At 64.7% G+C, this 115,343-nt stretch carries 100 protein-coding genes, 1 tRNA gene and 1 pseudogene (1 of these 102 running past the window's edge); 59 read left to right on the top strand and 43 right to left on the bottom strand.

Features of this window, described 5'->3' with window-relative positions; all coding sequences use genetic code 11:
• Positions 1-67: 67 nt before the first annotated feature.
• From VG543_RS11795 to VG543_RS11835, 9 genes are all read right to left on the bottom strand, one after another.
• Positions 68-814, bottom strand: a complete 747-nt coding sequence (locus tag VG543_RS11795; RefSeq protein WP_058978746.1) for a hypothetical protein — start codon at positions 812-814, stop codon at positions 68-70.
• Positions 815-849: 35 nt separating this feature from the next.
• Complete coding sequence (locus VG543_RS11800) at positions 850-1,527, bottom strand: DUF4124 domain-containing protein (protein WP_423178639.1); 678 nt, start codon at positions 1,525-1,527, stop codon at positions 850-852.
• A gap of 43 nt (positions 1,528-1,570) precedes the next feature.
• Positions 1,571-2,161, bottom strand: a complete 591-nt coding sequence (locus tag VG543_RS11805; RefSeq protein WP_019660786.1) for a Sua5/YciO/YrdC/YwlC family protein — start codon at positions 2,159-2,161, stop codon at positions 1,571-1,573.
• 97 nt (positions 2,162-2,258) lie between these two features.
• Positions 2,259-4,742, bottom strand: a complete 2,484-nt coding sequence (locus VG543_RS11810; protein WP_021203233.1) for a DNA topoisomerase I — start codon at positions 4,740-4,742, stop codon at positions 2,259-2,261.
• Between the two features lie 192 nt (positions 4,743-4,934).
• A complete protein-coding gene (locus VG543_RS11815) occupies positions 4,935-5,867 on the bottom strand; it encodes an RDD family protein (RefSeq protein WP_021203234.1) in 933 nt (310 codons plus the stop codon).
• 49 nt (positions 5,868-5,916) lie between these two features.
• Complete coding sequence (locus tag VG543_RS11820; RefSeq protein WP_021203235.1) at positions 5,917-6,669, bottom strand: pilin; 753 nt, start codon at positions 6,667-6,669, stop codon at positions 5,917-5,919.
• A gap of 39 nt (positions 6,670-6,708) precedes the next feature.
• On the bottom strand, positions 6,709-7,182 hold the full coding sequence (locus VG543_RS11825) for a DUF494 family protein (RefSeq protein WP_005411195.1): 474 nt from the start codon (positions 7,180-7,182) through the stop codon (positions 6,709-6,711).
• A gap of 43 nt (positions 7,183-7,225) precedes the next feature.
• Positions 7,226-8,353 (bottom strand): DNA-processing protein DprA, encoded by a 1,128-nt coding sequence (dprA, locus tag VG543_RS11830; RefSeq protein WP_260808428.1) that lies wholly within the window; start codon positions 8,351-8,353, stop codon positions 7,226-7,228.
• Positions 8,354-8,519: 166 nt separating this feature from the next.
• Positions 8,520-9,653 carry a LysM peptidoglycan-binding domain-containing protein gene (locus VG543_RS11835; protein WP_019660781.1) on the bottom strand — a complete coding sequence of 378 codons (1,134 nt, stop codon included), beginning with the start codon at positions 9,651-9,653 and terminating at the stop codon, positions 8,520-8,522.
• Positions 9,654-9,779: 126 nt separating this feature from the next.
• Here VG543_RS11835 and def point away from each other — a divergent pair, with 126 nt between their 5' ends.
• The 5 genes from def to VG543_RS11860 all read left to right on the top strand — a co-directional run bounded on the left by def (position 9,780) and on the right by VG543_RS11860 (position 15,813).
• Positions 9,780-10,292 (top strand): peptide deformylase, encoded by a 513-nt coding sequence (def, locus tag VG543_RS11840; protein WP_423178638.1) that lies wholly within the window; start codon positions 9,780-9,782, stop codon positions 10,290-10,292.
• A gap of 120 nt (positions 10,293-10,412) precedes the next feature.
• Complete coding sequence (gene fmt, locus VG543_RS11845) at positions 10,413-11,336, top strand: methionyl-tRNA formyltransferase (RefSeq protein WP_021203238.1); 924 nt, start codon at positions 10,413-10,415, stop codon at positions 11,334-11,336.
• A gap of 3 nt (positions 11,337-11,339) precedes the next feature.
• A complete protein-coding gene (gene rsmB / locus VG543_RS11850; RefSeq protein WP_021203239.1) occupies positions 11,340-12,671 on the top strand; it encodes a 16S rRNA (cytosine(967)-C(5))-methyltransferase RsmB in 1,332 nt (443 codons plus the stop codon).
• Positions 12,672-12,694: 23 nt separating this feature from the next.
• Entirely contained in the window at positions 12,695-14,404 is a 1,710-nt protein-coding gene (locus VG543_RS11855) for a glycosyltransferase family 39 protein (protein WP_197575092.1), read from the top strand.
• 152 nt (positions 14,405-14,556) lie between these two features.
• Positions 14,557-15,813 carry an O-antigen ligase family protein gene (locus tag VG543_RS11860; RefSeq protein WP_058978737.1) on the top strand — a complete coding sequence of 419 codons (1,257 nt, stop codon included), beginning with the start codon at positions 14,557-14,559 and terminating at the stop codon, positions 15,811-15,813.
• Between the two features lie 30 nt (positions 15,814-15,843).
• Here the strand turns inward: VG543_RS11860 and VG543_RS11865 are convergent, their stop codons facing one another.
• A complete protein-coding gene (locus tag VG543_RS11865) occupies positions 15,844-16,650 on the bottom strand; it encodes a glycosyltransferase family 2 protein (RefSeq protein ID WP_021203241.1) in 807 nt (268 codons plus the stop codon).
• On the opposite strand from VG543_RS11865, the gene VG543_RS11870 reads away from it, so the two are divergent.
• Positions 16,649-17,707, top strand: a complete 1,059-nt coding sequence (locus tag VG543_RS11870) for a CDP-glycerol glycerophosphotransferase family protein (protein WP_164143980.1) — start codon at positions 16,649-16,651, stop codon at positions 17,705-17,707. The two genes, VG543_RS11865 and VG543_RS11870, sit on opposite strands and share 2 nt — an antisense overlap.
• 130 nt (positions 17,708-17,837) lie before the next feature.
• Here the strand turns inward: VG543_RS11870 and VG543_RS11875 are convergent, their stop codons facing one another.
• The 4 genes from VG543_RS11875 to VG543_RS11890 form a co-directional block, all read right to left on the bottom strand.
• A complete protein-coding gene (locus VG543_RS11875) occupies positions 17,838-19,376 on the bottom strand; it encodes a PH domain-containing protein (protein ID WP_346474526.1) in 1,539 nt (512 codons plus the stop codon).
• Positions 19,373-19,873 carry a PH domain-containing protein gene (locus VG543_RS11880; RefSeq protein ID WP_021203244.1) on the bottom strand — a complete coding sequence of 167 codons (501 nt, stop codon included), beginning with the start codon at positions 19,871-19,873 and terminating at the stop codon, positions 19,373-19,375. The genes VG543_RS11875 and VG543_RS11880 overlap by 4 nt, the downstream gene beginning before the upstream one ends.
• Before the next feature lie 75 nt (positions 19,874-19,948).
• Positions 19,949-21,085, bottom strand: coding sequence for a GTP cyclohydrolase II RibA (gene ribA, locus VG543_RS11885; protein ID WP_019660771.1), 1,137 nt, complete (start codon positions 21,083-21,085; stop codon positions 19,949-19,951).
• A gap of 65 nt (positions 21,086-21,150) precedes the next feature.
• On the bottom strand, positions 21,151-22,071 hold the full coding sequence (locus tag VG543_RS11890) for a lauroyl acyltransferase (protein ID WP_423178637.1): 921 nt from the start codon (positions 22,069-22,071) through the stop codon (positions 21,151-21,153).
• A 60-nt stretch (positions 22,072-22,131) separates the two neighbouring features.
• On the opposite strand from VG543_RS11890, the gene dtd reads away from it, so the two are divergent.
• The 18 genes and pseudogenes from dtd to VG543_RS11980 all read left to right on the top strand — a co-directional run bounded on the left by dtd (position 22,132) and on the right by VG543_RS11980 (position 46,817).
• Entirely contained in the window at positions 22,132-22,572 is a 441-nt protein-coding gene (gene dtd, locus VG543_RS11895; RefSeq protein WP_019660769.1) for a D-aminoacyl-tRNA deacylase, read from the top strand.
• Between the two features lie 91 nt (positions 22,573-22,663).
• Positions 22,664-24,517 carry an RNA polymerase sigma factor RpoD gene (rpoD, locus tag VG543_RS11900; protein WP_019660768.1) on the top strand — a complete coding sequence of 618 codons (1,854 nt, stop codon included), beginning with the start codon at positions 22,664-22,666 and terminating at the stop codon, positions 24,515-24,517.
• Positions 24,518-24,800: 283 nt separating this feature from the next.
• Positions 24,801-26,174: a type II toxin-antitoxin system HipA family toxin YjjJ gene (gene yjjJ / locus VG543_RS11905; protein WP_423178636.1), complete on the top strand. Its 1,374-nt coding sequence runs from the start codon at positions 24,801-24,803 to the stop codon at positions 26,172-26,174.
• A gap of 124 nt (positions 26,175-26,298) precedes the next feature.
• A tRNA-Ile gene (locus tag VG543_RS11910) sits at positions 26,299-26,374 on the top strand.
• Positions 26,375-26,550: 176 nt separating this feature from the next.
• On the top strand, positions 26,551-27,765 hold the full coding sequence (locus VG543_RS11915) for a tyrosine-type recombinase/integrase (RefSeq protein WP_423178635.1): 1,215 nt from the start codon (positions 26,551-26,553) through the stop codon (positions 27,763-27,765).
• Positions 27,766-28,305: 540 nt separating this feature from the next.
• Positions 28,306-29,217: a helix-turn-helix transcriptional regulator gene (locus VG543_RS11920; protein ID WP_189720092.1), complete on the top strand. Its 912-nt coding sequence runs from the start codon at positions 28,306-28,308 to the stop codon at positions 29,215-29,217.
• Positions 29,205-32,153: an SNF2-related protein gene (locus VG543_RS11925; protein WP_423178634.1), complete on the top strand. Its 2,949-nt coding sequence runs from the start codon at positions 29,205-29,207 to the stop codon at positions 32,151-32,153. Before VG543_RS11920 ends, VG543_RS11925 begins: the two co-directional genes overlap by 13 nt.
• A 35-nt stretch (positions 32,154-32,188) precedes the next feature.
• Entirely contained in the window at positions 32,189-35,275 is a 3,087-nt protein-coding gene (locus VG543_RS11930) for a DNA methyltransferase (protein ID WP_423178633.1), read from the top strand.
• Positions 35,275-38,673: a DEAD/DEAH box helicase family protein gene (locus VG543_RS11935; RefSeq protein ID WP_423178632.1), complete on the top strand. Its 3,399-nt coding sequence runs from the start codon at positions 35,275-35,277 to the stop codon at positions 38,671-38,673. Before VG543_RS11930 ends, VG543_RS11935 begins: the two co-directional genes overlap by 1 nt.
• 53 nt (positions 38,674-38,726) lie before the next feature.
• Positions 38,727-40,562, top strand: a complete 1,836-nt coding sequence (locus VG543_RS11940; protein WP_189720088.1) for a DUF262 domain-containing protein — start codon at positions 38,727-38,729, stop codon at positions 40,560-40,562.
• Positions 40,562-40,744, top strand: coding sequence for a hypothetical protein (locus VG543_RS11945; RefSeq protein WP_423178631.1), 183 nt, complete (start codon positions 40,562-40,564; stop codon positions 40,742-40,744). Before VG543_RS11940 ends, VG543_RS11945 begins: the two co-directional genes overlap by 1 nt.
• Before the next feature lie 191 nt (positions 40,745-40,935).
• Positions 40,936-41,891: pseudogene (locus VG543_RS11950) on the top strand (DUF932 domain-containing protein).
• On the top strand, positions 41,891-42,400 hold the full coding sequence (locus VG543_RS11955) for a JAB domain-containing protein (protein ID WP_423178630.1): 510 nt from the start codon (positions 41,891-41,893) through the stop codon (positions 42,398-42,400). The pseudogene VG543_RS11950 and the gene VG543_RS11955 overlap by 1 nt, the downstream one beginning before the upstream one ends.
• Positions 42,401-42,522: 122 nt before the next feature.
• On the top strand, positions 42,523-43,512 hold the full coding sequence (locus VG543_RS11960; protein WP_197592218.1) for a YqaJ viral recombinase family protein: 990 nt from the start codon (positions 42,523-42,525) through the stop codon (positions 43,510-43,512).
• Positions 43,506-44,393, top strand: coding sequence for a hydrolase or metal-binding protein (locus VG543_RS11965; RefSeq protein WP_423178629.1), 888 nt, complete (start codon positions 43,506-43,508; stop codon positions 44,391-44,393). Before VG543_RS11960 ends, VG543_RS11965 begins: the two co-directional genes overlap by 7 nt.
• A 320-nt stretch (positions 44,394-44,713) precedes the next feature.
• The gene (locus VG543_RS11970) at positions 44,714-45,019 is read left to right on the top strand and encodes a helix-turn-helix transcriptional regulator (RefSeq protein ID WP_171968777.1); all 306 of its coding nucleotides are present in this window, start codon (positions 44,714-44,716) and stop codon (positions 45,017-45,019) included.
• Positions 45,019-45,363, top strand: a complete 345-nt coding sequence (locus VG543_RS11975) for a hypothetical protein (protein ID WP_171968776.1) — start codon at positions 45,019-45,021, stop codon at positions 45,361-45,363. The genes VG543_RS11970 and VG543_RS11975 overlap by 1 nt, the downstream gene beginning before the upstream one ends.
• Positions 45,360-46,817, top strand: a complete 1,458-nt coding sequence (locus VG543_RS11980; RefSeq protein ID WP_423178628.1) for a YfjI family protein — start codon at positions 45,360-45,362, stop codon at positions 46,815-46,817. The genes VG543_RS11975 and VG543_RS11980 overlap by 4 nt, the downstream gene beginning before the upstream one ends.
• Positions 46,818-46,871: 54 nt before the next feature.
• On the opposite strand, the gene VG543_RS11985 is transcribed toward VG543_RS11980, so the two are convergent.
• The 6 genes from VG543_RS11985 to VG543_RS12010 form a co-directional block, all read right to left on the bottom strand.
• Entirely contained in the window at positions 46,872-47,669 is a 798-nt protein-coding gene (locus VG543_RS11985; RefSeq protein ID WP_223276855.1) for a MobA/MobL family protein, read from the bottom strand.
• 255 nt (positions 47,670-47,924) lie between these two features.
• On the bottom strand, positions 47,925-49,373 hold the full coding sequence (locus VG543_RS11990; RefSeq protein WP_423178627.1) for a hypothetical protein: 1,449 nt from the start codon (positions 49,371-49,373) through the stop codon (positions 47,925-47,927).
• Positions 49,374-49,435: 62 nt separating this feature from the next.
• The gene (locus VG543_RS11995) at positions 49,436-50,737 is read right to left on the bottom strand and encodes a Y-family DNA polymerase (RefSeq protein ID WP_423178626.1); all 1,302 of its coding nucleotides are present in this window, start codon (positions 50,735-50,737) and stop codon (positions 49,436-49,438) included.
• 38 nt (positions 50,738-50,775) lie between these two features.
• The gene (locus VG543_RS12000; RefSeq protein ID WP_099490594.1) at positions 50,776-51,222 is read right to left on the bottom strand and encodes a LexA family protein; all 447 of its coding nucleotides are present in this window, start codon (positions 51,220-51,222) and stop codon (positions 50,776-50,778) included.
• Between the two features lie 571 nt (positions 51,223-51,793).
• The gene (locus VG543_RS12005) at positions 51,794-52,066 is read right to left on the bottom strand and encodes a hypothetical protein (protein ID WP_423178625.1); all 273 of its coding nucleotides are present in this window, start codon (positions 52,064-52,066) and stop codon (positions 51,794-51,796) included.
• A complete protein-coding gene (locus VG543_RS12010; RefSeq protein ID WP_019660765.1) occupies positions 52,063-52,590 on the bottom strand; it encodes a hypothetical protein in 528 nt (175 codons plus the stop codon). The genes VG543_RS12005 and VG543_RS12010 overlap by 4 nt, the downstream gene beginning before the upstream one ends.
• A gap of 827 nt (positions 52,591-53,417) precedes the next feature.
• Between VG543_RS12010 and VG543_RS12015 the strand changes: the two genes are divergently transcribed.
• Entirely contained in the window at positions 53,418-55,049 is a 1,632-nt protein-coding gene (locus tag VG543_RS12015) for a serine hydrolase domain-containing protein (RefSeq protein WP_423181118.1), read from the top strand.
• 18 nt (positions 55,050-55,067) lie between these two features.
• Here the strand turns inward: VG543_RS12015 and VG543_RS12020 are convergent, their stop codons facing one another.
• A complete protein-coding gene (locus VG543_RS12020; protein WP_019660763.1) occupies positions 55,068-55,460 on the bottom strand; it encodes a DoxX family protein in 393 nt (130 codons plus the stop codon).
• A 118-nt stretch (positions 55,461-55,578) separates the two neighbouring features.
• Here VG543_RS12020 and VG543_RS12025 point away from each other — a divergent pair, with 118 nt between their 5' ends.
• On the top strand, positions 55,579-55,998 hold the full coding sequence (locus VG543_RS12025) for an H-NS family nucleoid-associated regulatory protein (RefSeq protein WP_021204106.1): 420 nt from the start codon (positions 55,579-55,581) through the stop codon (positions 55,996-55,998).
• A 49-nt stretch (positions 55,999-56,047) separates the two neighbouring features.
• Entirely contained in the window at positions 56,048-56,455 is a 408-nt protein-coding gene (locus tag VG543_RS12030) for a hypothetical protein (RefSeq protein ID WP_019660761.1), read from the top strand.
• 23 nt (positions 56,456-56,478) lie between these two features.
• On the opposite strand, the gene VG543_RS12035 is transcribed toward VG543_RS12030, so the two are convergent.
• Complete coding sequence (locus VG543_RS12035; protein ID WP_423178623.1) at positions 56,479-57,120, bottom strand: glutathione S-transferase family protein; 642 nt, start codon at positions 57,118-57,120, stop codon at positions 56,479-56,481.
• A gap of 472 nt (positions 57,121-57,592) precedes the next feature.
• On the opposite strand from VG543_RS12035, the gene VG543_RS12040 reads away from it, so the two are divergent.
• Both VG543_RS12040 and cml read left to right on the top strand, forming a co-directional pair.
• Positions 57,593-58,045 carry a PA2169 family four-helix-bundle protein gene (locus VG543_RS12040; RefSeq protein ID WP_005419568.1) on the top strand — a complete coding sequence of 151 codons (453 nt, stop codon included), beginning with the start codon at positions 57,593-57,595 and terminating at the stop codon, positions 58,043-58,045.
• Between the two features lie 252 nt (positions 58,046-58,297).
• A complete protein-coding gene (gene cml / locus VG543_RS12045) occupies positions 58,298-59,485 on the top strand; it encodes a CmlA/FloR family chloramphenicol efflux MFS transporter (RefSeq protein ID WP_134735044.1) in 1,188 nt (395 codons plus the stop codon).
• 64 nt (positions 59,486-59,549) lie between these two features.
• On the opposite strand, the gene VG543_RS12050 is transcribed toward cml, so the two are convergent.
• Complete coding sequence (locus VG543_RS12050) at positions 59,550-62,942, bottom strand: autotransporter domain-containing protein (RefSeq protein ID WP_423178622.1); 3,393 nt, start codon at positions 62,940-62,942, stop codon at positions 59,550-59,552.
• Between the two features lie 189 nt (positions 62,943-63,131).
• On the opposite strand from VG543_RS12050, the gene VG543_RS12055 reads away from it, so the two are divergent.
• Positions 63,132-63,332 carry a hypothetical protein gene (locus VG543_RS12055; RefSeq protein WP_031270690.1) on the top strand — a complete coding sequence of 67 codons (201 nt, stop codon included), beginning with the start codon at positions 63,132-63,134 and terminating at the stop codon, positions 63,330-63,332.
• 104 nt (positions 63,333-63,436) lie between these two features.
• Positions 63,437-63,787 (top strand): VOC family protein, encoded by a 351-nt coding sequence (locus VG543_RS12060; protein ID WP_019660756.1) that lies wholly within the window; start codon positions 63,437-63,439, stop codon positions 63,785-63,787.
• Between the two features lie 256 nt (positions 63,788-64,043).
• Here VG543_RS12060 and VG543_RS12065 read toward each other — a convergent pair whose 3' ends face one another.
• Positions 64,044-64,361, bottom strand: a complete 318-nt coding sequence (locus VG543_RS12065; RefSeq protein WP_423178621.1) for a KGG domain-containing protein — start codon at positions 64,359-64,361, stop codon at positions 64,044-64,046.
• Positions 64,362-64,557: 196 nt separating this feature from the next.
• Positions 64,558-65,031, bottom strand: coding sequence for a MarR family transcriptional regulator (locus VG543_RS12070; protein WP_423178620.1), 474 nt, complete (start codon positions 65,029-65,031; stop codon positions 64,558-64,560).
• Positions 65,032-65,083: 52 nt separating this feature from the next.
• Here VG543_RS12070 and VG543_RS12075 point away from each other — a divergent pair, with 52 nt between their 5' ends.
• The 3 genes from VG543_RS12075 (at position 65,084) to VG543_RS12085 (ending at position 69,732) form a co-directional block, all read left to right on the top strand.
• Positions 65,084-65,995: a S41 family peptidase gene (locus VG543_RS12075; RefSeq protein ID WP_423178619.1), complete on the top strand. Its 912-nt coding sequence runs from the start codon at positions 65,084-65,086 to the stop codon at positions 65,993-65,995.
• 98 nt (positions 65,996-66,093) lie between these two features.
• Positions 66,094-66,987, top strand: coding sequence for an NAD-dependent epimerase/dehydratase family protein (locus VG543_RS12080; RefSeq protein WP_019660752.1), 894 nt, complete (start codon positions 66,094-66,096; stop codon positions 66,985-66,987).
• Positions 66,988-67,200: 213 nt separating this feature from the next.
• Positions 67,201-69,732 (top strand): methyl-accepting chemotaxis protein, encoded by a 2,532-nt coding sequence (locus VG543_RS12085; protein ID WP_423178618.1) that lies wholly within the window; start codon positions 67,201-67,203, stop codon positions 69,730-69,732.
• A 78-nt stretch (positions 69,733-69,810) separates the two neighbouring features.
• Here VG543_RS12085 and VG543_RS12090 read toward each other — a convergent pair whose 3' ends face one another.
• Complete coding sequence (locus tag VG543_RS12090; protein ID WP_019660750.1) at positions 69,811-70,197, bottom strand: DUF2628 domain-containing protein; 387 nt, start codon at positions 70,195-70,197, stop codon at positions 69,811-69,813.
• Positions 70,198-70,411: 214 nt separating this feature from the next.
• Here VG543_RS12090 and VG543_RS12095 point away from each other — a divergent pair, with 214 nt between their 5' ends.
• Positions 70,412-70,582 carry a hypothetical protein gene (locus VG543_RS12095; protein WP_021204097.1) on the top strand — a complete coding sequence of 57 codons (171 nt, stop codon included), beginning with the start codon at positions 70,412-70,414 and terminating at the stop codon, positions 70,580-70,582.
• Positions 70,583-70,639: 57 nt separating this feature from the next.
• On the opposite strand, the gene VG543_RS12100 is transcribed toward VG543_RS12095, so the two are convergent.
• On the bottom strand, positions 70,640-72,682 hold the full coding sequence (locus VG543_RS12100) for a TonB-dependent receptor domain-containing protein (protein ID WP_423178617.1): 2,043 nt from the start codon (positions 72,680-72,682) through the stop codon (positions 70,640-70,642).
• Between the two features lie 494 nt (positions 72,683-73,176).
• Between VG543_RS12100 and mdoH the strand changes: the two genes are divergently transcribed.
• The 5 genes from mdoH to hemC all read left to right on the top strand — a co-directional run bounded on the left by mdoH (position 73,177) and on the right by hemC (position 79,059).
• Positions 73,177-75,102: a glucans biosynthesis glucosyltransferase MdoH gene (gene mdoH / locus VG543_RS12105; RefSeq protein ID WP_019660748.1), complete on the top strand. Its 1,926-nt coding sequence runs from the start codon at positions 73,177-73,179 to the stop codon at positions 75,100-75,102.
• 50 nt (positions 75,103-75,152) lie between these two features.
• Positions 75,153-75,812, top strand: a complete 660-nt coding sequence (locus VG543_RS12110; RefSeq protein ID WP_019660747.1) for an alpha/beta hydrolase — start codon at positions 75,153-75,155, stop codon at positions 75,810-75,812.
• Positions 75,813-75,815: 3 nt separating this feature from the next.
• Entirely contained in the window at positions 75,816-76,859 is a 1,044-nt protein-coding gene (locus VG543_RS12115; RefSeq protein ID WP_423178616.1) for a sensor histidine kinase, read from the top strand.
• 10 nt (positions 76,860-76,869) lie between these two features.
• A complete protein-coding gene (locus tag VG543_RS12120) occupies positions 76,870-77,601 on the top strand; it encodes a LytR/AlgR family response regulator transcription factor (protein ID WP_019660745.1) in 732 nt (243 codons plus the stop codon).
• A 546-nt stretch (positions 77,602-78,147) separates the two neighbouring features.
• Entirely contained in the window at positions 78,148-79,059 is a 912-nt protein-coding gene (hemC, locus tag VG543_RS12125) for a hydroxymethylbilane synthase (RefSeq protein ID WP_111099183.1), read from the top strand.
• A gap of 128 nt (positions 79,060-79,187) precedes the next feature.
• On the opposite strand, the gene VG543_RS12130 is transcribed toward hemC, so the two are convergent.
• Positions 79,188-79,964, bottom strand: a complete 777-nt coding sequence (locus tag VG543_RS12130; protein ID WP_019660743.1) for a DUF481 domain-containing protein — start codon at positions 79,962-79,964, stop codon at positions 79,188-79,190.
• A gap of 107 nt (positions 79,965-80,071) precedes the next feature.
• Entirely contained in the window at positions 80,072-80,674 is a 603-nt protein-coding gene (locus VG543_RS12135) for a hypothetical protein (RefSeq protein ID WP_069139700.1), read from the bottom strand.
• Positions 80,675-80,754: 80 nt separating this feature from the next.
• Between VG543_RS12135 and VG543_RS12140 the strand changes: the two genes are divergently transcribed.
• The gene (locus tag VG543_RS12140; RefSeq protein WP_019660741.1) at positions 80,755-81,726 is read left to right on the top strand and encodes a helix-turn-helix transcriptional regulator; all 972 of its coding nucleotides are present in this window, start codon (positions 80,755-80,757) and stop codon (positions 81,724-81,726) included.
• Between the two features lie 26 nt (positions 81,727-81,752).
• Complete coding sequence (locus VG543_RS12145; protein ID WP_134730010.1) at positions 81,753-82,547, top strand: MetQ/NlpA family ABC transporter substrate-binding protein; 795 nt, start codon at positions 81,753-81,755, stop codon at positions 82,545-82,547.
• A 179-nt stretch (positions 82,548-82,726) separates the two neighbouring features.
• Here VG543_RS12145 and glpK read toward each other — a convergent pair whose 3' ends face one another.
• From glpK to VG543_RS12160, 3 genes are all read right to left on the bottom strand, one after another.
• Positions 82,727-84,226: a glycerol kinase GlpK gene (gene glpK / locus VG543_RS12150; RefSeq protein ID WP_423178615.1), complete on the bottom strand. Its 1,500-nt coding sequence runs from the start codon at positions 84,224-84,226 to the stop codon at positions 82,727-82,729.
• A 36-nt stretch (positions 84,227-84,262) separates the two neighbouring features.
• Positions 84,263-85,759 carry a glycerol-3-phosphate dehydrogenase gene (gene glpD, locus VG543_RS12155; protein WP_423178614.1) on the bottom strand — a complete coding sequence of 499 codons (1,497 nt, stop codon included), beginning with the start codon at positions 85,757-85,759 and terminating at the stop codon, positions 84,263-84,265.
• A 194-nt stretch (positions 85,760-85,953) separates the two neighbouring features.
• Entirely contained in the window at positions 85,954-86,589 is a 636-nt protein-coding gene (locus VG543_RS12160; protein ID WP_019660737.1) for an OmpW/AlkL family protein, read from the bottom strand.
• Between the two features lie 186 nt (positions 86,590-86,775).
• Between VG543_RS12160 and VG543_RS12165 the strand changes: the two genes are divergently transcribed.
• From VG543_RS12165 to lpdA, 3 genes are all read left to right on the top strand, one after another.
• Positions 86,776-87,291 carry a DNA-deoxyinosine glycosylase gene (locus tag VG543_RS12165; protein ID WP_423178613.1) on the top strand — a complete coding sequence of 172 codons (516 nt, stop codon included), beginning with the start codon at positions 86,776-86,778 and terminating at the stop codon, positions 87,289-87,291.
• A 167-nt stretch (positions 87,292-87,458) separates the two neighbouring features.
• A complete protein-coding gene (gene aceF / locus VG543_RS12170) occupies positions 87,459-89,168 on the top strand; it encodes a dihydrolipoyllysine-residue acetyltransferase (protein ID WP_111102934.1) in 1,710 nt (569 codons plus the stop codon).
• Positions 89,169-89,274: 106 nt separating this feature from the next.
• Positions 89,275-91,083, top strand: a complete 1,809-nt coding sequence (lpdA, locus tag VG543_RS12175; protein WP_423178612.1) for a dihydrolipoyl dehydrogenase — start codon at positions 89,275-89,277, stop codon at positions 91,081-91,083.
• 455 nt (positions 91,084-91,538) lie between these two features.
• Here lpdA and VG543_RS12180 read toward each other — a convergent pair whose 3' ends face one another.
• Positions 91,539-92,357, bottom strand: a complete 819-nt coding sequence (locus tag VG543_RS12180; RefSeq protein ID WP_019660733.1) for a hypothetical protein — start codon at positions 92,355-92,357, stop codon at positions 91,539-91,541.
• A 459-nt stretch (positions 92,358-92,816) separates the two neighbouring features.
• Here VG543_RS12180 and VG543_RS12185 point away from each other — a divergent pair, with 459 nt between their 5' ends.
• The 9 genes from VG543_RS12185 to VG543_RS12225 all read left to right on the top strand — a co-directional run bounded on the left by VG543_RS12185 (position 92,817) and on the right by VG543_RS12225 (position 100,033).
• Positions 92,817-93,182, top strand: a complete 366-nt coding sequence (locus tag VG543_RS12185; RefSeq protein WP_014648497.1) for a hypothetical protein — start codon at positions 92,817-92,819, stop codon at positions 93,180-93,182.
• A 31-nt stretch (positions 93,183-93,213) separates the two neighbouring features.
• A complete protein-coding gene (gene atpB / locus VG543_RS12190) occupies positions 93,214-94,014 on the top strand; it encodes a F0F1 ATP synthase subunit A (protein WP_005411134.1) in 801 nt (266 codons plus the stop codon).
• Positions 94,015-94,087: 73 nt separating this feature from the next.
• Complete coding sequence (atpE, locus tag VG543_RS12195) at positions 94,088-94,393, top strand: F0F1 ATP synthase subunit C (protein WP_005411133.1); 306 nt, start codon at positions 94,088-94,090, stop codon at positions 94,391-94,393.
• Positions 94,394-94,499: 106 nt separating this feature from the next.
• Entirely contained in the window at positions 94,500-94,970 is a 471-nt protein-coding gene (locus tag VG543_RS12200; RefSeq protein WP_005419512.1) for a F0F1 ATP synthase subunit B, read from the top strand.
• Positions 94,971-94,972: 2 nt separating this feature from the next.
• On the top strand, positions 94,973-95,500 hold the full coding sequence (locus VG543_RS12205; RefSeq protein WP_019660730.1) for a F0F1 ATP synthase subunit delta: 528 nt from the start codon (positions 94,973-94,975) through the stop codon (positions 95,498-95,500).
• A 44-nt stretch (positions 95,501-95,544) separates the two neighbouring features.
• Complete coding sequence (atpA, locus tag VG543_RS12210; RefSeq protein ID WP_005419511.1) at positions 95,545-97,092, top strand: F0F1 ATP synthase subunit alpha; 1,548 nt, start codon at positions 95,545-95,547, stop codon at positions 97,090-97,092.
• Between the two features lie 97 nt (positions 97,093-97,189).
• A complete protein-coding gene (gene atpG, locus VG543_RS12215; RefSeq protein WP_005411129.1) occupies positions 97,190-98,053 on the top strand; it encodes a F0F1 ATP synthase subunit gamma in 864 nt (287 codons plus the stop codon).
• 37 nt (positions 98,054-98,090) lie between these two features.
• Complete coding sequence (gene atpD, locus VG543_RS12220) at positions 98,091-99,497, top strand: F0F1 ATP synthase subunit beta (RefSeq protein ID WP_005419510.1); 1,407 nt, start codon at positions 98,091-98,093, stop codon at positions 99,495-99,497.
• A gap of 113 nt (positions 99,498-99,610) precedes the next feature.
• Positions 99,611-100,033 (top strand): F0F1 ATP synthase subunit epsilon, encoded by a 423-nt coding sequence (locus VG543_RS12225; protein WP_005419509.1) that lies wholly within the window; start codon positions 99,611-99,613, stop codon positions 100,031-100,033.
• Between the two features lie 209 nt (positions 100,034-100,242).
• Here the strand turns inward: VG543_RS12225 and VG543_RS12230 are convergent, their stop codons facing one another.
• Complete coding sequence (locus VG543_RS12230) at positions 100,243-100,626, bottom strand: GtrA family protein (protein WP_423178611.1); 384 nt, start codon at positions 100,624-100,626, stop codon at positions 100,243-100,245.
• 83 nt (positions 100,627-100,709) lie between these two features.
• Between VG543_RS12230 and glmU the strand changes: the two genes are divergently transcribed.
• Both glmU and VG543_RS12240 read left to right on the top strand, forming a co-directional pair.
• Positions 100,710-102,077 (top strand): bifunctional UDP-N-acetylglucosamine diphosphorylase/glucosamine-1-phosphate N-acetyltransferase GlmU, encoded by a 1,368-nt coding sequence (glmU, locus tag VG543_RS12235; protein WP_021203878.1) that lies wholly within the window; start codon positions 100,710-100,712, stop codon positions 102,075-102,077.
• Complete coding sequence (locus tag VG543_RS12240; protein ID WP_423178610.1) at positions 102,046-102,579, top strand: GNAT family N-acetyltransferase; 534 nt, start codon at positions 102,046-102,048, stop codon at positions 102,577-102,579. The genes glmU and VG543_RS12240 overlap by 32 nt, the downstream gene beginning before the upstream one ends.
• A 68-nt stretch (positions 102,580-102,647) precedes the next feature.
• Here the strand turns inward: VG543_RS12240 and VG543_RS12245 are convergent, their stop codons facing one another.
• The 7 genes from VG543_RS12245 to VG543_RS12275 form a co-directional block, all read right to left on the bottom strand.
• Entirely contained in the window at positions 102,648-104,000 is a 1,353-nt protein-coding gene (locus tag VG543_RS12245) for a sensor histidine kinase (protein WP_019660726.1), read from the bottom strand.
• Positions 103,997-105,343 (bottom strand): sigma-54-dependent transcriptional regulator, encoded by a 1,347-nt coding sequence (locus tag VG543_RS12250; protein ID WP_111098356.1) that lies wholly within the window; start codon positions 105,341-105,343, stop codon positions 103,997-103,999. Before VG543_RS12250 ends, VG543_RS12245 begins: the two co-directional genes overlap by 4 nt.
• 123 nt (positions 105,344-105,466) lie before the next feature.
• Positions 105,467-105,835, bottom strand: a complete 369-nt coding sequence (locus tag VG543_RS12255; protein WP_031270494.1) for a PDZ domain-containing protein — start codon at positions 105,833-105,835, stop codon at positions 105,467-105,469.
• 16 nt (positions 105,836-105,851) lie between these two features.
• Complete coding sequence (locus VG543_RS12260) at positions 105,852-107,069, bottom strand: ABC transporter permease (protein ID WP_019660723.1); 1,218 nt, start codon at positions 107,067-107,069, stop codon at positions 105,852-105,854.
• A 20-nt stretch (positions 107,070-107,089) separates the two neighbouring features.
• Entirely contained in the window at positions 107,090-108,388 is a 1,299-nt protein-coding gene (locus VG543_RS12265; RefSeq protein ID WP_005419489.1) for an ABC transporter permease, read from the bottom strand.
• A gap of 10 nt (positions 108,389-108,398) precedes the next feature.
• Positions 108,399-109,124 carry an ABC transporter ATP-binding protein gene (locus VG543_RS12270; RefSeq protein WP_014648484.1) on the bottom strand — a complete coding sequence of 242 codons (726 nt, stop codon included), beginning with the start codon at positions 109,122-109,124 and terminating at the stop codon, positions 108,399-108,401.
• A gap of 35 nt (positions 109,125-109,159) precedes the next feature.
• Complete coding sequence (locus VG543_RS12275; RefSeq protein WP_111102117.1) at positions 109,160-110,437, bottom strand: efflux RND transporter periplasmic adaptor subunit; 1,278 nt, start codon at positions 110,435-110,437, stop codon at positions 109,160-109,162.
• Between the two features lie 203 nt (positions 110,438-110,640).
• Here VG543_RS12275 and glmS point away from each other — a divergent pair, with 203 nt between their 5' ends.
• Together glmS and VG543_RS12285 are read left to right on the top strand one after the other, a co-directional pair.
• Positions 110,641-112,479: a glutamine--fructose-6-phosphate transaminase (isomerizing) gene (gene glmS, locus VG543_RS12280; RefSeq protein WP_312542176.1), complete on the top strand. Its 1,839-nt coding sequence runs from the start codon at positions 110,641-110,643 to the stop codon at positions 112,477-112,479.
• Between the two features lie 445 nt (positions 112,480-112,924).
• On the top strand, positions 112,925-113,356 hold the full coding sequence (locus VG543_RS12285; RefSeq protein WP_014648481.1) for a CBS domain-containing protein: 432 nt from the start codon (positions 112,925-112,927) through the stop codon (positions 113,354-113,356).
• A 67-nt stretch (positions 113,357-113,423) separates the two neighbouring features.
• On the opposite strand, the gene VG543_RS12290 is transcribed toward VG543_RS12285, so the two are convergent.
• Together VG543_RS12290 and gloA are read right to left on the bottom strand one after the other, a co-directional pair.
• The gene (locus VG543_RS12290) at positions 113,424-113,852 is read right to left on the bottom strand and encodes a VOC family protein (RefSeq protein WP_019660719.1); all 429 of its coding nucleotides are present in this window, start codon (positions 113,850-113,852) and stop codon (positions 113,424-113,426) included.
• A 124-nt stretch (positions 113,853-113,976) separates the two neighbouring features.
• Complete coding sequence (gene gloA, locus VG543_RS12295) at positions 113,977-114,495, bottom strand: lactoylglutathione lyase (protein WP_423178609.1); 519 nt, start codon at positions 114,493-114,495, stop codon at positions 113,977-113,979.
• Positions 114,496-114,621: 126 nt separating this feature from the next.
• On the opposite strand from gloA, the gene VG543_RS12300 reads away from it, so the two are divergent.
• Positions 114,622-115,343, top strand: the 5' portion of a protein-coding gene (locus VG543_RS12300; RefSeq protein ID WP_019660717.1) for a PLP-dependent cysteine synthase family protein. It continues 391 nt past the right edge of the window; only the first 722 of its 1,113 coding nucleotides appear in the window; it begins with the start codon at positions 114,622-114,624; the stop codon falls past the right edge of the window.

Raw genomic sequence — 115,343 nt, forward strand, 5'->3', positions numbered from 1 at the left:
GCCGGCAACCACAGGATATTCAGTTGATTGCAGTTGCCGGCCAGCGGCCGGCACTACCGGATGGCGGTCACCCCGGCACCGGGCAGTTGCTGGCCTCCAGCACACCCTGCAACCGCTCGCGGTCCTTGCGCGCGCTGTCGCGGTTCTCGGGCGCGGCGAAGCGCTCCCGGCCGCGGGCATCGCGGAAGCGCTGCTGCCAGGCACCGCAGCGCTGCGCTTCGGGAAGCGCTTCGCACTGATCGCGCACCACTTCACAGCTGGCGGCATTCACCGGCGTCACTCCGCCAAGGCCCTGTACTGTCATCAGCTCGCAGCGACCTGGCGCAGCCTCGTACTCGTACAGGTAGCCGCCGCCCTGGCTGTCGGTGCACTGGAAGATAGGAGGAAGCGGCGGCTTCGGTGAACCGTCACTTCCAGCAGCACGGGCCTCGGCATCGCGACGCAGCGTCGCGCTGTCAAGGATCTGGTCGTCTCCTTCGTGTTCGACCATGCCTGCTTCCATGATCGTGCGTCCTTCGTCCGCGCGTCGTGCCTTCGCTGGGGCCGCAGGCGCAACACCCGGGTTGGCCGGCAGCGGCGCGGGTGTTTCCACCGGGGTGGGGGCAGGTTCAGCGACCACAGGGGCAGCGGCGGCCGGCTGCGCGTTGCCCTTGCCGGGTATGCGCAGCACCTGCTGCTTGCTGCCAGTGGGACACGGCGTGCGCTGCAGGGTAGGGATGTCACTGCTGCTGGAGGTACAGCGGTAGATCACGCCCTCTTCGGCCAATGCGCTTCCAGGCAGCAGCACCAGGAGCAGCCAGATCACTCGGTTCATGCGTACAGCGTACAGGCTGCGGCGGCTTGCTGCGGTCAGCGTTCGCAATCGCGCGACAGGCGCGCATCGATGCCGCGCTGTTCGTTGCTGATGGCGGTGCGTTCACTCTGCAGCGCACTGTTGTACCGGCGATCCAGTTCCCAGCGGCGATCACGCAGTCGCGCACAGACTTCCTGCGGCGGCAACGCATGGCAGCTGTCGCGGACCAGCACGCTGCCGGCCGGAACCTGCACGCCCATGCCGATCGAGGGGGGACGATAACCCGCGCCTTCGCCGATCGGCGTGCCGGTGGCCGGGCGCGGTCCGGGGTAGGCCGGGCCGTGATGGGCGTGTGGCAGCCAGACACTGGTCCACAACGGCACCCAGCGCGAATTGCCTTCGTTGTTGTCGCTGGTATAGCGTCGGCCATCATCGCTCACGCATTCGTACATCGGCTGCGGCGGCTGGATGTAGACGTGGCGGACTTCGCGCTCGCGGATGACCGGGGTTTCGCCGGGCGGCGCAGGCGGGGCATCACTGCGCACCACCCGTGGAGCGGGATCGCGCGGGCGCTGCAGGTCGCGAACCTGCTGGCGGCCGCTGTTGCAGGGCGTGTCCTGCAGGGCCACGGCCCCGTTGCTGGAAACGCAGCGGTACACCCGCACGTCTTCGGCTGCGGACGCCGTCCACGGCAGCAGCAGGCACAGGCTGAAGGTGGCGCGCAGCAGGCTCATGGCGGCAGCGTGCGTGATTGTCCGCGGCAGTGCAATCGGTGGCTCAGGAGCGCAGCACGTTGCCGCTGAGCGCGTCGCGTATGGGGGTGGGTTGGGCCAGGCCACCGGTCTGTCCGTCAAGGATGCCGTCGAGCAGGCGCAGCAGGCGCGGATCCAGCTCTTCGCGGCTGCGCGCCGGTGGTTCGCCGGCCAGATTGGCGCTGGTGGAGACCAGCGGGCCGCCCCAGGCGCGGCAGAGTTCGGCCACCAGCGGGTGCGCGCTGATGCGCACCGCAATGCCGCTGTGTTCGCCGGTGACCCAGGGCTGCGCGCGCGGGCCAGCGGGCAGGATCCAGGTGTTGGCGCCGGGCCAGCTGGCCAGTACCGCGCGCTGGCGGGCGTCGGGCAGCGCCTGCAGGCGCACCCAGCCTTCCAGCTGCGCCAGCTCGGCCGCGACCAGGATCATGCCTTTCTCGATCGGTCGCTGCTTCAGCCGCAGCACCATGTGCACTGCCGCTTCCTGCGAGGGATCACAGCCCAGGCCCCAGACCGCTTCGGTCGGGTAGGCGATCACGCCGCCGGCGCGGAGCGTGGCGACAGCAGAGTCCAGGGTGAGTTCTTTCATGGCGGCGACCGGCCCGGCGTGGGCCTCCATTATCCCCCTGCTGCGTGCAGAAGGGGTGGTCGGCGCGGACGGTAGGTGCGGACCGTTGGTCCGCACACCTTGCCCCTCATCCACGCATGGCGTGGATCTACTTCTTCGCAGCGGCCTTCTTGACGGCTTTCTTCGCCGGGGCCTTCTTTGCGGCGGCCTTCTTCACCGCCTTCTTTGCCGGCGCCTTCTTGGCAGCAGCCTTCTTCGGCGCCGCTTCCTTCTTCACTGCCGCCTTCTTGGCCGGTGCCTTTTTCGCTGCCGCCTTCTTGGCGCCGAAGCCCTTGCGCACCGGCTTGCCGGTTTCTTCCATCAGCTGCTGCACTTCGGCCAGGGTCAGCGATGCCGGCTCGCGGTCCTTGGGGATCTTGCCGTTCATCTTGCCGTCGCTGATATACGGGCCGAAGCGGCCGTTCAGCACCTGGATGTCGCTGCCCTCGAATTCCTTGATGATCCGGTTGCGCGCGATCTCTTCCTTCTCTTCGATCAGGAACACGGCACGGGCCAGGTCGATGGTGTACGGGTCGTCTTCCTTCTTCAGCGAGGCGTAGGTGCTGCCACGCTTGGCGAACGGCCCGAAGCGGCCAATCCCGACGCTGACCGGCTCGCCCTTGTCCTCACCCAGCGCGCGCGGCATCAGGAACAGCTCCAGCGCGTCTTCCAGGGAGATGGTGTGCATCGACTGGCCAGGGCGCAGCGAGGCGAACTTCGGCTTCTCCTCGGCGTCCTCGGCGGTGCTGCCGATGGCGGCATACGGCCCGAAGCGGCCCAGACGCACGCTGACAGGCTTGCCTGTCTTCGGATCGGTGCCAAGCTCGCGCGCGCCACTGGCCTCGGCGCGGTCGACCGATTCCTTCTTGTCTTCCACCAGTTCCTTGAACGGCTCCCAGAAGCGAGCCATCAGCGGAATCCACTCTTCTTCGCCACGCGAAACGGCATCAAGCTCGTCTTCGAGCTTGGCCGTGAAGTCGTAGTCCACGTACTGGGTGAAGTGGCTGGACAGGAACTTGGACACCGCGCGGCCGACGTCGGACGGGCGGAAGCTGCGGCCTTCCATTTCCACGTACTTGCGGAACAGCAGGGTCTGGATGATCGAGGCGTAGGTCGAGGGACGACCGATGCCGTACTCTTCCAGCGCCTTCACCAGCGCCGCTTCGGTGTAGCGCGGCGGCGGCTGGGTGAAATGCTGTTCGGCCTGGATGCGTTCCAGCGGCACGCGGTCGCCCGGCTTCATCGCCGGCAGCTTGCGGCCTTCGTCCTCGTCCTCGGCGCTCTTGCTGTCCTTGCCTTCCTCGTACACGGCCAGGAAGCCGGGCACCACCACCGTGGTGCCGCTGGCACGGAACACGTGCTCGCTGCCGGCCGACAGGTCGACGCTGACGGTATTGAGCGTGGCCGGGATCATCTGGCAGGCGACGGCGCGCTTCCAGATCAGTTCGTACAGGCGGCGCTCGTCGTCGGTGAGGAAGCGTGCGACCTGGGCCGGGGTGCGCAGGGCCGAGGTCGGGCGCACCGCTTCGTGCGCTTCCTGGGCGTTCTTCGACTTGGTCTGGTAGGTGTTGGGCTGGTCCGGCAGCGAGGCGATGCCGTAGTCGCGGGCGATCACGTCGCGGATTTCCGCCAGCGCGTCCTGCGACAGGTTCACCGAGTCGGTACGCATGTACGAAATCAGGCCGACGGTGCCTTCGTCGCCGATGGCCACGCCCTCATACAGCTTCTGCGCAACCTGCATGGTCTTGCGGGTGGTGAAGCCGAGCTTGCGCGAGGCTTCCTGCTGCAGGGTCGAGGTGGTGAACGGTGGCGCGGGACGGCGCTTGCGCTCCTTGCTGGCCACGTCGGTGACATGCAACGAGCCCTGCGCGGCCTGCTGGATACGCAGGCGGGCGGCTTCGGCGGTGTCACCGTCGGTGATGGTGAACTGCTCGAACTTCTGCCCGTCCAGCTTGACCAGCTTGGCGTTGAAGTGCTGCGACGGGTGCGCGCATTCGGCCGCGATCGACCAGTATTCGCGGGCGACGAAGGCTTCGATCTCTTCCTCGCGCTCGACGATCATGCGCAGCGCCGGGCTCTGCACGCGGCCTGCGGACAGGCCGCGCTGGACCTTGCGCCACAGCACCGGCGACAGGTTGAAGCCGACCAGGTAGTCCAGCGCGCGGCGCGCCTGCTGGGCATCGACCAGGTCGCTGGCGATCGCGCGCGGCTGGCTGATCGCTTCCTTGATGGCGCGCGGGGTGATCTCGGTGAACACCACGCGCTGCATCGGCTTGTCCTTGACCAGCCCGCGTTCCTTCAGGATCTCGGCGATGTGCCAGCTGATCGCTTCACCTTCGCGATCCGGGTCGGTTGCCAGCAGGATGTCGTCGGCACCCTTGGCGGCCTTGGCGATCGCATCGACATGCTTTTCGTTCTTGTCGATCACGTCGTAGTGCATGGCGAACCCGTTGTCCGGGTCGACCGCGCCTTCCTTCGGGATCAGGTCACGCACATGCCCATACGAGGCCAGGACGGTGTAGTCCTTGCCGAGGTATTTGTTGATCGTCTTGGCCTTGGCTGGCGATTCGACGATGAGCAGGTGCTTGGGCATGTCGGGAGAGGTCTGTGGGCGGACCGGGAGAAGGGGCCGCTAGGGTGGAGCAAACGGCCGCATTAGTGAAGCGGCCACGGGCAAATCCATAAACTGAACGCCCGGTAATGTGCCGGGCGTTCAGGTTTCACCTTATTAGAGGAATCACGCCCGGCCGGCCCGTGTCAAGCAGCCAGGCGTGAGGATGGCCGTTCACGAGGCCATCTTGGCGATGAAGCCTACCGCGAACACCAGCAGGGCCAGGCCGACCAGAGACAGCAGGCCGGTCAGCACGAGCACCAGTACGGTTACCGTGCCCAGCTCCCGGCGCTGCAGCTGCGGCTGGTCGGTGTAGGCCCAGCGGTCGACCACGAGGGTGTCGCAGACCATGTCGTGCAGGCCCTGCTTGCGTTCGGTGAAGGCGGCCATCAGGAAACCGATGCCGAGCGTGAAGCTGCTCAGCAGCATGGCCCAGTAGCGACCAAATGCGCGGGCCTTGGTCAGGCGTTCGCCGTTGCCGCGCACCACCTTGATACCGACTGCCATCTTGCCCAGCGTGGCGCCGCCCTGCGAGGCATGGAACCAGGTGTAGTAGGCCATGCCGATGCCGAGGTTGATCAGGGCACTGGCCAGCTGGGCAACGATCTCGATGGCCGATTCGCCGCTGCCCACCGCGCCCATGCTGGCGCCGAGTATCGCACCAAGAATGGCACCGATGATGCTGCCGGGGACGACCAGCACGAAGTAATCGATCATGTAGGCCGCCACACGCTTCCAGAAGCCTGCGTAGACCACTTCACCGCCAACCACCGGCTGCGCGTGGCCACCGCTGCTGGTGGCCGCTGGAGCGCTGTAAGGCGAGCTGCTGAGCGCGCCGGTGCCGGGCAGCGGTGCGGTGCCGCTGTCGATGGCGGCGTAGTCGCTGCGCAGGTCGAACCCGCCGCTGCTGCTGGCAGCGCTGGCATCGGCCAGCGTCTGCAGGCCGAGCTCGTCGACCATCTGCCGCAGCGCAGCCCACTGGGCCATGCCCTCCCGCCAGACCAGGGTGTCCAGGTTGAGCTGGCCGCGCTGGAAGCGCTGGCGGATCTCCTGGACCGGCAGCGGGCCCTGGCGTTGCTGTCCTTCGGCGTAGTACCACTCAGTCATTGCATGTTCCCTGTTGAATCATCCTTGGAGGTGCTGGCGTGCGCGCGGTTCAGCCGCGGCACGACGGCGGCAGGTACTTGTCGTTGCTCTCGCCGCTGCATTCCCAGCGGCCGCTGTCGCGATCGTATTCCAGCCACAGCAGATCGCCATCGAGGCTCTTGCCGGGCAGCGCCAGGGTGGCTTCGATGCCGCAGTGGCCGTTGTTGAAGCGACCGATGTTCACCGCTGACAGCCCTGCATGGGCGAAATCACCCGGGGCCGGGAAGCCGGCGTCGTTGCCACCCGGGCAGCGGCCTTCGTCATCGGCGAAATGCTGCACCTGGTCCTTCAGCGGCTGCAGTGCGGTCACTGCGCCGGCGACCTTGGCGCGAAGGGTGTAGTCGTTGTAGGCGGGCAGCGCGATGGCGGCCAGGATGGCCACGATCGGTACCAGCACCAGCAGCAGGCCGCCGCCGATGATGGCGGTCAGGGCGCAGCCGGACAGCTTCTTCTTCGGCGTCGGCAGGGCGCTGGCCGCTGCGCTGGTGGCGTAGGGCGTGGACGGTGGCAGCACCGGTGGCTGCGGCGGAGGCGGTGCTGCCGGCTCCGGTTCGGGTTCCACGGGCGGTGCAGCGGCGTCCAGCGCCGGCACGATCAGGCCGAGCTCGTCGACCACGGTGCGCAACGGCTGCCATTGCGGCAGGCCGTCGCGCCAGACCAGGGTGTCCAGGGAGATCTGGTTGTTGCGGAACAACTCGACCAACTGTTCCGCCGGCAGCGGGCCTTGCTGCCGGTTGCCTTCTGCATGGAACCACTCGCTCACGGGGACGCTCCTGAATGCGCTATGCCCCCAAGTGTACGGTCAGTGCAGGGGTTCTGGCTCGTCCATGAACATCTGCGTCTCCATCCAGGCATACGCCGCCTCGGAGCCGGGCTGGTTGAACAGCACCATCAGCACGACCCACTTCAGGTCGTCCAGGTCCAGTTCGTCCTGGTCCAGGGCCATTGCCCGGTCCAGCACCAGCTCGCGCTGGTCGGCATCGAGGATGCCGTGCTGTTCCAGGTACAGCAGGAACCCGCGGCATTCCACGTCCAGCTTGTCCAGCTCGGGGCCGTGGTACACGCGCACGGGGCCATCGACCCGAGCCTGGGCCACGCTCGGCCGCTGCGCGGCCAGGGCATCGAGCCAGTCGAACGCCTTGTTGATCTCGGTTGGGCTGAAACCGGCCTGGATCAGGCCGTTCTGGAGCGAATCGCGGTCACGGATCAGGTCCGCATCTTCGCTGAAATAGTGTTCAAACAGGTACAGCAGTACATCCAGGATGCTCTCTTTCATTGCCCCTCGGCCTGCGTCGCGCGACGCTGTGGAGGTGAAGAAACTAGGGAGTTCGACAGTAGCGGCCGTGTACGCACACCACGATTCCCGCCAGTTCCATGGCCAGCAGCATGGAGGACACCTGGGGCGCCGTCAATCCACAGCGTGTGATCAGTGAATCCATACTGCTTGGGTTGTGCTCCAGCGCCCGCCACAAGCACTGGTAGTCAGGGTCGTCGGCCCAGTGCGCCGGCAGGCGTGCGGGCGGTGCCTGTTCAGTGGGGGTGGCCAGCCGTGATTGCAAGCCCGGCAGCTGCTGGCGGAGGGCGGGGGCCAGCAGTTCGAGGACCTCCTCCGGGCGCTCGACCAGTGCGGCACCCTCGCGGATCAGCCTGTGGCAGCCCGCAGCGCGCGGATTGAGCACCGAGCCGGGCAGGGCGCAGACCTCGCGGCCGGCCTCGGCGGCCAGGCGTGCGGTGATCAGGGCACCCGAGCGTTGGGCGGCCTCGACCACCACCGTGGCCAGGGCCAGCCCGGCTACCAGCCGGTTGCGGGCAGGAAAGTGGCCGGGGCGTGCGGGCGTGCCGGGCAGGTACTCGCTGAGCACCACGCCTTCGGCGGCGATGCGCGCCTGCAGCCGGGCGTGGCTGTCCGGATAGGCGCGGTCCGGTCCGGTGCCGATCACCGCCACGGTGCAGCCCCCCGCGTCCAGCGTGGCCTGGTGGGCGGCGGCATCGATGCCCGCCGCCAGGCCGCTGGTCACCGCCAGCCCGGCGTCGACGAAGCAGCCGGCAAACCGGGCTGCCAGCGCGCGTCCGCCCGGCGTTGGCGAGCGGCTGCCGACCAGCGCAACCGATGGGCGCCAGGCCCGGCTGGGGTCGCCGGCGATGAACAGCGCAAGGGGGGGATTGGGGACATCCAGCAGGGGCGGGGGGAAGGTCGGATCGGTGAAGGCCAGCAGGTGCTGGTTGTCGTCTTCCAGCCAGCGCCGTGCCACGGCCAAGGCCCGGGCGTCGGGGCGGTCCAGTGCGGCGCACTGCTCTGGCGTGCAACCGTGCGCGCGCCAGTTCGCGGCACCCTGCGCGATCGCGGTTTCCGCCCTGCCTGCGGCCTGCAGCAGGGCCCGCCGTGGTGCCAGCGCGCCGCCTGCCATCAACAGGCGCAGCAGCGCCTCGTCAGCTTGGTTGGTCATCCCCCCACTATCGAGCGCATGCAACAAAGGCGCCCTAGGGCGCCTTCGCATGTGGCTGTCAGACTTTGCCGGAGACCGCCCCTGTAGAGTCGACTGTCAGTCGACTACCGCGCGCAGCGCGGGCGCTTTCGGGGGGCGGTGAAGAGCAGTCGACTAACAGTCGACTCTACCGCGCATCCGGGTGCAGTGCGTTGTATCCCACGCGCACCGGCTTCACGCCCTGCATCACCAGTGCGTAGCTGACGTTGTCGAAGGTACGGAACACCATGGCGTGTGCGGCGTATTCGTCCGGCAGCGAGACGCGGCCGGCGCCGGTGCTGAGCGAATCATCCATGCGCGAGGAGTTCGGGTACTTCATGCGGTGCGCCACGTGGCGGCCCGGGCGCCACAGCGAGAACACGGTGCCGTTGTCCACGCCCTGCGCGCGGCCTGCGGAGATCGCGATCACGTCGCGCGGCCCACCAGCGGTGAACATGTCGGCAACGGCCAGCACGCGCACGTCGACGCCCTCGACACCGGCGGCCGGGACATGGGGGATGAACTGCAGGTCGTAGGGCCTGGCCTCGACGGGGACCAGGCGGTCGCCCGCACGTACCTCGCGGCCGCCCTCGTTCTTGTCCAGCACCAGGGTGGACGCCTCGACCTTGCCGCCGGCGACATGGGTGATGGTGCCGGTGGCGACCTGGGCCAGCTCATAGCCAAGCACGCCGCGGCGGTGGTTGGGGGCGTTGTAGGCCCGCCACAGGTTGCCGCTGCCCGGGGTGACGTCGCCGTTGGCGGTCAGGTCCTCGGTCGGCTTGGGCTGGGCATAGCGCACGGTCGGGCGGACCACGGCCCAGCGCTGGCCCAGCTGGGCGTCGGCCAGGCGCACGTACACCGCGCTGCCGCTGGTGACGCGCAGGCGCTCTTCTTCCAGGCCGGCCACGTAGGGCAGCTGGTCGATGCTGTCGACCACGCTCAGCTGCTTCAGGAACGGCTCGACCTGGGCCAGCGGAATGGCATCGATCGGGGCTTCCTGGCGCGGGCCGGGCTTGGCAGCGACGGTCACCCGGTCCAGGTAGGCCAGGCTTAGCACGTCACCGGGATAGATCAGGTGCGGATTGGCGATCTGCGGATTGGCCTGCCAGATCTCCGGCCACAGCCACGGCTTCTGCAGGAAACGTGCGGCGATATCCCACAACGTATCCCCTTTTCGGACCACATAGGTGTCCGGGTGCCCGCCATTCACTTCCACGGCGGTAGCATAGGCAGCCACGGTCAGCATCGCCGCGGCGACGACCGTACGAAAACGAAGCAACATAGGTGTGAAGCCCTGATTCCCCAACAGGTTCGCGCACTATAGTCCAGAAACCGGGGCGCAAGGCAAGCGTTGGAGCTAGAATCTGCGACGTATGCCGGCGTGCCGGCCCCCTATCCGGAAACAGCCATGGCCCTTCTCCCCATTCTCGAGTTCCCCGATCCGCGCCTGCGTACCAAGGCTGCGTTGATCGAAGCCGCCGAAGTCACCACGCCGGCCTTCCAGGAACTGATCGACAACATGTTCCAGACCATGTACGACGCCCCGGGCATCGGCCTGGCCGCCACCCAGGTGGACGTGCACAAGCGCTTCATGGTCATCGACGTCAGCGAAGAAAAGAATGAACCGCATGTGTTCATCAACCCGGAGATCGTCGCCAAGGACGGGGGCCGGGTGTACCAGGAAGGCTGCCTGTCGGTTCCGGGCATCTTCGCTGACGTCACCCGTGCCGATACGATCACCGTGAAATACCTGGACCGCAACGGCAAGGAACAGCAGCTGGAGGCTGGCGAAGTGCTGGCCACCTGCATCCAGCACGAGATGGACCACCTGGACGGCAAGCTGTTCATCGATTATCTGTCGCCGCTCAAGCGCGAGATGGTGCGCAAGAAGCTGGCCAAGCAGCGCAAGCACGTGGCGTGATCGCCAATCCGGGCCACCCTTCGGGTGGCCCGTGCCTGCGCGACGCGCGCGGGCTGTACGGCGCCGGCCGACGGCGCCGTTTTCTTTCCTGCACGAATCCATCCTGCAAGTGGGGTAGCCATGAGGATTGTCTTTGCCGGTACGCCGGAATTCGCGGTGTCGTCGCTGCGCGCTGCGGCGCGCCACCACGAGGTCGTGGCCGTCTATACCCAGCCTGACCGCCCGGCCGGCCGTGGCCGTGGCCTGGCGCCGTCGCCGGTCAAGCTCGAAGCCGTGGCCCGTGGCATTCCGGTCTACCAGCCCGAATCTCTGAAGGATGAAGCTGCCCAGCGGCAGCTGCGCGACCTGCAGCCGGACCTGATGGTGGTAGTGGCCTATGGCCTGATCCTGCCCAAGGCGGTGCTGGCCATTCCGACCCATGGCTGCTGGAACGTGCATGCCTCGCTGCTGCCGCGCTGGCGCGGTGCCGCGCCGATCCAGCGTGCGATCCAGGCCGGCGATGCGAAGACCGGCGTCTGCCTCATGCAGATGGAGGCCGGCCTGGACACCGGCCCGGTGCTGCTGCACCAGGAGCTGCCGATCGCGGCCACCGATACCGGCGGCCAGCTGCATGACAAGCTGGCCGAGCTTGGTGCCCAGGTGTTGTCCGATGGCCTGGGCCTGCTGCGCGCGGGCATCAAGCCGATCGCGCGGCCGCAGCCGGAACAGGGCGTGACGTATGCGCACAAGCTGGACAAGGCCGAAGCCAGGCTGGACTGGGCGCAGGACGCCGGCGCGCTGGCGCGTACCGTGCGCGCGTTCAATCCGTGGCCGATCGCCGAGGCAACGCTGGCCGGCGAACGCGTGCGCATCCATGGCGCGGTGGCACTGGAGGCAGACCACGGCCAGGCGCCGGGCACGGTGCTGGCCGCCGGCCGTGATGGCATCGACATCGCCTGTGGCCAGGGCGCACTGCGCCTGCGTGTACTGCAGCGGGAAGGTGGCAAGGCGATTACTGCGGCCGACTACCTCAACGCCCGCCGCGATCTGCGCGTGGGAGCATAAGCGGTGTCGAAGCAGAACGATTTCTCCGTCGCCAAGGCGGCGCCGGGAGCGGCCACGCGCATGCTGGCCGCACGCGTGCTGGCACAGGTGTTCACCCGTGGCCGGTCGCTGAAGGCCGAACTGGCCTGGGCGCTGCCGAAGCTGGCCGACAGCCGCGACCGCGCGCTGCTGGAAGCGCTGTGCTTCGCCGTCCTGCGCCGCCGCAGTACCTATGACGCGGCGCTGCAGTCGTGGATGCAGAAGCCGCTGTCGGCGCGTGATGCCGACCTGCGCACGCTGCTGATGGTCGGGTTCGCCCAACTGGACGTGCTGGCGTTGCCGGCGCACGCGGCGTTGTCGGCCACGGTCGATGCCGCGCGTGCCCTGGGTCGTGAGCGCCAGGCGGGCCTGGTCAATGCGATCCTGCGCCGCGCGCAGCGCGAAGGTTTCCCGGAACAGCCTGCGCGCGATGCCTTCCCGGCGTGGCTGGCCGATGCCGTCGAGCGCGACTGGCCGGCCCAGGCCGAGGCGATCTTTGCCGCCAGCCTGCAGCCGGCGCCGTTGTGGTTGCGCGCCAACCGCCAGCAGGGCGGCCGCGACAAGGCACTGGCGACGCTGGCCGAAGCTGGCATTACCGCGCAAGCCAGTCCGCTCAGCGCCGACGCGTTGCGCCTGGCCTCGCCGGTTGCCGTGAATCAGCTGCCCGGCTTCGCCGAAGGCGCCATCTCGGTGCAGGACCTGTCGGCGCAGTGTGCGGCCGACGCGCTGGCCCCGGCGGCCGGTGCCCGCGTGCTGGACGCCTGTGCGGCCCCCGGTGGCAAGTCGGCGCACCTGCTGGAGCGCGACCCCGGCCTGCGCCTGCTGGCGCTGGATATCGACGCGCGCCGCCTGGCCCGTGCACGTGACACCTACGTTCGCACTGGCGTGGGCGAGCATGCGCAGACCCTGGCTGCCGATGCCAGTGATCCGGGTGCCTGGTGGGATGGCGTGCCGTTCGACGCGATCCTGCTCGATGCCCCGTGCTCGGCCACCGGCGTGATCCGGCGGCAGCCGGATGTGATGTTCCACCGACGTGCCGAGGATATCGATGCGCTGGTCGGTGTGCAGGCCCGCCTGCTGGAGGCCTGCTGGTCGATGCTGCGTCCGGGCGGCGTGCTGCTGTATGCCACCTGCTCGATCCTGCGTGCGGAGAACATCGACCAGGTGCGGGCGTTCCTGAAATGGCACCCGGACGCGGTGGCAGAGCCGCTGGATGACCGATTCGGCCTGGACTGCGAGGGAATCGCGCGCCAGCGACTGCCGGGTGACAGCGATGCTGACGGATTCTTTTACGCGCGTCTGCTAAAAACAGCCTGACCCCCGCTGACGTTCCGAGTCCCATGCTGAATTCCCGCGCGTCGCGCGAGACGTGGTTGTTCGTGGCGATGGCCCTGCTGCTGCTGGGGGCCGGGCTGGGCCTTCGTGATCCGTGGCCATCGGACGAGCCGCGCTTTGCGCTGGTGGCCAAGCAGATGGTCGACAGCGGCCACTGGCTGTTCCCGCACCGCGGTACCGAGTTGTATTCGGACAAGCCGCCGATGCTGATGTGGTGGCAGGCTACGCTGTACGGCCTGGTCGGGCAGTGGCGCGTGGCCTTCCTGCTGCCGTCGCTGCTGGCGGCACTGGGTACGCTGTGGTGCGTGGTCGACCTCGGGCGGCGGCTGTGGACACGGCGGGTGGGGCTTTACGCCGGCTGGGCGCTGCTGTTCGCGCTGCAGTTCACCTTCCAGGCGAAGAAGGCGCAGATCGATCCACTGCTGCTGCTGTTCATCACCCTGGCCAACTACGGCCTGCTGCGCCACCTGTTGCTGGGACCAGGCTGGCGCTGGTGGTGGCTGGGCTGGTTCTTCGCTGGCATCGGCGTGATCACCAAGGGCGTGGGCATGCTGGCGCTGCTGATGATCGTGCCGGCGGTGACCGCTGCGGTACTGCAATGGCCACGGGTGGCACTGCACGCGCGCGATGCCCGCTTCTGGCTGGCGCCGCTGGCCTTCCTGCTGGCGGTGTCGTTGTGGCTGGCGCCGATGCTGCTGGCCGGTTTTGCCACCGGTTCGGACGAATACCGCGCGTACATGGACGACATCCTGTTCCAGCAGACGGCGCGTCGCTATACGCACTCGTGGGACCACCACCAGCCCTGGTGGTACTTCCTGGCGATCATGCCGTCGATGTGGATTCCCGCGTTCCTGCTGCTGCCGTGGGCGCTTCCGGCTTGGTTGCGGCGGCTGCGCCGGCGCGATCCGCGCTATCTGCTGCCGCTGTCCTGGTGGTTGATGGTGGTGCTGTTCTTCTCGATCCCCGACGGCAAGCGCGATGTCTACATCCTGCCGGCGCTGCCGATGTTCTGCCTGGCGCTGGCGCCGTTGCTGCCGGGGCTGCTGAAGCGGCGCGATGTGCAGGCCGTGGTGGGAGTGTTCACCGGCCTGCTGTCACTGGGCCTGGTCCTGGCTGGCGCGATGGCGGTGCTGGGCGACCCGGCCTTCGAGCTGCGCCTGACCCACAGCCGCGGACTGGCGCCCGGCGCCGTCGACGCGCTGGCCTGGACGATCCTGGCGATGGGCGTGTGGGGCGCATTGAGCCTGCTGGCCTGCGGTCGTCGCCGGCATCTGGCGCTGGTGTCGACCCTGGCGATGGTCTGGGTGCTGTACAGCCTGGTCGGCTACCCGCTGCTGAACGATTCCAGTTCCGCCCGCGGCCTGATGCGCACGGTTGGTACACGGCTGGGCCCGGATGCCGAGCTTGGGCTGGTGGCCTGGAAGGAGCAGCATCTGCTGCTGGCCGACCGCCCCGCAGCGACCTTCGGTTTCGAGTCGGACTGGGACGAGCAGCTGATTGCGGCCACGCGCTGGCAGCGGCTTGCGCCCGAACGCCGTTGGTTGCTGGTCCACGAGTACGCAATGCTGTCGTGCGTCGACCGCAGCCGCTCTGAACTGGCCGGCGTAGCCAACCGGCGGCGCTGGTGGCTGGTGCCGGCGGCGGCGGTGAAGGTGCCCTGCGTGGTCACCGCAGCGGAGCGGGAACGTGAACGGCGTCTGCAGGAACATGACTAGTCTCCCCCTTCCTGCTTGTCCAGTCTGTCCAAGCGGGGCCAAAGGCAGTAAAACAGCAGGCCGGGATGGCCTGCACCGCCCCTTCCCGTTCTTTCCAGCCGATTGCAGCGATACTTCCCGACGTGCCAGCTTCACCGGACAACCTGAACCTCATGGCCGGCGATCCGCTGGGCGTTCCCGCCGGCGGACGTCAGCGGGTGGCGCATGGGCTGGCCCAACTGGGCCTGTTCTGCCTGCCGGCACTGGTGCTGACCTTGCCCATCAACCTGTTGCCGTATGGCCTGCTGCTACTGCTGAGCACGCTGCTGGCGCCGGAGCTGCTGTGGCGCGCGCGCGGGATGGCCGGCCAGCCGGTGAAATTGCTGGCCTGGCTGATGCTGGCGGTGCTGGCGCTCGGCCTAATGTCGGTAGTGTTGTTCGAGCAGGGCCTGCGTGACGTCGACAACCGGTCGCGGTTCGTGGTGATCCCGTGGATCGCGCTGTGGGTCTGCGCGCTGCGTCCCGACGTGCGGTGGCTCTGGTACGGATCATTGACCGGCCTGCTCGCCGCCTTCGCGATGTCACTGTGGCAGGTGCTGGGTGGCGCCCCGCGCGCACAGTTGTTCACCAACGCCATCGTGCTGGCCGACATCGTGATGGTTTTGATGGTGCTGCTGGTGTTCTGTCGCCCGTCGCGGCGCTGGTCGCTGGTGATCCTCGGCATGGCGGCCGGCTGCGGCACCATCGTGCTGACCGGCAGCCGCGGTGTGTTCGCCGCCTTGCTGGCGCTGCTGGTGGTGCTGACGTTGAGCCTGCGCTGGCGCACCGGCGCGGCGCGCCTGTCGGTGCTGGCAGGCATGCTGGCGATCGGTGCGACCCTGCTGCTGTCGGTACCGGAACTGCGCCACCAGGTCCGCCTGAGCGAGCTGCACAGTGACGTGCAGCGGATGGAGTTGGGCGACAGTGATTCTTCCGCCGGTGCCCGCGTGGAACGCCTGCAGGTGGCCTGGGAGACCTTCCTCGACCACCCGCTGGTGGGTGTTGGCATCGGTCATTTCGACAGCGCGATGCTGCGCGTGCCGGTCTGCCGTGAGAACCCGGAAGAGTTGCGTTGCCACCTGGGGCATGCGCACAACGATGTTGCCGAATGGGCAGCGACCCAGGGCGTACCGGGCCTGCTGCTGTTGCTGGCGGTGTATGGCATCCCGCTCTGGTTGTTCGTGCGCCTGCATCGCCGCAGCGGACGGTCGACCTTCCGGGGGCCGGCCGCAGCCGGCATCATGCTGGTGATCACCTACGCACTGTGCGGCTTGACCCAGTCGATGTTCGCGCACCAGATGACAGCCAGTTTCTACGTGACCCTGGTCGGCCTGCTGACCGGCCTGTCGATCGTCGAGGGCGCGCGCCACCGGGCAATCACCGGGGCGTGATTCAGCGGCGCCCCGGACAGGGCCGGGCGATCAGGGGTTCGGCGGGTCAGCCACGGCCTGGCCGTTGCCCAGCATCCACAGCATGATGGTTTTCTGCCGCACGTAGTTGGCGCGTACGTAGGCATAGACCAGTCCATGCCAGCCGTCGCGGAAGCCGCCACGGAACAGGAAGCCGCGCCAGAACCGCCAGGCCGGCGCCAGCACCAGCTTGCCCAGCGTGGCCCGCTTGCCGCGTGCGAACTCGTGCTCGGCCATCATCCGCGCGTATTTCTCGGTCTTGGCCAGCTGTTGCTGCAAGGAGCGGTAGGGATAGTGGACCAGGTCGCCGCGCAGGGTACCGACGCTGCCGTCGACGCTGGCAGCCTCGTGGATCTCGCGCTTGCCGCGCCAGCCGCCCTGGCGGCGGTCGAACAGGCGCAACACTCGGTCCGGGTAGGCGTTGCCATGGCGCAGGAACCTGCCGAAATACTCCGACAGGCGGGCGAAACGGTAGCCGGCATGGCCGCTGAAGCCACTGTCGCGGGCCTGTTCGATGGCCGCGCGCAGTTCCGGACTGATCCGTTCGTCGGCATCCAGGCACAGTACCCAGTCGTGGCGGGCCTGCTCGACGCAGAATGCCTTCTGGCTGCGGAAACCGTCGAACCGGCGCTGCAGAACACGGGCGCCGGCAGCTTCGGCGATGGCGACGGTGGCATCGGTGGAGTACGAGTCCACCACCACGATCTCATCGCAGAACGCCAGCGAGGCCAGGCAGTCGCCGATGCGCCCGGCCTCGTTGAACGCGATAATGCACGCCGAAATGCGAGGCCGTTCGATGGGAGCGGTCGTGGAGGACATGATGGCCGGGTACCTGTTGTTTGCGACGGAGCGCTATGCGCTGCCTATTCTCGCCCCGTTGGCGCAGGCCTTGCACGCATCCGGGCAGGAGGTAGCGGCCTGGTTCGAGGACGGCGCGGCCGGCAGCAGCCTGCCGGGGGTGCCCAACGTGGGCCTGAAGCAGGCCCTGGCCCTGCGTCCGCGGGCGGTGTTCAGCGCGGCCAACTGGGTGCCGACGTTCCTTTCGGGCGCCAAGGTGCAGCTGTTCCATGGCTTCAACGTGGAGAAGCGGGACAGCGCGCGCGGCCACTTCCGGGTGCGCGGCATGTTCGACCTGTACTGCACGCAGGGGCCGGCCACCACCGCGCCGTTTCGTGAGATCGCGGCCCTGCAGGGCCACTTCGCGGTGGCCGAGACGGGTTGGCCGAAGCTGGATCCGCTGTTCCGCGACGATGGTGGCGAGAGCGCCGCGCTGCGCGCCGCCGCTGGAGGACGCCCGGTGATCCTGTTCGGTTCGACCTTCACCGAGCGCCTGAGCGCAGCGCCGCACCTGCACCCGCAGATCGCCGCCGATATCGCCGCCGGTGACCATTACTGGCTTCTCACCCTGCACCCGAAGTGCCCGCAGGACCTGTTCGAACGCTACCGCGCGCTGGCCGGCGCCAATGCCCGCTTCATCGAGCCGGAGCAGGTGATGGCCGCGCAGCGCGCCGCCGATGTGCTGGTGTCGGATACCTCGTCGATCGTTTCGGAGTTCATCGTGCAGCACAAGCCGGTGGTGACCTTCCGCAACCGCGTGCCCAAGCCACACATGATCGACTTCAATGATCCTGCGCAGCTGCAGGCGATGCTGACGCGTGCGCTGCACCCGGACGCGGCGCTGCAGGCGGAGATCGTGCGCTATGCCGATGCCATCCATCCGTACCGCGACGGCCTGTCCAGCGAGCGGGTAATCGCGGCCACCGAGGATTTCCTGTCCGGTGAAATGGGTGCGCTGCGGCGCAAGCCGTTCGGCAGCTGGATGCGTGATCTGCAGATCCGCAGGGACCTGGGCTACTGGGGCCCGTCGCAGCGGTAAGCCGAGCATTGGCTCGGCTCTAGAGTAGATCCATGCCGTGCGTGGATGCGCGCCCCCGCTCGCGGTAGTGCCGGCCGCTGGCCGGCAAGCTCGGGGATGTCTGCGGTTGCCGGCCAGCGGCCGGCACTACCTACCAGCGCAGCTTGCGCCGCGCCAGCGCCGCAGCCAGCTGATCCATCACCTGCTGCGCCTGTGCCTGCGGCAGATGGTGCAGGGTCAATGCCACATCGCCATGCGCGCCGGCAGTATCCAGCTGCAGGCTGCTGGTGCCCAACAGCTTGTCCAGCGGCGAGCGCAGCAGGCGCAGGCCCTGCACCTTGTCCAGTTCGGCCCAGCGCCACCAGCGCTTCCACCAACCGCCACGCACTGCCACGTAGTGCTCGTCCAGGTGCCAGGCCATGCGTGCCATCTGCCGATGAGCGACCAGCAGCGCCACCGGCAGCCACGCCAGCACCAGCAGGCCCCATGGCCCCCAGCGCCAGTACGCGGCTGCGGCCAGCAGGGGTACCAGCAGCAGCGTTCCCAGGCACAGCCGCCACCAGCCACGCTGCGGCATGGAGTGCCATTGCGTCGGCGGCCACTGCAGCTGAGGCAACAGGTGCTGCACCAGCTGCTCGCAGCGCGTCGCCTGGGCCAGTGGTGCCAGCTCGCGCAGGGCGCGGTCCTCATCGCGCGCAGGGCCACCGGCAGCGCTGTCGATGCGCAGCTGGCGCAGGCCGAACCAGCGATGCAGGGTGGTTTCGCGCAGCGTCCAGGCCTGGATGCGGCGACGCGCGACACTGCTGCGGGTGCGGCTGAGCAGACCGGCCGAGACGGTCAGGCGGCGATCCTGCTCGCTGAGGGTAAAGCCGTGATAGCGCAGCAGGGTCAGTACCACCGACAGCACGCGCAGCGCCAGCCAGCCCAGCAGCAGTGCGGCGGCCAGCAGCAGGAAAGCGCCTGCCACGCCGGGGTGCAGGTGGCTGGCGTAACCGAAAGCCTCGCGGCCACCACGTTGGATGGCTTCGTCCATCACCGGCCGCGGCACGGTCTGGAACAGCACGCCGAAGGCGGCAACCGCCAGTGCCCAGCCCCGATTGGAGAGCAGGCCCATGCGCATCACGTCCCAGCTGGACAGGCGCAGCAGGACGTGTTCGGAGTCGGCCACGGTGACCGCAGGCGCGGGGACAGCGTCGGTGGCCTGTGGTGCCTGCCCGCGCTGGCGCACGAGACGTTCCAGCGCCAGCGCCTGGTCCAGCTTCAGCACTCGCATTTCCGCTTCGGGGCGCACGCCGCCGGCCGACTCCAGGCGCAGCTCGGCCACGCCGAACAGCCGGTGCAGCGGATTCTGCCGCACTTCCACGTTGTGGATGCGGGCGAACGGAATCTCGCGCCGGTTGCGCGCAAGCAGACCGCTGCGCACGGTGATCGCATCGCTGCCGATGCGGTAACGGTAGCTGAGGTACTGCAGCACCGAGACCAGGACCAGCGCGGCGATCGCCGACAGTGGGATCAACTGCGCCCACATCGGATCGTGGTCGCCGCGCTGACCGAATACCAGCAGTGCGACCAGCGGCAGGAAGTAGTGGCGCAGCTGCATCAGCAGCACGAACAGCCATGACCACGGGTGCAGGCGGTGGTCCTCGCCACCGGCGCGCAGTGCTGCAGGCAGAGGCGGTGGCAGGCTCACAGGGCGTCAGCGTCCTGGTCGAGCTGGTGCGAAAGGGTGTCGCGCAGACGCTCGGCGTCGGTTTCATCCAGGCCGCTCACGGTCACCGCGCTCATGCGGGTGCCGGCGGTATGCACGATCAGCGTGGCAAGTCCTGCACGGCGTTCCAGCGGGCCCCTGCGCAGGTCCAGGTGTTGTACGCGCGAAATGGGAATACGGGTTTCCAGCTGCCACATCAGGTCTCGCCGCAGGCCCAGGCCCTGTGCGTCCAGCCGCCAACGGGTGCGGACCAGGCGGCGGTGGCTGAGCCATGCGCCACATGCAGCCCCTGCCAGCAGCCCGAGGGCGGCGACCCACGCGCCGCCGGGTAGATCGAAGAACCACCATGCAGCCGCCAGCGGCAGGCCTGGCACAAACAGGCCGCCGAAAGCGCCTTCCAATGCCGCCAGCCGCGCGGCGCGGCGCGGGAGCGACTGCCACGCGTCGGCGGGCGGAGCGGTCAGGGAGATGTCGGTCACGCGGGCTCCGTCAGGTGGCAGGGCGAGCGGTGGCGGCGGTAGCCGCACCGCGCAGACGGTAGCAGGTCGGCTGCGTTACTGGGCAGCCTGGATCAGCGCATCCACGTCCAGCAGATGTCCTGCGCGATCGGCCTTGGTGCGCAGGTAGTGCTCGTTCTCGGCGGTGATCTCGCCGGTGACAGGAATGCAGTCCAGTACCTCGATGCCGGCATTGCGCAGGCGCTGTGCCTTGGTCGGGTTGTTGCTGAGCAGCGCCACGCGCGAAATGCCAAGGCCGTGCAGCATGGCCACCGCACTGCCGTAGCGGCGCTCGTCGGCGCCGAAGCCGAGCTGCGCATCGGCGTCGATGGTGTCCAGGCCGTCGTGCTGGTAGCCGTAGGCACGCATCTTGGCTGCGATGCCGGTGCCACGGCCTTCCTGGTCCAGGTACAGCAACACGCCGCCGCCCAGCTCCTTCAGTTTGCGCAGGCCGCGCCGCAGCTGGTCACCACAGTCGCACTTGAGCGAACCGAACAGGTCGCCGGTCAGGCATGAGGAGTGCACGCGCACCGGCACCACCGCCGACAGGTCCGGTTCGCCGACGATGATCGCGACCTGGTCGCGCTGGGCCACGCCGCCGCGGAACACCGCGAAGGTGGTCATGCCGACGTCGCGCAGCGGCACCGGCGAACGCGCCACCAGTTCGTAGTCGTGGGCCGCATGTGCTGCGCCTTCGGCCAGGTCGCACAGGGCCACCTCGGCGGCACCCTCGAAGGTGCGGTCATCAACGTCCAGGCGTACCGCCACCATCGCCGGCAGCAACAGGCCCAGGCGGGCCAGCTCCACCGCGCCGGCATCGAAGGCATCGCCCGCCGTCCAGCCGTCGGGCATCGGGCCCGGCTCGCGCAGGTAGCCCAGCGAGGGGAGGGCATCGAAGGCAACGCCGGCCAGCGGCAGGCGTGCGCCTTGCGGGGCCTCCACGCCGAGCACGCGGGCGCGGGTGGCGGTCAGGAACAGGTAATGCCGCTCGCGGGCGGCATTGGCGAAGGCAGCGAAGCTGCTGGCCGTGGCGCTGTCCAGCGCGATCACCGCCAGGCGCTGGCCGTGGCCATCGTGGAGCAGCACCGGGCGACCGGCGCGCAGTTCGGCCACCGCGCGCTCACAGCGGATCGCGGCCGGATCGCCGAACAGGGAAGAAGCAGCAGGCATGGCAGGACCGGGGGAGGCGGACATCGCAGTCTCTATGGGGGCGACGGCGTCGTATTCAACGTGGTGCGGCCAGTGGTCGCAGGCGGCCGTCAGTGGGGGTGTTCCTCAGTTGCGTACGGGTCTTCCTCGCCGCTGCCCGGCGGCCGCAACGTATAGCGCTTGTAGGTCCACTGGTACTGCGCCGGGTCGCGGCGGGCGATGCGCTCGATGCCGGCGTTGAGCGCGGTGGCGGCCACCTGCGGGTCCGGGTCGGCCACGGCCGGGTCGGTCGGTTCGATGTGCAGGGCGAATTGCATGCCCGGCCCGATGCGCTCGCACCAGCCGTACAGCACGGTGGCGCCGGTGCGCTCGGCCAGCCGGTTGACCAGGGTCATGGTCAGCGCCTGCACGCCGAAGAACGGCACGAACACGCCGTCGCCGGCCTTGGGCTGCTGGTCGGGCAGGATGCCGGTGGCACCGCCGTCCTTGAGCACCTTGAACAGCTGGCGCACGGCCGGACCCTCGGCGCGCACCTGCTGCACGTTCTGGCCGCCGCGCACCAGCTGCAGGAAGGCATCGCTGGCCTCGTCCTCCGGCGGCTTGTAGACGATGGCGATCTGCCCGCGCGAGGCCAGCCACTGGTTCAGCAGCTCCCAGTTGCCGAAGTGCGGGGCGGCCACGATCACGCCCTTGCCGCTGGCCAGGGCTGCGTCATACAGGGCCTCGCCGTGGCGCTGCTTCAGATGCAGGCGCAGGTTGTCGGCCGGCGCCTGGCTCCACAGCCGCAGGGTCTCGATGGCCTGCAGGGCGGTTGAGCGCAGCAGTTCGCGGTGCAGGCGGTCCCGCGCGGCACTGTCCAGGTCGGGGTAGGCCAGTTCGAGGTTGCGCCGGGTGACACGGCTCTCACGGGCATTGAGACGGATCCAGGCCCACGCCAGGGTGCGCGCGAACGCCCGCAGCAGCGGCCAGGGCAGGCGGGCGAACAGGGTGGTGGCGCGGTGGACCAGCCGGGCTTTGCGTTGCGGATTCATCGGCGCCAGTTTAGCCAAGGGCGCTGCTATCGTGGCCGGCCCTGTTCATTGGAAGCCCAGATGCTCGTCCTGATCCAGCGTGTCAGCCAGGCTGCTGTCCATGTAGATGATGAAACCGTGGGCCAGATCGGACCAGGCCTGCTGGCGCTGGTGGGCATGGAGCCGGGCGATACCGAGGCCCAGCTGCGACGGATGGCCGAGCGCCTGCTGGGCTACCGGGTGTTCGCCGACGAGGCCGGGAAAATGAACCGGTCGCTGCGTGACACCGGCGGCGGCCTGTTGCTGGTCAGCCAGTTCACCCTGGCCGCTGACACCCGTTCGGGCATGCGGCCGAGCTTCACCAGCGCCGCAGCGCCGGAGGAGGCTGAACGCGGGTTCAATCAATTTGTCGAGATCTGCCGTGAAAATCACGCGCCAGGGGTGGAAACAGGCCGGTTTGGTGCCCATATGGTCGTCAGCCTGGTCAATGACGGTCCTGTGACCTTCCTTCTCCGGCCCTGAGCCTGCGGGACCACCGCCCGGCAGGCGGGGCCCCGGGCTGGTATAATGCTACGTTCCCTATTTCCTACCCAGCCGGTGGCGCGAGCACTACATGGCCAACGAACGTCCTGCCCAATCCGAAATCAAGCAACTGATCAGCAAGGGCCTGGAACAGGGCTACCTGACCTACGCCGAAGTCAATGACCATCTGCCGGACGACATGGTCGACCCGGAACAGATCGAAGACATCATCGGCATGATCAACGGCATGGGCATCGATGTCCATGAAGTTGCGCCGGATGTGGAAACCCTGCTTCTCAACGACGGCAACACCGGCAACCGCGAAGTCGATGACACCGCGGCCGAAGAAGCTGCCGCCGCGCTGAGCGCGCTCGACACCGAAGGTGGCCGTACCACCGACCCGGTGCGCATGTACATGCGCGAAATGGGCACCGTCGAGCTGCTGACCCGCGAAGGCGAAATCGCCATTGCCAAGCGCATCGAGGAAGGCCTCTCCCAGGTCCAGGCCGCGCTCGGCCAGTTCCCGGTGTCGGTCGAGTCGCTGCTGAACGACTACGAAGCCCACAAGGAAGGCAAGAAGCGCCTGGCCGAAGTGATCGTCGGGTTCAATGATCTGGTCGACGAAGAGCCGGCGCCGCCGGCGGTCGCTGCCGATGACAGCAGCGATGCCGACGCCGAAGGCGACGAGGACGAGGACGATGATGTCGAGGGTGGCGAGGAAGAAGCCGCACCGACCGGTCCGGACCCGGAGGAAGTCGCCGCGCGCATGCAGGCGCTGAGCGATGCCTTCAATGCGTTCAAGAAGGCCGCGACCAAGGGCGACAAGAAGAACCTGCCGCGCCTGCGCGAAGAGATGTCGGCGGTGTTCGTCACCCTGAAGCTGCCGCTGCCGCTGACCGACGTGCTGACCAAGCAGCTGCGCGACACCATGGCCGACATCAAGTCGCATGAGCGCCGTGTGCTGAACCTGGCCACCGTCACCGCGCGCATGCCGCGCAAGGACTTCATCCGTTCCTGGGAAGGCAACCAGACCAACCTGGAATGGGTGGAAGACGCACTGAAGCGCAAGCAGAAGTGGTCGTCGGCCCTGCGCGAAGTGAAGGACCAGATCATTGCCGAACAGCAGGCGACGATCGACATCGAGAAGCTGACCCAGCTGGACCTGGAAGAGCTGAAGGAAATCAGCCGTGCCATGGCCTACGGTGAAGCCAAGGCGCGCAAGGCCAAGAAGGAAATGGTCGAGGCCAACCTGCGCCTGGTGATCTCGATTGCCAAGAAGTACACCAACCGCGGCCTGCAGTTCCTGGACCTGATCCAGGAAGGCAACATCGGCCTGATGAAGGCGGTGGACAAGTTCGAATACCGCCGCGGCTACAAGTTCTCGACCTACGCCACCTGGTGGATCCGCCAGGCGATCACCCGCTCGATCGCCGACCAGGCGCGCACCATCCGTATCCCGGTGCACATGATCGAGACGATCAACAAGTTGAACCGCATTTCCCGCCAGATGCTCCAGCAGTACGGCCGCGAGGCCACGCCGGAGGAGCTGGCCAAGGAAATGGACATGCCGGAAGACAAGATCCGCAAGGTGATGAAGATCGCCAAGGAGCCGATCTCGATGGAAACCCCGATCGGTGACGACGAGGATTCCCATCTGGGCGACTTCATCGAGGACACCAACGTGGAGTCCCCTATCGAGAACACCACCAACATCAACTTGTCTGAAACCGTGCGCGACGTGCTGGCCGGCCTCACCCCGAGGGAAGCCAAGGTGCTGCGCATGCGCTTCGGCATCGACATGAACACCGACCACACGCTGGAAGAGGTCGGCAAGCAGTTCGACGTGACCCGCGAGCGCATCCGCCAGATCGAAGCGAAGGCCCTGCGCAAGCTGCGTCACCCGAGCCGCTCGGAGCAGCTGCGCAGCTTCCTGGATATCGATTGATATCCGGTGATGGCTGATGTGTTGAGAGAAACCCCGCTTCGGCGGGGTTTTTCTTTGCCACCACATCCCTGTAACGCCCCGCCAGTGCTCGGCAGGGCCATATGATTACGTAACAAATAATGTAACAAAGATCCGCGTCGAAGCTGGCGCTTCGTGAATATGTCCATTATTTTCAGGCTCATAGATGCAAGATCGTGCTTGCAGTCCCGTTTTTTTGATGCTAATTACGTAACAAGCTTCGTATTACGTCATGCACATGCCACGCGCTCAACGCCCACAGGTATTGGATCTGATCGCTCAGCTGGCCCCCGGCCAGCCGCTACCAGCCGCGGCGCTGGCCGAGCGTCTGGGGGTGGACCGGATGGCGCTCAGCCGGCTGGTGGCCGCCAGTGGCCCGCAGGTGGTGCGCATGGGCAGAACGCGGGCAACCGCCTATGCGCTGCGGCGGCCCACCCGGGCAGGCAGCGAATGGCCGCTGTACCGGCTGCGCGAAGATGCGACGCTGGAGGAGCTGGGGCGGGTAATTGCGCTGGTAGGAGGCGGCTTCCATGTCGACGCCGGGCCTGACTGCCCGAACCTGCGACGCCCGCCCGAAGGTGACGTTGCTGCCTTCTTTCCTGACTTACCGTGGTACCTGGATGACCTGCGACCGCAGGGATTTCTTGGTCGCAGCTTCGCCCATGGCCGTGGGCAGGCGCTCGGCCTGCCGAAGGACCTCAAGGGCTGGCAACCGGACGATGTGTTGATGTCCCTGGTAACCGCTGGCGGGACTGAAGCGGGCGATCTGCTGCTCGGTATCGCTGCTGTGGAGGCGGCGATGGAGACGTTGCAGGCGCCGATCGATCGGGTTGCGGCCGACGATCGTCTTGCACAGTATCGCGAGCGTGCGCGTGCTGCGCTGGACGGAGAGGACGTGGGCTCCTCGCCGGGTGGCGAGCAACCCAAGTTCACCGCCACCGTGGAGGTCCACGGCAGGCGCCGCTCGGTGCTGGTCAAGTTCGCGCAGCCCGATGAAGGCGCCGCCGCCCAGCGCTGGAGCGATCTGCTGGTCTGCGAACATCTGGCGCTTGAGGCCCTGCGCCAGTCCGGACAAGCCGCGGCGTCCAGTGAACTGCTGCAGTCGCCCACGCACACCTTCCTGGAAATCGAGCGCTTCGACCGCACGCCCGATCTGCTGGGGCGGCGAGGCCTGGTCTCGCTGCTGTCGCTATCGTCCGCGTTCACCGGCGAGGTCACCCCAGCGTGGCCGGTTGCAGGCGCCGAACTGCGTGATCAAGGCTGGCTGACGGCCGACACCGTGCAGGCGATGGGCCGACGCCACGCGTTCGGGCGGCTGATCGGTAACAGCGACATGCACCACGGCAACATCGCCTTCCACTTCGTTGATCGCGGCCCGCTGCCGTTGGCGCCGGTCTACGACATGCTGCCGATGTCGCTGGCGCCGTCAAAGCTGGGCGTGTTGCGCGCGGACGAGCCGCTGTCGCCGGTCGCACCGCTGGGCAGTGGTGATCTGCAGCATCTGCGCTGGGCGGCACCGGTGGCTGAAGCATTCTGGCAGTGCGTGGCTGTTGATGGGCGGATCCAGTCGCCAGCAATGCGGTCATTGGCGGGGGCGAACGCCGAGCGGGTGCGGGAGATGGGCGCGCGGTTTGGGTGAGCCAGCTGTTGCGCAAGCCTGGGCGCGCGGCGTTGCGCAGCGATGGCTGAGGGTTTTTCAGTGTGTCTTGGCGCCGGCGGGTAGCCGGTTGAGCGCAGGCTCCACTACACTGTGGCGCTGCGCCGGGCCTATAGCTCAACGGTTAGAGCAGGGGACTCATAATCCCTTGGTTCCAGGTTCGAATCCTGGTGGGCCCACCACATAGACATCCGCGACTGTCCGAAAGAGTCTATTTATCCAGGTAAGTATTGGTTTTTTCGGCGGCATGCTGTCCGGCTGTGTCCGTCGTCATTCGGTTGCATCCACTAAAAAAGTGAGTCAGTGTGTGTGTCATCGGGCTGTGTGGCCCTGGGTGACTCACAGGATCTTGACTCACATGCTGACTGACACCAAGTTGCGCGCACTGAAGCCCAGGGAAAGTCCCTTCAGGGTTGCCGACGCCAATGGCTTGTGCATCGAAGTTCGTCCATCAGGCGCCAAGGTCTGGCGTTACCGCTACCGCCACCTGGGCAAGGCAAGCATCGTCACTCTGGGTGAGTACCCTTCGATGCCCTTGCAGGCTGCCCGAGCCGAGCGGGATCGCCTGCGTACTCAATTGCGCAGCGGTGCAAACCCCGCACAGATGGCCAGGATCGAGAGGGCAGTGCAGGGGGAGCGGTCTGCCAACACTTTCAGTGCCATTGGCCTTGAGCTATTGGCAAAGCGGACGAAAGAAGGGCTGTCTCCTGGATCTGTCTTGCGGGAACGAAGGTTGATCGAGAAGGACCTTGCCGGTCTGGCCGACCTGCCTATCGGTGACGTTAGTGGGCCCATCCTTTTGGCGGCGCTTCGGAAGCTTGAGCAACGAGGGGTCGTTGAGACAGCACACAGGGCAAGGGCGCATGCCGGCAGGATCTTCCGCTATGCCATTGCCACGGGGCGAGCTGATCGAAATCCCGCACAGGACCTCACAGGTGCGTTGGAGCAACCAAAGACCAAGCACTTCGCCAGTGTGACCGAGCCTGCTGCAATCGGTGAGCTCTTGCGCGCTCTCTGGGGCTACCAAGGGGCCTTTGTGACGCAGGCTGCCCTTAAGCTGGCTCCAATGCTGTTCGTGCGCCCAGGAGAGCTGCGGCAGGCTAAATGGGCTGACATCGATCTTGCGGCTGCCGAGTGGCGGTATGTGACCAGTAAGACAAAGACTTCGCACATCGTCCCGCTTTCCAGGCAGGCGGTGGATGTCTTGCAGGGCCTCTACCCCTACACCAAGCGCAGTGAGTTCGTCCTCCCTAGTGTCCGTACTGTCCATAAGCCAATGAGTGAGAACACGCTCAATGCGGCCTTGCGCAACCTTGGCTTTGATTCGGACACCATGGTTGGGCATGGATTTCGTGCGATGGCACGAACCGTACTGGATGAGGTGCTTGGCTATCGTCCTGATTACATCGAGCATCAGCTGGCGCATGCCGTAAAAGATCCACTCGGTCGGGCCTATAACCGTGCCACCCATCTGACCGAGCGTCGGAAGATGATGCAGGCTTGGTCTGACTATCTGGATCGCCTGCGCGAAGAACAGCCCAAGGTTTCCCCGTTTCTCGCTAAGCGCGCATAACCGCTAGTTCGCCAGGTGATTGAAAAATTCCATTGATATCAATGGAATTTTTCATATCTGGGCTGACTGGGATGCCGCAGGCAGCTGGCTGCGGCTGGACCATTTTGGGCATCGGGGCGCCTGCAAGTGGCGCGCATCGGCCTTTCTGGTTAGAGCAGTGCATGCCTTGGGAGTAGACGGGCAGGGCATGGCCCTCTCGGCACATATGTCGACGGCATACGAGTGCGCTGGGTCGGTGCCGCAAAGCGTCTTGAATCAGCGCATTGGTTATCAGACAGGCTTCCGAATCCCAGTTGCGATGAGGGTCATCAGCAGCAGCTGACTATGGTAGTGATCCTTGTGCCGTAGCGTCCTGATGGCCGTTCCGCATTGATCTGCAGGTGGATGGGCTGCCTCGAACGGAGATGGTTATCAAAATGCAGTCCGTGTGTGATCATGATGGGAGTGTTTGGGTGGTTGCCGGTAGACCGCAGGCTTTCCCTAGAGCTCTTACAAGGAATTACTGACCCGGATGAGTGATCTTTCCCCGGTATCGCACGGATGTCGAACGAACAGCTTGCAGATCTAACCCAGCCACAACGCGACCGGCTCGCGTTCGTGGAGTTGCGCGTGCGCTTCATCGGGGAGATACGCCGTCAGGACTTGGTCACGCGGTTTGGCACCCAGTCCGCCGCCGCATCCAGGGATCTGGCGCTGTACAAGGAGTTGGCCCCGGGCAACATCGACTACGACCCCAGGGGCAAGTCCTACGTCCTGGGGCCGGACTTCCGGCCGGTCTTCGACTTTCCACCGGAGCGGGTGCTGTCGTGGCTGACCCAGGGCTTTGGCGACGGTGAGCCGATGCGGCTAAAGGCGTGGGTGGCTAGCGAGAGCCCGTCACGGCTCACGCATCCGGATCTGGATGTGCTGGCGAACGTGACCCGGGCGATACATCAGGAGTGCCCGCTCGGCATCGAGTACCACTCGATCTCCAGTGGCCGTACCGAGCGGGAGATCGTCCCGTTCGCGCTGATCGACAACGGCCTCCGTTGGCACGTCCGCGCCTTCGACCGGAAGTCCCAGGAGTTCCGGGATTTCGTCATCACCCGGATCAAGTGCCCGGTGGTGCTCAAGGGGCAGCCAGTGGCGCCCCACGAGATGAGCGATCAGGACATTCAGTGGACCCGAATCGTCGAACTGGAGCTGGTGCCACACCCAAGCCAGCCCCGGCCGGAGATCACCGAGATGGACTACAGCATGCAGGGTGGCGTGCTGCGGATGAAGCTGCGGGCAGCCACCGCCGGTTACATCCTTCGCCAATGGAGTGTGGACTGCACGCCCGACCACAGCTTGCGCGGGCATGAGTATCGCTTATGGCTGAAGGATTGCATGGTGCTTTACGGCGTCAAGAACGCTGTTTTGGCGCCAGGTTACGTAGTGCTTGGTCAGGAGTTGGATCGATGTCAGGATTGATTTCCTCATATCACGCGAAGTACTACGCCCATGAAATTACCCGCCGGCATGGCGCTGATGGCGTAGATCGTTTGTCGCGATCGTTGTTCGACGCCAGTGTTGATCTGAACCCACATCAGATCGAGGCGGCGCTGTTCGCACTTCGGAACCCGCTGCAGGAAGGCGTGCTGCTGGCTGACGAGGTGGGCTTGGGTAAAACCATCGAAGCCGCGCTGGTGGTTTGCCAATACTGGGCTGAGCGCCGCCGTCGGCTCTTGGTCATCTGCCCGGCGAGCCTGCGCAAGCAATGGGCGCAGGAGCTGCACTACAAGTTCGCCGTGCCCACCACCGTGGTCGATGCCGTTTATCTGCGTAAGCAGTCCGCTGGCGACATGCTTGCCAACCTGCAACGGCAGGTTGGCAAGGCGGTCGTTATCATGTCCTACCAGTTTGCCGCCAAGCTGGAGGCAGAGCTGCGTGCTGTGCCTTGGGATGTGGTGGTCATCGACGAAGCGCACAAGCTGCGCAATGCGCACCGTGCCAGCAACGGCACAGGACAGGCGCTCAAGCGTGCGCTGCAAGGCCGCAAGAAGCTGCTGCTCACCGCCACGCCGTTGCAGAACTCGCTGATGGAGTTGTACGGCCTGTCGACGCTTATCGACGAGCACATGTTTGGCGACGAAACTGCCTTCCGCAAGCAGTTCATGAACAACGAAACAGGCTTGGAGGAACTGCGTGAGCGTCTTGCCAGCTTTGCCAAACGCACGCTTCGTCGCGATGTGCTGGAGTACATCAAGTACACCGAGCGCAAGGCCCTCACCCAGCCGTTCAACCCCACTGACGACGAGCAGGCGCTGTACGAGCGCATCTCGGCCTTTCTGCAAAAGGAAGACTCCTACGCCCTGCCCAAGCAGCAGCGCCACCTCACGGCACTGATCCTGCGCAAGCTGCTGGCCTCCAGTTCGCACGCCGTTGCCGCCACCTTGGTCACCATCCGCGAGCGCCTGCAAGGCCTGCTCGCAGCGGGCAAAACGGAAGACGACGGCAGCCAACTGGTCGAACAGCTCATTGCCGAGGACGACCTGGAGCAGGACTACCTGGAAGAGGAAGCCAGCGAGGCAGAAGAAAACGTCGAAGCCCCGACGCCTGCGCCAGTCGAAGAAGGTAAGCCGGGCGCAGCAAAAGATGCCCATGCCGTCCGCACCGCCATCACCACCGAGATCGCGGAGCTGACTGCATTCGTCGATGCCGCCCAAGCCCTGAAAACCGACACCAAGGCACAGGCGCTACTGAAGGCGCTCGGCTTGGGCTTCAGCAAGATGGCCGAGCTGCGCGCGCCACGCAAGGCCATCATCTTCACGGAATCCAAGCGCACTCAGGAGTACCTGCACCGCTTCCTCTCAGCCAACGGGCACGCGGGCAAGTTGGTGCTGTTTAGTGGCACCAACACCCACGAGGAATCCACCGCCATCTACCAGCGCTGGCTGGAAGAATATAGAGGCACAGATCGCGTCACCGGCTCGCCGCAGGTAGATCGCCGCACCGCGCTGATCGACCACTTCCGCAAGGACGACGGCACCGGCGCGGAAATCATGATCGCCACTGAAGCGGCTGCCGAAGGCGTCAACCTGCAGTTCTGCGCGCTCATCATCAACTACGACCTGCCGTGGAACCCGCAGCGCGTCGAGCAACGGATTGGCCGCTGCCACCGCTACGGTCAGCGTTTCGATGTGGTGGTCATCAACTTCCTCAACACCCGCAACCAGGCCGACCAGCGCGTGCTGGAACTGCTCACCGAGAAGTTCAACCTGTTCTCTGGCGTGTTTGGCGCCAGCGACGAAGTGCTGGGCCGCATCGAAGGTGGCCTCAATTTTGAAAAACGCATCCTCCAGATCTACGACACCTGTCGTCAACCCGAGCAAATCGAAGCCGCCTTCAATGCCCTGCAAACGGAGCTGGAAGAGGCAATAGCCGACCGGATCAAAGACACCCAGTCCCAGCTGCTGGAAAATTTTGACGAGGATGTCCACGACCGGCTCAAGCTGCGTCTTCAGGACGCCGAGGCACGTCTCGACAAGCTGGGGCGCTGGTTCTGGGGTGTCACTCGGTATGCGCTCAATGACCGCGCACGCTTCGACGAGCAGTCCTACGCGTTCTCATTGAGCACACCGCCAACCGGTATAGCCACAGGCCGCTACCAGCTCATTCGTGCCCATACACAAAACCAAGCGCAGCCGGACATGCTGGCGCACGCTTATCGCCTCAGCCACCCGCTGGGGGAGTGGAGCATTGAAGCCAGCCTGAATGCGGCCACGCCTGTCGCCACATTGAAGCTCGACTACGACAAACACGGCGCGCGCGTCTCCGTGATCGAGAGACTGCGAGGTATGTCCGGCTGGCTGACGCTGGCCCGGCTGGAAGTCACCGCCTTCGAGACCACCGAGGCGCTGCTGTTCTCCGGCCTCACCGACGATGGTCAGGTGCTGGATCAGGAAACCTGCGAAAGGCTGATGGCCATTCCAGCAGCAGGCAAACCCACTCCCTTGAGCACCACCGTGCCCGAGGCTCTTCTGGCAAACAGCCAGCGCGCGGTCGCCGCCACCATTGCCCAGGTACTGGAAGCCAACCAGCGCCTCTTCAATGAAGAACGGGACAAACTGGAACGTTGGGCAGACGACAAGCTGCTGGCCGCAGAGGAAGCCTTGAAGAACACCAAGGCGCGCATCGCACAGTTGAAGCGTGACGCCCGCAAGGCTGTCACCTTGCAGGAGCAGGACGGCGTCCAGCGCGAGCTATCTGAGCTGGAGCGCAAGCAACGCCGCCTGCGGCAAGAAATCTTCGCTGTCGAGGACGAGATCATCGCCAAGCGCGATGAGCTAATTGCCTCGCTCCAGCAGCGCCTGCAAGAAAAAACAAGCAACGAGACCCTGTTCAGCATCCGCTGGCAGGTCACGTAACCGAAGAATCAGATATCCCGAGATCAGGGCAACCTATGACCACCAAACAGAATCCCAAATTCCAGGAGCTCGTCGCCAAGCTGCGCGAGATCTTCCAGATCGACCGCCCGGAACTGGACTTCGGTATCTACCGCATCCTCAACGCCCGCGCGGGCGAGATCAACGACTATCTGGAGAACCGATTGGCCGAAAAGGTGCAGGCCGCACTCTCGGCAGGGAGCGCCGCCAGCGCGCAGCAACTGCAGGCCGAATTGCAGGAGGCCGAGAAGAACGCCCAAGCCTTGGGTGTCAGCCCCGATGCCGTGCCCGAGGTGCAGGAACTACGCGCCAGGCTGAAAGAGACAGCAGCGGGCAGCAGCGAACACGAAAACGCCGTCTTCTCACACCTGCTCACCTTCTTCTCCCGCTACTACGAGCAAGGCGACTTCATCAGCCAGCGCCGTTACAAGGGCGACACCTACGCCATCCCCTACGCGGGCGAAGAGGTGATGCTGCACTGGGCCAACAAAGATCAGTACTACACCAAGAGCGGCGAGAACTTCAGCAACTACAGCTTCAAGCTGGACGACGGCCGCACGGTGCATTTCCGCCTTGCCGCCGCCGACACCGCCAAAGACAACCGCAAGGACAACGCCAAGGAACGTCGCTTTGCCCTGGTTGTGGCCAAGACCGTGACCCGTGTGGATGACAACGGCGACGAGGTCGAAGAAGAGCTGCTACCCGTTGAGGAAGTACAAACCGCCGATGGCAGCAAGGAGCTGGTCATCCGCTTCGAGTACGCCGCCCAGCCCAAAGGCACCAAGCAGGAGGCGCTGGTCACCAAGGCTGTCGAGGCCGTGCTGGCGGATGCCGCCGTCAAGGCCCGCTGGCTGGCTCTGGGCAGCCGCGCGCCCACCGAGAAAAACCCGCAGCGCACCCTGCTGGATAAGCACCTGAGCGACTACACCACCAAGAACACGGCGGACTACTTCATCCACAAGGATCTGGGTGGTTTTCTATGCCGTGAGCTGGACTTCTACATCAAGAACGAAGTCATGCACCTGGATGATGTGCAGAACGCGGGCGCATTTGCCGACATCGAAAAGAACCTGCGCATGATCCAGTGCCTGCGCAGCATCGCGTTGGAGCTGATCACTTTCTTGGCCCAGTTGGAAGACTTCCAGAAGAAGCTGTGGCTGAAAAAAAAGTTTGTTGTCTCCAGCCATTACTGCATCACGCTGGACCGGGTACCGGAAGCGCTGTGGCCGGAAGTGGTAGCGAACGAGCGGCAGTGGGAACAGTGGAAACAGCTAGGCGTTTGGGGCGGCAACGCACCTGGGACTGTGGAGGACCTGAAGGGTGCACCGTATCGGATGCTGGATACAGCGCTGTTCGCTGATGATTTCAAGTGGCGGCTTCTGGCCAGAATCGATGATATCGACGATCGCCTTGGAGGCACCATTATCAATGCCGACAACTTCCAGGCGCTTGCTCTATTGAGCAGTCGGATGGCTGGCTCCATCGATTTTGTTTATATCGATCCCCCATATAACGCAACCACGAGTGAAATAGCCTACAAGAATGGCTTCAAGCATGGTTCTTGGATCACGCTCATGGAAAACCGACTGTCTCGGGCAATAGCGCTAATGCGACGCGACGCGCCAGTTTGTGTGGCAATCGATGAGAACGAGAGGGAGCATCTATCAATGCTGATGAAAGACCTGTTCTCAGAGGGCGATACAACTCAGATCAGCGTGATCCACAACCCGCGTGGTATTCAGGGTAGTGGGTTCTCTGTAACAAACGAATCGGCGATTTTCTTCAGGCCTGAAGGCAAGCTGCTGGGAAAACGCAGTCTTAATGATTCGAAGTCCAAGCCTCTCATGAAAACGGGCAGTGAATCAGAACGGCACACGGCAAAGAATTGTTTCTATCCAATTTTCGTTAGGAACGGAGAAGTTACCGGGTTCGGAGATGTTCCTGACGATGGTTTTCATCCAAGCAGTGCGTGTACTGAAAGCGAAAATGGGGTGCTGGCTGTATGGCCGATCTCATCGACAGATGGATTGGAGCGCAAGTGGCGCTACGCAAGACAATCGGTCGAAGCCATTATTGATAATCTTGAAGTTAAGACGGGAAGAAACGGGCTACCCTCCATAAATCTCGCCAAGGACAAGGAGTCTTACAGGACAGTCTGGAGCGACGCCGAGTTCAATGCGGCCGAGTATGGGAGCACCTTGCTGAAGAACATCGTTCCTGGCAATGGATTCTCGTTTCCTAAGTCGCTATATACGGTTCGACATGCGATAGCTGCCGCGAACTGCAGATCCAACGGGGTAATCCTGGACTTCTTTGCGGGGTCTGGAACTACTGCGCATGCTGTAATTTCCTTGAATCGAGATGAGGAGCTTAATTTTTCGTATGTAATGGTTGAGCAGGGCGATTACTTTGACACTGTCTTAAAGCCCAGAATTCAGAAAATCGTCTTTTCCGCTGATTGGTCAGAGGGGAAGGCGACTAGTCCAGAAACTGGCATCTCTCACTGCTTCAGGGTAATTAAGCTCGAAAGCTACGAAGACACCCTGAACAACCTGCAATTGCGCCGTACTGCCGCGCAGAGCGAAATGTTCGGCACCCTGCCGCAGCAGGCCAAGGACGACTACCTGCTCAACTACCTGCTGGACGTGGAGAGTCGGGGCTCGCTACTGTCGGTGGAGGACTTCAAGAAGCCCTTCGATTACACCCTCAACGTGGCCGTGGATTCGGCGGGCGCGTTCGAGCCGCGCAAGATCGATCTGGTCGAGACCTTCAACTATCTGATCGGCCTGCGCGTGAAGCACATCGACGCCCAGCCGCAGCGCGGCTTCGTCACCGTCACCGGCACCTTGCCCAGCGGCGAAAGCTGCCTGGTGCTGTGGCGCGATTGCGATGTGCTGGACTACGAAGGTATCGGCAAGCTGTGCGACAAGCTGGCCATCAACCCGGCGGACAACGAGTTTGACGTGGTCTACATCAACGGCGACCACAACATTCCCACCGTGCTGACGCAGACGGCCGAGGAAGGCGGTGCCACCCGCGTGCTCAAGCTGCGCCAGATCGAGCCGGAGTTTCTGGAGCGCATGTTCTCCGTGGAGGACATCTGATGGCACGACCACGCAAGACCCCTGCCGCCGGTTCGGTCGCAAGCGGCGCAGCCGGTTCCACTCGCGGCGGCAAGAAGCGCAGCTTCCATCAAGAATTGGTGCTCAACCGCTGGGTGCTGGGTTTCTTTCAGGGCGGCACGCTGGCGGCACTCAAGATGCGCTTGGGCGATGACCGCTTCGAGGGCATCGACGAGGACGGCCAGACCAAGTTCTTCCACGAACTGATCCGAGGCTTGTTCGATCCCAACAAGGTGCCCGAGGCCGACCTGCGGCGCTACGACTTGAACGTCGTCGCCCACTGGCAGGCCATCACCGCCCAGCGCAACAAGCTGGAAGGCCACGAACTGCAGATGAAGTACTTCCAGTACCTCTCGCTGTTGTTCACCGAGCTGTATCTGGATTGGTACTTCAACCATCGCCAGGAGTTGCTGGATGGCCTGAACGACGAAATGACGCGCTACCGCGCCGAAACGGGCGCGGAGCCGTTCCGCGATTTCGAGGCCGATGACCTGAACAAGATCGCCTTCTGGAACGCCACGGGCAGCGGCAAGACCCTGCTGTTGCACGTCAACGTGCGCCAATACCTGCACTACTTTCAGGCCGGTCGCGGTGACCACTTTCCCGACAAGATCATCCTGCTCACGCCCAACGAAGGCTTGAGCCGCCAGCACCTGGAAGAGCTGCACCTGTCGGGCTTCGGGTTCTCGCAGTTCTTCAACAAGGCCCAGACCCCGGCGCGCGGCACCATCGAGATCATCGACATCAACAAGCTGGGCGATGAGATGGGCGACAAGACCGTCGCCGTGGATGCCTTCGAGGGCAACAACCTGGTGCTGGTGGACGAAGGCCACCGTGGTACGGGCACGGCGGCGGGCGCGTGGATGGCGCGGCGTGACGCGCTGGTGCGAGGCGGTTTTGCCTTCGAGTACTCAGCCACCTTCGGGCAGGCAGTAGCCAAGGGCATGACCGTGGCGGCGGCGGAAGAAGACATCCAGAAGAAGCGCGCCAAGATGCTGTTCAACACCACCAGCCTGCGCAGCCTGGACGACGGGCAGAAGGCGCAGTTGGCACTGTCGGAAGAGGACAAGCGCCGCGCGCGCATCACCGCTACCCGCGAGATTTACGCCAAGTGCATCCTTTTCGACTACTCGTACAAGTTCTTCTATGAGGACGGCTACGGCAAGGAGTCGCTGATCCTCAACATGAATGGAGATGCCTACGAGCAGGCGGACAACGCTCGCAAGTATTTCACCGCCTGCCTGCTGGCCTACTACCAGCAGCTTTGGCTGTGGAGCACTCACCGCTCGGCGCTTGCCGACTTCAACATCGAAAAGCCGCTGTGGGTGTTCGTGGGCAACACCGTGTCAGGCGAGGAGTCGGACATCCTGGAAGTGGTGAACTTCCTCGCAGACTTCCTGAACAGCGAAGCGCAGATCAAGAGCTGGCTGACCGACCTGATTGCGGACAAGGCGCAGATTCTGGACGCCAAGGGCAACAACATCTTCAGCGGGCGTTTCACGCCCTTGATGGGTTTCGGCGGTCGCGTTGATGATCTGTACGCCGACATCCTGCTGCGAGTGTTCAATGCCTCGGCCCGTCAGCGATTGAAACTGGTCAATATCAAGAGCAGCAAAGGTGAGCTGGCGTTGCGCGTGGGCGATGCCGAGCCCTTCGGCCTGATTAATATTGGCGATGATGCAAAGTTCTTCGGTTTGGCGGAGAGCACCGATACCTTCGATAGTGAACGCGACGACTTCGGCGGCGCGCTGTTCGGCACGCTGAACAACAAGGACAGCCGCCTCAACGTGCTGATCGGCTCGCGCAAATTCACGGAAGGCTGGAGCAGTTGGCGCGTGTCCACGATGGGTCTGCTGAACATGGGCCAGGGTGAAGGCTCGCAGATCATCCAGTTGTTCGGACGCGGGGTGCGCCTCAAGGGCAAGGGCTTCTCGCTCAAACGCACCTTGCCGCAGGACAGGCCCAAAGGCGCGCACCTGGACAAGCTGGAGGCCTTGAACATCTTCGGCGTGCGCGCCAGCTACATGGCCGCGTTCAAAGACTACCTTCGCGAGGAAGGCATCACGCCCAGTGACGAAGTGCTGGAGCTGGACTTCCCAACACGGGCCAACCTACCCAAAGGCAAACTCAAGACCTTGGCGCTGAAGGATGGCTACAAGGACAACCAGAAACTCGGGTTCAAGCGCACGCACTTCCCGTGGCTGTACGAGATTCCCGCGCAGTTCCAGGGCAAGATCAAGCCGCCCCACGTGGTGCTTGACCTGTACCCGCGTGTCGAAGCGCTTTCCAGCAAGGACAAGGGCACAACAGCACCTACGGCGGAAGCCCGCAACAAGGGCAAGCTGAATCACACGCTATTCACGGCTTTCAATTGGGATCGCATCTATCTGGCGTTGCAGGATTACAAGTTGCAGCGCAGCTGGAGCAACCTTCGGTTGGAACGGCAGAAGCTGATCGACTTCTGCGCGGCCGCGCAGGATTGGTACACGCTGTTCATCCCGGCGGCGGAACTGAACGTGACGACCTTCGCCGACATCCGCAAGCAGGAAGAGATCCTGCTTCGACTGCTGACGGACTACACCGACCGCTTCTACAAGGCCCTGAAGACGGGCTACGAAGGTCAGTTCTACGACATCGTCCACATGGACGAAGAGCACGGATCGATGCTCAAGCTCTACCAGTTCGAGATCGAGAACACGGACGACGGCCTGGAATATCAGAAGAAGCTGGAAGTGCTGAAGAAGCTGGTGGCGGACGGCAAGATCGGCGAGGCCAGCCAGTGGAACGCCCCGCACATGGTGGCGATCAGCTTCGACCGGCACCTGTACTACCCGTTGCTGGCGTTGGAAGACAAAGACGCCGTACCGCTGAAACTGCGCCCGCTGGCTTTTGACGCGCCGAGCGAAGTCGAGTTCGTTCGCGATTTGGAGGCGTTCTACAACTCGCCCGACGGCAAGCAGGCCATCGGCCAGCGCAGTCTCTATCTGCTGCGCAATGCAGATCGGGAAGAGAAGGGTTTGGGCTTTGCGCTGGCGGGCAACTTCTACCCGGACTTCCTGCTGTGGTTGGTGGACGACGCCAGTGGCAAGCAGTGGCTGACCTTCGTCGATCCCAAGGGTCTGCGCAATCTCGATCTCTCGCACCCCAAGCTGGGCCTCTACAAAGAAGTGAAGACGCTGGAGGCGACCCTGGCAGGACAGGCGAAGGCGGGCGAACCCCCGCTTGTCTTGAATGCCTTCGTGCTGTCGCCAACCAAGTTCGCCGATCTGCTCAACGTGGGAGACCCGACGAAGAAGGCCGATCTGGAGGGCCGCCATGTGCTGTTCATGGAGGACGGCGGCAGTGCCTACCTGAAAAAGCTGTTTGCGGTGCTGGCGTGACCAGCCATCAATCCACCGTTTTGCCCAATTGAAATAGTCAGAGAAATCAACTCATGGCCCGCATAGAAAACCACAAGTACAGCATCGAGGAAGCCTTCAGGGAGTGCTTCTACATCGTCCCCGACTACCAGCGCGAGTACGTCTGGACGGACAAGGAGGTGCATCAGCTGCTGGAGGACATCGGCGAGCAGATCGATGTGGGCACGACGCGGGAATACTTCATCGGTACTGTGCTGGTGTCGCCGACCGATCAGAAGAACCATTACGAGGTGATCGACGGCCAGCAACGCCTGACCACCTTCTTCCTGCTGCTGTGCGCGCTGAAGCATCTGTTCCAGGGCGAGCCGCAGCGGCAGATGATCTCCGGGCTGATCTCGACCAGCTACGTGGACGGCGACGGTGAGGTGCGCACCCACCTGAAGCTGGAACCGCGTTACGAGAGCGCGGGCGAGGTGATGGCCAAGCTGGTGGAGTTGGACGCCGAACCAATGGCCGTGCGAGCAGGCATCCAGGCGGCAGGCATCACCAGCTTCGGCTCGTTGGAGAATCTGGTGAGCGCCTACAGCACGCTGTATCGCTGCCTGAAAGACAACTACGACGACACGGCCAAGCTGAAGAAGTATTGGGGCTATCTTGCCAACAACGTGGTGTTCATCCAGATCTCCACCGACGTGAGCAGCGCGCTGAAGATTTTCGAGACCATCAACGAGCGCGGCGTGGGCCTGAACCCGATGGACTTGCTCAAGAACCTGCTGTTCACGCAGGTCAAACATGCGCAGTTCACCCAGCTCAAGGACGAGTGGAAGAAGATCACCAAGCCGCTGGAGAAGCAAAAGGAAAAGCCACTGCGCTTTCTTCGCTACTTCCTGATGGCCAACTACGTCATCAAGAACGAGCGCGGCGACGCGGTGGTGCGCGAGGACGAAATCTATGACTGGTTCATCGCCAAGGACAACGCGGCGCTGTGCGATTACGCAGGCAAGCCCTTTGAGTTCGTGCGCAAAGTAATCCGTAACGTCGAGCACTACCTAGCCTTTGCCAACGGGCTTGGCAACGATGGCAAGCCGAGCCTGGCAATGGACAGCCTCAAGCGCCTGGCAGGCGGCGCGTTCAGTCTGCACTTCGTCCTGCTGCTGGCAGCGGCGAATTTCCCAAAGCCGCTCTTCGACCATTTCGTTGCGCAGCTGGAGAGCTTCCTTTTCTATTACATCTTCACCAAGACACCGACCAAGGATCTGGAACGCAGCTTCTCACAGTGGGCCGACGAGCTGCGCGTGATTGCCGAGACCAGCGATCCGGTGAAACAGAAGGTGCAGCTCAACGCTTTCATTGCCGAGCGTTTTGAGAAGAACATGGCGGGCAAATCGCAGGAGCTGACCGACGCCCTCAAGCGTTTCACGCTGCACTCCATGCAGCAGTACCGCACGCGCTACCTGCTGGCGCGACTGACGCAGCACGTCGACATGGCCTTCAGCGGGCTGAAGGTGCCGGGCAGCCTGGAGCCGTTCACCAATCTGGAAATCGAGCACATCCTGCCCAACAAGCCAGAGGACGATCTGCGCAGCAAGTGGGCAACGGAGAATCCGGGGATGGCCTACGACCACTTCAAGAACCGGCTGGGCAATCTGACCTTGCTTGAGAAACCCATCAACATCGTCGCAGGCAATGACTTCTACACGGCTAAGCAGGTCGAGTACAGCAAGAGCGGCAACTATCTGACTCGCAGCCTGGTGGCGCTGACGGACGTTGGGCAAAACACGTCCATCTCGCGGATCAACTCCAAGCTGGAAGCGTTTCCGGAGTGGGATGCAGCGTCCATCGAGAAGCGCCACGCGATGCTCATTGTCTTAGCGCAGGACGTTTGGAAGACGACGCCAATTGACGTTTGATGGAAGTTCGCGATCAAAGTTTGATAGAAATGCTGAATGATGATGGCTACTCGTTGCAGCGATTAGAGAAGCCTTTAGACAAAAAAAATTCAGACACATATTACCCAGTTGATGCCGGTGGTTGCTGGCTTCGCGTGTCGATGCTCCGCAATGAAGCATCTTCCTTGGGTATGGCTGTATGAAAGAAAGATCCGATTGTCTGTACTGTGTTTTGGTTGTCGCAGCCTCCATCATCGCTGCGGTTGCTCGGTGTGCTCTGTCTTCGGGCAGTGAAGACATCGAACCCTTTAATTGATACTGCATTGGCATACGCACAAGGCCCGGCATCGTCCGGGCCTTGTGCGTTTGTGCCGTAAGAAGCGAGGAAAATACGATGCATCTGGTTGAAACAATGGCCTATGCGGGCGCTAAGCCGTGGCATGGTCTGGGCATAAGCTTGAACAGCACCAGCCTATTGAGGTCTGGAAGCGTCAGGCAGGCATGGATTGGCAGATCGAGGACTCCGAGGTCCGTTTCATCACGGGTAGCAATGCCATCGGTGCCATCCACTCCTTCCCGGAGCAGAAGGTTCTTTATCGCTCCGATACCAAGGAGCCGCTGGCTGTCGTATCCAAGCGGTTCAAGGTTGTCCAGCCGGGAGAGATCCTGGAGTTCTACCGTGATCTGACGCAGCACAGTGGCTTTGAACTGGAGACGGCGGGGGTGCTCAAGGGTGGCAAGAAGTTCTGGGCCATGGGTCGGACGGGCCAGAGCACGTCGCTCAAGGGGCGTGACCGGGTGGATGGCTATCTTTTGCTTGCTACTGCCTGTGACGGCACGTTGGCCACCACGGCGCAGTTCACCTCGGTGCGCGTGGTATGCAACAACACCCTGCAGATCGCTCTGGGAGACAGCAGCGGAGCCATCAAGGTCCCGCATCGTAGTCAGTTCGACCCGGATGCTGTGAAGCGCCAGTTGGGGATCACCGTCTCGACCTGGGACAACTTCGTGTCTCGCATGAAAGCCCTCTGTGACCGTCCAGTTGACCCCGATACGGTCGATGGTCTGTTGCGACGGGTGCTTACCTACCAAGGCCAGGGCACCACCGCTGAGGTCGTCAACGAGCAGGCGCTGGCCAGTGTCCGTGCTCTGTATGAGGGCGGCGGTCGTGGCGCGTTGTTGCCTTCCAGCCGTGCAACGGCCTGGGGCGTACTCAACAGCGTCACGGAGTACGTTGACCACCACCGACGAGCCCGTAGCGATGATCACCGCCGTGATGCGGCATGGTTCGGTGCTGGAGCTCAGCTCAAGCAGCGCGCGTGGGATGAAGTGATGAAGTTGGTGGCCTGATGGAAGCACTTGCTTACAACATGTCGGCATTGGGGGGCGGATCCTGCGAGGAGGAAAACAGGATCCGAATACGAGAGGACAGGGCAATTGCCAGGGCGCTGAAGATCCTAGAAAGGCGGGCTGGCGGTCCCAAAGACGTACTGGGTGGGGTGACAGAGAGTGCGCTGTTCTTTCAGCTGCGTCTGGCTGGTGAGCAGCGCGAGCATTTCGAGGTTGCCTTTCTCAACACGCAGTTCCAGCTCATCGCAGTTGAGCGGCTTTTCTCAGGGACGATTGATGCAGCCGAGGTCCATCCTCGGATCGTGGTTCAGAGGGCACTTGCACACAATGCATCGGCGGTACTCATGGTTCACAACCATCCAAGCGGTAGCTTGCAGCCATCTGCGTCAGATCGGGCAGTCACGGCGCGGCTGAAGGCTGCCTTGGACACCGTGGACGTGAGGCTGTTGGACCATTTCGTTGTCACCAGCCATGAGGTGGTCTCGATGGCCTCTCAAGGCATGGTCTGACAGAGCTGCAGCGATCAGTGCTGTCGCTTCGCCCATTCATCTTGCCCACATCGATAGATTGAAATGAAAGACCTGACCAAGGCCGCCCATCAAGGCGGCCTTTTCTATTCCGGAGATTGCCAATGAGCAAGCACACCGCGTTGCGTTTGGTTGATACGCGTTCACTGGATCGCCAGCAGTGGCTGGAGGTTCGCAATGGCGGCATCGGTAGTTCGGATGCTGCCACCGCCGTCGGGTTGAACCCCTACAAGAGCCAGCTGGAGCTGTGGCAGGAGAAGACGGGCCGCAAGCCAATGGAAGAGATCCCCCCTGGACAAGAGGATCCCCGCTACTGGGGAACCCTGCTCGAACCCATGGTGGCCACGGCCTACCAGGAGCGCACGGGGAACCGGGTACGCCGGGTCAACGCCGTTCTGCAGCACCCGACCTTTCCGCACATGCTGGCCAACCTCGATCGAGAGGTAATTGGTTCCCCGGGGGTCCAAATCCTTGAGTGCAAGACAGCAGGGGAGTTCGGCTCTCGGCTGTGGAAAGACGGGGTTCCCGAGTACGTGCAGCTGCAGGTACAGCATCAGTTGGCAGTGACGGGGAAGCAGGCAGCAGATGTGGCAGTGCTGCTGTGTGGCCAGGCGCTGAGGATCCACCGTATTGAGCGAGACGAAGAGATCATCAGCCGCCTGGTGGTATTGGAGGCCCGGTTTTGGGAGCACGTCATCAATGACATTGAGCCACCAGCCGATGGCTCGGAGTCAGCGGCCAGGGCGTTGCGGAGCTTGTACCCAGGCAAGGACACCGTTGTCGATTTCAGTCAGGACCAGGAATTGGTCGAGACCTTCAGCAACCTGGTCACGATCACTGAGGCAGTTGCCGAGCAGGAGCAGCAGGCAGAACTGCTCAAGCAGACACTGCAGCAAGCCATGGGGGACGCTTCCATTGCCCGGTTCGGTTCACTGGGGGAGGTGATCTACCGCCGCAGCAAGGATGGCACGTCACTGGACACCAAGCGGCTCGCAGCAGAACACCCGGAGATTGCTGCGGCCTACACGGTCGTACGTCCGGGTTCGCGCCGCTTCCGGATCAACACCACGATCAAAGAGGTCACATCATGCTGAAGGGATTGGCTATCACGCCGCCCGTGATTGGGCGTATTTCCATCGGCCGGGTAGTGGAGCGCAATGGCAAGCGGCTACCTGAGAAGGACGATCAGTTCACCCTCACCAGCCAGGTCCAGAATCGCGAGGGCTGGGTGCTGCATCCACTGGATGAGGATCTGCGGAAGGCATCGGAGGGTAACAAGCTGCGATCCATCCCGGTACGGCTGCTCTTCGACGACCCGACACTGGACCTACGGGCGGACTACTCACTGTTCAACCGAGAGAACGGAAGGCCGCTGTGCGTAGGCAACGGAGAGACCTGTCGACGTGCTGGGCCTGAAGGCATGGAGACGTTGCCATGCCCGGGGCCGGATGCGTGCCAGTTTGCCAATGGGGGCTGCAAGGCATATGCACGTTTGAACGTGGTCATTGGGGACGGGGAGGGGGATGCGATGGGCAGCTTTGTCCTGCGTACCACTTCCTACAACACCATCCGCACACTGGCAGCACGGCTGCACTACCTCAGTGCAGTGTCGGGCGGAAGACTGTCTTGTCTGCCGCTCGAGCTGAAGCTGCGGGGCAAGTCCACGACGATGAGCTACCGATCAGCGATCTACTACGTCGATCTGGTGGTTCGGAGTGGGATGACACTCGAACAGGCTGTCGCAGAGGCGGTGGAGCGGCACGCAACAAGAGCTGCGGCAGGGATCGACCAAGCTGCACTGGATGAGGCAGCGAGACAGGGCTTCGCTAACGGGGCCTTCGAGGACCTGGACGAAGACGTGCCAGCTGTGGTCGAGGAGTTCTATCCGACAGGGCATGGCGAGGTTGCACAGGCTCCAGCGAACGGAAGTCTCAAGGACAGACTGGAAGCGCAAGCGTCACGGTTAGCGTCGTAGGTCAGCAGTACCTGTTCGGACTTGTATCAGGTACGGGCAAGAGGCAGTTCAGGTCCTGCGCGGACAGATGATGGAACGGACCAATTTGTGTGCGCAGATGACGAGATATGCCAGGGAGCGAAAGCTCCCTGGCATGTAAGCGATTGATTTTTATTCGACTTTTTCGGTTGTGAGCGTGCATGGGAAAAACCTGGATTTTTTTTTCCTGTACCCGCAACAGCAGCATATCGACACTGATCACGTCGGAGGCCAATCCCCCTTCGATAGGAAACCGGCCGGATTCCTTCCTGAAACGTCCAACACAACGAAGGAATCAACAAATGAAGCACATGACGTCCAGTCTGCGCCAGGGCGTAGACAAAAGCATGCCTTTGGCTGAGGAGAACAACACTGGCTGGAAAGCAGGGTGGCCGGATAGCCCGACGCTCCGCTTGAAGGAGCTGATCAAGCTGCTCCGTGTCAGCAGGAGCAAGGCGTACGAACTGATGAAGTCCGACCCGAACTTTCCGAAGGGCATTCCGCTCTATGACAGCGAACTGTCCCCGAAGTTCTACTGGACGCATGAGGCCATGGCATGGGCTGAAGGGCGTGCAGCCAAGTTCCGCCGTGCGATGGAGGTGAAGTGATGGCGATTAATTACGGAATTCACACCTCGCCGCTTGAGGCGCTCAAGCATGCTCTGGATGAGCAGCTGTCCAAGGGCAAGAGCAAGCTCGAGCAGGACTTCAGGCAGGCCTATCCGATCCTGGAACAGCACATCGCAAAGAAGATGCGCAAGAAGATCCTGGTAGATCAGTTCAATGCTGCGTACAAGCATGAGCTGAACCTGATTCAGTTCCGAAAGCTGCTCAATGAGGAGCGTGCTCGTCGCCATGCGGAGGGCGATGCTGCTCGGTGCCAGAGCTGTGGCCATCTGTTGGTCGAGGCTGAAGAGCAGACCGCGTTTGGCGCGGCAGAGGAGGATGCATGACGACTACCCATTGGCAGCGTTATGCCCCCAAATATCCCCTGGAAAGCTTCCATCACATTGCGCGTGAGGCTGGTCTTGAGCTCTTCCGCAACGTGCAGGTTCCTGATGCCATGGTTGGCATGGGTCTCATCAATGCCATCTCGATGGCTTGCCAGGGGCTGATTGATGTCAAGTTGCCAACCGGGCAGACCCGGCCTGTAACACAGAATTTGATGCTTGTTGCTGAGTCTGGTGAGCGCAAGTCGACGGTGTTCGAGCTGCTGCAGGCGCCTTTCCGCAATGCAGATACGAAGGCAATGACTGCGTTCAAGCAGCAGACTGAGGCTTATGAGATCGAGTACGGACTCTGGACGGCCAAGATGAAGGGGTTGAGGAGCGCGATCAGTAAAGCAGTTGCAGCAGGTAAGTCTGCGGAAGCACTCGAGTCACAGCTGAAGGAGCACGCAGAAAAGAAACCTCTGCAGCCTCGCTTGCGCTGCTTCCTGCGGCAGGACATCACGGCCAAGGCCATTATGGAGGCCGTTCAGGGTGATGGTGAGTCCATCGCCATCACGACTGATGAAGGTCACATGCTGTTCAAGAGCGAGGCAATGGCGAATGTGGGCTTGCTCAATCGTCTCTGGGATTCACCAGGAATGATGCCGTTGGATCGAGCGGAGAACGAGCATCTGATTGCGATGAATCCGCGCGTGTCTGTGAGCATCATGACCCAGTACGAACCGCTCAAGCAGTTCCTCAATAGGCGAGGCTCTGTCGCAAAGGGGAGTGGGCACTGGGCACGCTATTTGGTCGCGTGGCCTCGCTCCATGATGGGCTATCGGCGAATCGAGGACGTGGAACCGGTGTGGGAGCATTTGCCGGCATTCCATGAGCGGGTCGCGGAGCTGTTGTTGAAGTACAAGGAGCTTTCAGCCTCGGGCGCCGTTGTTCGTGAAGTGGTGTCCTTCTCCATCGATGCCAGGGCACGCTGGGTAGAGTTGGCATCAGAAACTGAGTCTTTGCTGCGCGACGGGGAGTACTTGAGCGATATCAATGACTTCGCGGCAAAGATCATGGAGATCGTGGCACGACTCGCTGCATCGATGCAGTACTTCAGTGGAGAGGGAGGTGACATCACCCTCGATACGATCAATCGTGCCTTCGAGATCGTTCGGTGGCATGTTGATGAGTACAAGCATCTGTTCTCACCTGCGTTCGTGGTATCGCAGGATCAGGCCGATGCTCAAGCTCTGGATCGGTATCTGCATGCAAAGTGGTGGAGAGGGATTTATTCGGATACGTGCGTTCCCAAGAACCAGGTTTTGCGCTGTGGACCTGTACGTAACCGAGCAAGGCTGAATGCAGCCATCTCGGTTCTTGAAGGCCAGGGAGCAATTCAGATCTGCAGTGGGTACCGGGACAAGAGGACGTATCTGCGCTTGATGAATCACTACTTTGACCGGAGGGCGCTGTAAGCGGTCTTTATACAAAGGGAGCCCCGGCGATAGGCCGGGGCTTTTCTAACGTGGTCAGCAGGTGTCATTGCGATTCTGCGACTTTGTCGCAGAATCGCTGGGTGAGGTACTGGCCTCTGTCCGATTTTGAGTGACTGAAGCTACCTGCGCTTCTTTACGGCATTGAGCATACTGTGACTTCTCTGCATCTGCCATCTCCTTGACGAAGCGTTGGCCGAGGTGGCGCTCCGGTGACCTGGCAATGCCCTGATCGCGCAAGCTGCGGTGGTCTACACGGGCGGAGTATCCGTTCTCAGCAAGGAACTGATTCTGGGTGTCCGCTACAAGCTTTCGCTGTGCCGTCACCTGCTGCTTCAACTCCATTGGGCTCTTTCCACCACTATCCTTGCGGCAACCGCCTGCGGAAGGGTTCTTGGCGTTGTAGCGGGCGAAGGTCTGTTCAGGTGTACGGGGGATGCCATCAGGCAGTCTATCCGAGCACATCAGATGGATGTGCGGGTTCGGATCGCCACCGAGTTTTCCTTCAGGTGCATGAAGCGCGTATTGGTAGGGTTTTTTCCCTGCGAGATTCTTTGCAAGCCGGTCGGCAAGTTCGACCTGCTGTTCATTACTGAGCTCACTCGGAAGAGTGATTTCATGTTCTCGGTACACTGCTCCGTTGGCACGCTCATGCTTGTCAGCAACGCTCCAGAACCGTTTCGGATCATCTCCTGCCCATTCGGGCATGTTCCCATGTCCTGTTTGGACAAGGTCCTCCTTGTCACTATGAGATCCTTTACGATCGATATAGTTGGCGTGCCTGCGTGCACTACCTTTCTTGCCGCTTTTGATGCTGTAATGGAAGCTTGCCATTGCTGTATCACCCTTTCTCTAAGGAGAATAAAAAAGCCGACAAGAGTGGTTCTTGTCGGCCACAGGTAGATACTCATGATCGAAGAGTGTTGTGATTAGATAGAAAGGGTAAGTGCGCGTACCACACTCTGCCTGTAATCCATCGTCAGTTCTATTTGATTTCTATTCCCTTCGATGCCTTTCGTTCTTCGTGTTGTTGCTTCGAAGGACGCAAGTGAGTTTCTACATATGTATAAGGGTGGTGCAAGTTAAAAATTACATCGCATGCGAAGTGGCTTGATCTTCGATATATTGAATAAGGTCTTCGCAAAACATGTTGATCTTTCTCTCGTATTCGTTTCCTGCTTCAAGATCGAAATGAGAGTGAGCTACGGTCATGTGCTTCAGATATGCGATCTGGAATCTCATGAACGCTTCCATTCGGTTGCTGCGGCCGAAAAGTAATGCGTAGGCGATGCAGTATCGATGATAGAGGGTGAGCATCGCGCCTTGCGGGATGTAGTCCTCTTCATATAGCTCTTCGATGTCTCTTGAGGTGTCCAGGTGGCTCAGTAGGCGAGATACCGTTTTCTCGCTTGAGCTCTGTCCTTTCCAGTTGGGCGTGTACTTCGTTTTGATCTTTTTTTGTATCGTAATGGCTAAAAGGGCTGCAACGCAGTCGGCCATTGAAATGTTGACGACGTCATGATCTGTTCTGTGCCATTCGTGGAAGACATAGGCATGCAGAACCTTCTGCGTTTCGTCGGCTATGTTTGTGATCTCGCTGGATCTCAAATCATAACCAGTGGCTTGGTGAACCAAGTGTGCCAGCTCATTTGCATGGGTTTGCAGGAAGGAGTGAATAGCTGCGAGTGATGTGACAGGTCGCAATAGGGCATCGCACTCCGTCGGTGAGGAGATGGCGTGAGCGAAGAGTGGCTCTATCTTGTATTTGCTCAACTCGTCGTTTTCTGATTCGACAACCTGCTGATACTCTCCAACGAAGTGCACGAATGGGAGAGTCAGCAAATAGATGTATAGCCTTTCGTGTACGGGGGCGCCTTCTTTGCCGAGTAAGGCATTTGAGGGTTGATAGCTTTCTATTTGATGTGCGCCAAACATAAAGGCGCTTGCAATGGCTTCATCATTGCCGGCGAAAGCCATGTAGATAGGTTCTATAAGCTCCTTTATGTGTCTTGCGTAGCATTCAAGTAGTTTCGATGGTGTGAGTCTGTTGATGTGGATGTGCTTAAGTCTCTCCTCGTCGATCTCAAGCTCAAGCGTGGACATGAGATAGGAGGCTGCTTTTATGGTCTTTTCATTTCTTGGGGTGTTGCGTTCTGTCCAGTGCTCGAAAGTGGCCTTGATGGTTCCTGGTTTCGAGATTCTTTGGAGTAACTGAGTGTCGCTGGAGTCGTTCTTGAGGTAAAGGAGCTTGATTGTTTTTAGAGTAGAGATTGGGAGTGTGCAATTCCCGTTTGGAATCTCTTGTTCCAATGTAGACTTGATGAAGCCAATGACTCCATTTAGCTCCTTGCGGGTTATTGTTTTTCCGGAGGCATCGGAGTGTTTTGATTTGCCGCCACTTGGCGTTTCTGTGAGCTCGTAATTGAGCTCATTCAAAAGATCGTTGATGCTTCCGGTTGTTGATTGGTCTGTTGCTTGATCTTTTTCGAAGTCGAAGCGCGGCTTGTACTTCCCTGATTCGATGTTGCTTTCTTCCATTTTTAACCATCATCCTTTTGGTTGTGTCTAGTGTTTGATGATCGCTATGTCGCCGATCCTTGTCAGCGCACCTGCAGAAGGTCGCCCCACTTCGTTGTATAGCTGGGCGACAACGAATGCAATATGGGTCGCCATTGAGCGTTGATAGTCACGTTGGACTGCTCTCCAAGTCTGGCTCCACCAACCCGCCAGCCCACGTTGCCTACTCCCACAGTGCCTCTGCCGAACCTCGCATTGATCTGGTCCAGCACGGCCATGGTGCGTTCGGCTTTCTCGTTAGGGCCAACGAAGAGGTCTGCCTGACGGGCTTCAGCCTGTACCAAGTTGGTCAGACCCACACCTCCACGTTTATAGGCCTGGATGCCTTGGCCACGGTCTGCCTGATCCATGATCGACTTGGCCAGGCGTCGCACTGTCCGTAGGACTTCCCCTGTGTCCTGCGTAGGAAAGGGGAAGGGTGCGGCTCTGCTGGCATGGAACGAATCGCCCTTGAAGGGGTTGCCGTCCAGCCAGACCCACAGTGCACCTGCCGCTTGGCCTCGCTTGCGTAACTTCTCGCAGGCCACGCTGCAGAACGTGGCCAGGGCCTCCATCGGGTCGGTCACGTCACGACCAAAAGTACGGCTGACCACCAGTTGCTGGCGTTCGGGTTCTTCTAGTTCCAGATCGCTGCAGGGAATTTCCCGCAGCTCCATTTGGGTGCGGGCCAGAACTACCCCATAGTGCGCACGAACATGGTCGGTGGGGAGTGCGGCCAAATCTGCAGCAGTTCTTACCCCTTCGCCTGCCAGGCGTTCGGCGTAGCGCCTGCCCACTCCCCACACATCCTCGACGGCCAGAGCGTTGACGTTCTGTGCGGTGGCATGGAAGACGGCCAAGGAGCCCGCATGGACGGCACGCTTGGACTGGTCCTTGGCGAGCTTGTTGCCTGCCTTGGCCAGGGTGCGTGTGGCACCCAGGCCAGCGCAGCAGGGAATGCCCACCCATTGCAGGATGCGTTGACGTGCTTCCAGGCAGGCCGCAAGAGGGTCTTTGAGGCCTGCCAGGTCGACGAAATTTTCATCGATCGAATAGATCTCCACCCTGGGGAAGAGATCCTGAAGAATCGTCACAATCCTGGCTGACAGATCCCCGTACAGCGCGAAGTTGGCTGACCTGACGAGGACCTGCTTTCTGATGTCCTTGGGGACCTGGAAGATGGGCATACCCATTTTCAATCCCAAGGCCTTCGCCTCTGGCGACAGGGCGATACAGCATCCATCGCCATTGCCAAGCACAACAGTGGGTTTGCCTCGCAGCTTGGGGTCGAAGACCCGCTCGCATGAGACATAGAAGGTGTTGCCGTCGATAAGTCCGTAGCGCATGCGGGCACGGTACGGGGCTCATGTATCAGGAGTTGAGATCAGAGGTGCTGGGTGATGGAACTGCGCACCACCCCCCAGATTTCCAGCTCGACATCCTCTGGCACGATGATGGAGGGATATCCGCTACCGCTGGCCAGGACCATGATGCAGTTGTTACGTATGTAGAGCTTCTTGCAGACGAAGCCGCCCTCCCACAGAGCCACGACAGTGTGCCCAGGCCGTGGGCTGATCGAACGATCGACAACCAAGAGATCGCCGTCGAGGATACCGAAATCGGCCATCGACCCGCCGCAGTCGGCCTGCACAAGGAACGTAGCTGGTGGGTTAGGCACCAGCTTGGCATTGAGATCCAAGCGGTCTTCTTCTCGGAAGAAGTCTTCAGCAGGGCTGGGAAAGCCGCAGGCGGCAGTGGAGGCAAGCACCGGCAATGGCAGGGATGGCAGCGAGTTCTGGAGATGTATGACTGTCGGAGTGACGAGAGGCATGAGCTTTGTAGGCCGCAGCCGAGGGCTGGGTCTTGATCAGATGTTGTTAGTAATACTACTACCTCCCATCATTTCTGCTGAGCGCTGTCTGGCGCTGTCCAGAGTCGTCTGGTACGAGCCAGTGGAAAGTGAGTCAATTAGTGAGTCTTTGATGCTTCACCGTGCTTGAAAAATTATTAATTACAAGTAGTTGCAGCTTGTATGTGGTTGCTGGTGGGCCACCACATTGACGTCCAGCGAAGTCCAGAGACGACGCCCCGATGGCGTCTGGCTGGTGCGTCAGGGGCGCCAAGGGCAGCACCTTGCGGCGATGCCCTTTCATTGTGGTGCCCTCAGGATCGTGGCAGATTCTCGATAGGACCAACGCGACCGGGCGGCGGCGGCTGACAGTTGCCGAAGCACCCGCCACCACCGGGGAACCAGCCGCCGATCCCGCCACCACCGCCAGTGCTGCCACCACCACCACCGCCAGACGGGGGCGTCGAGGCGAAGCTGTCCTCGGTGCCGCCTGACTCTTCTGCCGACTTCCCGCACGGCTTGCTGACGGTGATCATGCTTGAGCCGGTCATCATCATGATTTTTGTTTTGTACATGACGTTGCCGACGAAGGACGTGTTGCGCCATGCATCCGCACCGAACGTCCTTCAGCGGTCTCATCCAGCTTCTTCAGGAATGCCCGGTTGGGCGCATCTGCGGATGAGGCACCGGCTTGCTTGGCCGCCGCGATATCCTTCAGGTCGACCGATATCGAGAACGGGAGCATTGGAAGAACGGTGCAGGCCAGAGCAACACCGGTAACGGTGAAAGCAGCGGTGGCCAGCACGAATTTACTTGCAGGTTTCATTGCCATCCTTGCGAGTTGTCAACGGGGAACGGGCGGTAATCGGGAACGAACGGGACGCCGGTTCGTTCCTGGTAGAGCTGGTTGAATGTGGCATTCAGACGAAGCGCTTCGGCCTCCCCCTGCATCCGCTCTTCGATAGTGAGCGGTGCAGAGAACATGATTTCCCTGCCAAGCGCGGCGGAAGGGTCTGCGCGCATCTCCAGGACGCGCGAAACCGCGTATGCGTTGATGTTTCCCGCTCGACCGGTGGATGCGAAATGAGTCGCAAGCAGTTGCAGTGCAAAGTAGTTGCCGTCCACTGCGGACGACATCATCCGGTCCAAGGCGGTTCGATCGGGCAGCTTTCGCGAGTCCAGCATGGTGCGCGCAAGCTTGTCGCCGCCGTGGGCGGCTTGTTCCAGCAACGCATCGGGCGCGCTGGAATAGGAAGCCCACTGCGCGGTATTCGGATAGCCGTGTTCATCCAGCCAGCGTTGCTCCTCGCGGCTACGCCCATCAAATGGATCATCGTCCTTGGGTTCCATTCCATCGCGATTCTGCGGAACACCAGGAAACAGCATGCTCGTGCTGTTGGCAGGCCGTAACGCGGGTGACGCAGCCGAGGGTGTCGGCGCAGAAGGATCCTTGCGCTGCCCGCCCGCCTGTTCAACATTCGGTGCCGTTTGCGAAGACTGTGGCGTGGGGCGAAGGAGGAGAAGGGCCGCCACCGCTCCCGTGGCGAGTACGGCAACGACGAGTGCTGCAGCGAATTTCTGCGATGAACTTCTGTATTCCATGAGGGTGGTGCAGTTTCCTTGCGATTAACACTGGGTCGGGTAGGCGACGCAACAACGTTGGAGCTGCTCGCGCAACTGAAACGGAGTGCATGCAAGTCCCCAGAGATGGACTCGATCGTCTTGTGCACATCTGCATCGCCCGCAGAGAACGGAAAAGTGGTGCAGCCTCCCCCGGTCCGCCTTGGTTCGTATTCAGTCCTTGTTTACGTTCTGGTCCGTCACGCGCTTCGGACCCGGTGCCGGTCGACCCGTTGCACATCACCGACTACTGGTCACGACCAGAGCTCCGGGCACCGCCACAGGCCTATTGAGCGAGTGCCGCGCCTTTGTTGCGGCGCAGGGAATCCGCTTGCCGCTCTCTCCGGGCTGAGGCCTGCGCAGCCGGCGAAGGTGCAGCACTGTCGATCACCGCACTCTGTGCCGAATGACACATGCCCCGCCATTTCTGCTGGCGGGAAGATGGCGGCATCCCGAAGTGGAGTGATCTGATGCCTGGTACGCTCAGTCGTCGCGCCTTCCTGGCCAACGCTGCTGCCGTTCCGGCGGCCACGCTCATGCCCACCGGCGTTGCTGCGGTGGCGCAGCCAACCGTCACCACCGGGAGCCTGATCGACGCGGAACGCGGCGTGATCCGCTCGGCCATGGACGGCAGCGGCATCGGTGCCGCCGCCGTCTGCCTGGTCGAAGGCGGACAGGTGCGCTGGACTGAAGGCTTCGGTCACGTATCAGGCCAGGGCAGCGCGGCCGTAGACGCCAGCACGATGTTCAGCATCCAGTCCACCTCGAAGAATTTCGCGGCGGTGGCGGTGCTGTTGGCCGTGCAGGACGGCATCCTTGATCTGGACGCGCCCATTACCCGCTATCTGCCGTCGTTCACGGTGCGCAGCCGCTTCGAGCATGCTCCACAGGAGCGCATCAGCCTGCGCCTGCTGCTCGCCAATCGCGCGGGATTCACGCACGAGGCGCCACTGGGCAACAACTACGAACCGGTGTCGCCGGGCTTTGATGCGCACGTCCGCAGCATCTCGCAGACATGGCTGCGCTTTCCAGTGGGTACGCGCTATCGCTACTCCAACCTGGGCTTCGACCTTGCCGGTCATGTCATTGAGCAGGTTGCGGGCATCAGCTATCCGGCCTGGCTGCAGCGCCGGATCTTCGAGCCGCTGGGAATGCACGACAGTACGGCCGATGCCTCGATCTACCTGGCAAGCAAGGGGCGGGCACTGGGAACCCAGGAAGGCCATGCGCAGGTACCGCCGGTGACGCCGCTGGTGGTGTCGGGAGGCGTCTGGACCAGTGCCGCCGACATGGCGAAGTATCTTGGCTTCCTGCTCGATGGCGGTCGATCCGGTGCGCAGCAACTGCTCGAGCCTCACCTTTGGGACGAGATGCATGGTTTCGGCCTGGGCGGTGACTACGGGCTCGGTGTCATGCGCAGCGAACGCCTCTACGGCAGTACATCGGTGAGGCTGCTGCACCACCGCGGCGGGGGCTTCGGGTTCGGGTGCGTGTTCACCTACTGCAGGCAGGCAAACGCTGGATTTGCCGCGATGTTCAATCGCGCGACGTCTGCGGGGTACGGCATTGGCGAGCGTCTGCTCGATCAGCTGTTGTCGGCGCGTTTCGGGCCTCGTCAGCCGCGTGTGCCCCTGTCTTCCCTGGCGCCGATCAGGTTGAACCAGGACCAGGTGCAGCGGATGGCGGGAAGCTGGATCGGGCGCAGCGGCAAGGCGAAGATCGTGGTTGCCGGAAGCGGTGAACTGCAACTGCATCGTGGGGCGCAAGCTGTGGGCGGCCGTTTTGCGGCCATCGACGGCGACCAACTGTTCACCGTGGACACCGATGGAGAAGTTGCGACGTACCGCTACCATGCGGCGACGGACATGCTGCCGGCGCACCTGGAATGCAGCAACGGCGAGGACGGCCTGGACCAGAACGATCCCATCGATGGGCCCACCGGGCCGCAGGCGCCCCATTGGCAACCCTGGCTGGGGCGCTATCGCATCGACCAGTGGGGAAAACCGTCGATGTCCGTTGTGCTGGAGCAGCGACAGGGCTGGCTGTACATCGATGGCATCCGCCTGGTCACCGAAGTGGAGCCAGGCTTGTTGTTCACCAGCGATGGCGAAGCGGTGGATTTCCGCAGCTCCCAGCCGACATGGCGAAACCTGCGTCTGCAGCGCGTCCCGCCCGTGGGCCAGGGGTGATGGCGGCATGCCGCCTGCTTATCCGCGCCGCCCACGCCCATCAATGCTGTAGCGCCCGGCTCCGGTGCAGGCCAGCAGCAGGAAGCCACCGGCCAGGCCCAGGTTCTTCAGGAACATGATCTGCTGGGTCTGATCGGCGAAGTTGTGGTGGAAGATGAAAGCGGTGACCAGGCTGAAACCTGCCAGTACGACCGCCACCAGCCGAGTCTGGAAGCCGAGCAGGATGCACAGGCCGCTGCCGATTTCGAAAGCGATGGTCGGCCAGAGCAGGATGCCGGGAACTCCCATTGCCTCCATGTAGCCCTGGGTACCACTGAGATCACCGAGCTTGCCCAGCCCGGAGACCAGGAACAGGGCCATCAGCAGGATGCGTGCAAGCAGGTAGGCGAGCGAATGCGATGAAGTGCTCACGTCGAGGTCCTCGGAGATGGCCGACGCAGGCGATCGGAGCCCACCGGCGGTGAAGCCCGTGTCTACGCGCCGGGCAGGGCGCCTTGACAGCTGCCGCGCTGCAGTAGACCTTTCCCGCATGACGATCGATATTGAATCGCTCAGCCTTCGCGAGCTGGGTGCCCTGGTGGTTGCCGCTGAACGGCGGAAACAGCTGATTTCCAGCCGCCGTCCGGCCAGTGCGGTGCGCCGGATGCTGAAGGCCGCCGCCGCCGAAGCCGGATACACCCTCGAAGAACTCTTTGGCGGCCAAGCCTCGGAAACACCTGCGACCGCCCGCAAACCCGCCCGCCGTAAATCCGGCAAAGTCGCGCCCAAGTATCGCGACCCGGAATACAAGCGCCTGACCTGGACCGGTCGCGGGCGCATGCCGCGCTGGTTGGCGTCCAAAGTGTCGATGGGCCACAAGGTCACCGATTTCCTGATTCCTGGCTTGGCCAGGCCGACCGCTGGCAAGACCAGCACCATCGGCAAGCGGACCGTCATCAAGAAAGGATGAGGCTGCAGCACTGCTACCCTGCCTAGGTCTTTCAACCAAGGAGCACGGGATGGCACACGAGAGTGGCATGATGATCACGCCGAAAGTCCTGCACGCCGCGGCAGGCGCGGCCGTGCTGGTCAGCCTGCTGGCCTGGGCGGTGGAATGGAGCGGGATGGCCTATGTCTGCCCGTACTGCCGCGTGCAGCGCACGGTCATCGGCGTGCTCGGCCTGCTCACGCTGTTCGCGCGCCCGGGAAGCCTCATCGTGCCCTGGTTGTCGTACACAGCCGGCGGCTTCGCGTTCGTGGTCGCAGCGATGCAGCACTTCAACGGCTGGAAGCGCATTTCCGCCGGTGATTTCAGTTTCAACGCGCAGTGGTACATCGATCCGTGGCTGCTGTCCGGCTGCGCGATGCTGATCCTGGTGGCGCAGCTGATGCTGGTGCAGGCCGCCTGCCGGCGCAGCTTGCGCTGAGTGTTTCCACGCATGGCGCGGAACTACCCGTTCTGGAATACCGCCAGCTGCGCAGCAAACACGCGCTGATAGGCGGGACGCTGCGTTGCCCGTGCCACATAGGCCACCAGCAGCGGATACTCGTCAAGCAGCCCGCTGCTCTTCAGGCGCAGCAGCACCGAAACCATCATCAGGTCGCCCACGCTGAAATCGCCGTCCAGCCACGGCGCGTTGGCCAGCCATGTTGACAGTTGCGCCAATCGCGCCCGAACCCGCTCATCCAGCATCGGCAGCCGCTGTGCGTACCACGGCTGCTCGCGCTCCAGCACCCAGGCCATGGAGCGCTCGACAATCGGCGGCTCTACCGTGTTCAGTGCGGCAAACAGCCACATGGCCGCGCGCATGCGGGCATCCGGATCAACCGGGAGCAGGCCGGAATGTTGTTCGGCCAGGTGCAGGACGATCGCGCCGGATTCAAACAGGACCTGGTGGCCCTCCTGCCAGGTGGGAATCTGCCCGAACGGATTGCGTGCCAGGTGCGCGGGCTGCTTCAGCTCGGCAAAGCTGAGCAGCTGCACGTCATAGGGCACGTCCAGCTCTTCCAGCGCCCAGCGAACGCGCATGTCACGGGCCAGGCCCTGGCCGCGGTCGGGAGAGGTGGCGAAGGCGGTGAGGATGGCGGTCATGGCAGCAGTCCGCGTGGTGAGGGAAGGGCTTTGACGATCTGACGAGCGGGCGTCCCGGGAATCGACATCGATGGCGGCGCCCTGCACGTCACCTGCACGCGTCCTGCACGCACGTACCGCCGCCGATCCATCAGTCTGCCGGGGTCATCCGCAGAGACAGGTAGCAGGCATGAATACCCCCGGAAAACCGAAGCCCAGTTGGCGCCAGAGAAACGTACTGATGGGAGCGCTCGCCGCGGTCGTGGTGATCGTGCTGATCATCCTGTTCGTTCCCTGGTGAGGCTGGCCAGCACCGCTCGATGTGAGCCACGCGCCACTGTGGCGTGAAGCAGTCAGTGCGGGTTGGGTGAAGTGATGTGCATATCAATCGCTGCTCACCCGCGAACCACACGAGCATGTCCACAGTGGATCCGCAGGCAGCGCAGTCGAGGCTGCTTTTCTCCCCCTGAAACGAAGATACAGGAGCAAGGCCATGAGCACCCAGTCCACCATCGAACACCGCCTCAACGACCTGATCGAGATCGCCCGCGACGGCAAGTCGTTCTACGAAGAGGCCGCAACCAAGGTGAAGGATGCCGAGCTGTCGGCCTTGTTCACCCGTATCGCCGGCGTCAAGGGCCGCATCGTCGCGGCGCTGAGCGGTTCGGTGGCTGCCAGCGGCGGCAAGCCGGCCGAGCATGGCACCGTGGTGGGTTCGATGCAGCAGTTCTACGGCAAGGTCCGCGCCGCGTTCGGAGATACCAACTATGGCTACGTGGCCGAGCTGGAAGAGTCCGAGGATCGCCTGCTGGGCGCGTTCAAGGATGTGCTGAAGGACAATGAACTGCCGCCGGCGGTGCGCCAGGAAGTCACTCAGCTGTTGCCCGAAGTGCAGGAGTGCCACAACGTGATGCGCGCGCGCAAGCATGCGATGAAGGCGGCCTGACGATCAGCGGCGGCCCACTCCCCAGGGTCGCCGCGGCCGGGGCGGCACCGCTGCCCCGGCCACCCTGAACCGGTCGCTGCTACACTTGCACCGGTTCCGCACCGCCAACGATCAACACCATGAGCAACGGGAACGGTCCGCAGACAGTTCGCTGAGCCGCAACAACGATGCAGACGTTGTTGCGGTGATCATCCCTGCGATGCACGCGAAGTGGATGGATCGCCGCCGGATCACTCCGGGCGGAGACTCCCCATGTTCAATCGAAAGGCCCCGCGTTGGGCCCACCCGTTGCCGTCGGCCATTGTGCTGATGGCGCCGTTCGACCTCCTGGCCTCGCTGGCCATGGATATCTATCTTCCTGTGGTGCCGGTGATGCCGCAGGCACTGCAGACATCCCCGACGCTGGTGCAGCTCACGTTGAGCAGTTACCTGCTGGCGCTCGGGCTGGGCCAGTTGCTGTTTGGCCCATTGTCCGACCGCATCGGGCGACGCCCGGTCCTGTTGCTGGGGGCGTTGCTGTTCGCGCTTTCGTCGTTTGCGCTGGCCTTGTCCGGCAGCGGCGCCGCTTTTCTGGCCTGGCGAACCGTACAGGCGGTGGGAGCGTCGGCGGCATTGGTGGCGACCTTCGCCACGGTCCGTGACGTCTATGCCGATACACCCGAAGGCGCCTCGCTGTATGGGTTGTTCGCTTCGATGCTGGCCTTCGTGCCGGCGCTGGGGCCTGTTCTGGGCGCACTGCTGGCTGGTGCCGTCGGCTGGCGCGCGATCTTCGTTCTGCTCGGTGTACTGGGCACGATTGCCGGCCTGCGCGCGGTGCGGCATTGGCACGAAACCCGCCCGCAGTGCCATGACGGGGCGCGACCGGCGGCACGACGCATCCTCGGCAGCGGCGCGTTCTGGGTCTACACGCTGGGCTTCAGCGCGGGCATGGGCACATTCTTCGTGTTCTTCTCAGTCGCGCCTCGGTTGCTGGTCGGGCGCATGCAGTACTCGCCGCTGTCGTTCAGCCTGGCCTTCGCGACGGTGGCACTGGTGATGATCGTCACGGCGCGGATGGCGAACGCGTGCATTGGGCGCTGGAACGTGCGCGGTACCTTCCTGCGCGGCCTGTGGGTGATGGTGGCCGGGGCGCTGCTGATGGCGTCGGCCGCCGCGTGGCGTCCCTCGTTGATCGGCGTGGTGCTGCCCATGTGGGGCATCGCGGTGGGGCTGGTGATGGTGGTTTCAGTGGCTGCCAACGGTGCGCTGCGTGATTTCGCCGATGCGTCGGGTGCGGCGGTGGCCCTGTACTACGCAGTGCAGAGCCTTATCGTGGCAGGCATCGGCACGCTGGTGATCCTTGTGCTACCCGGCGATACCGTGTGGCCGCTGGTGGCCTATGGGTTGCTGCTGCCACTTGCCAGCCTGGCAGGTGCCGCCGCCCTGCGCCGTCGCGCATAGCGCTGGGGGTGGGCAAAAAAGGGGCGGCCGCAAGGCCGCCCCAACCCGTCAAGAGAACACGTGTTTAGAAGCGGATGGACCAGCGAGCACTGGCCCCATGGTCGCGGCTTTCACTGCCGAACTGGCCGCTGTAGCCCAGCTCCAGCTGCTGCCGCGGCGTCAGCCACGCCGACAGGCCCAGCTCGGCCACGACAGCGTTCTCGGCAATCGGTGCGCCTTCGACTGCAAAGGGCGTGCTGCTGTTGGCAAAGGCCAGGTTGGCCACCTGGCTGCGGTCTCCGAAGGCGCGGCGATAGCCCAGACCACCGCGCAGATGCAGCCAGCTGTCCTGCTGGAATGATGCCTTCAGGCCCTTGTCGAAGCGCAGCCCTGCGGTAGCGGTGGTGGTGCCGGTGTCGTCCACCTTGCCGTGCAGCGCCGCCGCGCCACCGCGCTCGTTGATCTGCTTGAGGTCCACTTCCACGCGAGCCACCTGCAGGTAGGGCTCCAACCCGCCTTCCGCGTTGCCGAAGCGATAGCCCGCTTCGATGAACGCTTGGCGCGCATGCGCGTTGTAGCGCGCGCTCAGGCTGTCACTGAAGCCGGCGAAGCCGACATCGCGCGTGCTCTTCACCTTGTGCTTGCTCCATGCCACGCCACCGCGCAGGCCGAAGCCGCCCCAGGCGTGGCTGGCATAGGCGCCGACGTGCGTGTTGTCGATCTTCGACTTGGCACGGCGCTCCAGCTGCTTCACGTCGGTGCGGCCGGTACCGGCCAGCACGCCGACCTGCCAGCCATCGAACTCGCGGTCGATGCCCACCAGCAGGCCATTGCTGTTGGCATCGGTGCGCGCGGTGTTGCTGTTGCCATCCAGCCTGCTGTTGCCGCCCAGTGCCTGCACCCAGGCACCGGTGGCGTCACCCGTATCGGATACCGGTGCGGTTGCGCCGGCACGGCGTGACAACGCAGCGTCACGGACATGACGGCTGCCTTCCACCAGCGCCAGCGAGGTGGCTGCGTGCAGCTCGCCGCTGAGGCCATCGAGTACGGCACCGACCTGCTGCGGGAACAGCTGTGTCAGCGGCTTGGGCAGGCCCTGGTTGATCGCCAGGCCATCGGCCGCCGCCGCAACCGCATGCTGGTTGGGCGTAGTGGCCGCACTGGCCAGCGATGCACCACGGGCCACGTCGATGCGTGCTCCGTTGGCACCGTACGCCAGGCTGAACTGCAGGAACGGCGAGAACGCGCTGAAGTCGGTCTTCGCGAACTGCCCGTTGAGACCGCCGTCGGCGCGGATGAAATTGAACTGCTCGCCGAGGTAATAGGTGCCCGGCTCCGGCAGCGCGAGCAGGGTACCGCCCAGGGTGGCGGTGCCGGTCACGTGCAACTGGTCACTGCGCCCGCCTGGAGCAAGTTCGGCGGCATAGACGCCGGTTGCGCCCTGCACGTAGTTGCCGTTGATGGTCAGCGTGCCGATTGAATTGCCGGGCGCGATGATGCCGTCGACTTGGGTGGTGCCGAGCGTACCGACACCCTTCAGCAGGCCGTTGGCACCGACCGTGGTGGTGCCGCCGGTCTGCGTGCCGTTGAAGGACACCACGCCGCCGTTGACGCTCAGGTTGCTGTCCTTCAGCACGGCGCTGGCGCTGACCGTACTCACGCCACCGGTAGTGGTCAGTGCGGTGGAGAACAGGCTGCCGTTGAGCAGGAACTGGCCGCCCTGCACTTCGACCGCCGCGGTAAGCGCGTTGGCGCCGTTCAGTTCCAGCGTACCGTCCTGCAGTACCGCGCCGTTGAAGCTGTTGTCACCGCTCAGGCGCAACCAGCCGATGCCGGACTTGGTCAGCTTGCCGGGGCCGCCGATGTCATTGGTCCAGTCATCCCAGGCATCGCCTTCCCACACCTTCAGGCCACCGGCCTTCTGGTTCATCACCACGTTGGTGTCCACGCGCAGCGAGCCGTAGCCTTCGATGGCCTTGCGCAGGTCCATCAGTCCCCAGCCGTAGATCTCGTCGATGCCGGGTGCGCCAAGATCACGCGCGGTGGTCAGCAGCACGTCGCGGACCTGCGCGCTGTCCAGATAGGGGAAGCGTTCGAACAACAGGCCCAGCGCACCGGTGACGTGCGGTGCAGCCATCGACGTGCCGCTGAGCAGCCCGTAGCTGTAGGTTGGCACGCGCTGGGTGACGTCGAGCGACAGGTTGCCGTTGGCATCAACGCCCAACGACGCCGCAACGGCGGAGTCATCGCCGTAGACCGTGGAGTTGATGTTGGAACCCGGGGCCGCCAGGCACCAGTTGGCGCTGAGCCCGCACTTGTTGGAGGTCAGGCTGAGGGTGAAATCCTGTCCAACGTTGACGACGCTGAGCCAGTATTTTTCGATGTCGGCGAAGGCACGCGGCAGGGTGGCGTACATGCCGGCGATCGGGCTGGCCGATACAGGAGCCGCAGCACCGCGCGCCGGCGAATTGCCTGCCGCCCAGACCTGGATCATTCCCTTGGCGCGTGATCCGTCTGCATAAGTGGCAAGGTAGTCGCGATAATCGGGATCGTTGTAGATCCGGTCCATCAGCACCGCATCGGGTTCCTTGCTCAGGCCCCAGCTGTGGTTGACCGCGCGCACGCCCTGGGCATTCATCTGCGCATACATGTCGACCACGGCGGACGAATCCGGCCCGACGCTGCCCAGCGAGACTACGGAATACCCGGTCGCCGTACGCTGCCATTCGCTGGCGCTGTTGAAGAACAGGCGGGCCACACTGAGATCGGCGCCGAAGGCCACGCCATGCATGCCGTTGCCATCACGGTTGGCAGCGATGGTGCCGGCAACATGGGTGCCGTGCACTTCGTAGCCGATACCGGGCTGTACATAGGGCCCCGCCAGGATCAGATCGCGGATGTTCTGCGGGACGTTTGCGTTGAACCCGACGTAGCTGACCTGCACGTCGTCGCCGTCACTTGAGAAGCAGGCGCCGGGGCCAGTGAGCTGTGCAGTGTTGGTGCAGCGCGTGCCATCGGCGAGCACGTCGGCGATGTGGATGCTGCGATGGTTCTTGCCAGCGAATTCCGGATGGTCCAGGCCGGTGCCACTGTCGAACACGCCAAGGCGGATGCCGGTGCCCGTCAGGCCACGCGCATAGGCGTCGTCGGCGTGGGTCGCCGCCAGGCCCCAGTCGGCGTTGAATTCCTCCGTGTGCCAACTGGCCGGATCACCTGCGTTACCGAGGAGCGACGTGCTGCTGGCTGCTGCCGTGGGTGTTGCGGCCGCTGCGTTGGCGCCGGCCGACGCGCTCGCCATCGACGTGGGCTGCGCCCATGCCGCCTGCAGTTGGCGCTGCTGCTGCCAAGCGTCGAGTGACTCGCTGGCCATGGCGGGAAGCGCTGCAGCCAGCAACAGCGAACTGGCCACGGCCAACGCCAGGCGGCTGTGCAGCGGGAAGCGGGAGTGGGACGAACAGCCGTGCTGCGGGTGATTCATCGGACAACATTCCTTGGTTGACGGACAACAACGCCGTTAACCCCGCAGCGCGCCAATCACCCCCAGTAGTGTGAAGGAATTTTTATGAACGCGTTAAGGTGGCGTGACGCCGGTGTTCACGTTGCCTCGCGGCTCACCCGCTACCGTGAGCCGGCCTGGGCTCACCAGGCTTATCAGGGAGTGATGGTGATGCGTACTGTCAGGAAAGTGATCGTGGCGGCGCTGTTCGCGCTGGCGTGTACCGGTTCGGTGGCGGTGGCGGGCCCTGTCGAGCCTTGCGACGCGCCCTGCTGGCGGGCCTACCAGATGTGCCTGGCCAGTGGGGCCGACGCTGGGGAATGCCAGCAGGCGTACAATACCTGCGTGGTCGATCTGTGCATGGGCGTGTGAGTCGCGCCGATTGAGCCGTGTGGGAGCCCCGTCACTGACGGGGCTCTTCTGTTTCCGTGGAAGGTCGGGCAGTCTGGATGGGCCCTGTCCAACGGAAGCATGCCATGGCCGTCAAACGCGTCGTCGCCAACATCGCCACGGCTGAGCCGGAACGGGCCGCTGCCTTCTATGGCGAGCTGCTTGGCATGCCCGTGGTGATGGACCATGGCTGGATCGTCACCCATGGCGGGCAGGGCAGTGCGCTGGCGCAGGTCAGCTTTGCCAGTGAAGGCGGTTCCGGCACTGCGGTGCCGGACCTGTCGATCGAGGTGGACGACCTGCAGCAGGTGCTGGAGCGCATGCGTAAGGCCGGCATCGCGCTGGAGTATGGGCCGGTCGATGAACCCTGGGGCGTGCGCCGCTTCTTTGTCCGCGATCCATTCGGGCGGCTGTTGAACATCCTCGTGCACACCTGAGCAGGACGGTTCCAACGCCGCCTGCTACCCCGTGACAGGCCGACCCTGCGTGGCAATCGACATCACAGGGGCTGGCAGGACACGCGTGCGCTCATCGCGCAACCGGCGCAATGCACGCCGCGCCGCGGATGCTTACGTGGTACCGCAGTGGCACGGCCGTCGGCGTCGGCTGGGCGATGGCATCGGCCGGTACCCTGGCCCAGCTTGTGGCTGCAGGATGGCACCGCCGACGGGAAACGGCCTGGCCGCGTGATGATCACTTCTGCTGGCAGTGCGGAGCCTCTCCACCATGCTCGATCTGCTGCTGCTGCTGCTGCTGCTGCTGCTGTTGCTGCTGGCGCGCGTTGGCGTGGCGCGCGTGCCCACCCTCGCGCCCGATCGCGGCCATGTGCTGCCGATCACGGCTGATCGCCTCGCCGCCCTTGCGGCCTGCCGCACGTGCCTCATCGCGGCTGAACTCATGCGCATTGCCGGAGGCATGCGCCGCACGTCCGCCTTTGGCAGCGATCGCGCGCTGCTTGGCCTGGTCCATCGAGGCGAAGCCCCGGTTGGAGCGGTGATTCTGCTCAGTCATGGGAAGTATCCTTCTGCATGGGCGGCGCCGTGGTCGGCGACAGCGCCAATGCTTGGCCAGTGCGTGCTAAGCCGAGGTCGCCATCCCCGCCGTGGTCTTCACCCGGCATGCGCACGTGGTTGATGAGTCCGCCATTCAGGCGAATGCCAGGACCACCACCACCGGCGAACACGCGGGGTGTCGCCGACGCACTGCATCAGCGCAGGCGGGCGTCGCGCAGGCGTTGCGCGAACGGTCGTTGCTCCAGCACCTTCAATGCCTCACGCAGCACCTGTTCCAACGACTGTCCAAGATCGGCGTCGAGACTGCGGGCCGCTAGCGCCGTAGCCTGCCACTGCGCCTGCAGCGCCGGCAATGCCTGCAGGGCGTGCGGGCTCAGCTGCAGGATGCGTTCGCGGCTGTCCTCGCCCACCGCAGCGTGCAGCCAGCCGTCGCGCACCATCGCTGAAACCGTCTGGCTGAGCGCGGAGTGGCTGAGCCCGCAGGCCAGTGCCAGATCCTTGATGCGGCAGGGGCCCTGCACCATCAGCGTGCGCAGCACCGGGGTGTAGCGCGGCCGGTAGTCCAGTTGCAGATCCCGGTAGGCCTGCTCGACCGCCGGGTCGAGCTGGTCGAGCTGGTCGAGCAGGGCACGCAGCAGCGTTCCCAGAGTTGCACGTTGGAGATCCATGATGACAATGATATATAAGCACTTATATATCATCAAGGCGACGGAGGCGATCATGACGGTTTCGTGGATGCTTGGCGCGTTGCTGGCGGCCGCCTGCCCGGCGCAGGACGCCGTGCTGCAGGCAGCGGCCACGGCGATAGAGGCGCAGTACCTGGATGCGGCCGAAGGCGCACGCATTGCCGAAGCCGTGCGCGGCTGGTCCACCCAGCAGCGCTATGTGGACAGCTGCTCGGATCCGAAGGCTTTCAGCGCACGCCTGAACCAGGACCTGGACACGTTCGATGGCCACTTCCATGTAGAGCGCGTGGACGCAACGGCCGGCCAGGACGACTGGCTGATGGCATGGCGCGCGGATGCGCGCAGCAATGGCGCTGGCGTGCGCGAGCTACGGGTGCTGGAGGGCAACATCGGTTACCTGCGGCTGAGTACATTCTATCCGCTGAATCTGGCCCGGCCGAAACTCGCCGCCGCCCTCGAGCTGCTGGCCGACACCGATGGCCTGGTGCTGGATCTGCGCCAGAACGGCGGCGGGGATGACGGCAGTGCCGACCTGCTGGTGCGCACGCTGTTGGACGCGAAGATCGACGCGGTGCAGCAGTTGGACCAGCGCGGGCGGCGCACGCTGGTACCACTGCCGCCGGCAAGCCTGCCCACTTACCTGAAGCCGCTGGTCGTGCTGATCGATCGCCGCACCGCGTCGGCTGCCGAGTTCGTCGCCTACTCGCTGCAGGCGCTGGGCCGTGCACGCATTGTCGGCACGCGCAGCGGCGGCGCTGCACACATGGTCGATGATCCTGTGCTGCTGCCGGATGGCTATCAGATCAGCATTCCCGATCGGCAGCCGATCAATCTACATACCGGAGCCAACTGGGAACGCACCGGTGTCACGCCCGACGCGGCAGGCGGTGACGATCCGCTGTTCGTCGCGCGGCAGCTGCTGGCCCGATCGGCCTCGCGGGAATGAACGCACAATTGCAATTGCGCCCTATCGCAGACGACATGCAGCGTGCCTAGAATCGAAGCATCCCGGTAGTTCCCGGGCGCTTCGAGTGAATGGACTCAATGAAGATTCTGCTGACCGGCAGTTCCGGGCGGATCGGGCGCGCGATCTTCGGCGCATTGGCGGCCTCCCACGAAGTGGTGGGGCTGGATCGCAGCCCATTCGCCACCACCCGCATCATTGCCGATGTCACCGATCACCAGGCTGTCGCACGGGCGGTGCAGGGCGTTGACGCCGTGATCCATACCGCCGCCCTGCACGCACCCCATGTCGGCCTGGTGCCGGACGGGGTGTTCCACCAGATCAACGTGGAGGCGACCGCGCACCTGCTGCAGGCCGCACGCGAAGCCGGGGCGCGGCGATTCGTGCTGACCAGTACAACCGCGCTGTACGGCCACGCCGTGGTCGCCGGTGGCTGCCGTTGGATCGATGAAGACACCGAGCCGTTGCCGCGCACGATCTACCACCGCACCAAGCTGCAGGCCGAAGCACTGGCCGAAGCCGCTGCGGCGCCGGCCTTCAGCGTGCGCGTGCTGCGCATGGCCCGCTGCTTCCCCGAGCCGCCCGAACGCATGGCGATGTTCCGCCTGCACCGCGGTATCGACGCACGTGATGTAGCCAGCGCGCATGCTGCACTGCTGCTGGACGAAGGCGCCGCTTTCGCGCGTTACATCGCGTGCGCTCCGACGCCGTTCCGGCGTGAGGATTGCCTGGAGCTGGCCACCCACCCGCGCAGCGTGCTGGCACGCCGCGCGCCACAGCTGCTGGCCGAGTTCGAACGACGGGGCTGGCCGCTGCCGTTGAGCATCGATCGCGTCTACGACAGTGCCCGCCTGCGCAGCGTGCTGGGCTGGCAGCCGCGCTTCGGCCCGGACGACGTGCTGCAGCAGTACGCCGCCGGCAGCATCGAGGTGCTGCCAAGGGCGGAGTGGATCAAGGATCGGGTCGCCGAATGAGATGGTCGCAGGGGGCGGGGCACCGAGCCCACCCTGAGCAGGTTCAGGAATGTGCAGGCCGCTGGCCTCAATCTCGATGGCGGCCGGCCGCTAAATCCGGTGTGCCTCGTGCACCGGGCGCGGCCCGGCGGCCGGTGGCCTGCGCGACGGATCGCGCGCCTGCGCGGTGTCCTCGTGACGCCGGTCGTCCTGAATTGCCTTGCGGACCCTCCCATGCCTTCTTCCCGCTCCGCCACTGCCCACCGCCCGGGCAGCATCGCCCACAAGCTGATGCTGGGCACCGCTGTGATCGCGCTGCTGTGCTTCGGCCTGACCGCGTTCCTGATCTACCGGCAGGCCAGCGCCAGTCTGATCAGCGCCTCGCGCCAGACCATGACCAGCGAGGCCAACGCCGAGGCGCGCCAGGTGGCGGCTGATCTGGGCACCGCCTTTGCCAGCAACGATGCCATGGTTGAAAGCGTGCTGGCCCAGCGTGCCCGTGGCGACGTGCCCGACCGCGCCAGCCTGGCGGCGGTGCTCGGCGAACAGCTGCGTGCTCATCCGCAATGGCTCGGCAAGAGCACCATGTGGGAGGCCGATGCCTTCGACGGCAAGGATGCGGAGTTCGTCAATACCGAAGCACACGATGCCACCGGCCGTTACATGAGCTACTGGGCCTGGCAGGACGGCAAGCCGCAGCAGTCGGTGATGACCGATTACACCGAGACCGCCAGCGGATCAGGCGACTGGTACATGGGGCCCAGCCGTGACAAGCTGCCCAAGGTCAGCGAACCCTACGCCTATGACATCGCCGGCCAGAAGGTGCTCATGAGCACCCTGAGCACGCCGATCATCGAGAACGGCAGATTCCTGGGCGTGTTCACCGTGGACTTCTCGCTGGCGGCGTTGCAGAAGCACCTGGCCACGCTGAAGCCGATGGGGGCCGGTCGTGTCGAACTGCTGTCGCCGAAGGGTGTGGTGCTGGCCTCGGCCAATGCCGCCGAGATCGGCAAGCCGCGCAGCGACGCGCAGACCCGCAGCATGCTGGCCGACATTGCCGCCGACCGTCCGTTCGAGGCCTTCACTCCGGATGCGGCCGGCAACGTGCGGGTGTATGTACCGCTGCGGGTCGGCGATGCGCCGCAGCGTTTTGCCCTGGGCGTGGTGATGCCGCACGCGGTGATCGTGGCTGAGGCACGCCAGCTGCTGTGGCTGACCCTGCTGGTCGGCGTGATCGCCGCGCTGAGCCTCAGCGCCGGTGTCCATGTACTGCTGCGCCGCCTGGCGATCCGCCCGTTGGCCGAAGCGGTGCGCGTGGCCGGTGATGTCGCCGCCGGCAAGCTGGACAGCACGCTGCCGGCGCGCAGCAACGACGAAGTGGGGCGCCTGCTGGACGCGATGCAGGGCATGCGTGGGCAGTTGCAGTCAGTGATGGCTGCGCAGGCCGAAATGGCGCGCCGCCACGATGCCGGGGAACTCAGCTACCGCATGGATGCTGCGGCGTTCCCGGGCGAGTACGGCCGCATGGTGGCCGACAGCAACCAGCTGGTGGCCTCCAGCAATGCGGTCACCCAGCGCCTGGTCGAGGTGATGCAGCGCTACGCCGTGGGCGACCTCAGCGTGGACATGGAAGCGCTGCCGGGCGAGAAGGCGGCATTCACCGCCGCGATGGCAACCACCAAGGGCAACCTGGCCGCGATCAACGAGCAGATCCAGCAGCTGGCCGCCGCCGCCGCTGCCGGTGATTTCGCCGTGCGCGGTGATGCGCTGCGCTTCGAGCATGATTTCCGCCGCATGGTGGAGACCCTGAACACAATGATGCAGGTCAGCGACCACAACCTGGCTGCACTGTCTACGCTGCTGCGGGCGATCGCCGCCGGCGACCTCACTGCGCGCATGCAGGGTGAGTTCCACGGGGTGTTCGCGGTGATGCGCGACGATGCCAACAGCACCGTGCAGCAGCTGACCCAGATCGTCGGACAGATCCAGCAGTCGGCGGCCAGCATCCGCCTGGCCGCTGGCGAGATCGCGGCCGGCAACAGCGACCTGTCGCGCCGCACCGAACAGCAGGCCGCCAATCTGGAAGAAACCGCCGCGTCGATGGAGGAACTGACCTCCACCGTGCGCCAGAATGCCGACCACGCGCTGCAGGCCAACATGCTGGCCGGTTCCGCAGCGGGCGTGGCCAGCGAAGGGGGCGAGGTGGTCAGCCAGGTGGTGCAGACGATGCAGCAGATCGAAGCCTCGTCGCAGCGCATCGCCGAGATCATCTCGGTGATCGATGGCATTGCGTTCCAGACCAACATCCTGGCATTGAACGCGGCGGTGGAAGCCGCGCGCGCCGGCGAGCAGGGCCGTGGCTTCGCCGTGGTCGCCAGCGAAGTCCGAGCGCTGGCGCAGCGCTCAGCGGGTGCCGCCAAGGAGATCAAGGAGCTGATCGACGCTTCGGTGGCACAGGTCGGAGCCGGTGCGCAGCTGGTGCACGGTGCCGGACGCACCATGCAGGACATCGTCGGTCAGGTCGGCCGCGTGAATGAGATCATGGCCGAGATCTCGGCCGCCTCGCGCGAACAGTCGGCCGGCATCGAGCAGGTCAACCAGACCGTGGTGCAGATGGACGAAACCACCCAGCAGAATGCTGCACTGGTGGAGGAAGCCAGTGCAGCAGCCCGCGCGATGGAGGAGCAGGCCGAGCAGCTGGCGGTGGCGGTGTCGCGCTTCCGCCTGCAGGCCGGGCCGATGGCCACGGCACGCCGCGCGGCCTGAGCCAGAAAACGAAGACGCCCGGCGGGGGCCGGGCGTCGCTTGCATCCTTGCCGCGCATCCCTGCGCAGGTCTGATGGCTCAGAACATGCCTTCAAACGGGTTCCAGCTGGTGCGCCCTTCCACCTTCTCCAGGTAGTAGCTGTAGTTGGTGCTGGAGGCGACCAGCAGGTTCATGGCGATGAACAGCATGCGCCCGACAACGTCGGGAAGGAACATGGTGATGATGGCCAGTACGATGTTGATGCCGATCACCACCAGTGCCTTGCGCCACATGCCAAGGATCAGCAGGTAGATGGCGCCGAAGAACAGCGCGAAGAAGTTCAGGTTGATCTTCAGGCGGTCACCAAAGGACAGCGCCTTCCAGGCCTGCTTGAAGCCGGGGTTCTTGGGGGCGCCGTGCTGGCGGAAGAAGTTGAAGCGGAACTGCCACTTCGGGCTGAACTGGGACAGGTCAGTGGTATTCATTGGGGAAACATCCCTGTGAGAAAACGTTTTCATGATAGGACAAGTCCTATTCAGGATCCAAGCGCTGCCGTCAAAAATGTGACGCCTGCCTTGTTCCGACGGCTGCGGCCCGGCGCCGCACCGTCACCCGCCCGCCTTGTTTTTAGGTTAGGGTGCGCAGTTCCGCTGCCGCCGCGGTTGACCCCGGCGGCGGCGGGATGTCCATGGAGGTTGCATGACCACAGCTGCTACACCGGAAAACGCACCGGGGCCGGTGCTCCTGCCGACACCTGAAGTGGTGCAGGCACAACAACTGCTCGCGCGCCAGCAACTGGCGGTGGCGATGGACCGTGCGCGCACGGCCGCCACGCGGGACGCGGCGCCAGCCGCGCTGGAAAGCGAGTAATCCGCCACCGTTGATCGCGCTGGCATCACGCCAGCGCGATCACGGCGCGCGCGCGGCTCAGAACCGTGCGGTCATGCTGATGAAGTAGCTGCGCCCAGCGACGAAGTAGTCGGTGGAGCCTTCGGCATACAGCGTCTTGTCGGCCAGGTTGCTGATGCCACCGCGCAGGGTCAGCACCTCGTTGACGTTAAGCGCTGCGGTCAGGTCATACAGCGTGTAGGCCTTGAGGAAGGTCGTCGCCGTGCCGGTCTGCCTGCCGGTGTACTGCGCCGACAGGCTGCTGGATAACACCGTGTTGGGCGTCCAGTCCAGCGACGAATAGCCGGAAAATTCCGGCGTATCGATCAGGTTGCGGCCGGTAGTCAGGTTCCTGGCTTCCTTCATCCAGGTCGCCGAGGTGCGCCAGCGCCAGTGCTCGCCGAAGCGGAAATTGAGGTTGCCTTCCATGCCGCTGGTGCGTGCGCGCTGCACGTTGCTCATCCGTGTCCACCAGATGCCGTTGAACCTGCCCAGCGGTGCGTACTCGATCTTGTTCCTGAAGTCGGTGTGGAAGTAGGTCAGGCCGGCATCGACCAGGTCGTTGCCAAAGCTGATGCCGATCTCGCGGTTGGTGCTGGTTTCCGGGTCCAGGTCCGGGTTTCCGGCCATGTAGCAGCCGCCGCGGGTATAGCCCAGCGGGATCAGCGAGGTGCAGCCACGGCCCCCGGACTGGGTGGCGGCGCTGGGCGAGTTCTCGGTCAGGCTGGGCGCGCGGAAGCCCTTGGAAACGCCACCGCGGATGGTCCATTGCTCGGCCGGATGCCAGACCAGGTAGGCGCGCGGGCTGACGTGGCCACCGAACTTCTCATGGTGGTCCAGGCGCGCGCCCAGGGTCAGTGCCAGGGTGCGGTGCAGCTTCAGTTCGTCTTCTACGAACAGGGCCCAGGTATCCACTTCCAGATCGGAACCGCTGACGGCATTGCCGGCATAGTCGATCGGCGCGCGGCCGATGGTATCGGTGTTGGTCAGTTCCTGACGCTTCCACTGGCCGCCCACGGCAAACTGGTGTTCAACGCCGAGGGTGAACGGCGTGGTCAGGTTGCCCTCGATGATCGTATCTGTTGCTTCGGAACGGCCGGTAGCACCGATGTTGTTCCTGTACTCGGTAGAGTACGCACTGATCTTCGAATTGCCGAAGCTCCACTTGCCATTGTGGTTGAGCGCCAGCGAGCTGCGCTTGAGCTCACTGGCACCCCACGCGCTTTCATCCTGCTTTTCCAGCGACGCATCGATGAAGGCCTGCTGCACGCCATGGCCGGCTTCCAGCGACAGCGCCTGTGCGTCGCTCAGGTTCCACTGCAGCAGCGCGTCGACATTGCGGTCCTTCTCGCCCGCATAGGCATTGCCGTAGACACCGCCGTTGGAGCGGTCCGAATCGCGGCGCATGCTGTTGGCGCCGATGCGCAGGCCAAAGCGCTCGCCGAGCGGGCCGGAGAACGTTGCGCCGATCTGCTGGGTATCGCCGCGCTTGCCGTCAGCGGGGCGGGTGTAGCTGTGGGTGGCGCTGCCGCTCCAGTCATCACCGATGCGCTTGGTGATGATGTTGATCACCCCGCCCATGGCATCGGAGCCATACAGCGACGACATCGGCCCGCGCACCACTTCGATGCGTTCGATCTGCTCCGGCGAGATCCAGTTCAGATCCTGACGGCCGAGGTCGGGGCGGTAGTTGGTCGACGCCGAGCTGCCCATGCGCTTGCCGTCCACCAGCACCAGCGTGTAGTTCGACGGTATGCCGCGCAGCTTGATCTTGGACTGCTCGCCGACCGCGCTGAGGCCACCGGTCACGCCCGGCACACGGCTGAGCAGGGTGGCCAGGTCGTGCACCGGCTGACGTTCGATGTCCTCGCGGCTGATTACGCTGATGCTGGCCGGGGCATCCTTGATCCATTGCTGGTTGCCCGAGGCGGTAACCACCACGGTATCCAGATTCGTGGTGGAGGCATCGGCGCTGGCCTCTGCGGCAGCCATGCCGGGCAGGCCAAGCAGGCAGGCGGCGGCCAGGGCGCTGGCCAAGCGGGTGCGCGGCGGGCGCGCGGGACGGGAACGGGACAGGGGCATGATGGCTTCCATCGGAGGAGGGAGACCCGATGGAGGCAGCAGGCGCACGCAGACAGCGGGCAGCTCCCTTCCATGGGTCGTACGGCGCCGGGGCTGGAACCGGCGCAGCTGGGTGGGTTTTGACCGTGCGGACGACGGCAACCTGCCTGGTTCATGAAATGATAACCGTTCGCATTTGTTACGATCCAGCACAGGAGGCGACGAGGTGGCATCCGATACCTGGCTGCCAGACTCGCCTGCTGTTTGCTGAATGGGGATAAATCCCGGCGTAGGCCTTCGCACCCGGCTTACATCCGGCGCCCTAGACTGGGCCGCATTTTCGATTCCGCCCTGTTGGAGATCGTGTGGGTTCCGGTAGTGACAGACAGCGACTGCGCGGCGTGAGGCCGACGCAGCCAGGACAAGTGCGGGCGCCGGGAAAGCGCGCCGGGAACCTTGGTGCATGCAGCCCGGCCGGGATGGCCGGCCGTGCCGACCGCGCGGAGTAGGCGGCAATGGGGGTGCAGACCATCCATGCGGAAGCGGATACGCCCCGGCTTGATGCCGGCTGGGCGCTGCTGCCGGTGGAATCGCCGTTGCAGATGCCCGAGCAGACCCTGCGCGAGGGCCATCTGAAGGTTCGACGCCACCGCACCTCGCCGCGGCTGATCGGCCTGCGCCGGTTCTACATCTTCGGCGGCACGCTGGCGATGACCGCCATCGCTACCCGGATGATGTGGCGGGTGCTGTCGGCCAACGGCATCAGCGTGCTTGAAGCCTGCCTGCTGGTGCTGTTCGTCGGCCTGTTCGCCTGGATTGCGCTGTCGTTCGCCAGTGCCGTGGCCGGCTTCCTGACGGCGGTGTTCGACCGGGGTTACCGGCTGGGCATCGATCCGGACAAGCCGCTGCCTACGGTACACAGCCGCACCGCGCTGCTGATGCCAACCTACAACGAAGACCCGCGCCGCCTGCTGGCGGGCCTGCAGGCGATCTACGAGTCGGTGGCGGCCACCGGCCAGCTCGACCGCTTCGACTTCTTCGTGCTCAGCGACACCCGCCGCGAGGACATCGCCGGTGCCGAGGAACAGGTGTTTGCCGAACTGCGCGAGCGTGTACCTGATGGCCGGGTGCGGCTGTTCTACCGCCGCCGTGGCGACAACAGCGGGCGCAAGGCCGGCAACATCGCCGACTGGGTGCGCCGCTTCGGAGGCGCCTACCCGCAGATGCTGATCCTGGACGCCGACAGCCTGATGACCGGCGACAGCATCGTGCGCCTGGTGGCCGGCATGGAACACAACGCCGACGTCGGCCTGATCCAGACCCTGCCGTCGGTGATCGGTGGCCGTACCCTGTTCGCGCGCATGCAGCAGTTCGGTGGCCGCGTGTACGGGCCGGTGATTGCGCGTGGCGTGGCCTGGTGGCATGGCGCCGAGAGCAACTATTGGGGCCACAATGCCATCATCCGCACCCGCGCCTTCGCAGACCACGCCGGCCTGCCAGCGCTACCAGGACGCAAGCCGTTCGGCGGCCATGTGCTCAGCCATGACTTCGTCGAAGCGGCGCTGATGCGGCGTGGTGGCTGGGCCGCGCACATGGTGCCCTACCTGGGTGGCAGCTACGAGGAAGGCCCTCCGACACTGACTGACCTGCTGGTGCGCGACCGCCGCTGGTGCCAGGGCAACCTTCAACACGGCAAGGTGGTCGGCAGCCGTGGCCTGCACTGGATCAGCCGCACGCACATGCTGATCGGCATCGGCCATTACTTCACCGCGCCGATGTGGGCGATGCTGATGCTGATCGGCATCGCCATTCCATTGTTCCAGGAAGGCATTGATTTCAACGCCCTGCTGCACCTGTCGCCCAGCGTTTACTGGCGCGCACAGGACGAAGAACAGGTGGTTCGCCTGTTCGCTGCCACCATGGCCGTGCTGCTGCTGCCCAAGGTGCTGGGGTACCTGGCAATGCTTCTGGAGCCGGTCGACCGTCGTGGCTGTGGTGGCGCGATCCGCGCGTTCGTTTCGATGCTGGTGGAAACCGTACTGGCCGCGCTGATGGCGCCGGTGGTGATGTACGTGCAGTCGCGCGGCGTCGCCGAAGTGCTGTCCGGGCGCGATTCCGGCTGGGACGCGCAGCAGCGTGACGACGGTGGTATCTCGTGGCTGGCGCTGATCCGCGGCTATGGCGGCCTCGGCGTATTCGGTGCCTTCATGGGCGTGCTGGCCTGGGCCGTATCGCCGTCGCTGGCCGCGTGGATGGCGCCGGTGGTGATCGGCATGGTGCTGGCGGTCCCGGTGGTGGCGCTGACGTCATCGCGCGGGCCGGGTACCTTCCTGCATCGGCTTGGCCTGCTCGATATCCCCGAAGAGAACATCCCGCCGCCGGTGCTGGTACGCGCTGCACAGCTGCGCCGGGAAGCGGCCGAACAACCGCCGCTGTACTGATCGCCCGGCGGCAGCGGCATAATGCGGCTCGAACTTGAAGGAGCCACATCATGCTGCAAACGGTGGAACAGGAAACCGGCGCCTCGCCGCAGTGGTCGGTGATCTGGCTGCACGGCCTTGGCGCCGACGGTCACGACTTCGCGCCGATCGTGCCGGAGCTGGTGCGTCCGCACTGGCCAGCGCTGCGCTTCGTGTTCCCGCATGCGCCGGTGCGGCCGATCACGATCAACAACGGCGTGCCGATGCGCGGCTGGTACGACATCGTCGGCATGGATTTCCGCTCGCGCGCCGACATGGCCGGCGTGCAGGACTCGGTACTGCAGCTGGATGCGCTGATCGCGCGTGAGATCGAGCGCGGCATCGCTCCGGAGAAGATCTTCCTGGCCGGTTTCTCGCAGGGTGGCGCGATCATCCTGACCGCCGCACTGTCACGCACGGCGCCACTGGCCGGCCTGATTGCACTGTCCACCTACCTGCCCGAGGCCGAGAGCGCCAAGCGCGCTGACGGTGCGGTGCAGGTGCCGGTGTTCATGGCCCATGGCAGCAGCGACCCGGTGATTCCGCAGGCGGTGGCCGTACACAGCGCGCAGGCCCTGCAGGCGATGGGCCTGGAGGTGGAGTGGCACAGCTATCCGATGGCCCACCAGGTCTGCGCCGAAGAAATCCAGGCGCTGGGTGACTGGTTGCAGGAACGCCTGGGCGCTGCCTGAGCCATGTCACCGGCCAGCGCCCCGCCGTGGATGCCGGAACTGTGCCGCCTGCCGCGGCTGGCGGCGATGCTCGGCCTGGCCGAGCTGGTGGTGGTGGTACTGGCGCTGGCGCCCGACGGTAGCCGTCACTGGACCTTCGGCGAACTGCTGTCGGCCAGCGGCTTCGCGTTGTGGCTTGCGCTGGCGGTGACCGCCAGCCTGTGCCTGCTGCGGCAGGCGCTGTCGAGGCTGCCGCAGGTGCTGGGGGCTGTGGCGGCCATCGCACTGGCGACACTGATCGCGGTGATCTGCGCCGGCATCGTGCATGCGCTGTACGCGGTGCTGGGCGACAACTTCGCCCGCGGCATCAGCTTCTGGCGCTTCACGCTGGGCAGCGCGGCCACCACCGCGCTGATCACCGCGCTGGCCCTGCGCTATTTCTACGTGAGTGACCGCTGGGCCGCGCAGGTGCAGGCCAACGCACGCGCACAGGCCGATGCGCTGCAGGCGCGGATCCGCCCCCATTTCCTGTTCAACAGCATGAACCTGATCGCCAGCCTGCTGCATCGCGATCCGGCGGTGGCCGAGCGTGCGGTGCTGGACCTGTCCGATCTGTTCCGTGCGGCGCTGGGGGCGGGCGAGGGCGATTCCACCCTGCGTGACGAATGCGAGCTGGCCGAGCGCTACCTGTCGATTGAATCACTGCGCCTGGGCGAGCGTCTGCAGGTGCGCTGGCAGCGCGATGAGCCGCTGCCCTGGAATCTTCCCCTGCCTCGCCTGGTACTGCAGCCGCTGGTGGAGAACGCCGTGCTGCATGGCATCTCGCGGCTGCCCGAGGGCGGCACCATCGAGCTGCAGCTGGTGCGCGAGGGCAACGAGCTGCAGATCCGCGTGCGCAACCCGGCGCCCGACCCGCAGGCGCCCGGACTGGCCCTGGCGCGCGGTGCCGGCCATGCCCAGCACAGCATCGGCCATCGGCTGGCCTGGCGTTTCGGCAGGGCCGCGCGGATGACGGCTGGCTGGAGCGAGGGCTACTATGCCTGCCAGGTGACAGTGCCGATCCAGTGAGGGAGCGATCGTGAGGGTAGTCATCGCCGATGACGAACCGCTGGCGCGCGAGCGCCTGCGCAGCCTGTTGTCCGCGCAGGACGGCGTGGTCGTGGTGGCCGAGGCCGGTAACGGCGAGCAGGCCCTGCACGCGTGCGCGGAGCTGCAGCCGGACCTGGTCCTGCTGGATATCGCCATGCCCGGGCTGGATGGCCTGGAAGCGGCCCGTCATCTGGCCAGCTTCGAACCCCGGCCGGCGGTGGTGTTCTGCACCGCCTACGATGCGCATGCGCTGTCGGCGTTCGAGGCTGCGGCGATCGACTATCTGATGAAACCAGTGCGCGCCGAACGCCTGGCGGCGGCGATTGCACGCGCACGCACGTTCCTGGCCGGCCGTGATGGCCAGCCGCAGGACCATCGTGGGCAACAGGCACGGAGCATGCTGTGCGCACGCCTGCGCGGCAGCCTGCGGCTGATCCCGCTGGACGACATCCACTACCTGCAGGCCGAAGAGAAGTACGTGGTGGTGCACCACGCACGTGGAGAAGACTTGATCGAAGAGTCACTGAAGTCGCTGGAAGAGGAGTTCGCCAGCCGCTTCATCCGCATCCATCGCAACTGCCTGGTGGCACGCCATGAGCTGGTGGAGCTGCGTCGTGGCACGGGCGGCCAGGTGCAGGCGATGCTGCGCCATGGCAAGCAACCGCTGGAAGTCAGCCGCCGCTGCGTGGCGACGCTGAAGCAGGAACTGCGGCATCTGTGAGTGGTCCGCGCGGCCTGCGGCCGCGACTGCTTTCAGGTCAACAGCAACAGCAACAGCAACTTGGTCGGCTCTGTATTGCGGCGGGTGTGGCGGAACGGTGTGGACATGCAGGGGACGCCGTGAACCCATCCATGGGGGCTTGGTCGCCGCATCCATGCGGCTCACACCCCTGCATGCCCACACCGTTCCGCCTTCGACAGATTTCAGCGTCGGACGGCAAAGGTATTGTTGTTATCGGAGGGGTAGAGGAATGTAGAGTCGAGCCATGCTCGACTTAGAGCGAAGCGACCCGCTGTTGCTCTGCTTTTCTTTTGATCTTCCGTGGCTGGCGCACACGGAAACTGTCAGAGGCCGGGCGGGGTGGGCTGCGCAGGGGCGTGAGCCGCATGGATGCGGCGACCGAGCTTACATGGACGTACTTGCAGCGGCCCCTGCGCAGTCCATCCCGCCCGGCCCAGCACGGCTGTTGCTTCAACCATACCCCCAGCCAGCCACGAGGGGCTCCGCCGTTGGCCGTATCCGCGCCGAAGGCGCGATAATGACCGGATGGAAACCGTCCGCATCGCCACCCGCAAGAGCCCGCTCGCCCTCTGGCAGAGCGAACACGTCGCTGACCGCCTGCGCCAGGCCCATCCCGGCCTGCATGTGGAACTGGTGCCGATGAGCACCCGCGGTGACGAGGTGCTCGACCGCTCGCTGGCCGCGATCGGTGGCAAGGGCCTGTTCCTGAAGGAACTGGAGCTGGCCATGCTGCGCGGTGAGGCCGACTGCGCCGTGCATTCTTTGAAGGACGTGCCGATGGAACTGGACGAGCCGTTCGCGCTGCCGGCAATCCTGCCCCGACACGATCCGGCCGATGGCTTCGTCTCCAACCTGTACGCCTCGCTGGACGCGCTGCCGATCGGCGCGCGGGTCGGGACCTCGTCGCTGCGCCGCCAGGCCCAGCTGCGCGCGCTGCGCCCGGACCTGGAGCTGCTCGACCTGCGCGGCAACGTCAACACCCGCCTGGCCAAGCTCGACAACGGCGGCTACGACGCGATCGTGCTGGCCGTGGCCGGCCTGGAGCGCCTGGGCCTGGGTGAGCGCATCGTCGCGCGCCTGCAACCGCCGCAGTGGTTGCCGGCCCCGGCGCAGGGCGCGGTGGCGGTGGAGTGCGATGGCGGCAATGCGCACCTGAGGGCGCTGTTCGGCCAGCTTGATGACGCGGCTACCCGTGCCTGCGTGGAAGCCGAGCGGGCAATGAACCGTGCGCTGCATGGCAGCTGCCATGTGCCGGTGGCGGCCATCGCGCAGTGGCAGGGCGACGACCTGCACCTGCAGGGGCTGGTTGGCAGCGCCAGCGATGGCCGTGCGGTGCGTGCCGAGGCGGTGGGCCCGGCCAATGCCCCGGAAGCGCTGGGCCAGCGCGTGGCGAACATGCTGCTGGACGATGGCGCCGGCGAACTGCTGAACGCCTGAGCCCCGATGTCTGTAGAGCCGAGCCATGCTCGGCTGCTCTTCGCCGGGAAAATCCCGGGCTTCGCGCTCAAGTCGAGCATGGCTCGACTCTACAAAAACGAAACGGGCGCCCTCGGCGCCCGTTCTGCTTATTTGAACTTGTAGACCACGTTCATCGTGGTCAGCGTATCGGTCTTGCGCTTGTCGACAGCGACGTCGCTGTTGTAACGCGCCTGCCAACCGGCCTTCAGCGCCAGGTGCTCGTTCATGCTCACCGAGACACCGAAGTCGTTCTGGCCGAAGGTGTTGTACGAACCGGACTCGACCAGCAGCGTGTTCACCAGATCGGTGTTGTCGGTCAGCGAGTACTTCATGTCGAACAGGCCACGGCCGATCATGCCGGTGCGGGTGCGGTCGTCCTCGGTGCTGTGGGTGCGGCGCACACCGGGACCGATCTGCGCATCGAACGAGAAGCGCTCGGTGTTCCACAGGCGGGTGCCGTAACCCAGGCCGAACGAGCTCTGGCGGTCGTAGGTGGCGAAGTCATCGCGCTCGGTACGCACCGTGGCGGTCAGCTGGCGGTGCTCGCCCAGCTGCAGCGCGCTGCCGGCACTGCCGGTGTAGCGATTGGCCGTGGTGTTGTTGCGGCGGGTGGTGGTGCCGTCATCGCGGGTCTCGGTCACCTTGGAGCTGGAGCGCAGGCCGGCCAGGTCCATGCTGTGAACCCAGTCGCCGTCGGTGTAGCGAAGGCGCAGGCGGCCGTTGAAGCTCTCGGTGCTGCTGTTGCCGCGTGCCGAAGCGAAGCCGAGCTCGCCGCCACTGCCGCTCCACGGCGAGGACATCGCCGCCAGTTCGGAGGCATCCTGTGCGTACGCGAGCGGCGCGCACAGCAGCAGGGGGATCAGCAGGGACACGCGCAGGAACATCGGGACTACTCCGAAGCGGTTGACAGCCGGTGATGATACTGGAAGCGTGATGGCGGTCCGAATCGATCCAAACGCCCGCTTCAGCAGACGTTGCCGCGACCGCCCATTCAGGGCAGATCGACGCGCAACGCCGGGTCGTTGAAGCGCGAATAGCGCAGCCGCAGCTGGAAACTGCGGCCATTGCTGCTGCCGCTGCGCACGATCTGGCGTGGCAGGCCCTGGGCATCCACCCAGTACTCCAGGCGTTCGCCGGGCTGGTTTCCGCGCAGCCGGTAGTGACGGGTCTCGACCCCGTCCAGCGCCTGGCTGCCGAGATCTTCGGCCTTCAGGTCGGCGGGCAGGGCGTCGGCCGGCAGCGGGTTGCGCCACTGCTCGAGCAGGCCGGGCGGGGCCGGCACCTGGCGGATCGCACCGTCGGCCTGCAGGAACAGGGTGTCGCCGATGATGGTCTGCGGCCCGGCCGGGGTCTCCACCCGGAAACGGTCGGGTGCAACGAAGTCCATGGCGCTGCGTACCCGCTGCGGCGCGCCCAGCACTTCCAGTTCGGCGTGGAAGCTGCGCAGGGCGGCGAAACGCTGGCTGGCGCCCAGCACCGCCTGTGCCGGATCGGCGGCGGGTACCGGGGCCTCGGTGCCCGCCGGCGCCGGCGCGCGATCGCAGGCGGCCAGCAGCAGGCAGGCCAGCAGGGACAGGGCAGGCAACCGGCGCATCGGGCATTCCATGGGGTGGGGGCGACCACGATAGCCCAAACGTCCCACACAAGACCCGCGACTCGGACATAATCGGGGGTATGGACCGATACGAACGCATCACCGCCCTGCATCGTCTGCTCAAGTCCGCGCGCTATCCGGTAACGGTGGCGACCCTGCAGGACAAGCTCGGTTGTTCCCGTGCCACCGTCTACCGCGACCTGGCCTTCCTGCGCGATGCGCTGATGGCACCGATCGAGGGCGACGGCGAGGCAGGCTTCCGTTACCAGGCCGACGAGAGCGACCGCTTCGAACTGCCTGGCCTATGGCTCAGCTCGGAGGAGCTGCATGCCCTGCTGGCTTCGCAACACCTGCTGGCGCGCACCGGCGGTGGCGTGCTGTCGTCGGTGCTGGCGCCGCTGCAGCAGCGCATCGAGAGCCTGCTGGCGGCCCAGGCGGGCGTGTCCAGCTGGCCGGTGGACCGCGTGCGGGTGATTCCGCACCGTGGCCGCAAGTTTGACGAAGGCAGCTTCCGCAGCGTTGCCTCGGCCGTGCTGGAGCGCCGCCAGCTGGCGTTCGAGTACCGTGCCCGTTCCACCGACGAGCCGACCAAGCGTACCGTCTCGCCGCAGCGCCTGACCCATTATCGCGACAACTGGTATCTGGATGCCTGGGACCATGACCGCGAGGCGCTGCGCAGTTTCGCCGTGGACCGCATCCACAAGGCACGGGTGATCGACAGCACCGCCCGCGATGTCGCCGACAGCGAGCTGGACGAGCAGCTCGGCGCCAGCTATGGCATTTTTTCTGGTGCGCCGAAGGGCTGGGCGACCATCCTGTTCAGCGCCAAGGCCGCGCGCTGGGTGGCCGACGAGCACTGGCATTCCAAGCAGCAGGGCCGCTTCCTGGCCGATGGCCGCTACGAACTGAAGGTGCCGTACAGCGTCTCGCGCGAGCTGCTGATGGACGTGCTGCACTATGGTTCGGATGCCGAGATCATCGAGCCGGTGATGCTGCGCGAGCAGGCCAAGGCGCTGCTCGAGCTGGCCCTGAGCAACTACGAAAAATCCTGACACTCCCCCCGAGAACCCTTCCGCCCATGAAGAAGACCCTGTTGCTGCCCCTGCTCGCCGCTGCGCTGGCCCTGACCGCCTGCGGCACGTCCGGCGAGCCCTCGCAGAAGCTGGTGGTGGCCGCCACGGCCGTGCCGCATGCCGAGATCCTTGAAGTGGTCAAGCCGATCCTCAAGCAGGAAGGCGTGGACCTGGACGTGCGCGTGTTCAACGACTACGTGCAGCCCAACGACCAGCTGGTGCAGAAGCAGGTGGACGCCAACTACTTCCAGACCGAGCCGTACCTGGATGCCTACAACCGCGATCGCAAGACCGATCTGGTGAAGGTGATCGGCGTGCACATCGAACCGTTCGGCGCCTATTCGCGCAAGGTCAAGTCGCTGGCCGAGCTGCGCGAAGGCGCAGATGTGGTGATCCCGAACGACCCGAGCAACAACAGCCGTGCGCTGATCCTGCTGCACAAGGCCGGCGTGATCGAGCTGAAGGATCCGGCCAACGCGCTGTCGACCCTGCGTGACATCACCGCCAACCCGAAGAACCTGAAGTTCCGCGAACTCGACTCGGCGATGCTGCCGCGCGTGCTGGGCCAGGTGGACCTGGCACTGATCAACACCAACTACGCGCTGGATGCCGGCCTCAACCCGACCAAGGACGCTCTGGCGATCGAGAGCAAGGATTCGCCTTACGTGAACTTCCTGGTCGCGCGCCCGGACAACAAGGACGACGCCCGTGTGCAGAAACTGGCCAAGGCCCTGACCAGTCCGCAGGTGAAGGCCTTCATCGAGACCAAGTACAAGGGCGCGGTGCTGCCGGCGTTCTGATTGCGGCTGATCTGTTGATTTGAACGGTGGGTGTCGACCTTCGTCGACACTGCCTTCCCTGTAGAGCCGAGCCCACGCTCGGCTCTGCTGTTTCCGGCATTTCACCGGCGGCGGCCGAGCATGGCTCGGCTCTACCGTGTCACTCCACGTGTGCCGCAGCAGGGCAGGGCATTGCAGTTTCAATCGACGTGGAAGGCGAGGGTGGCGGCCACCGCCTGCTGCCATCCGGCATACAGTTTCTCGCGCTGGGCCACGTCCATCTGTGGCTCGAAGCGCCGGTCCAGGCCCCACTGCGCGGTGATCTGTTCGCGGCTGGACCAGAACCCGACGGCCAGGCCGGCCAGATAGGCCGCACCGAGCGCGGTGGTTTCGGTCAACCGCGGCCGCAGCAGCGGCACACCGAGGATGTCTGCCTGGAAGCTGGCCAGGAAGTCGTTGCCGATCGCACCGCCATCGGCGCGCAGTTCGGTCAGCGCGATACCGGCATCGGACTGCATTGCATCGAGCACGTCGCGGGTCTGGTAGGCCATCGCTTCCAGCGCGGCGCGCACGAAATGCGCCTTGCGGGTACCGCGGGTCAGGCCGAACATCGCGCCGCGCACATCGCTGCGCCAATAGGGCGCGCCGAGGCCGACAAACGCCGGCACCAGGTAGGCGCCGCCACTGTCGGGTACCTGTGCGGCCAGCGCCTGGCTGTCGCTGGCGCGTTCGATCATACGCAGTCCGTCGCGCAGCCACTGCACCACCGAGCCGGCGATGAAGATCGACCCCTCCAGCGCATACTCCACGCGCCCGTCCAGGCCCCAGGCAATGGTGGTCAGCAGGCCGTTGCGCGACCGCACCGCCTGCGCGCCGGTGTGCATCAGCATGAAGCAGCCGGTGCCGTAGGTGTTCTTGACCATGCCCGGCTGGAAGCAGGCCTGGCCGAACAGCGCCGCCTGCTGGTCACCGGCGATGCCGGCGATCGGGATCGGGTGGTCGAAGAAGAACTGCGGCCGGGTGTGTGCGTACACCGCACTGGAGTCGCGCACCTGCGGCAGCATCGCGCGCGGGATGTCCAGCAGCGCCAGCAGGTCTTCATCCCAGTCCAGCGTGTGGATGTTGAACAGCAGGGTGCGCGCGGCATTGCTGTAATCGGTCACGTGCGCCTGGCCACCGCTGAGGTTCCACACCAGCCAGCTGTCGATGGTGCCGAACAGGAGCTCGCCACGCTCGGCGCGCTGCTGCGCACCTTCCACGTGGTCGAGGATCCAGCGCACCTTGGTCGCGGAGAAATAGGCGTCGATCAGCAGGCCGGTCCGCTCGCGGACCAGCGCTTCATGCCCGTCGGACTTCAGCCGCTCGCAGATGGCGTGGCTCTGCCGCGATTGCCAGACGATCGCGTTGTGGATGGGCTGGCCGCTGGCGCGGTCCCAGACCACGGTGGTTTCGCGCTGGTTGGTGATGCCCAGCGCAGCGATATGGCGCGGATCGATCTGTTCGCGGCTGAGCAGTTCGGTCAGCGTGGCGTAGACGCTGGTAAGGATCTCGCGCGGGTCATGCTCGACCCAGCCGGGCTGGGGGAAGATCTGTGCGAATTCGCGCTGTGCACTGCCGACGATGTCGCCGGCACGGTCGAACAGGATCGCGCGCGAACTGGTGGTGCCCTGGTCGATGGCCAGCACGTAGCGGGGCGTCATGCAGCGTCTCCGGTAGAGCGGTCGGGGTAAGGTACCTCAGCTTCCTGCAGAGCCGGCTTGCTCCATCCACGCCTGCAGCCGTGCCACCTGCGCCGCGTCCAGCCGCAACCCCAGCTTGCTCCGCCGCCACAGCACGTCCTCGGCATTCGAGGCCCATTCGTGCTCACGCAGGAAAGCGACTTCCCGCGCGTGCAGGCCGCCGCCAAAGTCTTCGCCAAGATCGTTCACACCCTGCAGGCCATGCAGCAGCTCCGCGCTGCGGCTGCCGTAGGCGTCGGCCCAGCGGCGTGCCATTTCCTCGGGCAACCACGGTGCCAGCAACTGCAGGCGCGAGCACGCCTGCGTGGCGTCGCCCCAGTCGCTGCCAGGCAGCGGGTCTCCGCCTGCCGTCCACGCCGGGCCCATCTGCGGCAGCGCTGGCCGCAGCAGCTCCAGCGCTTCCTCGGCCAGCACCCGGTAGGTGGTGAGCTTGCCTCCCAGCACGTGCAGCGCCGGTGCCGGGTGGGACTGCAACTGCAGGCGGTAATCACGGCTGAGTCGTGCCGCACGCGGATCGGGATCGGCCAGCAACGGGCGTACGCCAGCGAACCGCCAGGCCACCTCCTCCGCTGCGATGGGATCACGCAGGTAGCGATTGGCCGCATCACACAGGTACGTCACCTCCGCAGGGAGCACGCTGCAGCGCGCCGGGTCACCGCGATAGTCGGTGTCGGTGGTGCCGACCAGCAGGTGGTCGTGGGCGAAGGGCAGAAGGAACACCACGCGCCCATCGGGCTGCTGCAGCAGGCAGGCGCTGTCGCTGGGCCAGGGGCGGCGCAGCACGATGTGGCTGCCCTGCACCAGGCGCAGCGCGGGGCCATCGCCGCGCCCCTGCATCTGTTCCAGCAGGCCGCCGGCCCACGGACCAGCCGCATTGGCAACGGCGCGCGCAGTCACCGGGTGCGGCTGGCCATCGGCGGATTCCAGAACGGCCTGCCATCGGCCGTGAACGGGGCGCAGGTCGATGCAGCGGCTGCGGACCCGCACCTGTGCGCCGCGCTGCGCGGCATCCAGGGCGTTGAGCAGCACCAGCCGCGCGTCATCGACCTGCGCATCGGCGTAGCTGAAGCCGATGCGCAGCGAGGGGGAGAGCCAGCGACCCAGCGGATCGCGTTGCAGGTCCAGTGCGTGCGATGCGGGAAACGCAGGGCTGCGCCGGCCCAGATGGTCGTACAGCCACAGTCCCGCGCGCAGCATCCAGCGCGGGCGCAGGTGCGGTTCCCAGGGCAGGACGAAACGCAGAGGATGGACCAGGTGAGGGGCTTGCCGGCGTACCGTCTCACGCTCACCCAGCGCTTTGCGCACCAGGCCGAATTCGCCCTGTTCGAGGTAGCGAAGGCCGCCATGGACCAGTTTGCTGCTGGCACTGGAGGTATGCGCGGCGAGGTCATGCTGTTCGCACAGCAGGACGCGCAGTCCGCGTCCGCTGGCATCACGGGCGATGCCGGTGCCGTTGATGCCGCCACCGATCACCAGCAGGTCGACTTCCTCCATCGCGCCTTCGCACCCTGTTTGTCTAGAGCCGAGCCCATGCTCGGCTGCTTTCCCGATAGTCGAGCATGGGCTCGACTCTACATAAAAGCAGCCGAGCATGGGCTCGGCTCTACAGGTGGAACGCGGGTGACGGAAACGACGACGGGCCCCGAAGGGCCCGTCGCGTTACATCAGTGAAGCAGGTGCAGCCTGGATCAGAAGCGGGCGCCGATGCCGAAGCCGACGGTCCACGGATCCATCTTGGCTTCGCCGATCTTTTCGCCGCCAACCTTCACGTCCGGGCGGGCGCGCATGTAGCGGGCGTCGGCACGGGCGAACCAGGTGGAGTTGATGTTCATGTCCACGCCGACGGTACCGATCACGCCCTTGGCATCCTTGAAGCGGATGTCGGTGTCAGCGCCGTTGCCCAGCTTCTCGTTGCTGAAGCTCGACTGGTAGTAGCCTACGCCCACGAACGGGCGGAACACGTTGTCAGCCTGGCCGAAGTGGTACTGGCCGCTCAGCGCGACCGGCTGCTGCTCGACCGAGCCCAGGCGGGCGTTGTTCGGGCCCTTGAACTTGTTTTCGAACTTGTCGGCAGCGCCCCACAGTTCAACGGCCCAGTTATCGTTGATGTAGTAGCTGAAGCTGACGGTCGGCGCCGGGCCGCCATCGGTCTTCTTCACGCCGGTGATCGGGTCGTTCTTCGGTTCCAGCAGCGAGATGCCGCCAACCACGGCAAAATGCTTGCCCGAGGCAGTGTCGGTGCTGCTGCTGTCCTGCGCGAAAGCGGCCGGTGCAAAGGCGGCGGAGGTCAGCAGGGCGAGACTCAGGATACGGATGGAGCGCATGGGGGTATCTCCTAATGTTTCTTGTTTTGGGCCCCCGGTTGCGGGGCGAGCACACCGTAGTCGCCCCAACATGAATCGAATCCGACGCACGTTAAAAAATAGTTTTCCTTGTTCAGCGACGGGTGCGGAATGCCTGTATTCATGGGGTTTTCGGCCCTCGCTGACATTCATGCAGTTGGAGAAGATGTGAGCGAAGCAACGTTGTGCATTGGCCTGCAAGCGCAGGTGAACGTGCAGTGCCGCGTGCTGCTGCTGGGCTCGATGCCAGGCGTGGCGTCGCTGCAGGAGCAGCGCTACTACGCGCATCCGCGCAACCGTTTCTGGCCGTTGATGGCCGATATCTGTGGCTTCAGTGCGGATCTGCCCTATGCAGCGCGGCTGCAGGCGTTGAACACCGCAGGCATCGGCCTGTGGGATGTGATCGGCCGCTGTGAGCGCCGGGGCAGTCTGGATGCGGACATCGTGCGTGGCACGGAAGTGCCCAATGCACTGCCGGAACTGATCGCCGCGTTGCCCGAGCTGAAGCTGGTCGGCTGCAATGGCGCCGCGTCAGCGCAGGCATTCCAGCGTTGGGTGCTGCCACGGTTGGAGGCCCCGCCGAAACGGGTGGTACTGCCGTCGACCAGCCCGGCCAATGCGGCCTGGTCGCTGCCGCGCCTGCGCCAGGCCTGGCAGCCGGTGGCAGACGCACTGGCGACATGAAGCGGACATCGTAGGGACAATACGCTACCGACTGGTGGCAGGCGCAACCCATGGGCAACAGCGTGTCCCGGCTGCGTGCGTACTGAAAACACCTGTAACGGTTGGCGCTGGACCCCGCTGGCCGCACAATAGACGTTTCCCTACACCAGATTGCCGGAGTTATCCCCATGGCCGAAATCAAGGAAGCACTTGTCCCCGATATCGGTGACTACAGCGATATCCCGGTAATCGAGGTGCTTGTCGCCGTCGGCGACACGGTCAAGAAGGACCAGGGGCTGGTGACGCTGGAAAGCGACAAGGCGACCATGGAAGTGCCGTCCTCGGTGGCTGGCGTGGTCAAGGAGCTGAAGGTCAAGGTGGGCGACAGCCTGTCCGAAGGCAAGGTCGTGGCCCTGATCGAAGTGGCTGAAGGCGAAGCGGAAGCCGCCAAGCCGGCGGCTGCCGCGCCGGCGCCGGCCAAGGCCGCTGCCCCGGCTGCCGCTACCCAGAGCGCGCCGGCCCCGGCCGCAGCTGCCCCGGCTGCCAGCGGTGGTGCCGTTGAAGCGCTGGTGCCGGACATCGGCGACTACGCCGGCATTCCGGTCATCGAAGTCCTGGTCGCCGTTGGCGACACGGTCAAGAAGGACCAGGGCCTGGTCACGCTGGAAAGCGACAAGGCCACCATGGAAGTGCCGTCCTCGGTGGCCGGTGTGGTCAAGGAGATCAAGGTCAAGGTCGGCGACAACCTGTCGCAGGGCGATGTGGTTGCGATCATCGAGGCCGAGGGCGCTGCCGCGCCGGCACCGACCAAGGCCGCCGCTGCCGCCGCGCCTGCAGCCGCTGAGACAGCCACCAAGGTCGAGCCGGTCGCCGTGCCGGCGCAGCCGGACAAGCTGGCGGCCCGCGAGATCGCCTCGGCCGGTACCCCGTCCAGCCCGCCGGTGCAGTTCAACGCTGATGGCGTGCTGCCGGCCAAGGTGCCGTATGCCACCCCGGCGGTGCGTGTGTTCGCCCGCGAACTGGGCGTGGACCTGCTGCAGATCAACGGCACCGAGAAGGGCGGCCGCATCACCAAGGCTGACGTGCAGAAGTTCGTCAAGGCCGCGCTCAGCGGTGGCGTGCCGGCTGCCGGTGGTGCTGCCGTCGCTGCCGGTGGTGGCCTGAACCTGCTGCCCTGGCCGAAGGTCGACTTCAGCAAGTTCGGCGAGACCGAAGTCCAGCCGCTGTCGCGCATCAAGAAGATCTCCGGCGCGAACCTGGCCCGCAACTGGGCGATGATCCCGCACGTCACCCAGTTCGACCAGGCCGACATCACCGACCTGGAAGCGCTGCGCGTGGCGCTGAACAAGGAGAACGAGAAGGCCGGCATCAAGCTGACCATGCTTGCTTTCCTGATCAAGGCCAGCGCCGCGGCGCTGAAGAAGTTCCCGGAATTCAACGCCTCGCTCGATGCCAGCGGCGAAAACCTGACCCTGAAGAAGTACTTCCACATCGGCTTCGCCGCCGACACGCCGAACGGCCTGGTCGTGCCGGTGATCCGCGACGTGGACAAGAAGGGCGTGGTGCAGATCGCGCAGGAAACCGGCGAACTGGCCAAGAAGGCGCGCGACGGCAAGCTTGGCCCGGCCGACATGAGCGGCGGCTGCTTCTCGATCAGCTCGCTGGGCGGCATCGGTGGCACCGCGTTCACCCCGATCGTCAATGCACCGGAAGTGGCCATCCTCGGTGTCTCCAAGTCGTCCATCCAGCCGGTCTGGAACGGCAAGGAATTCGCGCCGAAGCTGATGCTGCCGCTGTCGCTGAGCTACGACCACCGCGTCATCGACGGCGCTCTGGCCGCACGCTTCACCACGTACCTGTCGCAGGTACTGGCCGACATGCGCCGCGTGCTGCTGTAAGGCACCGCTTCGCCCCCACCGTGCGGCCGCAGCCCCTGGCGCGGCCGCGTGAACAGATGCAGTGACAGCCCGCCGGCCATGCCGGGCGGGCACGAGGAAAACCACCATGGCCACGATTGAAGTCAAGGTTCCCGACATCGGCGATTACAGCGATGTGCCGGTGATCGAAGTATTGGTCGCCGTTGGCGACACGGTGAAGAAGGATCAGGGTCTGGTGACCCTGGAATCGGACAAGGCCACTCTGGAAGTGCCGTCCTCGGCTGCTGGCGTGGTCAAGGAAATCAAGGTCAAGCTGGGCGACACCCTGTCCGAGGGTGCCGTGGTCGTGGTGCTGGACGCTGATGGCGTCGCCGAAGCCCCGGCCAAGGCCGCTGCGCCGGCTCCGGCAGCAGCTGCTCCGGCCAGCAAGCCGCCGGTGACCCCGTCGCACCGCGCCCCGGCCGAACCGGCCGCACCGAAGCCGGCGTTGTCCAGCGGCAAGCCGGCCGACATCGAATGCGAGATGGTTGTGCTGGGCTCCGGTCCGGGCGGCTACACGGCGGCGTTCCGCGCCGCAGACGTCGGCCTGGATACGGTGCTGGTCGAGCGCTACGCCAGCCTCGGCGGCGTCTGCCTCAACGTGGGCTGCATTCCGTCCAAGGCGCTGCTGCATGCTGCTGCGGTGATCGACGAAGTGGCCCACGCCGGTGATTTCGGCGTCGAGTTCGGCAAGCCGACCATCACCCTGGACAAGCTGCGCCAGTACAAGGAAAAGGTCGTCAACCAGCTGACCAAGGGCCTGGCCGGCATGGCCAAGCAGCGCAAGGTCCGCAACGTGCAGGGCGTCGGCAGGTTCATCTCGGCCAACGAGATGGAGATCACCGCCGCTGACGGCAGCACCCAGCTGCTGCGCTTCCAGAAGTGCATCATCGCTGCCGGTTCGCAGGCGGTGAAGCTGCCGAACTTCCCGTGGGACGACGCGCGCGTGATGGACTCCACCGATGCGCTGGAGCTGGCCGAAGTGCCGGGCTCGCTGCTGGTCGTCGGCGGCGGCATCATCGGCCTGGAAATGGCCACCGTGTACAGCGCGCTGGGCAGCAAGGTCACTGTGGTCGAGTTCATGGACCAGCTGATGCCGGGCGCCGACAAGGACCTGGTCAAGCCGCTGGCCGATCGCCTGAAGAAGCAGGGCATCGAAGTCCACCTGAAGACCAAGGCCTCGGGCGTCACCGCCGATGCCAAGGGCATCACCGTGACCTTTGAAGCTGCCGAAGAAGGCCAGGCGCCTGCGCTGGCGCAGGGCACCTTCGACCGCGTGCTGGTGGCCGTCGGGCGTTCGCCGAACGGCAAGAAGATCGATGCCGAGAAGGCCGGCGTGCAGGTCACCGAGCGTGGCTTCATCCCGGTGGATCGCCAGATGCGCACCAACGTGCCGCACATCTTTGCCATCGGCGACATCGTCGGCAACCCGATGCTGGCCCACAAGGCCACGCACGAAGGCAAGCTGGCCGCCGAAGTGGCTGCCGGCCACAAGAAGGAGTGGGTGGCCCGTGTGATTCCGTCGGTGGCCTACACCAACCCGGAAATCGCCTGGGTCGGCGTGACCGAGACCGAAGCCAAGGCCAAGGGCCTGAAGGTCGGCGTGGCCAAGTTCCCGTGGGCTGCCAGTGGCCGCGCGATCGGCATCGGCCGTACCGAGGGCTTCACCAAGCTGATCTTCGACGAAGAGACCCACCGCATCATCGGTGGTGCGATCGTCGGCGTGCACGCCGGTGACCTGCTGGCCGAGATCGGCCTGGCGATCGAGATGGGTGCGGAAGCCGAAGACATCGGCCACACCATCCACGCGCACCCGACGCTGAGCGAGTCGGTGGCGATGGCCTCGGAAATCTACGACGGCACGATCACCGATCTGTACATGCCGAAGAAGAAGTAAGGCGCCCACGCCGTTCCAAATGAAAAGCCCCGGCGTTTGCCGGGGTTTTTTTGTTGAGCCTCGATCACTCTCATTGCGAGCGTTCGGGCTGCCGCGCGGGTGGCAGGCATTTGGGCAAATGTTCCCGTCACCCGCCTGCGGCGGTCGCCTCCTCCTTTACTTTGTCCAAACGCCTGCCACCCGCACAGCGGCTCGGCTTGCGGATAGTCGAGAGCCGGTGCTCAGGCCGCCGGGATGCCTGACACGCGGAGGGAGCGGGGGCTGTGTGCGAAGTAAAGGAGGAGGCGTCGGCCGCAGGCCGGCGCCGGGGGACATTCGCACCCAGCCCCCGCTCCCTCAAGCGCTCGACCCAGCTGCTCTTGCTCCTGCACGCAGGAAAAAACAGCACAAAAAAGCGCGGCCCCGATGTTCCGGAGGCCGCGCCAGGAGAGAGAGTGCCGTGGAAGGGGCGGGTGTCAGAACACGAAGCTGATACCGGCCACCGGGCCCTTGAATTCCTGCTTCAGGCCGATGGTGCCATCGCTGCCCTTCTTGTCCGCATCAAGCTTGAACCAGTCGTAGCCGGCGAACACGCCGAAGTTCCTGGTGAAGCGGTAGTCGACGATGGCGTTGGCGCGGCTCAGGTCGCCCTTGTAGTCATCGAAGCTGCCCCAGCGCGTGTTGAGGTACTGGCCCTGCAGGGTGATCATCCACTTCTCGGACGGGGTGAAGCTCAAGCGTGCACCGACCACCGGCGCCACGCCGTCGGTTTTCTCGTTGAGGAACTGGCCTTCATAGACAGTGCCCAGATCGGCGTAGGCCTTGGTGCTGACCTTGGCGTACTCGGCACCCAGCTGCAGGCCGAGGTCGAAGGTGTCGGTGTCCACCACCGAGTAGTCATAGACCAGGCTGGCCACCTGGTACTTCAGTTCGCCCTTGACGAAGCTGCCGGACGGCACGCTGACGTCACCGAAGGAGATGTCCTGGCCGAGGGTCTCGCGGCGGTCCTTGTCGTACTTGAAGTAGTTGAACAGCAGGCGCTGGCGGTTGCTGATGCGGAACATGCCGTCAATGCGCGGCTCCCACTCCTTGCCACCCAGCTTGAAGTCCTCGGAGAAACCGATGTCCTGGCCGGCCACGTTGGTGTTGCCGCGGAGGGTGTTGTCCGAGTCGATGTTCATCGCACCCAGGCGCAGGGCAAAACGGTCGTCGCCTTCGGCGGCGTGGGCGGCATTGGCGAACGAGGCGCCGGCAGCGAGCAGGGAGAGGGCGAGCAGGGTGGGTACGGGGCGCATCGAAGAGTCCTTGCAGTGGTTCATCAGAATGAAGACCACTGTGCGGGACAGGCCCGTCCACCATCCGTGAACGTATGGTCCACGGCGTGTGCACTGTTCAGCGCTGTCACGACGATGCAAAAAGATGGCCCCGGAGACGGGCTTCGGGGCCATCGTGGGACCTGCGGGGTGGAGCCGACGAGGATGCTGCAGGCAGGTCGAGTAATCGGACCGGCGCATCCGGTGAAAGTTCCGTCGACTGCGACCAAAGTTCAATACTGCGGTGCAACATCGTGCGGACGTCATTGTCCCCCCGGTGGTACGCAAAAATGTAACCGTTACCGCAACTTGCGCCTTCCCGGGATGAACAGGCAGCGGTTGTCTCGCAAATTGTCCCATTGCTATAATTTGGCGGCTCGATGAGGCCCCCCCCTGCTGTAGCCGCCTCAACCCTCCACATGCAACCACGCGGGACGTCCTGTGCTGAACTCCGTTGACGCGGGTCGGCGACTGATGCTGCGCGCCGCGGTCTACCCGCTGGCCGCGGTCGCTGTCCTGGCCCTGGCCTTCCTGCTGGTGGGTCCGAAATATGCCCTCGGCGCGCTGGCGTCTGGTGTGGCCATTTCGGCCGGTGGCTGGGTTGCAGCACGGATGGCGCTGGGCGGAGGTGCGGTGGCCGCAGGATCGGCGATGGCTCGCCTGATCATTGCGATCGTGGCCAAGTGGGTCGTGGTTTTCGGCGTCCTGCTGGTGGGGTTCCTGGTCTTCAAGCTGCCTGCGTTGGCGCTGTTGGCCGGTATCGCCGTCGGCTTGATGTTCCAGGTCCTGGCCATGGCCAGGCGTTGACAGAATTCAATTAACTGAAGGTTCCGGACACATGGCGGGCGAGGCTCTAACCCCTACCAGCTACATCCAGCATCACCTGCACAACCTGACCGCGCCGGTCGGCAAGGGTGAGGGTATGTTCTGGCATATCCACGTCGATACCTTCCTCACCGCCGTCCTGATGGGCCTGGTGATCGTGGTCGCGTTCTGGCTGGGGACCCGCAAGGCCACCGCCGGCGTGCCGGGCAAGTGGCAGGCCTTCGTCGAGATCTGCCTGGAGTTCGTCGACCGCCAGGCCAAGGACACCTACCACGGCAAGAGCAAGCTGGTCACGCCGATCGCCATCACGATCTTCTTCTGGATTCTGCTGATGAATCTGCTGAAGATGATCCCGGCCGATTTCATCGCCAAGCCGCTGGAATGGGCGGGCGTGCACTACTGGAAGCCGGTCCCGACCGCTGACGTCAACGCCACCCTGGGCATGGCCATCAGCGTGTTCTTCCTGATGCTGTTCTTCGCGCTCAAGTCCAAGGGCCTGGGCGGCTTCATCAAGGAATTCCTGACGGCGCCGTTCGGCAAGTGGATGATGCCGTTCAACCTGATCCTCAACATCGTCGAGTGGCTGAGCAAGCCGATCTCGCTGGCGATGCGACTGTTCGGCAACATGTTCGGCGGCGAAATCGTGTTCCTGCTGATCTGGGTGCTGGGTGGTGCCGGTTTCTTCGGTGCCATTGCCGGTGGTGTGTTCGGCCTCGGCTGGATGCTGTTCCACCTGCTGGTGATCCCGCTGCAGGCCTTCATCTTCATGATGCTGTCGATCGTGTACCTGAGCCTGTCGGAAGACGCTCACTGAGTTTCAAGCTTCAACGCGTTTCAACCTTCATCCGTTTCATCACCCTTAGCAACTTAAGTTCCTGGAGATAACCATGTACTTCGCCGTCCTGACCAACTTCGCGCAGATTCAGAGCTCCACCGCCCTTGCCGTCGGCATCATGATCGGCCTGGCCGCGCTGGGCGCCGGTCTGGGTCTGGCCATCATGGCTGGTAAGTTCCTGGAGTCGGCCGCCCGCCAGCCGGAACTGATCCCGGTCCTGCAGGTCCGCATGTTCATCACCGCCGGCCTGATCGACGCCGCGTTCATCATCTCGGTCGCCGTTGGCCTGCTGCTGGCCTTCGCCAACCCGCTGTCGGCTGCCTTCGCTGGCGCCGTCACCAAGGCTCTGGCCGGCTGATACAGCGGTTTGAGACGACCGGGTGCTGATGCACCCGGTTTCGGATGAAGGCCGGATGTGCCGCTACGGCGGCGCGTCCACCCCGAAACCAGCGATCGAGCTAACCATGAATATCAATTTCACCCTTCTTGCGCAGGCGCTGGCCTTCGCTGGTCTGATCTGGATCATCGCGACCAAGATCTGGCCGCCGCTGATGAACGCGATCGAGGAGCGCCAGCAGAAGATTGCTGAGGGCCTCGCTGCTGCCGACCGCAGCCAGAAAGATCTGGCCCAGGCGCAGGAGAAGGTCAACGAAGCGCTGAAGGAAGCCCGCACCAAGGCCAACGAGATCATCGATCAGGCCCACGCGCGTGCCAACCAGATCGTTGATGCTGCCCGTAACGAAGCGATCACCGAAGCCACCCGTCAGAAGGAACTGGCCCAGGCTGAAATCGACGCCGCCGCCAACCGTGCCCGTGAAGATCTGCGCAAGCAGGTGTCCGCGCTGGCCGTGACCGGTGCCGAAAAGCTGCTCAAGCGCGAAATCGATGCCAACGCCCACAAGGCGCTGCTCGACGAGCTGGCCTCGGAGATCTAAGGATGAGCCAGGCCCTCACGCTTGCCCGCCCGTACGCCCGCGCCGCGTTCGCGACCGCGCGCGACGAAGGCGCGTTCGCGCCGTGGTCGGACGCCCTGGCGTTCTCCGCCCACGTCGCCGCCGACCCGCGCGTGGCGGCCCTGCTCGCCAACCCGGAGCTGGGTCGTGACGACGCCGTCGCCCTGCTGGCGCCGGTGTCGCACGGCGAGACCTACTCGCGCTTCCTGGCCGTCCTGGCCGAGTCGCACCGTCTGCCGCTGCTGCCGGAAATCGCCGGCATGTTCGACGCCCTGCGCGCCGAAGCCGAGCACGTGGTCAAGGCCACCGTCACCTCGGCCGCCGAACTGTCGGCCGCTGAGCTGGATGCGATCAAGGTCGCGCTGCGCAAGCGCTTCAACCGCGAGGTCGACGTGACCACCGCGGTCGATGCCTCGCTGATCGGCGGCGCCGTGATCGACGCCGGCGACGTGGTCATCGATGGTTCGCTGAAGGGCAAGCTGGCCCGTCTGCAGACCGCGCTCGCTAACTGAATTCATTTAACGTCCGGCCCCGCTGCCGGCACTAGGACTTGACGATGGCAACCACGCTCAACCCCTCCGAAATCAGCGAACTGATCAAGAACCGCATCGAGAAGGTCAAGCTGGCCGCGGAATCGCGCAACGAAGGCACCGTGACCAGCGTGTCCGACGGCATCGTGCGCATCTTCGGTCTGGCCGACGTGATGCAGGGCGAAATGATCGAACTGCCGAACAACACCTTCGCACTGGCCCTGAACCTGGAGCGCGACTCGGTCGGCGCCGTGGTCCTGGGTGACTACGAGCACCTGCGCGAAGGCGACGTCGCCAAGACTACCGGTCGCATCCTGGAAGTGCCGGTCGGTCCGGAACTGCTGGGCCGCGTCGTGAACGCGCTGGGCGAGCCGATCGACGGCAAGGGCCCGCTGGGCACCGACCTGACCGCTCCGGTGGAGCGCGTTGCTCCGGGCGTGATCTGGCGCAAGTCGGTCGACCAGCCGGTGCAGACCGGTTACAAGTCGGTCGACTCGATGATCCCGATCGGCCGTGGCCAGCGCGAGCTGATCATCGGTGACCGCCAGACCGGCAAGACCGCCATGGCGATCGATGCGGTGATCAACCAGAAGGGCACCGGCATCAAGTGCGTGTACGTTGCGATCGGCCAGAAGGCGTCGACCATCGCCAACATCGTGCGCAAGCTGGAAGAGAACGGCGCGCTGGCCCACACCATCGTGGTGGCCGCGACCGCTTCCGAATCGGCTGCCATGCAGTACATCAGCGCCTACTCGGGCTGCACCATGGGTGAGTACTTCATGGACCGCGGTGAAGACGCGCTGATCGTGTACGACGATCTGTCCAAGCAGGCCGTCGCCTACCGCCAGATCTCGCTGCTGCTGAAGCGTCCGCCGGGCCGTGAAGCCTACCCGGGTGACGTGTTCTACCTGCACTCCCGTCTGCTCGAGCGCGCTGCCCGCGTGTCCGAGGAGTACGTCGAGAAGTTCACCGAAGGCAAGGTCACCGGCAAGACCGGTTCGCTGACCGCGCTGCCGATCATCGAAACCCAGGCCGGCGACGTGTCCGCGTTCGTTCCGACCAACGTGATCTCGATCACCGACGGCCAGATCTTCCTGGAAACCGACCTGTTCAACGCCGGCATCCGCCCGGCCGTGAACGCCGGTATCTCGGTGTCGCGCGTCGGTGGCTCGGCCCAGACCAAGATCATCAAGAAGCTGTCGGGCGGTATCCGTATCTCGCTGGCCCAGTACCGTGAGCTGGCTGCCTTCGCGCAGTTCGCCTCGGACCTGGACGAAGCGACCCGCAAGCAGCTGGAGCGTGGCCAGCGCGTCACCGAGCTGATGAAGCAGAAGCAGTACGCGCCGATGTCGATCGCCAACCAGGCGCTGTCGATCTACGCCGTCAACGAGGGTTACCTGGACGACGTGCCGGTCAACAAGCTGCTGGCGTTCGAAGAAGGCCTGCACGCCCACTTCGCCAACACCCAGGGCGAGCTGATCAGCAAGGTCAACGCCACCGGCGGTTGGGACAACGACATCGAAGGTGCCTTCAAGAAGGGCATCGCCGAGTTCAAGACCACCGGCAGCTGGTAATCGCGGTCCTGTAGAGCGGAGCCTCCGGCTCCGCTGGACCAGATGACAAACGGTTGAACAACGCGGGGCATCAGCCCCGCGCCACGGGAAACAAGAGATGGCAAGCGGACGCGAAATCAAAACCAAGATCAAGAGCGTGCAGAACACCCGCAAGGTGACGCGCGCCCTGGAAATGGTCTCGGCCTCCAAGATCCGCAAGGCGCAGGATCGGATGAAGACCTCGCGTCCGTACGCGCAGGCGATGAAGCAGGTGATCGGTCATCTGGCCCAGGCCAGCACCGACTACCAGCATCCGTTCCTGGTCGAGCGCGAGCAGGTCAAGCGGGTCGGTTTCATCGTGATCTCCTCCGATCGCGGCCTGGCCGGCGGCCTGAACAACAACCTGTTCCGCAAGATGCTGGGCGAAGCCAAAGCATGGCAGGACAAGGGTGCCGAAGTGGACCTGGTGACCATCGGCCAGAAGGCTTCGACCTTCTTCCGCCGCGTGAAGGTCAACATGGTCGGCAGCGTGACCCACATCGGCGACGTGCCGAAGCTGGAATCGCTGATCGGTGTGATCAAGGTCATGCTCGACGCCTTCACCGAAGGCAAGATCGACCGCGTGTACCTGGTGTACAACCGCTTCGTGAACACCATGGTGCAGAAGGCCAGCTTCGATCAGCTGCTGCCGCTGCCGCCGGCTGAGAAGCAGGTCGCTCACCACGACTGGGATTACCTGTACGAACCCGATGCCGCGACCGTGCTGGAGCACGTGATGACGCGTTACATCGAGTCGCTGGTGTACCAGGCACTGCTGGAAAACGTCGCCTCCGAGCATGCCGCACGCATGGTTGCGATGAAGGCGGCGAGCGACAACGCCAACAAGCTGATCGGCACCCTGCAGCTCGTCTACAACAAGGCGCGCCAGGCAGCGATCACCCAGGAAATCTCCGAAATCGTCGGCGGCGCGGCAGCAGTCTGACCGCGTTCGTTCAAAGCACACATTAGAGGATGCAGCAATGAGTCAGGGCAAGATCGTTCAGATCATCGGCGCGGTCGTCGACGTCGAATTCCCGCGTGAATCGGTGCCGAAGGTGTACGACGCACTGAAGGTGGAAAACACCGAGATCACCCTCGAAGTCCAGCAGCAGCTGGGCGACGGCGTGGTGCGTACCATCGCCCTCGGTTCCACCGACGGCCTGAAGCGCAACCTGGTTGCCGTCAACACCGGCCGCGGCATCTCGGTGCCGGTCGGCGCGGGCACCCTGGGCCGCATCATGGACGTGCTGGGCCGTCCGATCGACGAAGCCGGCCCGGTCGCTGCCAGCGACAACTGGGAAATCCACCGCGCTGCGCCGTCGTATGAAGACCAGTCCCCGGCCACCGAGCTGCTGGAAACCGGCATCAAGGTCATCGACCTGATGTGCCCGTTCGCCAAGGGCGGCAAGGTCGGCCTGTTCGGCGGCGCCGGCGTCGGCAAGACCGTCAACATGATGGAGCTGATCAACAACATCGCCAAGGCGCACAGCGGCCTGTCCGTGTTCGCCGGCGTGGGTGAGCGTACCCGTGAGGGCAACGACTTCTACCACGAAATGAAGGACTCCAACGTCCTGGACAAGGTGGCGATGGTGTACGGCCAGATGAACGAGCCGCCGGGCAACCGTCTGCGCGTCGCGCTGACCGGCCTGACCATGGCCGAGTACTTCCGCGACGAGAAGGACGAAAACGGCAAGGGCAAGGACGTCCTGCTGTTCGTCGACAACATCTACCGCTACACCCTGGCCGGTACCGAAGTGTCGGCACTGCTGGGCCGTATGCCGTCCGCGGTGGGTTACCAGCCGACCCTGGCCGAGGAAATGGGCGTCCTGCAGGAGCGCATCACCTCGACCAAGAACGGCTCGATCACCTCGATCCAGGCCGTCTACGTTCCCGCGGACGACCTGACCGACCCGTCGCCGGCGACCACCTTCGCCCACCTGGACTCGACCGTCACCCTGTCGCGTTCGATCGCCTCGCTGGGTATCTACCCGGCCGTCGATCCGCTGGACTCCACCAGCCGCCAGATGGACCCGCTGGTCATCGGCCACGAGCACTACGACACCGCCCAGCGCGTCCAGCAGACCCTGCAGAAGTACAAGGAACTGAAGGACATCATCGCGATCCTGGGCATGGACGAACTGTCCGAAGAGGACAAGCAGGCCGTGTCGCGCGCCCGTAAGATCGAGCGCTTCTTCAGCCAGCCGTTCCACGTGGCCGAAGTGTTCACCGGTTCGCCGGGCAAGTACGTGCCGCTGAAGGACACCATCCGTGGCTTCAAGGCCATCGTCGATGGCGAGTACGACCACCTGCCGGAGCAGGCGTTCTACATGGTCGGCGGCATCGAAGAAGCGGTCGAGAAGGCCAAGAAGATGGCCGAGAAGGCCTGATCCGGGACGGGCGGGAGCGATCCTGCCCGACCTGACGCCGGCGCCGGGCAACCGCCCGCGCCGGTGGACCCCCACGGTGGCATTGCGCCGCCGCGAACAGCGAAGAGATTTGCATGAGCACGATCCGTTGCGACATCGTCAGCGCCGAGCAGGAAATCTTCCGTGGCGAAGCGACCCTGGTCGTGGCCACCGGTGAGCTGGGCGAACTGGGCATCGCGCCCAAGCACGCGCCGCTGATCACCCGCCTGAAGCCGGGCAAGGTGGTGGTGACCACGCCGAATGGCGAGCAGCTGGATTTCGCCATTTCCGGCGGCATCCTGGAAGTGCAGCCGCAGGTGGTGACCGTGCTGGCCGACACCGCGATCCGCGCGCAGGACATCGACGAAGCCTCGGTCCGCAAGGCCAAGGAAGAAGCCGAGCGCATCCTGGCCAACCGCGGCGAAGCGATGGAAGTGGCCGAAGCCCAGCAGAAGCTGGCCGAGGCCGTCGTCCAGCTGCAGGCACTGGAACGCCTGCGCAAGAATCTCAAGCACTGAGGTTCGCGCTGCACCCACGAGAACGCCGGCCCTGTGCCGGCGTTTTTGTTTGTGCTGGCGGGGCAGCGCCGACTGGGTAGAGTCGACTGTTAGTCGACTACCGCGCGCAGCGCGGGATTTCGCGGCCTCGAGGAAGAGCAGTCGACTGACAGTCGACTCTACCGATGCCGATGCCGATGCCGATCCGGCATCCCGGATCCCGCCCCGTCTCAGCGATACACCACGTAGCGCATCAACAGGAACGACACGCAGGCCAGCCCGCCTTCCACCAGCGGCTTGGCCAGCCACGTGTACTGCAGGCCCAGCGCCTGGTCGACCAGGCTGACCAGCAGCGTGCTCGCTGCGGTCAGCAGCAGCCACAGCCCGAAGAAGCGTGCAAAGCGCTTCCATCCCAGCGTGCGGGTGCCGGCCTCGGCAAAGGTGTAGCGGCCGTTGAGCCAGAAGCCCAGCAGCATGCCGGCCAAGCGGCCGGTGATATTGGCCGACGCGACCGGCATGCCCAGCGCACTGGCGGCCACGAACACCAGCCAATCGACCAGCAGCTGCACGAGCCCGATGATGAGATAGGTGCTTCCCTGGCGGACGAGGCCCATCAGCGTGGTGAAGGAGGCGGGATGCCCATGTTAACGGCCCACGCTCTAGAATCATCTGCAACGAACCACGGACCGCCTTTTCCATGACCCAACCCCTGCACGTCATCATCCTCGCCGCTGGCGCGGGCAAGCGCATGAAGTCGGTGCTGCCGAAAGTGCTGCAGCCGATCGCCGGCCAGCCGATGCTGGCGCATGTGATCGATGTGGCCCGCGAGTTGCAGCCTACGGCGATCCACGTGGTCCATGGCCATGGTGGCGAGGCGGTGCGGCAGTATTTCGCCGACCAGCCCGACCTGCAGTGGGCCGAACAGGCGCAGCAGCTCGGCACCGGCCACGCCGTGGCGCAGGCGATGCCGCAGGTGCCCGATGCGGCGCAGGTGCTGGTGCTGTACGGCGATGTGCCGCTGATCCGTGCGCAGACCCTGCGCCACCTGCTGTCGGAGCCGGGGCGCCTGGCGGTGCTGGTGGCCGAGCTCGATGACCCGACCGGTTACGGCCGCGTGCTGCGCGATGCGGAGGGCAAGGTCGGCTCCATCGTCGAGCAGAAGGACGCCACTGACGACCAGCTGCGCGTGCGCACGATCAATACCGGCATCATCGCCGCCGAGTCGACCGCGCTGCGCCGCTGGCTGTCGCAGCTGTCCAACAGCAACGCCCAGGGCGAGTATTACCTCACTGACGTGTTCGCGTTCGCCGCGAACGAGTACACCCCGGCCGAGATGGCGCTGGTCGCCGATGCGCAGGAGGCCGAGGGGGCAAATGATCCCTGGCAGCTGTCGCAGCTGGAGCGCGCCTGGCAGCGCCGTGCGGTGCGTGCACTGTGCGCACAGGGCGCGCGCGTGCGCGACCCGGCACGCCTGGATATCCGTGGCACCGTCACCGTGGGCAGCGATGTGCTGATCGATGTCGACGTTGTTCTTGAAGGCAACATCGTGCTCGGTGACGGCGTCACCGTAGGCCCGTTCAACAGGCTGAAGGACGTCAACCTGGGGCCAGGGACCGAAGTGCGTGCGCACTGTGATCTGGACGGCGTGGTCACCGAAGGCGCTGCGCAGATTGGCCCGTTCGCACGGCTGCGCCCGGGCACCGTGCTGGCCGATGGCGTGCACGTCGGCAACTTCGTCGAGACCAAGAAGGTCACCCTCGGTGTGGGCAGCAAGGCCAACCACCTCACCTATCTGGGCGACGCGGTGATCGGCAGCAAGGTCAACATCGGTGCAGGAACCATCACCTGCAACTATGACGGCGTAAACAAGTCGACCACCACCATCGGCGACAACGCATTCATTGGCTCCAACAGTTCGCTGGTCGCGCCGGTACTGATCGGCGAAGGCGCGACCATCGCCGCCGGCTCGGTCATTACCCGCAACGCGCCTGATGGCAAGTTGACACTGGCACGTGCACGGCAGGAAACCATCGATGGCTGGAAGCGCCCGCTCAAGAAGGCCTGAGGCACGCATTCCGCACGCCGACGAGCTCGGCCTGCTGCCGGGCATTGAACAGCGCGCTGGCGAACTGCTCAGGGACCACGAAGCCTATCGGGTGTTCACCGGCCACGGCCTGGACCTGGCGACACTGCAGTACGGCCTTGAGCGCGGGCAGTTGTGGGTGGTGGATGCGGCCGGCGGCGGCATTGCCGGCTACGTGCTGGCGGGAGAATTGGCAGGTGAGTTCCATGTGCTGCAGATGGATGTGGATCCTGCACACGGGCGGCAAGGCCATGGCCGCGCGTTGTTGCGCCATGCGTTGGCACAGGCCAGGGCCGACGGCTACGCGTCAGCGGTGCTGACAACGTTGATCGACGTACCGTGGAATGCGCCTTTCTATGCCAGCGAAGGATTCGTTGAAGTGCCGGAGGCGGAGTGGGATGTCGGGCTGCAGTCGGTGATGGCCGAAGAGGCCGCGCTGGGATTTCCAATGCATCTGCGGGTGGCGATGCGGCAGGTCTGGTAGGTGCCGACCCTGGTCGGCACATCCACGCATGGCGTGGCTCTACTGACAGACCGGGCCAAGTCGGCAACTCACCCCACCGGCAACAGGATCGACACGCACAGCCCGCCATCACCGCGGTTCTGCAGCGACACCCGCCCACCGTGCGCCTCCACGATCTCGCGGGTCAACGCCAGCCCCAGCCCCGTGCCGTTGCGCTTGGTGGAATAGAACGGCATCAGCGCGTTCTGCAGCACCTGCTCGTTCATGCCCTTGCCACGGTCCAGCACATCCAGGCGCAGCCATTGCGGCAACCGCGTCAGCTGCACCTGCACGTCATCATTGGGCGGATCGGCTTCGGCGCCGGCCTCATGCGCGTTCTTCAACAGGTTCAACAACGCCTGCCCGAACTGCGCGATGTCGATGCGGCTGCTCAGTTCCTCGTCCGGCTCGCGCTCCATGGTGAACGGAATCTGCTGGCGCAGGCTGGACAGGAAGGGGGCCCAGTGCACGGTCTGCAACTGCGGCTGCGGCAGCTTGGCAAAACGCGCATAGCCGCGAATGAAACCTTCCAGATGGCGCGCCCGGTCTTCGATGGTGGTGAAGATCTCCGGCAGCCGATCGAAGCGCTCGCGCTGCACCAGCACGCCGCCGGAGTGTGCCAGCGAAGCGATCGGTGCCAGCGAGTTGTTCAGCTCATGGCTGATCACCCGGATCACCTTCTTCCACGTCTGCACTTCCTGGCGGCGCAGCTCGGCGGTGAGCAGGCGTACCAGCAACAGGTCGTGCGGACGGCCATTGAGGTGGAAAGAACGACGTGAGAGGTGATAGACCTGTTCGTCATCCTCGTCGCTGTCTTCGCCTTCCGCATGCACCGCGAACAGGCTGTCGCCGCCGCGGGCGATGGCATCGCGCAGTTCCACCGGCACCTGTTCCAGCACGTCCTCCAGGCGCTGTCCTTCCAGCTTCCAGCCGCCATGCAGCAACTTGCGCGCGGCCAGGTTGGAGAACACCACGCGGGCGATGCCATCGCCGCCGGAGGCGATCAGCAGCATCGCCACCGGCGTGTTCTGCACCATTGTGTCCAGCAGCAGCTCGCGTTGCACCAGGCCCTGCCGCTGTGCACGCAGTACATCACCCAGTTCGCGGTGTGCCTGCACCAGGTCGCCGAGCTCGTCATTGCCGGGCCAGTGCACGCCGAAGTTGTATTCGCCGTCGCGATAGCTGCTGGTGGTGCCCGCCAGGGCCCGCATCAGTGACCGCACGGGGGCGGTGGCACGGCGCAGCGTCCACCACATCAGCGACAGCAGGATCAGTGCCGACACGGTGGTCACAACCCAGCCATGGTCCATCCAGTACGCCAGCAGCCACGGCAACGCGGCGGCCAGCGCCAGCACCGGCAGCAGGCGCAGGAACAGGCGGAAGGTGAACGAACGCCGCTTCATTCGCGTGGGATGCCGTGCCGGTCCATGCGCCGGTACAGCGCCTGGCGGCTCAGGCCGAGTTCGGCGGCGGCCTGGGCGATGACGCCGTGGTTGCGCGCCAGCACATCCTCGATGCGCGCACGGTCAGGATCATTGCCGGCACTGGGCGCCGGTCGCGAAGCAGGTGCGGCACGCGGCAGGTTCAGGTCGGCCACTTCGATGCGGTTGCCGGTCGCCAGCAGCTCGGCGCGCTGGATCACGTTGCGCAGTTCGCGCACGTTGCCGGGCCAGGGATGCCGTTGCAGGGCCGCGGTGGCGGCGCTGGACAGCGGCTTGCCGGCGGTCAGGAAGCGCTCGGCCAGCGGCACGATGTCGCCCGGGCGTTCGGCCAATGGTGGCAGTACCAGTTCCACCGTATTGAGGCGGTAGTACAGGTCTTCGCGGAAGGTGCCGTCGCGGATCATCGCCGGCAGGTCGGCATTGGTCGCACTGACCACGCGGACTTTGACCTGGCGCTCGCGATTGGAGCCAAGACGCTCGAAGCGGCCGGTTTCCAGCACACGCAGCAGCTTCATCTGCCCGCCCAGCGACAGGTTGCCGATCTCATCCAGGAACAGGGTGCCACCATCGGCGGCCTCGAACTTGCCTTCGCGTGCCTTGTTGGCGCCGGTGTACGCACCGGCCTCGGCACCGAACAGTTCGGCTTCGATCAGTTCCGACGGCAATGCGCCGCAGTTGACCGTGATGAACGGGCCCTTGGCCACCAGCGAGTTGGCCTGGATGATCTGCGCGATCTTCTCCTTGCCAGCACCGTTGGGACCGGTGATCAGCACCGGCAGTTCGGAGCGCGCGACCTGGCAGGCGAGCGCGATGACGCGCTCGCTGGCCGGATCTGCAAAGACCGCGCCACAGAGCTTGTACTTCTCTTCCAGCGCGTTGCGCTGCCGCAGCTCACGCGCGCGCCGCCGGTCCAGCTCGCGGCGTGCCTCGGACAGCTCGAGCAGGTTGTTGACCGTGGTCAGCAGCTTGCGGTCGTCCCAGGGCTTGGCCAGGTAGTCGGCGGCACCGGCCTTGACCAGGTCCACCGCGCTGCTCAGGTGGGTCCAGGCGGTGAGCAGGATCACCGGCAGGTCCGGGTGGCGCGCGCGGATCTGTGCGAACAGCGCTTCGCCCTCCTCGCCGGAGGTGGTGTCCTCGCTGAAATTCATGTCCTGGATCACCAGATCAACCGGCTGCGACTCGAGCAGGGCCAGCCCTTCGGCCGGGCTCTGCGCCTGCAGGGTGTCGATGTCATGCAGGGAGAACAGCACGTCCAGCGCGGTGCCCACGCTGGCGTTGTCGTCGATGATCAGGATCGAAGGCATCAAGCAGTTCTGCAGAAAGGGATGGGCGGCGCCGATGGAGCCGTGTTCGTATCCATACGCCGGGAGAGCCCGGCGCCACCCATCAAGCATAGCCAAAGCCGTGGCGACGAGGGCGGGCTGGTTTCAGCGCCGCGCTGGTGGCGGCGGTGGCGGCGGTGGCGGAGCGACCAGCGCCAGCCGCCACGAGGTGGCGTCCACCGGGACGGTGAGCTCGCGTTTGTCGCGGCGCAGCAACAGGTACGCAGTCGGGGCACTGGAATGCCGCAGCGCATCGGCAAGATGCTCGATGCGCCGCACAGCCGTATCGTCCAGGCGCAGGATGCGGTCGCCGCTGCGCACGCCGAAGCGGGCTTCCGGACGCGCGGCTTCCACCCGTACCTGGCCCTCGGTCGAGCGCAGCGCCAGGCGGGCATCATCCTGGCGCCATTCCAGCGTCTGCGAGCTGCCACCGCCGGCCAGCGCCGGCAGTGGCAGCAGTGCCATCAACAGCATCCGGCAGGCACGCATCTCACGCGCCCCGCGTGGCAACTGCGGGCGGGACCGCTGCCGCGCGCCGGGCCGGCCCGAACACCGCGACCTGGCCCAGCACCCACAGCAGCAGCGCGCCCAGCGGCAGGTAGTACAGGGGCATGCGTGGCAGCTCGTACAGGTTCATCAGTGCCAGATTGATCGCGTAGGCCGCCAGCATGCCCAGCACGATGCCCAGCGAGGCCAGCAGGAAGTTCTCGGTCTGGAAGTAGCGCAGGATCTGCCCGCGGGTGGCACCGAGTGCGCGGCGAATGCCGATCTGCTTGCTGCGCTGCTGCACCCAGAAGCTGGCCAGGCCGATGATGCCCAGTGCGGTGACCACCAGCAGCGAGACGCTGACGGTGATCAGCAGGCCAACCATCGCGCGGTCGTTCTTGAAGAAGTCCTTGCGCTGGTCTTCATAGGTCAGCTTGTCGCGCATCAGCCGGTTGGGGTCGTTGCGCTCCAGTACAGCAGCCCCCGCATCAAGCACCTCCTGGCGGCGTTCCGGCGAAGTGCGCAGCACATAGGTGCCACCCTCGTCGAAGGTGCGCCGCATGGGCAGCAGCATCGAGTTGGTCCAGTTGTCATTCCAGCCGTTGGGCGTGCTGAGCGTGTCGACGATGCCGACCACGTGCAGCGGCTGCTTGCCCATGTAGTAGGTCTTGCCCAGCGCGCTGCCGTTGGGTTCCATCTTGGCGGCGGTGGCCTGGGTGAGGATGACCGGGATGGCGTTTTCCTTGGCGCCCCCCTTGCTGGCGTCTTCGAAGTTCTGGTACTCGCCGGGCAGGAAATCGCGGCCGGCGATCAGGTTGATGCCCATCGTGGCCAGCCCGTTCTCGGACAGGGTGTACATCGAAGCGTTGGTGGTCGGCCGTTCCTGGTCGATCTCCCGCGAGATGCTGCTGCTGGACGAGCCGTTGCGGAAAGGCACCTGGTTGATGATGGTGACGTTGCTGACGCCGGGAAGCGCACGCAATGACGCCAGGTCCTCACGGGTGCGGGCCATGGCATCGGTCTGCTTGCCGATGCCGCTGACGCGGAGCATCACCAGTTCGTTCTCGGCGATGCCGCTGGGCATGCTGATCTTCTCCACGCGCTGGCTGACCAGGAACAGCGCGTTGCAGACGATGGCGCAGGTCAGTGCGACTTCCAGCACGATCAGGGCAGCGGCAGTCTTGTGCCGGCGCAGCGTGCTGAGGATGGGGCGGATGTCCATGGGAGTCCTCGTTCGATTGCTTACTGCGACTTGAGCTGGATGGCCGGAGTGACCTGCATGGCGCGCCAGGCAGGCAGGAAACCGGCGGCAAGGCTGGCGAACAGGGTCAGGCCCAGCGCGAGCAGCAGCATGTTGCCGTCCAGATGGGCCAGCTTTGCGTACTCCACCGGTTGCTGGCGCACCGCGAACAGGCCGAGCAGGGCCAGGCCGATGCCCAGCACGCCCCCGACCACGCCGACCGCGCCGGCTTCCACCAGGCACTGCAGGAAGATCTGGCCACGGCTGGCACCGAGTGCGCGGCGCACGCCGATCTCTCCACTGCGGCGCAGGAACTTGGCCAGCAGCAGGCCCACCGTGTTGACCAGGCAGACACCCAGGAAACCCAGTGCCAGCCACAGCTGCAGGCGCACGTCGCTGGGCACCGCGCCGTTGAAGTCCAGCCATTCCATCACGGTGCGCAGGCGCACGTTCGGCGGGTGCTTGAAGCGGCCGGCCTGGCGCTGCTGGCTCGAATAGTTCTCCAGGTAGCGGCGGTAGTCGGCGGCCTTGGCCGGGTCCATCTCCACCCAGTACTGCAGCCACGCGCAGGGTGCGTTGAGCGAGTAGCTGTTGCCATCGGGATTCTCGCCGAAGCAGTTCATGTTGCCGTTGCTGCCCAGCTTCAGGTCGAACGAGGTGGAGATCGGCAGCAGCAGGTCTTCGTTCTTGCCGTAGCTGCCGGTGGTCAGGTCGTAGAAGTGCGGCTCCGGGCTCCATTCCTTCATCACGCCGACGATGCGGTAACTCTGGCCTTCCATGCGCAGGTCGCGGCCCACGCTGTTGGCGCCCTGGTACAGCTTGTCGTTGAGCGCCTTGGAGATGACCACCACGCGTGCGCGGCCTTCATCGTCCTCGCGCGTCCAGGGGCGGCCGTACTGCATCGGCACCTCGAACATCGGGAAGAAATCGGCCGAGGTCCAGCGGGTGTCGATGCTGAAGGGCTTGAGGGTGCTGTTGTCCGGTTCGATGGTGCCGCCGCCGCCGCTCATCAGCGCCTGGCGCTCGCCCTTGGCCTCGCGCAGCAGCGCTTCACCGTCGAAGCGGGTCAGCTGGGTTTCCGGTTCCTCCCCGGCGACATAGGCGCCGGTCGCGGCATCGAGCTGCACGTAGAACAGCCGGTCGCTCTTGCCGGGAATCGGGTCACCGGACAGCACATGGAACACGGTCAGGGTGGTCATCGAGGCACCGATGCCGAGGGCGATGGCCACCACCATCAGCGCGGTCAGGACCTTGTTGCGGCGGAAGCTGCGCACCGCCAGTCGGGCGTAGTAGGCGAACATGGCCGGCCCCTCACTCGTTGACGGCGACGATGTGGCGCGGCGGGGTGGCCAGCACCGGTTCGCGCACCAGGTCGGTGACCTGGCCATCGACGATGTGCACGTTGCGCTGCGCACGCGCGGCCAGTTCCGGATCATGGGTGACCATCACGATGGTGGTGCCGGCGGCGTTGATCTCCTCCAGCAGTTCCATCACGCCGCGCGCCATCTGCGTATCCAGGTTGCCGGTCGGTTCGTCGGCCAGCAGCAGGCGAGGGCTGCCGGCCAGGGCGCGTGCGATGGCCGCGCGCTGCTGCTGGCCGCCGGACAGCTCATTCGGGTAGTGCTTCATGCGCGAACCCAGGCCGACCTGGGTCAGCGCCTTCTCGATGCGCTCGCGGCGCTCGTTGGCGCTCATCTTCCGATAGCGCAACGGTACGTCGACGTTGTCGAACAGATTCAGATCGGGAATCAGGTTGAAGCCCTGGAAGATGAAGCCGATCTTCTGGTTGCGCAGGCGGCTGCGTGCGTCGTCGCCCAGCGTGCTCACATCCTGCCCGTCCAGCAGGTAGGTACCGCTGGTGAAGGTTTCCAGCAGGCCGGCGATGTTGAGGAACGTGGTCTTGCCGGAACCGGACGGGCCGGTGACGGCGACGAACTCGCCTTCCTTGACCTGCAGTTCCAGCGAGCGCAGAGCGTGGGTCTCCACCTGTTCGGTACGGAAGACCTTGGCGACCGAACGCATTTCGAGCATGTACATGGGGTGTCCTCTCTCCAGGATTCAGGTATCAGGTGTCAGTTGACGGAGACGCGTTCGGCGTCCTTGAACAGGTCGCTGCCGGAGACCACGATGCGGTCGCCTGGCTGCACACCGGACTTGATTTCCACTTCGCCCAGGCTGCTGACGCCCAGTTCCACCGGACGGCGCACGGCGGTGCGGCCATCCATCACGTAGGCCATGCCGTTGCCCTGTTCGACGAACGGGCCGCGCTCGACCTTCAGCACGTCCTTGCGGGTATCGAGCAGCACGCGCACCGACATCCGCTGGCTCTGGCGCAGGCCTTCCGGCTGCGCGCTGGCAAAGCGCACGCGGGCGTTGACCTCGCCGTTGACCACTTCCGGCGATACTGCGCTGATCTCGCCCGGGAACGGCTGGCCGTTGCCACCGGTCAGCTGGGCCGGCATGCCGATCGCCAGGTCGCGGGCGAAGCTCTCCGGCACCTTGATCTCGACCTCGAACTTGGACAGGTCGACTACGCCCAGCACCGGCGCGTTGGCGGCCAGGTTGGTGGACTGCACGGCCTGCACCTGGCCAACCTGGCCATCGAAGGGCGCGCGCAGCGTCAGCGCATCGACCTGGCGCTGCACTTCGGCCACCACCGCTTTCTGGCGGTCGGCCAGCAGGCGCTTGTTGCGGGCATCCAGGTCGGCGCCCTGGCTCTGCAGGCGCGCATCGGTGGTGGCGTTGGCCAGGGCGATGTCGGCTTTCTTCAGCGAATCCTTGGCCTTGGCCAGGTCGATCTGCGGTACCGCGCCGCCGTCGTAGCCGCGCTGGTAGCGCTGCAGGTCACGGTCGGCGGCCTGACGCTCGATGGTGGCCTGGTCGGTTTCCTTGCGGGACTTGGCGCGGGCCAGGGTCGCGTCCAGCGCGGCGCGGCTGGCCTCGGCTTCCAGCCCGGCCAGCGTTGCCTGTTCCTGGGCCAGCTTGCTGCGCAGTTCCGGGCTGTCGATGATCGCCAGCTCCTGGCCCTTCTTGACCACGTCACCGGCGACCACCTTCAGGTCCACGGTACCGGCCGAGATGGCATACAGGATCGGGCTGTTGGCGGCGATCACGCGGCCGTCGGCGGCGATGTCGCGCACCAGGTCGCCGCGCTTCACTTCGGCGATGCGCACGCGGCTGCTGTCGAAGGAGCGGCTGGCATTGGACCAGGCATGTACCGCCCAGCCGATGCCGGCCAGCAGCGCGATGGCACCCAGCGCCGGCCAGCGATAGCGGTGCCAGGCCACGCGGGAGGTGCCGGCCGGGGCGGTGGAAACGATCTGGTCCTGTGCGGAGGTGTCGCGGATCATCGGATGCGTGCCTGACGGTGGTAACCAGTACCAAGCAGGTTGCGTGCCAACCTTATTTCCTTTTGGTTCAACAGGTTGGATGAGGAGGCGAAGTGTCCGGGTGTCCGCGGACACCTTTCCGGACACTTTCATTAAGCGGACAGGAGGGCGACGCCGGACGCGCGGGCTAGAATGCGCCGATCGTCTTCAAGGAAACGCGTGACATGTGTGGAATCGTGGGTGCGATCGCTGATCGCGACGTGGTGCCGGTACTGATCGAGGGGCTGAAGCGTCTTGAATACCGTGGTTACGATTCCTCGGGTATTGCGGTAGTCGACCAAGGTGAGCGCCGCGATGTACGCCGCGTGCGTCGTACCGGTCGTGTGTCGGAAATGGCCACCGCGGCCGAGGCAGAGGGCTTCAATGCGGTGCTGGGCATCGGCCACACCCGCTGGGCCACCCACGGTGGTGTCACCGAGGCCAACGCGCATCCGCATATCAGCCATGGCGTGGCGCTGGTGCACAACGGCATCATCGAGAACCATGAGGAGCAGCGCGAGAAGCTGCGCGCGCTGGGCTACACCTTCGAGTCGCAGACCGATACCGAAGTCATCGCCCACCTCATCCACCACCACCTGAAGGACGGCGATGACCTGCTGGTGGCGCTGCAGCACACGGTGAAAGAGCTGACCGGTGCCTATGCGCTGGCCGTGGTCAGCCGCGCCGAGCCGGAGCGCTTCGTCTGCGCGCGCATGGGCTGCCCGCTGCTGATCGGCCTGGGCGAGGGCGAGAATTTCGTCGCCTCCGACGTCTCGGCGGTGATCTCGGCCACCCGCAAGGTGATCTTCCTGGAAGAGGGCGACACCGCCGAGATCCGTCGCGATGGCGTGCGCATCTTCGACGAGCATGACCAGCCGGTCGAGCGCGACGTGCATCTGTCCGATGTGTCGCTGGCCTCGCTGGAGCTGGGTCCGTACCGCCATTTCATGCAGAAGGAAATCCACGAACAGCCGCGTGCGCTGGGCGACACCATCGAAGCGGCGATCGACGCCGGTGGCTTCCCGGCCGAGCTGTTCGGGAAGAACGCCGAGGCGGTGCTGTCGGGCATCGAGGGCGTGCAGATCATTGCCTGCGGCACCAGCTACTACGCAGGCCTGACCGCGCGCTACTGGATCGAGGCCATCGCCGGCCTGCCGTGCAGCGTGGAGATTGCCAGCGAGTACCGCTACCGCGCCGCTTATGCGAACCCGAAGCATCTGGTCGTGACCATTTCCCAGTCCGGCGAAACGCTGGATACGATGGAGGCACTGAAGTACGCCAAGGCGCTTGGCCACAAGCACACGCTGTCGATCTGCAACGTGCCGGAAAGCGCGATCCCGCGCGCCAGCGAACTGGTCTGCTACACCCGTGCCGGCGCCGAGATCGGCGTGGCCTCGACCAAGGCCTTCACCACCCAGCTGGCCGCGCTGTTCCAGTTGACCGTGGTGCTGGGCAAGCTGCATGGCCGCATCGACGCGGCGCAGGAAGCGGATTATCTGGAGCAGCTGCGCTTCCTGCCGGGCAGCGTGCAGCACGCACTGAACATGGAGCCGCAGATCGCTGCCTGGGCCGAGCGGTTCGCACGCAAGAGCAGCGCGTTGTTCCTGGGCCGTGGCCTGCATTACCCGATCGCGCTGGAGGGCGCGCTCAAGCTCAAGGAGATTTCCTACATCCACGCCGAGGCCTACCCGGCAGGTGAGCTGAAGCATGGTCCGCTGGCGCTGGTGGACGAGGACATGCCGGTGGTGGTGATCGCCCCCAACGACAGCCTGCTGGAAAAGGTGAAGTCGAACATGCAGGAAGTGCGCGCGCGTGGCGGCGAGCTGTTCGTGTTCGCCGACCAGGACAGCAACTTCAACGCGTCCGAAGGCGTGCACGTGATTCGCACCCCGCGCCACGCCGGCGTGCTCAGCCCGATCGTGCACACCATCCCGGTGCAGCTGCTGGCCTACCACACTGCGCTGGCACGCGGCACCGACGTGGACAAGCCGCGCAACCTGGCCAAGAGCGTGACGGTGGAGTAATACCCATCGCTCCGGTTGGATGCTGCAAGCGAAGGGGCCCCGCGTGGGCCCTTTCGTTTGGCCGGACAGTGCGAAGTGGGATTGCCGCCGGGTGTTCTGTCCGCTGTCGGCAGCGGGCAATCAATCTTTAATGCGCAACTGCGCTTGTATTCAGCGGCGGTTTCAGCCGCGGTGCCATTCTCTGGATCGTCAGCTGGTTCCCACGACGAACTGTCCTATCGATGCCGGTAGTGACCGATGGTCGCAGTCGTAGAATCGATTTGACCGAGGTCCGGGTTGAGCGGTTGAACCCCCACCTCGTTCGCGTTGCAGCACGTCGTCTGCCGATGCCTCCCATGCGGCAGACGGGTGCGCCAGACGTGCGCTGAAAGGTCTGTTCCCGGGGAGGGGGCGTATCGGAAGAGCACACTTTTTTGACTTCAGTGACCTGCACCAGGAAACAAGAATGAACGTCCGCGAACTCCTGCAATCCAAGAAAGAAGCTGTCATCACCATCGATGCCGAAGACACCATCGGTGCCGCCGCCCACAAGATGAGCGCGAACAGGATCGCTGCGCTGGTGGTGATGAAGGACGATGCCCCGGTCGGCATCATCTCCGAGAAGGACATCGTGCGCACCCTGGCCGACGATGGCCCGCAGGCCGGCCGCCGGGTGATTTCCAGCCTGCCGTCCACGGGCCTGGAGGGCATTGCGCCGGACGCCACGCTGAAGCAGGCCATGTCGCTGATGACGTACTCGCGTCGCCGTCACCTGATGGTGACCGACGGCAACCAGCTGGTCGGCATCCTCAGCCTGGGCGATATCGTGAAGAACCTGCTGGGCGAGCTGGAACTGGAAAAGGCCGTGCTGCAGGACATCTACATGGCCGCCCACTGAGGGCTGCAGCGCTGGAAACAGAGAAGCCGGGCGTTGCCCGGCTTCTTCGTTCACGGCGTCGGTGAAGTCAGAACGTCACCTTCACCGAGTCGGCACTGTAGTTCGCCGGGCCGTGGTAGACCACTTCGATGTTGTTGCCATCGGGGTCGAGCACGAAGGCGCCGTAGTAGCCCGGGTGGTAGGGGCGCTCGCCCGGTGCGCCGTTGTCTGTGCCACCGGCGGCGATGGCAGCGGTGTGGAAGGCATCGACCGTGGCGCTGTCGCGGGCCTGGAAGGCTAGATGATGGCGGCCGGTCAGCTGGCCGGCGGCGGCACGGCTGCTGGCGCTGGAAATGAACAGCTCGTCGGCCCAGAAGAAGTCCGGCCCTTCGCCGCCGAGTGGGATGCCGATCGTATCGAACACTGCCTGGTAGAAGCGGCGGCTGGCGGCCAGGTCGCGCACCACCAGCTGGATGTGGTCGATCAGGCGGCCACGGTGCAGTTCCATCGTTTCCATACGAACCTCTTCAAAAAGGGGACGGAGTCGGTAGCGCCGGGCCGTGCCCGGCGAGCGCGCAGCGCGGCCTGCTCAAGGCCGCCGGGCATGGCCCGGCGCTACCGGAATTGTGCCCCTTTCCGGGTCAGACGTTGGCGATGATCTCGACCCAGTAGCCGTCCGGGTCCTTGATGAAGGCCAGGTTCTTCATGCGACCGTCGGTCAGCCGCTTCTGGAAGGTTACCCCGAGGTCCTCGAAGCGCTGGCAGGCCACCTCGATGTCCGGCACCGACACGCAGATGTGGCCGAAGCCGCGCGGGTCGCTGTTGCCGTCGTGGTAGACCGCGCCGTCCTGGGTTTCGGTGCCGTGGTTGTGGGTCAGTTCCAGCACGCCCGGCAGGCCGGCCATCCACAGGCGGCGCTGGCTGTCGTCTTCCGGTACCACCACGCCGGCCGGGAGGTAGGCCAGGAAGTACAGGCTGAACTGGGCCTCCGGGAAGTCGCGCTTGTCGATCAGCTGGTAGCCGAGCACGCGGGTGTAGAAGTCCAGCGAGGCGGTGATGTCCTTCACCCGCAGCATGGTGTGGTTGAACACGAAGCCGGTGGTTTCGGCCGGGGCCTGGGCGGCGACGCCGGGGACATCGCGCAGGGCGGGAATGGTCATGGGGGGAGGTCCTTCAGACAGGGCCGTTGCCGGCCGGATGGGGGCATTCTACCGGCCAGCACCTGACGGTACCGCGACGTACAATGGCCGGATCGCACCGTTCCGTCCTGACAACGATTGCCCGCCATGTCGCAGCGTGAATGGGTGGCCGCCGCCATCCGCAAGATTGAAGCCGATTTCAACCGCTCCGCCGATACCCACCTGATCCCGCTGGCGCTGCCCGGGTTCGAGGGCATCGATGTGTACCTGAAGGATGAGTCGAGCCATCCCACCGGCAGCCTCAAGCACCGGCTGGCGCGCTCGCTGTTCCTGTATGCGCTGGCCAATGGCTGGCTGCGCGAAGGGCGACCGGTGATCGAAGCGTCCAGCGGCTCGACGGCGGTGTCCGAAGCCTATTTCGCGCGCCTGCTCGGCCTGCCGTTCATTGCGGTGATCCCGGCCACCACCTCGCCTGAAAAGATCGCCGCGATCGAGTTCCAAGGCGGCCGCTGCCACCTGGTCGAACGCGCCTGCGACCTCAACTGTGATTCGGAAAAGCTGGCCCGTGAAACCGGTGGCCACTTCATGGACCAGTTCACCTACGCTGAGCGCGCGACCGACTGGCGTGCCAACAACAACATCGCCGAGTCCATCTTCAAGCAGATGGCCGAAGAGCCCAGCCCGGTTCCGGAATGGATCGTGTGCAGCCCCGGCACCGGCGGCACCGCCGCCACCCTGGGCCGCTATGTCAGCTACCGCCGCCACGACACCCGCATCCTGTGCGCGGACCCGGAAGTGTCGGTGTTCTTCGACGGCTACCGGGCCGCCGTGGCCGGTGAACAGGACTGGCGCGACCTGACCTGCAGTGG

The organism is Stenotrophomonas sp. CASM101, assembly GCF_049384845.1.
GTDB classification, from domain to species: domain Bacteria; phylum Pseudomonadota; class Gammaproteobacteria; order Xanthomonadales; family Xanthomonadaceae; genus Stenotrophomonas; species Stenotrophomonas hibiscicola.

Coding starts and splice junctions, on each gene's coding strand:
- VG543_RS11795 (WP_058978746.1), bottom strand. CDS start 814: ATGAACCGAGTGATCTGGCTGCTCCTGGTGCTGCTGCCTGGAAGCGCA.
- VG543_RS11800 (WP_423178639.1), bottom strand. CDS start 1,527: ATGAGCCTGCTGCGCGCCACCTTCAGCCTGTGCCTGCTGCTGCCGTGG.
- VG543_RS11805 (WP_019660786.1), bottom strand. CDS start 2,161: ATGGAGGCCCACGCCGGGCCGGTCGCCGCCATGAAAGAACTCACCCTG.
- VG543_RS11810 (WP_021203233.1), bottom strand. CDS start 4,742: ATGCCCAAGCACCTGCTCATCGTCGAATCGCCAGCCAAGGCCAAGACG.
- VG543_RS11815 (WP_021203234.1), bottom strand. CDS start 5,867: ATGACTGAGTGGTACTACGCCGAAGGACAGCAACGCCAGGGCCCGCTG.
- VG543_RS11825 (WP_005411195.1), bottom strand. CDS start 7,182: ATGAAAGAGAGCATCCTGGATGTACTGCTGTACCTGTTTGAACACTAT.
- dprA (WP_260808428.1), bottom strand. CDS start 8,353: ATGACCAACCAAGCTGACGAGGCGCTGCTGCGCCTGTTGATGGCAGGC.
- VG543_RS11835 (WP_019660781.1), bottom strand. CDS start 9,653: ATGTTGCTTCGTTTTCGTACGGTCGTCGCCGCGGCGATGCTGACCGTG.
- def (WP_423178638.1), top strand. CDS start 9,780: ATGGCCCTTCTCCCCATTCTCGAGTTCCCCGATCCGCGCCTGCGTACC.
- fmt (WP_021203238.1), top strand. CDS start 10,413: ATGAGGATTGTCTTTGCCGGTACGCCGGAATTCGCGGTGTCGTCGCTG.
- VG543_RS11855 (WP_197575092.1), top strand. CDS start 12,695: ATGCTGAATTCCCGCGCGTCGCGCGAGACGTGGTTGTTCGTGGCGATG.
- VG543_RS11860 (WP_058978737.1), top strand. CDS start 14,557: ATGGCCGGCGATCCGCTGGGCGTTCCCGCCGGCGGACGTCAGCGGGTG.
- VG543_RS11870 (WP_164143980.1), top strand. CDS start 16,649: ATGATGGCCGGGTACCTGTTGTTTGCGACGGAGCGCTATGCGCTGCCT.
- VG543_RS11865 (WP_021203241.1), bottom strand. CDS start 16,650: ATGTCCTCCACGACCGCTCCCATCGAACGGCCTCGCATTTCGGCGTGC.
- ribA (WP_019660771.1), bottom strand. CDS start 21,085: ATGTCCGCCTCCCCCGGTCCTGCCATGCCTGCTGCTTCTTCCCTGTTC.
- VG543_RS11890 (WP_423178637.1), bottom strand. CDS start 22,071: ATGAATCCGCAACGCAAAGCCCGGCTGGTCCACCGCGCCACCACCCTG.
- dtd (WP_019660769.1), top strand. CDS start 22,132: ATGCTCGTCCTGATCCAGCGTGTCAGCCAGGCTGCTGTCCATGTAGAT.
- rpoD (WP_019660768.1), top strand. CDS start 22,664: ATGGCCAACGAACGTCCTGCCCAATCCGAAATCAAGCAACTGATCAGC.
- VG543_RS11915 (WP_423178635.1), top strand. CDS start 26,551: ATGCTGACTGACACCAAGTTGCGCGCACTGAAGCCCAGGGAAAGTCCC.
- VG543_RS11920 (WP_189720092.1), top strand. CDS start 28,306: ATGTCGAACGAACAGCTTGCAGATCTAACCCAGCCACAACGCGACCGG.
- VG543_RS11925 (WP_423178634.1), top strand. CDS start 29,205: ATGTCAGGATTGATTTCCTCATATCACGCGAAGTACTACGCCCATGAA.
- VG543_RS11930 (WP_423178633.1), top strand. CDS start 32,189: ATGACCACCAAACAGAATCCCAAATTCCAGGAGCTCGTCGCCAAGCTG.
- VG543_RS11935 (WP_423178632.1), top strand. CDS start 35,275: ATGGCACGACCACGCAAGACCCCTGCCGCCGGTTCGGTCGCAAGCGGC.
- VG543_RS11940 (WP_189720088.1), top strand. CDS start 38,727: ATGGCCCGCATAGAAAACCACAAGTACAGCATCGAGGAAGCCTTCAGG.
- VG543_RS11945 (WP_423178631.1), top strand. CDS start 40,562: ATGGAAGTTCGCGATCAAAGTTTGATAGAAATGCTGAATGATGATGGC.
- VG543_RS11955 (WP_423178630.1), top strand. CDS start 41,891: ATGGAAGCACTTGCTTACAACATGTCGGCATTGGGGGGCGGATCCTGC.
- VG543_RS11960 (WP_197592218.1), top strand. CDS start 42,523: ATGAGCAAGCACACCGCGTTGCGTTTGGTTGATACGCGTTCACTGGAT.
- VG543_RS11965 (WP_423178629.1), top strand. CDS start 43,506: ATGCTGAAGGGATTGGCTATCACGCCGCCCGTGATTGGGCGTATTTCC.
- VG543_RS11970 (WP_171968777.1), top strand. CDS start 44,714: ATGAAGCACATGACGTCCAGTCTGCGCCAGGGCGTAGACAAAAGCATG.
- VG543_RS11975 (WP_171968776.1), top strand. CDS start 45,019: ATGGCGATTAATTACGGAATTCACACCTCGCCGCTTGAGGCGCTCAAG.
- VG543_RS11980 (WP_423178628.1), top strand. CDS start 45,360: ATGACGACTACCCATTGGCAGCGTTATGCCCCCAAATATCCCCTGGAA.
- VG543_RS11985 (WP_223276855.1), bottom strand. CDS start 47,669: ATGGCAAGCTTCCATTACAGCATCAAAAGCGGCAAGAAAGGTAGTGCA.
- VG543_RS11990 (WP_423178627.1), bottom strand. CDS start 49,373: ATGGAAGAAAGCAACATCGAATCAGGGAAGTACAAGCCGCGCTTCGAC.
- VG543_RS11995 (WP_423178626.1), bottom strand. CDS start 50,737: ATGCGCTACGGACTTATCGACGGCAACACCTTCTATGTCTCATGCGAG.
- VG543_RS12000 (WP_099490594.1), bottom strand. CDS start 51,222: ATGCCTCTCGTCACTCCGACAGTCATACATCTCCAGAACTCGCTGCCA.
- VG543_RS12005 (WP_423178625.1), bottom strand. CDS start 52,066: ATGAAACCTGCAAGTAAATTCGTGCTGGCCACCGCTGCTTTCACCGTT.
- VG543_RS12010 (WP_019660765.1), bottom strand. CDS start 52,590: ATGGAACCCAAGGACGATGATCCATTTGATGGGCGTAGCCGCGAGGAG.
- VG543_RS12025 (WP_021204106.1), top strand. CDS start 55,579: ATGACGATCGATATTGAATCGCTCAGCCTTCGCGAGCTGGGTGCCCTG.
- VG543_RS12030 (WP_019660761.1), top strand. CDS start 56,048: ATGGCACACGAGAGTGGCATGATGATCACGCCGAAAGTCCTGCACGCC.
- VG543_RS12035 (WP_423178623.1), bottom strand. CDS start 57,120: ATGACCGCCATCCTCACCGCCTTCGCCACCTCTCCCGACCGCGGCCAG.
- VG543_RS12040 (WP_005419568.1), top strand. CDS start 57,593: ATGAGCACCCAGTCCACCATCGAACACCGCCTCAACGACCTGATCGAG.
- cml (WP_134735044.1), top strand. CDS start 58,298: ATGTTCAATCGAAAGGCCCCGCGTTGGGCCCACCCGTTGCCGTCGGCC.
- VG543_RS12050 (WP_423178622.1), bottom strand. CDS start 62,942: ATGAATCACCCGCAGCACGGCTGTTCGTCCCACTCCCGCTTCCCGCTG.
- VG543_RS12055 (WP_031270690.1), top strand. CDS start 63,132: ATGCGTACTGTCAGGAAAGTGATCGTGGCGGCGCTGTTCGCGCTGGCG.
- VG543_RS12060 (WP_019660756.1), top strand. CDS start 63,437: ATGGCCGTCAAACGCGTCGTCGCCAACATCGCCACGGCTGAGCCGGAA.
- VG543_RS12065 (WP_423178621.1), bottom strand. CDS start 64,361: ATGACTGAGCAGAATCACCGCTCCAACCGGGGCTTCGCCTCGATGGAC.
- VG543_RS12070 (WP_423178620.1), bottom strand. CDS start 65,031: ATGGATCTCCAACGTGCAACTCTGGGAACGCTGCTGCGTGCCCTGCTC.
- VG543_RS12075 (WP_423178619.1), top strand. CDS start 65,084: ATGACGGTTTCGTGGATGCTTGGCGCGTTGCTGGCGGCCGCCTGCCCG.
- VG543_RS12080 (WP_019660752.1), top strand. CDS start 66,094: ATGAAGATTCTGCTGACCGGCAGTTCCGGGCGGATCGGGCGCGCGATC.
- VG543_RS12085 (WP_423178618.1), top strand. CDS start 67,201: ATGCCTTCTTCCCGCTCCGCCACTGCCCACCGCCCGGGCAGCATCGCC.
- VG543_RS12090 (WP_019660750.1), bottom strand. CDS start 70,197: ATGAATACCACTGACCTGTCCCAGTTCAGCCCGAAGTGGCAGTTCCGC.
- VG543_RS12095 (WP_021204097.1), top strand. CDS start 70,412: ATGACCACAGCTGCTACACCGGAAAACGCACCGGGGCCGGTGCTCCTG.
- VG543_RS12100 (WP_423178617.1), bottom strand. CDS start 72,682: ATGCCCCTGTCCCGTTCCCGTCCCGCGCGCCCGCCGCGCACCCGCTTG.
- mdoH (WP_019660748.1), top strand. CDS start 73,177: ATGGGGGTGCAGACCATCCATGCGGAAGCGGATACGCCCCGGCTTGAT.
- VG543_RS12110 (WP_019660747.1), top strand. CDS start 75,153: ATGCTGCAAACGGTGGAACAGGAAACCGGCGCCTCGCCGCAGTGGTCG.
- VG543_RS12115 (WP_423178616.1), top strand. CDS start 75,816: ATGTCACCGGCCAGCGCCCCGCCGTGGATGCCGGAACTGTGCCGCCTG.
- hemC (WP_111099183.1), top strand. CDS start 78,148: ATGGAAACCGTCCGCATCGCCACCCGCAAGAGCCCGCTCGCCCTCTGG.
- VG543_RS12130 (WP_019660743.1), bottom strand. CDS start 79,964: ATGTTCCTGCGCGTGTCCCTGCTGATCCCCCTGCTGCTGTGCGCGCCG.
- VG543_RS12135 (WP_069139700.1), bottom strand. CDS start 80,674: ATGCGCCGGTTGCCTGCCCTGTCCCTGCTGGCCTGCCTGCTGCTGGCC.
- VG543_RS12140 (WP_019660741.1), top strand. CDS start 80,755: ATGGACCGATACGAACGCATCACCGCCCTGCATCGTCTGCTCAAGTCC.
- VG543_RS12145 (WP_134730010.1), top strand. CDS start 81,753: ATGAAGAAGACCCTGTTGCTGCCCCTGCTCGCCGCTGCGCTGGCCCTG.
- glpK (WP_423178615.1), bottom strand. CDS start 84,226: ATGACGCCCCGCTACGTGCTGGCCATCGACCAGGGCACCACCAGTTCG.
- glpD (WP_423178614.1), bottom strand. CDS start 85,759: ATGGAGGAAGTCGACCTGCTGGTGATCGGTGGCGGCATCAACGGCACC.
- VG543_RS12160 (WP_019660737.1), bottom strand. CDS start 86,589: ATGCGCTCCATCCGTATCCTGAGTCTCGCCCTGCTGACCTCCGCCGCC.
- aceF (WP_111102934.1), top strand. CDS start 87,459: ATGGCCGAAATCAAGGAAGCACTTGTCCCCGATATCGGTGACTACAGC.
- lpdA (WP_423178612.1), top strand. CDS start 89,275: ATGGCCACGATTGAAGTCAAGGTTCCCGACATCGGCGATTACAGCGAT.
- VG543_RS12180 (WP_019660733.1), bottom strand. CDS start 92,357: ATGCGCCCCGTACCCACCCTGCTCGCCCTCTCCCTGCTCGCTGCCGGC.
- atpB (WP_005411134.1), top strand. CDS start 93,214: ATGGCGGGCGAGGCTCTAACCCCTACCAGCTACATCCAGCATCACCTG.
- atpE (WP_005411133.1), top strand. CDS start 94,088: ATGTACTTCGCCGTCCTGACCAACTTCGCGCAGATTCAGAGCTCCACC.
- VG543_RS12200 (WP_005419512.1), top strand. CDS start 94,500: ATGAATATCAATTTCACCCTTCTTGCGCAGGCGCTGGCCTTCGCTGGT.
- VG543_RS12205 (WP_019660730.1), top strand. CDS start 94,973: ATGAGCCAGGCCCTCACGCTTGCCCGCCCGTACGCCCGCGCCGCGTTC.
- atpA (WP_005419511.1), top strand. CDS start 95,545: ATGGCAACCACGCTCAACCCCTCCGAAATCAGCGAACTGATCAAGAAC.
- atpG (WP_005411129.1), top strand. CDS start 97,190: ATGGCAAGCGGACGCGAAATCAAAACCAAGATCAAGAGCGTGCAGAAC.
- atpD (WP_005419510.1), top strand. CDS start 98,091: ATGAGTCAGGGCAAGATCGTTCAGATCATCGGCGCGGTCGTCGACGTC.
- VG543_RS12225 (WP_005419509.1), top strand. CDS start 99,611: ATGAGCACGATCCGTTGCGACATCGTCAGCGCCGAGCAGGAAATCTTC.
- VG543_RS12230 (WP_423178611.1), bottom strand. CDS start 100,626: ATGGGCCTCGTCCGCCAGGGAAGCACCTATCTCATCATCGGGCTCGTG.
- glmU (WP_021203878.1), top strand. CDS start 100,710: ATGACCCAACCCCTGCACGTCATCATCCTCGCCGCTGGCGCGGGCAAG.
- VG543_RS12240 (WP_423178610.1), top strand. CDS start 102,046: ATGGCTGGAAGCGCCCGCTCAAGAAGGCCTGAGGCACGCATTCCGCAC.
- VG543_RS12245 (WP_019660726.1), bottom strand. CDS start 104,000: ATGAAGCGGCGTTCGTTCACCTTCCGCCTGTTCCTGCGCCTGCTGCCG.
- VG543_RS12250 (WP_111098356.1), bottom strand. CDS start 105,343: ATGCCTTCGATCCTGATCATCGACGACAACGCCAGCGTGGGCACCGCG.
- VG543_RS12255 (WP_031270494.1), bottom strand. CDS start 105,835: ATGCTGTTGATGGCACTGCTGCCACTGCCGGCGCTGGCCGGCGGTGGC.
- VG543_RS12260 (WP_019660723.1), bottom strand. CDS start 107,069: ATGGACATCCGCCCCATCCTCAGCACGCTGCGCCGGCACAAGACTGCC.
- VG543_RS12265 (WP_005419489.1), bottom strand. CDS start 108,388: ATGTTCGCCTACTACGCCCGACTGGCGGTGCGCAGCTTCCGCCGCAAC.
- VG543_RS12270 (WP_014648484.1), bottom strand. CDS start 109,124: ATGTACATGCTCGAAATGCGTTCGGTCGCCAAGGTCTTCCGTACCGAA.
- VG543_RS12275 (WP_111102117.1), bottom strand. CDS start 110,437: ATGATCCGCGACACCTCCGCACAGGACCAGATCGTTTCCACCGCCCCG.
- glmS (WP_312542176.1), top strand. CDS start 110,641: ATGTGTGGAATCGTGGGTGCGATCGCTGATCGCGACGTGGTGCCGGTA.
- VG543_RS12285 (WP_014648481.1), top strand. CDS start 112,925: ATGAACGTCCGCGAACTCCTGCAATCCAAGAAAGAAGCTGTCATCACC.
- VG543_RS12290 (WP_019660719.1), bottom strand. CDS start 113,852: ATGGAAACGATGGAACTGCACCGTGGCCGCCTGATCGACCACATCCAG.
- gloA (WP_423178609.1), bottom strand. CDS start 114,495: ATGACCATTCCCGCCCTGCGCGATGTCCCCGGCGTCGCCGCCCAGGCC.